The following is a 107,318-nucleotide window of genomic DNA, read 5'->3' on the forward strand; positions in this document are numbered from 1 at the left end:
TAGAAATTGTATATTATTACAATAAGAAATAAGCCCTATCTTTTCTGAAAAGAGAGGGCTTAAAGCATGGTTTTTCAATTTTTTACCTTTTTCGTTCCAATATCTAACTTTATTTAGCATTTAGTGACATAAAAAGGTTGATTTTCACCGACTTTTGTCATGTCACTACTTCCATATACCTAATTTGAAGTAATTTCGAAGGCTGTCGGATTAGAGGATATACTGGCTTAAATCGCGGTCCTGTGCGATTTCCGACAGTTTTTCACGAACATATTCCGGAGTGATTACCATTGTTTCGAGAGTTAATTCAGGAGCTTCAAAAGATAGGTCTTCCAGCAGTTTCTCGAGAATGGTATGCAAACGACGCGCACCTATATTTTCCATGTTCTGGTTCACAGAGGCTGCAATTTTTGCGATTTCCTGGATCGCTTCCGGCTGGAACTGAATTTCAATATTTTCCGTCTTGAGCAAATTAACATATTGTTTGGTCAGCGCATTCTCCGGTTCAGTCAATATGGAGACGAAATCCTCCAGGGTAAGACTGCTCAGCTCCACACGGATCGGGAAACGCCCCTGAAGCTCAGGGATAAGGTCGGAAGGCTTCGCAATATGAAAGGCTCCCGCTGCCATAAACAGAACATAATCCGTCTTCACAGGTCCGTATTTAGTCATCACCGTAGATCCTTCGACGATAGGCAATATATCACGTTGCACCCCTTCACGGGAAACATCGGGTCCAGAACCTTTGCCCTGGCTGGCAACCTTATCAATTTCATCGATAAAAATAATGCCGGACTGCTCGGCACGGGACACGGATTCCTGAATGACGTCATCCATGTCAATCAGCTTCGCTGCTTCATCCTGAATCAGCACTTTGCGTGCTTCCTTGATCGGCAGCTTGCGTTTTTTGGTCCGCTTGGGCAGTAGACTGCCGAACATTTCCTGCATGTTCATTCCCATCTGGTCATTGCCTTGCCCGGCAAACATGTCCAGCATCGTAGGAGCGGTATCCTCCACGTCGATTTCTATGATGTCATCTTCCAGCTGCCCTGCCAGCAGTTTGAATTTGACCCCACGCCGGCGTTCGCTGAGTGAACCATCCTCGGGCTCTTCCTTTGTGTCTTCGGAGCTTGCGTTATTGCCGCCGAAAATCATTTCGAAGGGATTCCGCTGTGACTTGTTCTTGGAAGTAGAGGGTACAAGAATTGAGACAATCCGCTCATTTGCCAGCTCTTCAGCCCGGTCTTTCACCTTTTCTGTCCGCTCAAGCTTAACCATACGGATGGAGGTCTCCACCAAATCACGGACCATGGATTCCACATCGCGCCCCACATAACCAACCTCGGTAAACTTGGTAGCCTCTACTTTGATGAACGGGGCATTTACAAGCTTGGCGAGCCGGCGGGCGATCTCAGTCTTCCCTACCCCAGTAGGACCGATCATCAGAATGTTTTTTGGAACAACTTCATCCCGCAGCTCTTCAGCAAGCAAACTACGGCGGTAACGGTTACGCAGTGCAACTGCCACCGATTTTTTTGCCTGCTTCTGGCCAACGATATATTTATCGAGCTCTGCTACGATTTGACGCGGTGTAAGCGATTGATTACCCATTATGACTTCCTCCCTCTTTCTGCGGCGCCGTGCCTATAATTGTTCAACAATAATATTGGAATTCGTATATACACAAATCTCGGAAGCGATTTGCAGTGCTTCCCTGGCAATTTCGGCAGCTTCTAAATTTGGAGCATGGCGCTTCAGCGCACGTCCTGACGCCAGTGCAAAGTTGCCTCCGGAGCCAATAGCCAACACATCATCATCCGGTTCAATGATTTCACCATTACCGGAGATCAGCAGCATTCCCTCTTTATCCATCACAATCATTAAGGCTTCCAGCTTGCGCAGAATTCGGTCCTGGCGCCAATCTTTGGCCAGTTCCACAGCTGCCCGCTGCAGATTGCCGTGATGCTCCTCCAGCTTGCCTTCAAACTTCTCGAATAAAGTAATCGCATCGGCAACGGAACCCGCAAAGCCAGCGATTACTTGTCCTCTGTACAGGCGGCGGACTTTTTTAGCCGTCGTCTTCATGATGACACTTTCTCCAAAAGTAACCTGACCATCGCCGGCTATTGCCGAATGGCCATTATGTCTAACCGCACAAATTGTAGTCGCATGAAAGCTGGGTAACATGATTTTGCAACCTCCTAAAAGTTTTGTGAGATGCCATTGCAAAAGAACGGCTTAACACACCATAGTTTATGACGGGTTTGGTTCAGTGATCTCCGGTTCTGTGTAGGGAAGTCCTGTACGTGCAGCGAAATCGGCAATACTGTCCAGTGCACGCTGAGCCAGAAATTCATTTTTTTCCTTCTTACTGCGGATTTTCTTCTCAAGCTTAGGAAGCAGGCCAAAGTTGGCATTCATTGGCTGGAAATGCTCTGGATCTGCAGAAGTAATGTAAGCAGGCATGCTGCCCAGTACACTGTCCTCCGGAAAGATCAGGCCTTCCTCGCCAAGCGCAGCTCTGGCCGCGTTGATTCCGGCGATCATTCCGGAAGCAGCCGATTCCACATAACCTTCGACACCCGTCATCTGTCCGGCAAAAAATAATCTTTCTTTGCCTTTCATCTGATATGTGGGATGCAGCAGTTTTGGAGAATTAATAAAAGTATTGCGGTGCATTACGCCATAACGAACATATTCTGCATTCTCAAGACCCGGGATCAGTGAGAAAACACGTTTCTGCTCCCCCCATTTAAGATGGGTCTGGAATCCAACCAGGTTGTACAGTGTACCGGCAGCATTATCCTGACGCAGCTGCACTACTGCATAAGGCAATTTCCCAGTGTGGGGATTCATGAGCCCTACCGGCTTCATTGGACCGAACAATGCCGTTTGCTTGCCACGCTTCATCATGATTTCAATCGGCATACAGCCTTCAAAGTAAATCTCTTTCTCAAAATCTTTAAGTGCTGCGGTCTCGGCCGAGATCAGCGCATCATAAAAAACATCAAATTCCTCTTCCGTCATCGGACAGTTTAGATAGGCTGCTTCCCCTTTGTCATAACGGGAGGCCAAATACACCTTGCTCATGTCGATGGTGTCTTTCTCCACAATCGGCGCTGCAGCGTCATAGAAGTAGAAATATTCTTCACCGAGCAGCGCTTTAATCTCAGCAGACAAAGCCGGAGAAGTCAGCGGACCGGTCGCGATGACAACAATCCCTTCCTCCGGTATATGCGTAAGTTCTTCATTTATGACTTCCACCAAAGGATGATTGTGCAGCGTCGAAGTAATCTCACCCGAAAATCCGTCCCGGTCTACGGCGAGCGCGCCGCCGGCAGGAACGGCATGCCGGTCTGCGGCACCCAGGACAAGTGAATTCAAGCGCCGCATTTCTTCCTTTAATACACCGACGGCATTACCAAGACCATTTGCACGCAGGGAGTTGCTGCATACCAGTTCAGCGAACTGATCCGTGTGATGCGCAGGCGTCTTTACAACAGGTCTCATTTCATATAGTCTGACCGGCACTCCGCTCGAAGCGATCTGCCATGCGGCCTCACTGCCGGCAAGACCGGCGCCTATTACTGTTACTTTAGCTGTTTCTGTCAATTTCCTTTCCTCCTGTAGCGACTATTATTCTGCTAATTCTTCGTTGTCCAACACGGCCTCTGTATGATCGCACGAGGTGCATTGCAGCTTGGTCCCTTGCTTGTTGCGCTTCTCAACCATCCAGGAGTTGCATACAGGGCATGGTTTAATGGAAGGTCTATCCCAGGAAACAAAATCACAGCCTGGATACTGATCGCAGCCGTAGAAGACGCGTCCCTTTTTACTGCGCCGCTCAACAACCTTGCCTTCATGACATTTCGGACAGTTTACTCCGATATCCTTCACGATCGGCTTGGTATTGCGGCAATCCGGAAATCCTGAGCATGCCAGAAATTTCCCGAAACGCCCCAGCTTGTAAACCATCGCTTTACCGCATTTCTCGCAGAGCTCGTCAGAGACCTCATCTTCAATCTCGATCTCTTTCATTTCTTCTTCCGCGAAGATTAGCCGCTTCTCGAAAGACTCGTAAAACTGGGCCAGTACCTTCACCCAATCCTCTGCGCCTTCTTCTACATGGTCAAGATCCCCCTCCATGTGTGCTGTAAATTCCACATCAAGAATTTCGGGGAAAAATTCCTCCATCTGCTCTATAATCAGCTCACCAAGCTCAGTAGGCATAAATTTCTTCTCTTCGATAGCCACATAACCACGCTTCTGGATCGTTTCCAGCGTTGGTGCATAGGTACTTGGACGCCCAATACCCAGCTCTTCCAGCGTCTTTACAAGACGTGCTTCTGTATAACGCGGTGGAGGCTGCGTGAAATGCTGTTTGGGCTCAATGTCCTGTTTAATCAGATCATCTCCAGCTTTGAGCGGAGGCAGAAACTTCTCTTCATCTGTTGTTCCATCATCATTACCTTCTACATAAACCTTCATAAAGCCCGGGAATGAAACCTTCGAGCCTACGGCTCTGAAGATTGCATCGCCTGCGGCGATATCCACGGAGAGCGTATCCAAGAGCGCGGAAGCCATTTGACTGGATACAAAACGCTCCCAGATCAGCTTATACAAGCGGAATTGATCGCGGCTCATATATTCTTTGACGGTTTCCGGCTCGCGAAATGCTGATGTAGGGCGGATCGCTTCATGCGCGTCCTGCGAACCTGCAGCTTTTTTGGAATACTGGCGAGGCGACTCCGGTATAAACTTCTCACCGTATTTTGTCCCAATCAGTTCCTTGGCTTCATCCTGTGCCGTTGTGGACAGCCGGGTGGAGTCAGTACGCATGTAGGTAATTAAACCGACGGTGCCTTCTTTGCCCAGCTCCACACCTTCATAGAGCTGCTGTGCCACAGACATAGTCTTGGCTGCACGAAAACCCAGTTTACGCGCAGCTTCCTGCTGCAGCGAACTTGTCGTAAACGGTGCAGAAGGGTGGCGCTGCCTCTCCTTCTCTTTCACTTCATTTACTTTGAAAGCGGCATTCTTGATAGCTTCCAGAACTTCCTGAACATCGCTTTCCTGGCCCAGCTCTTTTTTCACTCCGTTCAGCTTATGAAACTTCGCTTCAAAACTGGAGTCACGAATGCCGAGCTTTGCGGTGATGCTCCAATATTCAGTAGGGACGAAAGCGGAAATTTCATTCTCCCGGTCCATAATGATCTTGACTGCAACCGATTGAACCCGTCCGGCGGACAGGCCTTTTTTGACTTTCTTCCATAATAGCGGGCTAATCTTGTAACCGACAAGGCGGTCAAGAATCCGCCGGGCCTGCTGTGCATTCACAAGATCCATGTTGATTTTGCGGGGTGTCTTAAAAGCATCCTTGACTGCTTGTTTGGTGATTTCATTAAAAACAACACGGCACTCCTCGGTATTATCCAAATCCAGCGCATGCGCCAGATGCCAGGCAATGGCTTCACCTTCACGATCCGGGTCAGCCGCCAGATAGACTTTTTTCACTTTTTTGCTGGCGTCTTTGAGTTCCTTCAATATGGAACCCTTACCGCGGATCGTGATATATTTGGGACTGAAATCATTCTCTACTTCTACGCCAATCTGGCTCTTTGGCAAATCTCTGATATGTCCCATTGAGGCCTTTACGATATATTTACTGCCTAAATATTTGCCGATGGTCTTCGCTTTTGCAGGCGATTCGACGATAACTAATGCATCCGCCATAGGTTGTTCCTCCTAAAAGTTTTGTAAGCATAAGCTTCCTAGAACTGCTTCGGGCATATCTGAATCCGAAAGCATACGCTTAACACAATCTCTTCTATATTAAATTACCTTATAAATTGCACCCGGTAATTGTGTTACCGCTTTTTTTATGATTAAAGATAACAGAACTGAATGCAAATGTCCAAAATCCCATTTCGTTCTACCCAACAGCTCATCCAACGTAAATGGGCCTTGATGCAGTATATGGTATAGGTGAGACTCCTCACTTGTCAATTTCTTTTCTGCCTGCTTGTCTCCGTTTTCCGGGTTAAAGAGCTCTTTCTCTCTCTGTTCCACCGGCTTTACAGGCAGATAGGATATGTATTCCTCCACGATGTCGTGAGCGCCGGTCACTAATTTTGCCCCTTGTTTGATCAGGTCGTTCGCACCCCTGCTTTTGGGTGAAGTCACTGGACCCGGTACGGCAAAAACATCTCTACCAGCCTCAAGGGCTGCATCGGCAGTAATTAGTGAGCCACTGCGGCTGTCCGCCTCTACAACCACCGTCCCAAGGGCAAGGCCGGCAATAATCCGGTTGCGCTGTGGAAACAAGCCTGGGTGGCTTTTAGTGCCTATTGGATATTCGCTAATTACAAGTCCGTCCTGAGCGATTTGATGTTCCAGTTCCCGGTTTTCTAAGGGATAGACCTTATCCAGTCCTGTCGCGACCACCGCAATCGTACTCCCGCATCCACGCAGGGCCGCTTCATGGCATACACTGTCGATCCCCCGGGCCAGTCCGCTGACCACAGTAAGACCTGCGCCGCTCAGCTGCTCTGACAGCGTCTCCCCTACCTTACGGCCATAAGCCGTAGGCACACGGGTACCAACCATGGCAATCGCCGGGCGGGAGGCCAGGGGCAGGCTGCCTCGATAGTAGAGCACCCACGGCGGCTGCGGCGTCTCTTTCAGAAGCCCGGGATACTCCTCGTCGAGCAGAGTTACCATTTCTACTCCGCTTTCTTTCATTAGAATGTGACGACGGTGTATCCACTCGGAAGTATATACAGCTTCGAGACGCTGCGACATTTTCCCGCTGATTCCCACACGTTCCCAATCACCGGCACCACAGGTAAAAGCCACATCCGTTAACATACCCGCTCGACAAATTTTGTCGATACTCTTCCAGCCGATGCCTTCCACTTCATTTAATCCAAACAACAAATATCGCGAATCCATACGTACATCTCCCTCGTGAGGAAGGTCAGCCTTCCCTATTTTGTGATACCTGTGTCAGAAATGCAAGTTACAGTTCCTTAAACGTCTATACGGCAGCAGACTTGAACGCAAAAAAAGCAACCTTTTATCCCCATGAACAGGAACAAAAGGTTGCTTACCTTTGAACATATTATACACGATGCCCTGCTAAAGAACATACGTATGCTGATAAATATAATAGTAGAAACTTAGCTTCCAGTAAAGGCGCTCAGAATGCCGCGCTCTTCCAGCACACTTACAAGCGTAGAGCCCATTTCTGCCGGAGTAGGGGCCACCTTAATACCGCAGGATTCCAGCACGGCAATTTTTTCGCTGGCCGTCCCCTTGCCTCCGGAAATAATCGCACCTGCATGGCCCATTCGTTTGCCGGGAGGTGCGGTAACCCCGCCGATAAAACCAACTACCGGTTTGGTCATATTTTCCTTGATCCATACAGCAGCTTCTTCCTCTGCCGTACCGCCGATTTCTCCGATCATAATGACCGCCTTGGTTCCCGGATCCTCATTAAACAGCTTGAGAATATCAATAAACTCCGAGCCCTTAACCGGGTCTCCGCCAATCCCTACTGCCGAAGACTGGCCAATGCCGCGCTCAGTAAGCTGATGCACCGCCTCATAGGTCAAAGTTCCACTGCGTGAGACAACCCCTACGTACCCAGGAGTATGGATGTAGCCCGGCATAATGCCGATTTTACACTCTCCCGGTGTAATCACACCCGGACAGTTCGGACCAATCAGAACCGTAGAACGACCTTCCATGTAACGCGATACTTTCACCATATCCAGTACCGGGATGCCTTCAGTAATGCAAATGACCAGTTCCAGTCCTGCATCCACTGCTTCCATAATGGAATCGGCAGCAAACGCCGGTGGCACATAGATTACACTCGCAGTTGCCCCGGTCGCTGCCTTGGCTGCTATCACCGTATCAAATACCGGAAGGCTGACCTCACTGCCGTTCTCCAGCGTGATATTCACCGTCGTGCCGCCTTTGCCCGGTGTAACCCCGCCCACCATTTGCGTGCCGTAATCCAGCGCTCCCTTGGTATGGAACAAGCCCGTCGAACCTGTTATGCCCTGCGTGATGACTTTCGTATTTTTATCTACAAGAATGCTCATGTTTTAGGTCACATCCCTACTTAGTTTGTCGAATACGAGCACTGGTGCCCAAAGGCCCAGCTGCGATTACACAAGAGCAACAATCTTCCGGGCACCGTCCGCCATGGAGTCGGCAGCAACGATATTTAGTCCGGAACCGGCAAGAATCTGCTTGCCCAGTGCCACATTGGTTCCCTCAAGACGCACGACGAGCGGTTTGGTCAGACCAAGCTGCCGGGCCGCTTCCACCACACCCGTGGCGATAACATCGCAGCGCATAATTCCACCGAATATATTGACGAAGATCCCATTCACTTTATCATCGGACAAAATGATTTTAAAAGCTTCGGTAACCTTCTCGGTCGTCGCACCGCCCCCTACATCCAGGAAATTGGCCGGTTCGCCGCCGTAATATTTAATGATATCCATTGTAGCCATCGCAAGTCCCGCGCCGTTGACCATACAGCCAATGTTGCCGTCAAGGGCAATATAGCTGAGATCGTATTTCGAGGCTTCAATTTCCTTCTCGTCCTCTTCATCAAGGTCCCGCAGCTCCAGAATATCCTTATGCCGAAACAATGCGTTAGAGTCAAAATTAAGTTTGGCATCCAGAGCCATTACATTCCCGTCAGCTGTAACGACCAGCGGATTAATCTCCGCAATAGAGCAATCCTTATCCACAAAAGCCAAATATAGCGCTTGCATGAACTTGACAGCCTTATTCACCAGTTCTGTCGGAATAGCAATGCTGTACGCCAGTTTGCGGGCCTGGAAAGTCTGCAAGCCTACTGCAGGATCAATGATTTCCTTGAATATCTTTTCCGGATGAGTGGCCGCTACCTCCTCAATTTCCGTGCCGCCTTCTTCAGAAGCCATCATGACCACCCGGCCGGAGCCACGGTCCACCACGATTCCAATGTAATATTCTTTCACAATCTGGCAGCCTTCTTCAATCAGCAGCCGCTTTACAACCTTGCCTTCAGGACCGGTTTGATGGGTCACCAGTGTCTTGCCAAGAATCTCTCCGGCATAAGACCGGACTTCTTCAAGCGACTTCGCTACCTTCACACCGCCGGCTTTTCCGCGTCCGCCTGCATGAATCTGCGCTTTTACCACCACTACCGGTGTACCCAGCGATACTGCAGCTTCTACTGCTTCCTCCACTGTATAAGCTACTTTTCCGTTCGGTACGGCTACGCCGTACTTCTTAAGTACTTCTTTTCCCTGATACTCGTGGATATTCATACCGGAAGCCTCCTAAAGTGTTGCGGTGGCTTAAACAGGCAGCCTGCAGCCATTCCGCTTTCCGTTTTGATTGTCCAAAGCCGGGTCCAGACCGGTTTATTGCTACATATTCCGGCACAAGCAGAAAACCTAACCGCATCTAATAGAAACGGCGTGGCTTCTGCCAGTGACACAAGCTTTGAAATACAGATTTTCATCTATATTTAGCTATATGTCAGAAAAGGAAACCCAGAATATTGTAACATGTTTTAAAAGCGCTTTCCTCAAAAACTTTCACTATTTGCACACACATTTTCGCTTGATTTCATGCCGGAATGCGAACGATTATATTGACACAGCTTTCAAGAGCTATTTAGAGGCATTAATGTTAGCTTCGTGTACACGAGCCAGAAGGTCTTTAAACTGGCCCAGCAGAGCAACAAATTCATCTGCCGAGAGCATCGTTCCTTCCGCCATTTTCCCCGGGATGCATGCCGCTTCACCCTGCAGCGCCCAGCCCTTTTCTGTCAGGGAAATCAGAACCTTCCGCTCATCCTGCAAGGAACGCTCACGCAGAATTAAGCCTGCTGCCTGCAGCCGTTTCAATAGCGGCGTTAAGGTACCGGAGTCCAAAAAGAGGGCTTCGCCCAGTTCTTTAACCGTACACTGCTGTCTTTCCCAAAGCACAATCATTACTAGATACTGGGAGTACGTTAAACCGATCTTGTCCAGGTGAGGCTGATACAGCTTCGTAAATTCGCGCGAGCAAGCATAGATGGTAAAACAAAGTTGATTATCAAGCATTAGCTCAGGAGTTGTCGTTGTCTTTTGCATTTCTTCTTCACCTGCCTTTATGACATTATTTTATCACAATTCATCCGTAATATCATATTAATAGCGAAAAATATATTGACTATTATTTTAATTGTGTTAAATTAAGTTGTGTACAATACATTATCGGATGAACGGGAGCGGATAAAAATGATGACTATTCAACAAAAAATGTATGAAACTACAGTTAAAGCAGTAGGCGGAAGAAACGGAACTATTGAGTCGGAGAACCCTAAGCTGGCGCTTACGATCAGCACTCCCCGCGAAATGGGCGGCGCCGGCGGAGAAGGCACAAATCCTGAGCAGCTGTTCGCTGCCGGATATTCTGCTTGTTTTGACAGCGCGTTGAACATGGTGGCCCGGATGGGCAAAGTGAAGATTGAAGGCAGCGAAGTTACCGCTACTGTAAGCTTCGGCAAAGTTGAAGACGGAGGTTTCGGCATCGCTGTGAAGCTTGATGTTCTTGTTAAAGGCGTTGACCATGAAACTGCAGCCCAGCTTGCAGAAGCCGCCCACGGCGCCTGCCCTTACTCCCGCGCTACCCGCGGTAACATTGAAGTGGAAATAAACGTACTGTAAAGAATCTGCGTCCTTCCAATCATTCTCAGAATGAGAACAGAACAAGCCGTCCATTGGCTATGGGCGGCTTGTTTGCCGTTAATATATCTCATTATTCGTAATAGTCTATATACTATAAATCGCTAGTCCTCTGTCATGATCTGCCTGTCGAGATTGCGGTACTGCACTGCCTCCGCCAGATGTGCAGAGACAATGTCTACAGATCCCTCCAGATCGGCAATCGTCCGGGCCAGCTTAATAATCCGGTCATGGGCCCGCATGCTTAAGCCGAGACTTTCCAGAATGGTGTGCAGCATCAATGTGCCTTCCCTGCCCAAACTGGCATAACGGCGCAGTGCCGCACCGGATAGTTCGCTGTTCCAGGATATCGGCAGAGTCTTATATCTCTCTGTCTGAATAGCCTGGGCTTTCAGAACCTCTGCGCGCATCTCTGCCGAGGATAATGAAGGCCCCTCACCCCCCCAATCCTTCGGACGGGGAACATCCACCTGCATATCAATCCGGTCCAGCAGCGGTCCGGAAATCTTAGAGCGGTATTGTGCAATCCTCGCAGGACTGCAGGTGCATCTCTGCTGCAGCCCTCCGCTTCCCAAATACCCGCAATGGCAAGGATTCATAGAGCAGGCCAGCAAAAATTGGGCTGGAAAGGTAAATGCAGCGCGGGCACGGCTGATCGTCACTACCCGGTCCTCCAAGGGCTGCCTCAGAACCTCTAGTACATTGCGCGAGAATTCCGGCAGCTCATCCAGAAAGAGAATACCGCGATGGGCTAAGCTGACCTCCCCCGGCTTGGGAATCCCTCCACCGCCAATAAGCCCTGCCGCAGAGATGGTATGATGGGGCGAACGGAACGGGCGCCCCCGCAGCAGCCCGCTGTGGGCATCCTTAAGCTTGCCCGCCGCGCTGAAAATTTTGGTCACCTCCAGAGATTCACTGTCATTCAGCGGTGGTAGAATACTAGAAAGCCGTTTGATGAGCATCGTTTTCCCCGTTCCCGGTGGCCCCATCAGGATAATATTGTGCATCCCCGCCGCCGCAATGGTTAAAGCCCGCTTCACATGATTTTGCCCTAGAACATCACTGTAATCCTCCAGCATACCGTTGTCTTCAGTTATGGCAGATCCTTCATATATCACTGCCGGTATATATTTCAGATGATCCAGCGTAAGCGCCATGACCGGAGGACGCTCGCTGTTCGCAAGACCGCTGCTGACAGAAACCGGAAACGGCAGCGAATTTTGCAGGACAGCCTCCTTTGTCACAGCTTCAGCTTCAGCAACAGCCAATCCTATGGGCAGAGAAGATTTAGTTTTGACTGAGCCACCCGATTCATCAACACCCATTGTATTCACGCTTACTATTTGCTCTACCTCGCTTCTCCTTGCGATGTCCGCCATGTTCATTACCGATTCGTGCTCAGGCTGCGGCAGCTGCCCCAAATGCTCTATCGCATACACTGTAATCCCGCTAATTAAAGCAGCCTCAGCAGCATTGCCCAATGGCACCAATACAGCACGGAATCCGGCGCGACGCGCTGCTTCTACCATCGGCAGCACACCTGTCACAGGGCGCAGGCTGCCGTCGAGCGCAAGTTCGCCGATCAGCAGCAGCTTTTCTGCCTCAGGCATCACCAGTTGGCCGCTTGTCGTCAGAATGCCCAGGGCAATAGCCAGATCGAATGCCGAACCTTCCTTACGCAGATCAGCGGGGGCTAAATTGACCGTAACACGCTGTTGAGGGTAACGATAACCGCAGTTTTTGACCGCCGCACGCACTCTTTCCACAGCTTCACGAATAGCAGAATCAGGCAATCCAATGATATTCGTCTGTGGTAAACCGTTGGCCAGATCAATTTCAACACCGATCATCACACCCTCAATCCCATACAGGCAGGCGCTGTGCATTTTTCCATACATAAAAAAACACCTCTTCTCCTGAAATACGCCAAAAATAAGCGTTGTCGTTTCAAGAAAAAGGGTGCTTCCTCATTTTCCGAGATTATATTATAACCAGTATACAAATGATCTGCAGCCGTGCGCAATAGCTGAACGGGAGATCATCCTCCAGTTATTTGCACAAATGTGAAAGAGCATTTAAAAAGGTGATGAATTAACCCTCTTCATTTACCACCACAGCATCCCTAATTTGCTCAAAAGAGAGCGGTTTGTAGCCCCAATGCTCCACACAAATATTAAAATGATTGTTTCCTTCATATTTCTGTCCATGAATATGACCATGCACATTCACGTAAGGCATATGTTTGTTCATATACATCGGTTCATGTGAAAGAAAGAAGAAATCCTTGTAGATCATCGGGTATTCACTAACCTCGTCGAAGCCCGAATCCAGCCACCATTTGCGGCTTCGCCCGCGGTCATGATTGCCGAGAATCAGTATCTTGTAGCCGTTCAGTGAAGATACTATTCCCGTCGTCGCTTCCAGGTTCATAAATGAGAAATCCCCAAGATGAAATACCATATCCCCTTCCCCCACCACGGAATTCCAGTTCTCGATCATCGTCCGGTTCATCTCTTCCACACCACTGAAGGGACGGGACTCAAAATCAATAATCAGCTTATGCCCAAAATGGTGGTCTGAGGTAAAAAATACTTTAGACATTCGCGTACACCCAACTTTCACGGAAACTCCGTATATTCTGATTTCACAATTATGCTGAACTTAATTTTATTTACGCCATTCCCGTTTGTTGGAACGCTGGTTTGCATCCAGCTGAATCAATTCAGCGAGTGGCGGGACTTCTTCATGATCAATAAGCCATTTACGCATTTCTCTAATTGCCTCCACCTGTCCATTGCCCTTATCCCGCCAGGTTAGCAGCTCTATCACTTTAATAACCAGTGACAACAGGCTGTTGCTGTCGCTTTGGCTCTTTTCGGCCCGAATCTTTTGAATAAGCGCCTCATTCTCCCAATCAATCAATATCTCCTCGGCAATGGCTGGCCGCATAACGGTGAAGGTTTTGTTGCATTGGCTGCAGCAGACAACGGATAATGGCTCTCCGCCTAAATCTACAGCGATCTTCTGTTCACATTCTTGGCATGTAAAACTTACTTGTATATCAAATGGTTGATTCCTCATGCGGACAACCCTCCTCATGGCAGCATTAAAAGTTACAATAATGTTTACCCATTTCCCTTAAGAAATGACCCATGACACGGAAGTAATGTCAAGACATAAGCTCTAAAATGGACATTAAATCGACAAAAAACCGCTTAAAATGCCTCGCGAATATGCCTTAGAGCAGCAATACTCGTATCGTCATTCAGTAATACTGAAATCACATCAAAGGAGACCTGCCGTTCTTCCTGACCTGTGGCATGCAAATAGACCTCTGCCGTATTGCGCACCTGCCGTATTTTGCGGGTGTTCACAGATTCTTCGGGGGTCCCCTGCTGAGGGTTTCCGCTGCGGCTCCGTACTTCCACGAAGATCAGCCTGCCTTCAAGCTCAGCAATGATGTCAATCTCGCCGCTGCGGCAGCGCCAATTGCATTTAATAATATCGTAACCTTGGGAAGTCAAATACATTACAGCTGCTTGTTCAGCTACTGTGCCTTTTTGTTTGCGGCTATACCGCCCGCCTGTGCCGTTTTCCCTCACTTGAGCCTCCGCTCTCCTGCAGAACGGTCACTCTGGTAGATATAGCTTAGAATCTCCGCCACCAAATGATACAGCTCAGGAGGAATCTGCTGATCGAGGTCCAACTTCGACAAGACCTCCACCAATGCTGCATCCTCCTGAACAGCAACCCCGTTCTCCTTGGCCCGCTGCAAAATCATATCCGCCACAGCACCTTGCCCTTTGGCCACAACTACCGGGGCTTCGCTTTGGCCTGGAGTATATTTCAGTGCAACAGCCTTCTTAAGGTTCTGTGAAACTTCATTTGGCTCACTCATATCCGGTAATCGACTCCTTTGTAGGAGTCAGGAACATAGTCTGCCAGCTTGGACACAGTCTTCATACCGGGTGCCGCAAGCGAGTTGGGCTCCGGCAAGGGCTCTGTGCGCAAGCTTAAAAGCTGGTAGCCTATTGACTCTACTGCGGATTGGACATCCTCCCGCCGATCCTCCAGCAGTTCAAGTACCCAAGGATCATTATTATGCACCTTGAGGCTTACGATCCGGTCGACCACTTGGACGTCAACCAGTGTCTGTCCCAGCTGCTTCATGTCCAAATCGAACCAAAGCCGGCAGTTCGCCGCATCCAGTTCACCCTTGCGGCCACGCCGCGACTGAATATGGACAGAAGCCGTTTCCTGTCCATCCCCGCCCCGCAGCGGCAGAAACAGCGTCACCTGTGCGAACGGTGCCGTACGGTCCGTGTTGAGCAGCAGCTGCTGTCCCGTCAGCTGCTGCACAAGCTGGCCTGCGGCTTCCTTCACCGCAGGCGGGGCATCGCTGCTCATCACCTGCAGCAGCACGCCCTTCAGCGTGTCGGCGGCGTCTTCACCCGCCGCCGCACCGCCCTGCAGCGCCGCCAGCGGCAGCGCTGCTTCACGCGTTCCCGCGGCCGCTGGCACAGGCCGCGCCTCTGCGGCTGCTGCGAAGCCGCCGCGCACCGCCTGCTGCTCGTGCTCCGCACCGAGCAGCTTCAGCACCCGCCCCACCCAGGACTCCGTGTCCTGGGTGGCAGCGGGCCCCGGCTGCGGCGCTGACGCAGCAGCCGGGCTCTCCCCGCGCGGCGCTGACGCCGCGGGAGCCTGGGTTTGCCCCGCCTGCGTCAGCGGGGCTGCATTGCCCTGCGGCGGCGCAGCCGCAGGCGCTGGCACTGCCGCCGTTGGCGCAGCCAATGGCGCTGGTGCTGGCGTAGACGCTGGCGCTGCTGCCGGTGTTGGCGCTGCCGCTGGCGTTGGTGCTGCCGCCGGCGTAGAAGCTGCCGTTGGGGCAGGGCTTCCGCCCGCAACGTTAGCGGGCGGCGAAGCGGCGAGCTGCGGCTGTGTGCCGCGCAGCTCGCTGAGCACGCCCTGCAGCTTCGTTAGCAGGGCCGTGCCGGACTGCTGCGCTGTCGGTGCACTGGCATTGCTTGCAGCAGCTTGCGCACGCTCCGGCTGAGCTGCGCTCCCCGGCTTTGCCGCATTCGCCGCAGGCTCCCCCTCTGATCCGGCAGATCCTGCACCGATTCGTACCACCGCAGGATCTGTTCCACTCTCTTTCAGCCGCGCCGCAGGATTCTGCGTGTCAGCTCCTTCAGCCGAACTCCCTGAAGCCGCATTTGCTGCCTTAGGGAGAACACCCGCGTCGGCAGATTCGTTGTCTGTCGGCACAGCCGCAGCAGTACCTGCCACGTTCTTGGCTGCGGCTTCAGGCTTAGCACCTTCGGCTTCGGGTGTGTTCGCGGCCATCGCTGCCGCAGCCTGTTCACCCTTCCCTACACCAGCCTGCGCTGCCGTAGACTGCACAGCTGGTTTGGCCCCGTCAGCAGCTTCGTCCGGCATAGCAGAAGCCGCTAAGGCAGCTTTAGCCGCTGCCGGATCGACATCAACCTCTCCGCCTGCCACAGCGAGACCAGTACCAGTATTGCCGGTAGAAGAAGGGGCAGCCGATCTGGAAGGAGCCGTAAGCTTCTCCGAACCACCTATGGCCTTTCCACCATCCCCTTCACTTTCCTGCTGTGCCCAGAGCGTAAGCTCCGTTTCAAGCTTGGTCAGCAATTCATGCAGTTTCGGACCAAACACAGCCTGCTGCAGCCCCTTCACGCTCTCCGCTGTCACAGGCAGTCCCCGTTTCACTGAGATCACTGCCGCTTCCAGCCACTCCGAAGTCGGCACGCCCTGCGGCTTGGCGTTCATCACCGCATCGAGCTTCGCCGCCGTCTCTTTGGTCAGGGGCAGGCCTCCTGATTGCATGGCCTGAATAATCTCCCGTCCTGCCTTGGAATCTGACAGCCCAAGTGATTCCAGTGCCTCCCCCATGCTCTGAGATGATGCAAGAGCTGATTCGCCAAGGGAGACCGGCTTCAATACGGGCAGCCCGCCCTCACCCGGAGGGGCAACCTGCAGATTTAAGGTTTGTCCAGGCTGCAGCGGAGTTTCCAGCTCCGCACGGACAGGTGTGCCTTGGATCTGAACGACCGCTTCTTTGCCGGATTCCGACACACTGAGGACTACACCACGAACGACCTGGCCTTCCTTAAGCTCCAAAGACTTGGCTTCTCCCGGTTTACTGTCTCCGAGCAATCCTCGAATCATAGATCCGATATTCATGCCTTTTCTCCTCCCTTCGTTTAATGTCTTCTTAGTATATCGACATTTAAGTTCTTTTTTTAAAATAACGTCTGCTGCTCCGCCAATATCCGGCTGATGAAGCTCCGCCGGTGCATAGGCGTTGGCCCCAAGGCTGCAATTTGCTCGCGGTGAAGCTTGGTCGCGTAGCCTTTATGTATTTTAATCCCATAGTCCGGGTATAATTCCTCCCATAAGCCTTCACAGAGCCGGTCACGGGTCACCTTCGCCACAATGGATGCCGCAGCTATGGATTGACTATTGGCATCTCCTTTAATAATTGAACGCTGAGGAAGCGGCAAATCCACTTTTTCCGCATCAATTAGCATGTAATCCGGCGTATGGCTCAAGCCCTCCACCGCCTTCTTCATTGCCAGCCGCGAAGCCTGTTTAATGTTAATTTCATCAATGACCGCAGAGTCAACGTGACCAACACCAACCGCCAGCGCTTGCTCCATAATGTGCTCAAACAAAACCTCTCTCTTCTTGGCGCTCAGCTTTTTTGAATCGTCAACACCCTCTATAATAAGGCCTTCTGGCAATATCACCGCTGCGGCGACAACATCCCCGAACAGACAGCCTCTGCCCACCTCATCTACACCGGCAATCCGGCAAAATGACTGCTCCCAGCCTTCTTTTTCGTATAACAACATATCTATAGTACTCACTGTTCATCCACCGCCAGTTTCACTTATATTCAATACTACTGCTTTTTAGCTTATCATATGAAGCCGTCAGGAGGCATCCTTCTTTAAGTTAATAAATAAAATTCTGCATAGGACCCATTTCTATCATGCTTCAAAAACAAAGACAACAAAAAGAGCCACCCCAAAAAGTGGATGGCTTGTAATCCAATCATTATTTTACCGTGCTCAAGGCATCTCCAAGGTAAAGGTTCCAAGCTTTCCTGCCCGCAGTTCATGGAGTAACGTACGTGACGCCTTCTCCAGATCCACTCGCCCGCCACTGATGAGGCAGCCACGTTTACGCCCTATCGCTTCCAGAACGGCAACGATCTCATCGGGGTTCTCCAGATCCTCAGGAAGCTTATCAATCCCGAAGCGTTCCTTAAACCGGGAACCATAATCTGAGACCAGATATTTGACAGCATAAAAGGCGATATCCTCGACGTTCAGAATCTCCTCTTTAATAGCTCCGGTTACCGCAAGGCGGTAGCCTACATCCTGATCCTCGAACTTTGGCCACAGAATACCCGGGGTATCCAGAAGCTCCAGATTTCCGCCTGTTTTGATCCATTGCTGGCCCTTTGTGACCCCTGGGCGGTCACCGGTTGCAGCGATACTCTTGCCTGCCATCCGGTTAATGAGCGTCGATTTGCCCACATTGGGAATCCCCACGATCAGTGCGCGCATCGCCCGCGGATTCATCCCCTTGGCAATTTGCCGATCAATTTTCTCCTTCAGCAGCAGTTTAACCTGTTCAGGAATTTCCTTCACACCTGTTCCGGTAGACGCATCTACAGGATGGGCGACATGCCCCTGGGCTTTGAAGTACGCCAACCATTTGCGCGTCGCTTCTGGATCAGCCAAATCTGCTTTATTCAGAATAATCAATCTCGGCTTGTCCCGTAAAATATCGTCAATCATCGGATTGCGGCTGGAAAGCGGCAGACGGGAATCAAGCAGTTCTATTGCAACATCTATCAGCTTCAGCTTATCCTCAATTTGCCGTCTAGCCTTCGTCATATGACCCGGGAACCATTGAATGGCCATTGCCGTCACCTCCTTTGACTTCTGTCAGCTTAATGGTTAATTACTGAAATGTCTTTGACCGGCCAAAAAATCAGATCTGCACGGCCTACAATATCGCCAAGCGGCACATAACCGATCATCCGGCTATCCGTACTGTCTGAGCGGTTATCCCCCATTACGAATACATGTCCTTCCGGCACTGTGCCGTCAGTAAAATCTTCGTTTGGGAAATCTTTATTATTGTACAAAGCATTATTATTATGCGCTTCATCAATCGCGCCTTGAATGTAAGTTTCGTTCACAGGTTCTCCGTTAACTGTAACGACATCCCCTTCGACTTTCACCGTATCTCCTGCCACTCCAATTACGCGTTTGATGAAGTCCCTGCCCTCTGAAGGTACATGAAACACAATCACCTCGCCACGCTGCGGAGAGCGGATGTCATACAAGATTTCATTTACAATTACACGTTCACCGGTATGGAAATTAGGCTTCATAGAAGGTCCATCCACAATAAACGGCTTAAATAAAAGCCAGCGTATCAGAATTACCAGAACCAATGCAATTGCTATCGCTTTAATCCATTCCAACACTTCATTCTTCTGTTTCTTGGGATTCTGTCCGCCGGACTCCACGATCTCCCCTTGTCCCTGCTGCAAATCCTGCTGCATAATTCACCGTCCTCTCTTCATCCTATATTCACTATACAACACAAAAAAACTCCTGCCAAAAACTCCTCCACGATTACTCCTTCAGGAGGCCTTTTCGGAGAAGCTGATCCTAAGGCAACTATTTTAATGTCCATTATTGGGGTCGAGAAGAACCGGATATAGCAACAAGAATAAACGAAAGGGGCTTGAACTCAAGCCCCTTTCCTTTGTCACTATTCTAGCGACGGATTTCTTTAATTCTTGCAGCTTTACCGCGCAGTTCACGAAGATAGTAGAGCTTCGCACGACGAACTTTACCACGGCGAGCCACTTCGATTTTCTCGAGTTTAGGCGAGTTGATTGGGAAAGTTCTTTCCACACCAACACCGTAAGAAATTTTACGAACCGTAAAAGTCTCACCAATTCCACCGCCGCGACGTTTGATTACAACGCCTTCGAACAACTGGATCCGTTCACGAGTTCCTTCGATAACTTTTACGTGTACCTTCAAAGTGTCTCCCGGGCGAAAACTCGGGATATCTTTGCGGATTTGTTCTTGCGTAATTGCTTGTAGGATATTCATTTAGGACTTCCTCCTTCCGTACAGGTGTTCATGCCTCTTCCGGAGAGACCATCGCTCTCCCTCATTATCCGCAGAGGACCACCGTATTCCACACAACAGAAATAATAATAACATAAAGAGTAGGCTAATACAACTATATTTTTAGAGCGGCAGCATATCCTTCTTTTGGGCTTTCGTTTTGCAATCCTTGCATAGTCCGACTACGCTTCCGTTATCCTGGGCATAAAAGATAAGTTTTCCGTTTCTCTTCTTGCATGAGGAACAGAGCTGCTCCGTGGAACTCTGCTTAGCTTTGCGGTGTCTGTCCATCGAGATCACATTGCTGGCCGTTGCAGTCTTTGGACTTCCGGCCCTCTTATGCCGTCTGTTAAACAGCCAGTAAACAACCACAACAAATAACAATACGATCAGGATTGCTGCATATCGCATCAGGCTCATCCGCTCCCTTGACTTTTTACAGTCAAAATAGTAATAGACCGCCCTTCATGGTGCCTGAGAGTCGGTCTGTTTTCTGCCGCCAAGCTCCGTTACACTTCTACACTTCGATTGCTCTGATTTCCAACCCGCCGTTTCAGCTTTACTGAACCTATCATCTACAGCTAATTTTAACACAATCGTTTATTGATTTGTAGTCGCGCCCAAAGGTACTGGACTTTAGTCCAGCACAGCAACCGGTCTCTAGCCTGTTATTCAATTATTTACCATAATATATAATAACGATTATACATAAGCAATATACAGACTTTTAGGAGGGGCTCCATTTGAAAAAAAATTATAAACCAGCAAAGATTGCAGCACTGGCTGTTTTCTCCATTGTACTATTAGCCGGCTGCAGAGAACTGCCTGGCAAGGAAGCTGCTGATAATCAGCTTGAACAGCGCTTATCCGGCAACTCCCAACAGGAAGTTGCTGACAGTAATGGGGAGTTTGAAGAATTCTCTAGTGAACTCGGGCAGGAGATCAGTGAAGCAGCAGCAGATTTAGGACACGGGTTAAGTGAAGCAACAGCAAACCTTGGGCAGGGTATCGGAGAAGCAATGGAAAATGTACAGCAAACTGCTCAGAATACTGCGTCCGTTGTGGCAGAACAGATCACAGCCGACAGTGTCAGCAAAGAACTTGTTGCCACCTCAAAACCAGGGTCCTCCTCTACACTTACCCTGGACAATGCAGTGGGTGAGGTTGAGGTCATCTCCACTACAGGAAATACCGTTAACGTAACCGCTACTATCGTAGCCCATCATGCCTCCAGCAAATATGCTCCAGAGTTGTTTGATAATGCTGAAGTATCTGTAAAAATTAGCGGTGACGAGCTTAAAGTATCCACCTACGCCAAGGACAGTCCCAAAAAGGATTTATGGTCCTGGGCGCACAAAAAATACGGCTATTCAGACTTCAGCATCAACTACCTGATTGAGCTTCCAGCCAGTTTCGACAGATTTGAAATCAATAATGATGTAGGTTCTATTGAGTTGAGCCAGTTGCAGGGCACCTTTGACATTTCGAGCGATGTTGGAGCCGTCACACTCCGGGATGTTGAAGTCACCGGCAAGTCTAAGGTAGAGACAGATACCGGAAGCATCGGGCTAAGTATCAATGAGATGAAAAACGGCAGCAGTCTCAAAGCTAAAAGTGACATAGGCAAAATATCCGCCTCTTTGGACAGCAGTCTCAAATGCACTGTGGAGGCCTCTAGCGAGCTTGGACATATTTCCGGTACAGGTTCCGGCAAACATGATTTAAACGGGGGTGGACCGCTGTTGTCCCTATCCACGGAAATCGGCTCCATCTCCATACAGAACTAAAATGAAAGATACCGAACCGATATCGAAATTTACGTATATACGCAAAAAGTGGGCTTCCCAGATTAGGGAGGTCCACTTTTTTTGCCTTTTAGATCAGTGCGATTGCCAGCAGTGTAAACAAGCTTAAAGTTAAAATTTCACTGCCGTACCCGTAAAAACCGCCGTAATAATTGCCTGGGTAAAATGCCGAGGTTTTCATTTTTCCGTTGCCCTTCGTTTTCAAATAGACATTGTTACGATCCACATCCACGATGATACCTTCATGCTGTTTTCCATCGGTTGTCATAATCCGTACCCTTTTGTTTTTGCATTGCAGACAATTATAATATGCTTCCACCGTAACTCCTCCTTTACTGTAGTGATTTATTTTATGACTGGAGGGATTAGCCGGTAACGGCTAAGTTACCATTGTGAAATAAATGTGAAATAAATAACTTGTGAACAATATGTGTCTTTTTCGTTGGAAAAGGTTTATAATAAGCTTACAAACAGTAAAGCGCTTACGGGCTTGTATATGCACTAATTCGAACTTAAGGAGGAAGAAATCATGAGTACAGCAGGGAGAAATTTTATTAACGAGGGAATACTGCGCATCGCCTTGTTCCTAATCTTCGCATCACTTACTTACACAGTAAGAAACTACGTCTGGGCCATTATCGTACTCACGGTTGTTGCATTATATGCATTGGTTACCGGGGTCATAAAGCTTACCCGCAGTGACAGTGAAGTACTAGAGCGACGATAACCAAGTGGAAACGGCTTTGCCGTCCTCAAAAGGACGGTATCCGTTTCAGCGAGAAATAGAAGGATAGTTTATAGCGTGAAGCATATAAATTCTTATATTTGGACAAAAAAACCGCTTCATACGGAATCTTGAATCCGTATGAAGCGGTTTTTTTAGTGTCGTATCGGAGTAACAGGATTTGAACCTGCGACCTCACCCACCCCAAGGGTGCGCGCTACCAGGCTGCGCTATACCCCGACGGTTACTCTGTAACTTCCGCGCCATTATCACGTTCTGCCAACGATTGCCCATACGGTCGTCACAGCTTTTACCAATCTCGCATTTATTATAGCGTATGGCCGTGCACCTATGCAATAAAATAACGCGCACCTGTACAAACTTGTTCACATGCGATATAATGCGAACATACATTCGCAATCGAACGGAGGCACTGTAATGTCCGCAACACGCAACTCACCCGCATCTATCACCGCAGAAGTCCGCAATTTCATCCGTCCTTACACGATCCTTCCGATGGTGAAAGCCGCATTCGAACGGGACTCCCAGATATTCCTCTCGATGCACACACTTGACCCGTACGTCGCGTGGCTGACACAGGCCCGGGAAAGATTAACGCAAGAAGAGCTCATGATAAAAGCGCAGGCACATCAGAGCGGAATTAGCATTATAGAAAAACAGCACATAGATGGCACGCTGCGGATTCGTTATCAATGCCAGGCTGGCATCAGTGACTTAGCGATCCCGGATGCCGAGGTTGCGGAGGAAGCTGCGGAACTTATGCGGCGGCTATTGGCGTTCTAAAACGAAAATAAACCGAAGTTCTCCGAGCTCTGAGTTCTGAGTTCTCATCAAAGCAATACTTTCTTCTGTGAAAATAGTTTTTAATACATTCTTAAAATTTTATAGATTTTCAAATCACGTTATGCTATACTCTTGGCACAAGGAAAGGAGGTGCGTTCACATCAAGCATGACATGCTGAACGTATCCCTTACCCGGACCAACGGCTGATCAACTGGCTTTGGTGGCGCGGGATACGGATCAAGGTAATAAAACAGCGCCTCGGGTAGAGAGACCGTCTTCGGACGGTCTTTTTCATGTCTTGATTAACAAAAACAGTAAAACCATTAAAGCAGCGGGTCATTGATCCGTCTGTTCTAATGGTTTTTTGGGTTACTGCTGCTATTACTATAGCACTTCTCCTATTGGACCTGTTGCCAGGGTCTGTTCTCTACTCAGAAAGGGGGTTACGATTTACGATTCGTATAAAAATCGATAATATCGCTTACTGTACGGAGCGGCTCCGCTTCCTTGTGGACAGTGTCCACGTCCGGTTTGAATTCTTCACGCGTATTCGTAGTCACTTTCAGTTCATTCCTTTCAATTGTTAAGCTAACTGCATCTAAGTTGCATTTCTTATGGCGGCACCTCTATTTATTACCCTAAAAAAAGGATAACTACGCACATTTGCTCTTATTTTTTTTGTGAAGCCTATATGTCTGCTAAATTATTCACTACATAACAAAAAACGCCTCCTCAACGTAATATACGTTAAAAAGACGTGTGATATGCCTTGTGCCATTAATTATTTTGTTGAGGCTTGTTCTGCTGCTGGCGTAAACGCTCCAGCGTCTTCTTATCCTTCACCGTTAATTCGGCGGTATCCAGGAGATCCGGTCTGCGCTCCAGGGTTCGTTCCAGAGCCTGCTCACGCCGCCATATTTCGATATTGGCATGGTGACCGCTCAGGAGCATATCCGGCACCTTCCATCCGCGAAACTCAGCCGGACGCGTATAATGCGGATACTCCAGCAGGCCGGTGCTGAACGAATCTGTTATCGCTGAGGTTTCATTTCCAAGGGCCCCGGGCTGCAGCCGCACCACTGAATCAATGACCGTCAGGGCGGGCAGCTCACCACCAGTCAGCACGTAATCCCCAATGGACAGCTCATCCGTTACGAGATGCTCTCTGATCCGTTCATCATAACCTTCATAATGGCCACAGATAAAAATCAGATGCTGCTCCTGGGCTAATTCCTCGGCGATATGCTGGTTATATTGTTTTCCCTGCGGGCACATAAGGATAATACGCGGTTTCACAGGAGAAGCAGACGTACGTTCCGCTATTGCTCCAGTACCATGCTGGCGCTCATCTCCGTTTACATCGTCGCTTTCGGGAAAACTTCCCCCGGCGATCTCCTCAGCTTGCTCTCCGTCCTGCGAGATGCCCAGCACATGTTCCACGGCAGCAAAGATTGGGTCAGGCTTCAGCACCATCCCTCCGCCTCCGCCATAAGGCGTGTCATCCACACTGTTATGCTTATTGCCTGAGAAATCACGGAAATTGACTGCGTTTAGGGAGACGATCCCTTTTTCACGTGCTTTGCCAAGAATGCTTGTGCCAAATACGCCCTCACACATTTCCGGGAAGAGCGTCAGCACATCAATTCTCATCATGGTAATAGTCCTTCCATCAGGTGAACGGTGATTTTCCGGGCTGCAATATCCACGTCAAGCACTACATCATTGATGACCGGAATAAGAATATCCTGTCCTTTGGCCGGTTTCACAACCCAGACGTCGTTGGCTCCAGGCTGCAGGATGTCTGTAATCGTGCCCAGCGGCTCGCTTCCATCCTCATCAGTGTATACTTCGCAGCCAACGATGTGGTGGAAGTAATATTCATTTTCCGGAAGCTCGACCAGATCATCACTAGGAACCTTAAGCAGGCTGCCTTTATATTTCTCGATCTGATTGATGTTGGTATAGCCCTTCAGTTTGGCAATGAACATCCCTTTATGCTCTTTGGCAGATTCCACGATCACCTCGAATTTCGGACTTCCATCAGCGGGGATAAGCTGCAGCTTTTTGCCCGGCGCAAAGCGGACATCCGGAAAATCGGTATGCGACAAAATCTTGACCTCCCCGCGAATGCCGTGGGTATTGACCAGCCTGCCTACGGTTAACTCTTCGGTCATATAATCCTCTCCTTCAAATATTATCAGCGTTACTGCTGCAATAGGACTCGTACATAAATGGCACGGCAACGCCTATTTTGGTTCTTTATACATTAATCTATACTGCTATATTTGAACAAAAAGGAGCCGGGATATACTATCCCTAGCCCCTCATTGAACGCATCCATTAAGATAAAATATCCACGGTAACGCGTTTATCGCTCTTGACTGCTGCAGATGTGACTACTGTGCGAAGCGCTTTGGCGATCCGCCCCTGCTTGCCAATGACCTTGCCGACATCATCAGGATGTACAGAGAGCTCATATACAATCAGGTGATCCTTCTCCACAGTCCGCACGATCACATCTTCTGGATGATCCACTAAAGCCTTAGCAATAACACCAACTAATTCTTCCATAGAGGACCCTCGCAATCAGTCATTATTTCTGTTGCTTCAGCTCATGGAACTTCTTCATCACGCCTGCTTTGGAAAGCAAGTTGCGGACGGTATCAGATGCTTGTGCACCTGTTTGAAGCCATTTAAGAGCTTTTTCCTCATCGATCTTAACTACTGCCGGTTGTTCAATCGGATTATAATAACCGATTTCCTCGATGAAACGACCGTCACGAGGGGACCGGGAATCGGAAACCACTACACGATAGAAAGGCGCTTTATGTGCACCCATTCTTTTCAAACGAATACGTACTGCCACGAAATTCACCTCCTTAAAAGAATATCGAAAGATTGGAAAGAGTTTGCTGGAACCCTTTTTTTGATCCCTCCCAAACCCTCCCTTAGACAAGGGCTCTGCCCTCTGGACACCCGGCTAAGTGCAATAAGCGTGGGCATTCAGACTGGCGGGACCTGGAATAGTTCGGGCAGGAATTAAGATCAAAAGATTAAAACCTTCTTGATCATCTGATGTTGTACAATGTCTGATCTAGGGGTAAAGCTTAAACCTTAAACTTAAAGACTATTAACATTAACGGAATGGGAACTTCATACCCTTGCCGCCGCCAAGGCTCTTAAGCTGCTTCATGGCGTTTTTCTTACCGCCCTTACCACCGCCGCCGCCCATCATACCGGAGAACTGCTTCATCATCTTGCGCATTTCATCGAACTGCTTGATGAGACGGTTAACCTCGGCTACGTTGGTTCCGCTGCCTGCGGCGATGCGCTTACGGCGGTTATGATTGATGATCTCAGGCTGGGCTTTCTCAGCTTTGGTCATCGAATGAACAATCGCTTCGACGCGGCCCATCTGCTTGTCGTCAACCTTCAGGTCCTTCATGCCTTTGGCTTTGTTCATACCAGGCAGCATGTCGAGAATCTGGTCGATCGGGCCAAGCTTCTTGACCTGATCCATCTGCTCCAGGAAATCGTCGAACGTAAATTCCGCATTGCGCATCTTACGTTCCATTTCCTTCGCTTTTTCAGTATCTATGTTGGCCTGAGCCTTCTCGATCAAGGAGAGCATATCGCCCATGCCGAGAATCCGTGAAGCCATCCGTTCCGGATGGAACGGCTCCAGCGCATCGATCTTCTCGCCCAGTGCGGCGAATTTGATCGGAGTGCCGGTTACCGCTTTGACGGATAATGCTGCACCACCGCGACTGTCGCCGTCGAGCTTAGTCAGCACTACGCCGGTAAGCTCAAGCTGCTTATTGAAGCTTTCGGCTACATTCACGGCATCCTGACCTGTCATGGCATCCACTACAAGCAGCACCTCGTCAGGATTCACGACGTTATGGATCTGCTTCAGTTCTTCCATCAGTTCTTCATCAATATGCAGGCGGCCTGCAGTATCGATGATCACATAATCCAGTCCGTTGTCCTTCGCGTGCTGGACCGCTTGTCTGGCAATCTCCACCGGGCTCGTCTGATCTCCCAGGGAGAATACTGGAACCTTAATTTGTTCGCCCAGCACCTGCAGCTGTTTGATCGCAGCCGGCCGGTAAATATCGCCCGCAACAAGTAAAGGACGGTGATTGCCCTTCTGTAGCAGCTTGGCCAGCTTGCCCGAAGTGGTCGTCTTACCGGCCCCTTGCAGACCCGCCATCATAATGACTGTCGGCGGCTTATTGGACTTAGCCAGCTTCGCTTGACTTCCACCCATCAGGTCGGTTAATTCCTTGTTAACGATATCAATGATTACCATGCCGGGAGTAAAGCTGTCCATCACTTCCTTGCCGATCGACTTCTCCTTCACCTTGGACACGAAGTCCTTGACTACTTTGAAGTTAACATCGGCTTCCAGAAGCGCCAGCCGCACTTCACGCATTGCTTCGTTGACGTCATCTTCAGTTACTTTTCCTTTGCCGCGCAGCTTGCTGAACACATTCTGCAATCTTCCGGTTAAACCTTCAAACGCCATATGCGGCTGTCTCCCTTCATGCTACTCTAACCTCTGCAAACGATCCAGGATATCCGTGAACCGCTGTTTATATTGCTCAGGCAGCATCCCATTGTCCGGCAGTCTGCGCAGTTCTTCTAAATATCGGTTGCGGTCTTCATGCTTGGCAAGAAGCCCAAGCTTCTCTTCATAATTCTCCAGCACTTGCTCCGCACGTTTAATATGTTCATAAACGGCTTGGCGGCTGATTTCAAATTCCGCGGCGATCTCTCCGAGTGAGAAATCATCGTGGAAATAATATTTAAGAAACGTTTGCTGCTTGTCAGTAAGCAGGCGTTCATAGAAAGCAAATAACAAGTTAATCCGGTTAGTTTTCTCGAGCCTATTCTCCTGACTCATTAAGGGCACTCCCTTCGTCAAGGAAAAACACTTTACAGCTTCACAACGTCCCTTATGATACCGAAAACAAAGAAAGATGTCAAGCATTTTTGCTTGTCATCTTATTCTTTATGCCCAAACCATAATTCCTGTCTCGAAATGCTCTGAATTAACGGATGGGAAGCAGGTAAATCAGCACCGCGAAAAAGTGGGTCACACTGCCCGCCAGTACAAACACATGCCAGATGGCGTGGTGGAACGGGAAACCTCTCCATACATAAAAGATGGTCCCCAGCGTGTACAATATTCCCCCGGCCATCAGCAGCGTCATGCCTTCTCCGGCCACTACAGCCGACAAAGGATTCCAGGCAATCACAATCAGCCAGCCCATCGCAATATAGAAGACAGTGGACATGAACAGAAACCTTTTGACGAAGTAGGCCTTGAACAATACTCCGAAGAATGCCACTCCCCAGATAATGCCGAACAGGCTCCATCCAAGCGTGCCACGAATGGCTACCAGCAAAAATGGTGTATAGGTACCGGCAATAAACAGGTAAATCGAGGAGTGGTCAAAGAATTCGAACAGATCCTTCGCTTTGCCCTCCCTGAGACTATGAACCAGTGTGGAATTCAGATACAGAAGCAGCATCGTCGTTCCATAAATGGAAAAGCTGACTACATGCCAAGCCGTCCCCTTTAGACTGGCAAAAACAACAAGCAGGACAAGTGCAGCTACACTCAGTACCGTACCTATACCATGAGTAATTGCATTGGCTACCTCTTCCCTGCGGCTGTAAGTATGCGTGTTTGCCATAAAAAAATCCTTCCGTTTGCGGTTTTCTTCTATTATATCGTTTTCCCGGAACTCATTCCAGCCTATAGCCTCATTTGGGTGTTACAGCTTGTAAAGCTCCGTATATTTCGCCTCGAGATAATCAGCCAGATAATCCGGGTTCAGCGGTTCGCCGGTCACTTGCTCGATAATTTGTGAAGGCGTCAGCGCCGAGCCGTACCGGTAGACCTTGTCTGTGAGCCATTCCTTAATCGGCAGCAGATTGCCTTCGGCGATCAGAGCGTCAAATTCCGGCAGCTCTTTACGCAGAGTGTTCAACATTTGCGCAGCATACATATTACCAAGGGAGTATGAGGCAAAATAACCAAAGTCACCGCCGGACCAATGGACATCCTGCAGTACGCCAAGCGCATCGGTCGGCGGTGTAATGCCGAGGTATTCCTGGTATTTGGCATTCCATACTTTTGGCAGCTCCTTCACTTCCAGCCCTTCGTTAAAGATCAGCTTCTCGATTTCATAACGGACGATAATATGCAGGTTATAAGTAAGCTCATCGGCTTCGATGCGGATGAAGGAATTCGCCACACTGTTGATCGCACGGTAGAAATCTTCTACTTCCACATTTGTCAGCTGTTCAGGGAAATGCTGCTGCAGATCGCCGTAATAACGCTGCCAGAAGGCCCGGCTACGGCCGATCATATTCTCCCACAGTCTCGACTGGGATTCATGGATACCCATAGATGCCCCTTGAGCCAGCGGTGTGCCGACCAGATCCTTGCTGATGTTTTGCTCATATAGAGCGTGTCCGCCCTCATGGAGCGAGCTGAAAATAGCACTAGTAACGTTGTCCAGCAAATAGTTGGTAGTGATGCGCACATCGCCCGGATTCAGCCCGGTTGCGAAAGGATGTACACTTTCATCCAGCCGGCCCGCTTCAAAATCATAGCCCATCTGCCCCAGAACAAAGAGGCCGAATTTCTCCTGTTGCTCTTTGGCGTAGATTTCGCTCAGGAATTTCGTGTCCGGCTTGTTAGGCGAAGCATTGATGGCTTCCACCAGCGGAACAAGGCGGCTGCGCAGACGATCGAAGATTTCATCGACTTTTTCGGTGGTCAGATCTGGTTCGTACATATCCAGCAGCGTATCGTATCGGGTGCCTTTGACACCCCAGTAATCAATGAACTCCTGCTTGAAGGCAACAATCTGGCTTAAGAACGGCTCAAAGGAGGTAAAATCATTGCTTTCCTTGGCTTCTTCCCACACGGTTTGCGAATGAGCCGACAGAACCGAATATTTCTCAAACCTTTTGGATGGAATGCTCTTGCTGCGCTCGAACTCCTTGCGGCAATCTTTCACGATTTTATTCTGGTTGTCGCTTAGCTGGCTGCTGACAGCCGGGCGGCTGAAGAACTCCGTAAACTCCCCCATTTCCGGCGAGGTCTGGAGTCTGAACAGTTCTCCGCTAAGCATACCAATCGTACCCGAACGGATCTCCACCCCTTTACGGGGTGCGCCTGTACGCAGATCCCAATGCAAAAGTCCGATTGTTTCAGAATACCCGCTGATTTTTAACAATAGCTCTTCAAATTTCTCCCACTCTTCTTTAACCGTCTGTTCCATATCCGAGCACCTGCTTTCTCTGTTTTAGCGTCTCCTCTTGATGATACTTTTTTAAATAAGTATAATCAACAGCACCTACAAGAAAATAGCTAACATTAGTCAAGGCCGCATAGAACATAAGTTTTTCGGATTTGTTATCTACCTGAACCTATATGAAAAAAGATCTACCTACAATGGTTGCCGCGGGTAAAGTGTGGGTACCGAAAACTATCAAAAGAGCCGTCCAGGATTACTCCTGCGACGGCTCTTCTACATACTCAATCAATTCAGAAATGTCTTTTAACTCCAACGCGGCCATGATCCTATTAAGATTCTCAACTGACCAGTGTTTCGACTCATTCTTTACCATGTCATTTACCGTATTCCATCGTATACCGGTCAGCTCACCGAGTTGCTTCGTATTGATTCGCTTGTCATACATCACTTTTTCCAGTTTCAATTTAAAGCCCATTTCATCACCCTTCTATAATATACAACATCAAACGTTGCTCATACAACTATTTTAGTGATTTAATCATCTATTTTCGTTGACAAACAACTATTTTCGTTGTATAATTGAAATATAGAAAGGAGGTGAACGAAGTGGATAAAACGAGAAAAGAAAGGCGTAAAGAGTATCAGGTTGAAACAATCAAGACAGTGACTGCAATCATCGTCTTGATTAACTCGATACTCACCCTCATCATCCTGCTGCTCAAGTAGGAAAACCCGAAACCTCGGCCCCGAAAGGGGCTAAGGCGTAGGGAGATGAAATACAAGGGGCGCCTTTCTTCTCGATTATATCACACTGACAAGGAGCGATGAAACGTGACCGTTAAACAAAAAATCACCTCGGTTATGACCTATGCCGCCCTAACAATAAGCATTGTGAACATCATTATATTGCTGGTGAAGTGGTAATGCTGCCCGTACACCTTCGGCTTGCTGAGCTATACCACATGCACAATGCCGGCACACTATCCGACAAGCACGGCAAGGAGCTGCAGCAGTGTCTCCAGGTGAACGCCTGGTACAGTTGGGACACCCTAAAGCTACGTCAGCTCTCCAACATGGCTGCAGCCACGCAAGATAACGAGTGGATGAATGAGCTGCGGATACGCGAAGAAGCCTTGCGGCTCACCGGGAGGGCGCCGACACAATGAAATGGGAAGAGTTGAAGCCGGGGCTGCCTGTGCGGATCGCAGCAGGCCACGAAAACGGGTTTGGTGGCCGGAGCGGAAAGGTTGTTGCTGTCGGAACGTTTGAGGGCTACAGCAAGCGTATCGGTGCATTGATAGATATTGGAGAGCCGCTATTAATGGTAATAGAGCCGGAAGCCTTGGAAGAAGAACCAAAGGATCCCTCGACACTTGGATGGGAAGAGTTTGACTTATAAGTCGCCTGATGAGTCTTAACGGTTCGCGGGAACCCTACCGGCTTATGTCGGGATAGTAGCGGATCGGGTTACGTGGTGTCAACAAAAAAATAGAGTATTAGACTGGATGTCTTTATTCAACGCGTTTTTTTTAGAATTGTCATACCGGCAGACTCCATAAAATAAGATTTAGACTGACCTTAGAAATAGAAAAGAGACAGCCAAGGACGAACAAATAAAGTCCTAGACTGTCTCTGTTTCATTAAACTAACGTTTCCAGTTAGTTCAATCGTGTTTTCCTATCGCTGACTGCAAATGTTGATACTCCAATGAACGATTTTTCTTATTGGCAATTTCACTCAGCTAAACTTTCGAAGATATAACTCCCAAAGCTCCAATATAATAAAAGAGATCTGTCCTAAAACTAGCCCTCATTAACAGTTATTCAGAATATGCTTTAAATACAATCAAGGGGGATAAAAAACTATACAGCTAGATTAGTGTGTAAAACCACCGAATCTAGCTTTACGGCACGACGGTGGTTTTTCTTGCGATTTCCGCTTCGATTTAACCTTTAATGTTTTTTTGTGTAATACTTCCACACCGAAAAAAATACGATCAAAACAAATAGTAGGGTAGCCAGTAAGGTGTAGAATATCAAGGAATTGAAGAAACCCGCAATCACGGAAGCGATGGCCAGACCTACGAGAATCATGACTATGCTGAGCAAGCTGGCATTCTGGATAATCACTACACTCCGCTCGTCGTTCTCCTCGATGTACAGCTTCTTCAGCTCTGCGTCATTTTTGCTGGCTTTAATGTACTTGGCGAGAAAAAAAACGAAGCACAATTCAGCGCCGATAAAAGCACCTGTGTGAAATCCCTTTATAAAACTGGGCAATTCGGGCAGACCACCGCGGTAAAACACAAGTCCCACATAGATCAATAGCGTGGCAGCAGCTACCAGTGACAGTACGTTCTTGCGAGTTTTGACTTGAACCTTGTAATTGTCCATTACAATTCCTCCACTTCGCTGAAATCAAAAACATCTTCAATGGCGAGTCCAAAATGCTTAGCAATCTTGTAGGCAAGAACAAGGGAAGCCGCATATTTTCCCGTTTCAAGGGAGGTGATGGTTTGCCGGGTAACGCCTACGATCAGCCCCAGCTCTTCCTGGGACAGCTTGTGCTGCTTACGCAGTTCCGCAATTCTTGTCTTCAAGTGACCACTCCCTTGCAATGTTTACTTTGCACTTATAGCATAGTTTACTTTGCACTTTATGTCAAGCATACTTTGCATTGTTTGCAGCGTTTATTTATAGCCGACGATTTTCGCAATAATAAAAGCGCCCGATCCCTCTGTTTCTGGATGGTGGGCGCAATCTGATGTAAACATCGGTGGGTTACGGCGAAGCCAACCCGATGGTGGTGACATTTTATCCCTTCATGAACAAACGGTGAAGTTTCCGGATGTGCGCTCAAATTTGAAAGTCTTATAACTATCCTGCCCGTTAGCTTAATCACCCATTGGATTCATTTACTTTAAAAGAAGTGATTCAATAACTGACTCTATGTCAAATGGTTCAGTCGTAGTTTCGTATCTACCGTATACATGGCCGTTTCGATCGATTAAAAACTTTGAGAAATTCCACTTGATTCCGTCTCCGACATATATGTCCGGATACTTTTCCCGCAGAAAATCCTGCATCCATTGACCGCCTGAAGTCTGAGTATCGAAACCTTGAAAGGGTGCCTGCTGTGTTAGATATTGAAATATAGGATGAGCAGACGGTCCCCTAACCTCAACTTTCTCAAATAACGGAAACTTAACTCCAAAGTTGCTTTCACAATATTCATGTACTTCCGAATTGCTCGCTGGCTCTTTCTCGTTGAATTGGTTAGAAGGAAAACCGAGTATTTCAAACCCTTGTTCATGGTGAGTTTCGTAAAGTTTTTGAAGATCAGGTAATTGGCGAGAATAGCTGCATCTACTGGCAGTGTTCAGAATAAGTAGAACTTTTCCACGATAAATTGACAATTCAACGGGCTTACCGTTAATTGACTTCGCTTGAAAATCATAAATTGACATCAGACCATTCCTCCACGGTATTATTATAAATTTATAATATCGCTACAGGCTTTTATTGGTCTAATATATAATAGATATAATCTTTATAGGATAAACCAATAAAGATTAACACAAGATCATTAATTACATCTGCCCGTTACTTCAATGAAAACCAGGGAGCAGTTACCGCACAATCTACTCCCTGGTTATTCAACTAACGTTTCCCGTTAGCGTATTGCAAATCACTGGCAGTGAAACGAAGTTTAGTTCTTCAAACCTTCCTACTGGTTTGTGGCAATTGACCTCCCAACTCTTTTTTCTTCATTCTTATGCCCAATATGATGAAAGCGATATAGATTAGGATGGCAATCGAATCGATTAACGTATCTGTAAGTGCCGAAACATCATAAAATGCCGTTACGCCGAGAACGACCATCAGACGAACGAGCAGAAGTGACGCGATCGTCCATGCAGCAGACCGGATCTTCGATCGCTCGCTTTGAAATGACAGGATAATGAATACAATACCGAAAACCAGATTCTCTGCGGTGATAATGTGCCAGACATACCTAAATATTATCCGTGTATCCATGGCTATATCATTCACAAAGAGCGTCGGCAGTACAGCGGATTGCCCGTTCCAAGCGTGCGTAACGGCAAACAGTATCGCAAGAACGCCAGCAATCAGATAATAATAATTCTTAATTTTGATGTCCATCACAATCCTCCTTAGTTATTTCAGGATCCTTCTTGTGAAGATCCCGGTAAATCTCCCGAACGAACACTACCAGCCGCTGGTCACTTTCATGATTAAAGTCCCTTAGCGTTTCAACTGCTACGTCGAGCAACTGACTTACCTTTTCAAGATGTGCAATTTTCTTGCGCGTTTCTGCTTTTTTGGCATCAAGGAATTCAGCAACCTCATGGTAATAAGCAGGATCTACACTCTGCATTCTGTGGAACTGAAACTTCCCCTTGATTTCTTCTAGAGAAAAGTCCGCATACTGCATGATTTGAATATTCATCAAATCGACGAGGTCGTCCTTCGAATACCTACGGTAAGAATTGTGTTCCCGGGACGGTGATACGATTCCAATACGGTCATAGTACCGAAGCGTATCCTTCGGAATACCAAGTATCCGTGAAACCTCTTTTATAGAATATTGTTTTTCCATACATTCACAATAACATTTGAGTAAACTCCAATGTCAATTCGTTTTTACTATTTATTTCACGCGGCATTCAAGCAATCCTTACAACTATCCTGCCCGTTTAATGAAGCATAGTCAGACTAATACTTTATTTTCTCAGTCTAAGAACTTTATTTTCTTCTGACAACGTTGGGGCAGCTCATGCTCCCATTTACATGATTAATCTTGATAATTTTATAGTTAATTTTACCTAATGCTGATAGAATTGGTTTTGTCATTTATTATCAGTATTAGGGGGATTTATATGAAAAAGAAAACAATTTTTTCACTGTTCTTAACCTTTGTATTAGTTCTTCTTCCCATTGTAGCAAACGCGCATCCGGGTAGAACTGATTCAGACGGCGGACATTATTGTAGAACGAATTGTGCCAAGTGGGGACTACAGGACGGAGAATATCATTATCATAATGGTGGAAAAACCAAGTCGACTCCGGCCGCCACTGCAAAACCATCTGTTAAGCCGACCGCTAAGCCGACTACCAAACCAACTGTCCAACCGGCGCCAGCCCTTGCATTACCTAAAAAACAAAATGCCGGCACGCTGCAGGTCTATTTTTTTGATGTTGGACAAGGTGACTCTACTCTAATCCGTACTCCAAAAAATCAATACATACTTATTGATGGGGGCAACAATAACCAGGGTAAAAATGTAGTGAAGTACCTGAACGCGCTTGGGGTAAAAACACTTGATGCCATGGTCGCTACTCATCCTGATGCGGATCATATTGGTGGGCTGGACGACGTGCTGAAGGCTGTGGATGTGAAGGCTGTGTATGCACCGAAGGTTTCGCACACCACGGAGACTTATAAGGATTTTCTAACCGCTGTTAAGAATGAAGGACGCACAATTAAAGCAGTGACTAAAGGAGTTACTATTCCCTTGACTGGTGTTGAGGCGAATTTCCTGGCCCCTATTAATTCTTATGGGGATAACCTTAACGATTGGAGCGCCGTCTTAAAGGTTATATATAAAAACAAGTCCTTCCTCTTTACCGGGGACGCGGAATTGCAGTCTGAAAACGATATGCTTGCGGATGGTTTGAATTTAAAAGCTGATGTATTAAAAGTCGGCCATCACGGTTCGAATAGTTCTACCAGCAAAGCATTCCTTGACGCCGTCAAACCACAGTACGCAGTAATTAGTGTGGGTAAAAACAATTACGGACACCCGGATTCTGGAATACTTGCAAGGTTAAAAAACGCCAATGCTACCGTCCTTCGGACAGATCAAAAAGGCACAATTACAGCAATTAGCGATGGCACTAAAATCACTTTCACATCGACTAAGGGGGCATCCAAATGAGGAAGGGAATCGTTGATCGCTTCGAGGGTGAGTATGCTGTAATTGAGTTTGATGGAAAGACTGAGGACATACTAAAGTCTGAGTTGCCAGACGAGGTAACAGCTGGGGACACCTTGATTTTTGAAGATGGTAAAGTTGCAATTGATAAAGAGGACACTGCACAACGCAAGAAAGAAATTGATAATCTGATGGATGAACTTTTTGAAGACTAAAACTAAACCCCGGGATTATTCTCGGGGTCTTTTTATGTAGTCACATATATAATATCCTCTATATTAATCCAGTCCCAATCATCCTCGCTGGTCCATATTTAATGCAGCGTCCCTTCTCATTTCCCTTTATATGTCGCTTATTTAAGATGATCTTTTAATGACTCTCCGAGTTCCGCTGTATATTTAGTCAGCCGTAGGCTAATCTCCGTCCTCATAACATCTCGGGTCATTCCAAACCTATCTTGATAACCCCGGCAAAATATTTTGTGGTATATGACAAATTCGTCTTGCTCATCCACTATAAAACGCACATTCCGCTGTTTTAGCTCTTTTTGCAGCCGGTAGGTATCCTGCATAATCCTTCGCTGGATCGCTTCTCCGGCCAGCAGATACGCACGCTTCAGGATGCCGCTGGAGTGTTCGATCTCTTTCAGGCTTTTACTCACCATTGTATCTATATGGGGCAGCAAAATGAGGTCCCGTATCATCTCGCGCTCGTCATTCGTGAGCATCTTACTGCCGGTGGTCTTCTCCTCTTCTTTTCGCTCATACTCTTCTACGTGTTCGGTCATTAACATTTTGGTTTTCCATCTCTCATTCCCGTTTAATTTACTCACGTTATGTACCCCCTCAATGATACAACCAGTAATCTACATTAGTTCCACGCCTGGCGCTCTGTGCGCCTCCCTGCGGCGCTGTATCATATGGCACGTTACGTTCCCAGCCCTCTATTATTACGGCCGTCTCAATAGGTGCAGACGACTCCCATAGTATATATTGCTCCGCTGCCAGCGCTTTGAATCCCTTGATTATCTCCGCAGGCCGCCGCCCGCTCAATCGTCGCAGCTCCTTAATGCTGGGCATCCGTCTAAAATGATACCGGAAATGAAATATGATCCGTAGCAGCTTACGCGGGGTATCGTCAAGCATGCCGCCGCTCCTGCACGGGACGCCAAGACAAGATACTGGCTTCAAGAAATACGCGTGGCGCACCCGTGGTCAGGCATGTAGCCCGGATACGACCGTTGCGGATTCCATTCACCTCTATTTTCCGCTGAGTGATCTTCTCGGCTTTGTCCAGGTATATGATTTCGATGGTCTGACCGATACTCATCTTCATGATTGATCGCCTCCGATAAAATAAGAACATTTGTTTGTATTATATGCTCATAGTGGATTTTTTACCAATGGAAAATAATTGATGAAATATGTTTGACAAAGTAAAACAATATTGATATTATTGTTTTATAAAGTAAAACAAAGGAGAGATGCAAAATGAGTATTCAAACTTTTAATGTTGTTAAGTCAACTTGGCCTAATCTGGAAGGTAACGATTACTGGACAATCAGTGATGGCGTGGATGAAAAAGGAGAATTCGAAAGCAAAGAAGAAGCAGAAGATAATATGGCACGTATTATGTACAGCTGGCGGTGTGACTCATAATGAATGATAAACGCAACATCATTTTTGGTCGCCTCCTAGCCATTGCAACTGTACTCGGGGATAGGGTTTTTGATAAAAAAGTCCCTTCTATCAGCTCAATATATATGGACAAAATCGGTAGAGAGCCTGCAAAAACGATTGAAGCAATACATCGTAAGTTGTTAGATTATGCTCACAAGTTCGGCCCGGAGGAAATAGCGTTACTGGACATGTTTGGGGACCAGATATCCGAGCTAGATATGGAGGATTTCGATAATATTCCACTTGATAAAGAGTACCAGCTTCATTACTACAAGCAAAAAGCAGACATGTTTGTAGGAGTAGCCGAGGCGGCCGAAATTATGGGATGGACGAAGCAATATGTATCCGAATATCGAAGACGGGGCCTATTTCCAGAACCCATGCAACTTCTTGCAAGTGGCCCAATCTGGTTCCGGCAGCAAATTCTAGACTACAAAGCAACCAAAGAATCGAACAGAAACTCATAGTAATGGCCCGCCGACCATTAGGTTGACGGGCCATTTGTCACAATTAGCGCATTACCCAGGGGTAGGAATTAATAAACATTAAAGATAGGATGGAATGAACTTTTATGATTACACTTGCAGACGAGTTTGAAAAATGGCTCAGAAGTGAAGGTCTCTCAAAAGAAGGTATACGTAATCTCGTTTCACAATATTATGAATTTTGTTCATACTGCGCAGATAGAATGATTAAAATCTCCGATTTATGCGTCAGTGTTACAAGAGATTACATATTGTGGCTGAACGAACGACCAAATTACCACAATGGACAGCCTCTATCCACCGGAACGAAAGCAAAACACTTTACATGTTTATGGCGTATAAGTTCTTTTTTGATGGAGCACGGGCTTATCAAAACATCATTACTTGGAGAAATCCGCCGTCCGAGACGTCAGAAGCCGGTTATACATAGCTTTTCTACAGAGCAGTTGCAAGCAATCATGGATACCATTAGAGATATGAGAGCAAACCCAAAATTCAAGGAGCGTATGGCTCTTTTAGTTTATTTACTTGCTAGTACCGGACTAAGAATCGAAGAAGCTCGTAATCTTAGGCTCAGTGTTTTTGACCATTATTTACGCAGGATGATCGTTTTGGGGAAAGGAAACAAAGAAAGAGAAGTACCATTCTCGGAAATCCTTTCCGATTGGATACTTGATTATGCATATAGATACAATTTAGGACAAGATGATCTTCTTTTTGCTTCAAGGTATAACAAGCCCTTAGCTTCATCAACGATCCGTGATGCACTCCGAAAAACTGGGAAGGCACTGGGCACTCATTTAAACATCGATCGTATGCGAGTCAGTCCACACACGTTCAGACATACTTTCGCAAGATCTTGGGTTACAAAAGGCGGGAACACACTCGCACTTACGAGAATACTCGGACACTCTTCCACTGCTATGACACTAAATTATGTAAGGCTCTGGGGGGTAGACTTAAATCAGGCATATGATCAATGTGATCCCTGCGGTGATATAAAGGTTCCGCGATTTCAATAAAAAATAACCTGCCGACCAGTTAAGATTCAAATCGTTCTCGGACAAAATGGATTCCTGCAATTTTATCGCTTCCGGGGTATATCCTGATGGTAGTACGACTGAGAATTGCAACACAAGTTTGTTCGATACACTCCTTTATATCAATAAAATTTATGGAACCGCCTACCGGCTAAGTTCGCAAGTAACTTATTCGCAATTGGAACAAAAAAGAAAATCATCTTTTTTCACTCACTTTATTGCAGATATAGACATATTTGTTTAGACAATCCTTGTTTAGTTTTGTAAAGTCGTTAACGATAATACATAATGAGGAGTGTAATAAATGAGAAGGTTAAAACTATTGTTAGTGTTATTATTAATGATTGCGGCTTTACCTGTAACGAGTGCTTCCGCTTATACGGGAGGGTTGCTAAATGGAAAACCTATTTTCTATGGATCATCTATTACCGATACTACTAAATCAACAATGTTGTCGACTAATAATAATGGTAATGATGGTACACCAATTAAAAGATCAACTTCGTTAGAACACACTTTTTGGGCTGAATTAGATAATCCAATGACAATCACAGAGGTATATTTAAGGATGAGCGCCATTTCTTATTCTGATTATTCTTGGGAATTTTATAATTCAAGTGGTATTTTAATTAAATCTCTTACGGCAGTTGATAGCTTAAATAAAGTAGACATTGAAGATATTCCAAACGTAAAAAAAGTTGCTCTAGTATCAAAAAACAAGGGCGATGTTTTTGTTTTCGAAATGGATGTTTTTGGATTAACACCAACCGCTACACCTGAACCAACAGTTTCTCCTACACCTAGTCCTACACCAACGGCTACTCCAGCAGCACCAGAGCATACAGATTTACTTAGGGGAATTCCACTTCTTGCTGGAAGGTATGAAGCCACAGATGGTAATGATTCGACCGGATTGTCGTTTTTAAATACGGGTGTTTTAACATATGAGTTTCCTAAACCAGTTGATTTAACAGCTGCAAGATGGTGGACGGCGGCTAGAGAATCTAAAATTACTTTTTATGATATTAACAATGAAAACATAGGATCAAGGGCACTTAATCCTCCTACATTGACCAATAACACCGCAATTGCTTATAGTGGAGTAAAAAAAATAGTAGTCTCTGCAGCCGGCACAGATGCAGGTTATATTACAATATATAGCCTCGAACTTTATGGAGAATCCCAAACAACAACACCGACACCAACTGCCACACCAGAACCATCAGTTTCTCCTACACCTAGTCCTACACCAACGGCTACTCCATCAGCAACTCCATCTCCGACAGTTACACCGGATCCAACACCGACTACTACGCCTAGTGCTACACCAACTGTAACACCTAGTCCAACTGCTACTGCAACTCCTACTGCAACCGTAACACCCGAACCAACAGCTACTGCTACGAGTACGCCAGTTCCAACGGCGACACCTACGCCAACCGTGACTCCAAAGCCAACTGTTACACCAGCACCAACTCCGACACCAGAACAACCGGGTGATCGAGCTATACTGGTGATTACGATGACAAATGGAGTAGAAAAGGAATACGATCTCCCGATCGCTGAAGTGAATGCATTTTTAACCTGGTATGATGCCCATGATGCAGGTAGAGGCCCAGGGATGCATGCAATTGATAAGCATAGCAACAACAGAGGCCCCTTCAAAAAGCGTAAAGATTATGTCGTATTTGATAAAATACTTACCTATGAAGTAAGTGAATATACAACAGCAGAATAATCCTTCCCAGCACTTACCTCCTCTATCCGGTATAGCGAGTTGCTATAATTGGATACAGGAGGTTTTTTTATGTTTGTATCCCCAATGCTGCTGCAGACGGCTCCCAAGCCGTTTTCACACAGCGATTTTATATTCGAACCAAAGATAGACGGGCATCGGCTGATCTATTCCCAACAAGGCAACAAAATATGGCTATACACCAGACACGATAACGACTGCACCCGGCAGTACCCGGAACTGCAGCTTCCGTTTGATGACGATATAATCTTAGACGGTGAGGTCGCCTGCGTAGATCCGGCAACCGGCGTATCTGATTTTGAGTCTGTTATGAGTCGATTTCAGGCACGGCGGGCAGACAAGATTCAGCAGCTCACAGCCGCACTGCCGGCCTATTACGCCATCTTTGATATCCTGCAATACAAAGGTAAGGATCTGCGCGGATTGCCGCTGCTGCACCGCAAGGAGATTCTGGCGGGATTATCACTACCGTCTGGAAGTTTTGGAGTGGTGCCGCATGTTGATGGCGCTGGCGTGGCCTTGTTTGAACAGATTGAGACGCGAGGTATGGAAGGTGTAGTGGGCAAGCGTAAGAACAGCATTTATGAAACTGGACGCCGATCCCACGCTTGGCAGAAGGTCATTAACTGGACCTATGCCGAAGTATATATAACCGGATATCGTAAACAGGAATTTGGCTGGCTTGCTGCGGTCCCGTCCGGTACGTCCGGCAGGTTGCGCCCGGCGGGAATTATTGAGTTCGGTGCGTCGCCGCTCCATAAGCAAGCTTTTCGAGGTGTGGCCGGCCAGCTTGTAACCGGCGAGGATAAGGAGTTTGTACACTTAGAACCCCGACTGCGGGCCCGGGTACGTATGAGGAACTGGACAAAATCTGGAATGCTGCGGAGCCCAGTATTCACTGAGTTTATCGTATAAACAAAAAAAGCCCGCCAACCAGGTTAAGGTTGACGGGCTTACAGCTTATCATTAATTTTTTTGCTCATTGAATGCTTCTATAATTTCATTCTTTAACGTTCTGTACTGTCCTTTATTTTCCATTACCTCTTTTTCTTTCAAATCTTTCCCGTCTATATTATGTTTGCCTTGCTCTAAGGAGTTTATCCAATAACCATTGATACCTTCTCCCCATTTTAAAAATAGAACGTAGCTTGCATCCCCTTGAAGTTCTGTGTAACCATCATATGTGATCTTTTGTTTACCTGGTACAATGCCCTTGTCCCAAATAAAATAGGGTTCTGCAACCTCAAAATATTCTCCAATTTCAACATTCCCGGCATTCTTTAAAACCTGATTTACTTTTACGCTTGTGAGTGTGTAACCTTCAGGGTATCCATCAACTTCTTGAGTTAAGTTTTTCGTGTTGTTTGTGGCAACAACCTCAAATACTATATCAGAATTATCAAATAACTCCTCATAGCTATTAAATAAAACATGAGTTGAATCGTTATGAACTTCTTCTATACTTGTTCTATCAATAACAACATAAGTCGAAAAAATTATTAAAAGAAAAATAATAGGAATATAAACTTTCTTTTTCTTAAAACTTTTCATAATCAGTACCCCCACTTTTCTCTTAAATGATCAGTGTCAACACTAGTCGGTGAAGTCAAGTCTGTCGTTGGACTTGTCATCCAATGGTTTCCTGCGTGCGCAGGCGCATCTTCAAAGTGGTTAAGACCCAGAACATGACCGACTTCATGTCCACATGTTTCCGTTATATCAAATCCATTATTGTACCCATTCACATGATCATACCTAATTCTAGCATGTTCAAAATTGGAACCGTTTGTAACGGAGTCTGATCCAACTTGGCTCACTCCACCAAATGAAGTGTAAATGTAGTATTCTGTACGAGCTATTACATTTGAAGGGAGAACATTAGAACCAACATACACCTTTACCTTCGCACCGCTTTCTGTGCTCGTCTCATTAAATCCAAATCCATTAGATAATACATCCCATTTTGTAAATGCATTTGTAAATGCCCCTTTATAACCATATGAAGTCAGTGAAGAATCATACCAATAGGAGATTGAACTCGCACCTACAATTGAGCCTCTCTTAATATGTGCAGTTCCAGTATCAGCGTTGACATTAGTACTGAGCGCAAACATTAAAGCAATTGATAAAAATACAGTTTTAGTGTAGGTCTTTTTTAACATAATATCCAACCATCTCCTTTAATTGTATTTTTGATCCATATTTAATTATTATATATTTTATTTTTAAAGTAAATGGTACTTTTGTATTACATTTTACTTCTCATAAAGATTCAAGCAATTAGATTGATAAAAACATTTATGCTTAGCACTGAGTGTCACAGGGTGCTTTTGTATTATGTCAAAGGATTTTACCGAAATACAGCGAAATACTATAAAGCAAATTTGCATCCATCTTAGAGACCTGATACGGATCTGGTCAGCTTTCTTATGCCCAATGATCTCGGGATATCCGTAATACGGTCGCAGTGCACGGCGAACGCCTAACATAGATAAACAATTTATGGGAGATGTTCGCCTTGGAAGAAATTATTCTGAGAATCGAAGAACTCCGTTTCGAGATGAACAAACTATCTGCTTATAAACTTCTATCCGATCCGGAGGTTATTAAAGCAAGCCAACTGCTTGATGAAATGCTAAATAGCTACAATAGTTTGCTGAAGAAAAGAATTGTAAAATAAACAAGGGACCTGTGGGCGTAATGCCCCAGGTCCTTTACTTATTTGGTATACATTCTGAATTCAAAACGTTCCCGGATAAACCGGGCGCCGGCTATCTTTATGGATTCTGGTGTGTACCCCTCTACTATCCCACCATAGTCTATCAGGTGACCTATGGGGTCTGGATCTTCCCGGTACCATACAGATACCTTGGATTGTGCAAGGGCAGCGGTCAGAAATTCTATATCGTTCTTCAGGACTTTGTATGTCGTGCTCATTTCGCCCTCCAAACATTTTACCTTGAATATGTCTTGATTCTAATCTAATCGGACCTTATCCGAAATCACAAGGAAAAATGTAGCCAGTGGACCACAAAGCAAAGAAAGTAAAAACCAATTTAGCCCACTCCTGTTTTTCCCTTGCGCCAGTCCTGCATTAATTAGAGCTAGCGTCCCCCAACCTACAAAATAACCGTTATCCATCCCACACACAACCTTTCGACTTCAAACTAAATAATTTCAATATATTTCATTTGGAACATTATGTATATGTAGGTAAGGAAAATTTTCCTCCAGATATCAGGGCGGGGTGTATAATAATCAGAAAAGACCCGAGGTGTGGTCATGGATAAAAAGCTTAAGCAAAGTTTGAAAATCGCAGCTGTAAGACGAGAACTGATTGTTGTATGGCTTATAAATGGGGATAAAATAAAGGGCATTGCTGAAGTGTCTGCAGATCCCGAACGAGTAAAAATCAATACGATTGAGGGTCCAGTATGGGTGCCGATTAATGATGTAGAGAATATTTCACGCGTAGTACGAATGATAGTTAAAGGAGAAATAGAAGAATAAATCCATGTAGTGCTTCCAAACTGATGGCTAAGTTCGAGAAATAAATGAGATCATAGGGGGTGATTAATAAAAAAGGGAGGTGGGTCCCCACCTCCTCAAATTTGTCAGCAACATTATGATTTTCTCTATAAATCTGAAATGATTTTTTGATTTGGAACGAAACCTTTTTTATAAGCATAAACCATACAAATGTAGTATTTAACATAATAATCTTTAAAGCTAAATTTCCAAGGGACAAACCTTAAACTTTCAAATTTAAATTCACTATCTGGTATGTAACTTCCAACGAGAGCATACTTGGATATTAAAGGGGCTACAACTTCTCCTTTTAATAACAAGTCTATATTTTCTATCTTGCCATTTAACGCTGTCATTATTTCTATAAACCCTGGACTTTTATAGTCCGTTTTTTCATTAAATGAAACTTCAAAAAGGTCAGTAGAATGTATAAAAATCCCTTTCGCATGTAGAACTGAATAAATGAAATTAAATAGTATAGTAATTATTTTACTACTTAGTTCACTTAATAATAATAACAAATTAGAAGTCGGCTTGATATTATATTCTTCCAATGTTTTCAATATAAATGGATTAACTAGTTGAGATGTATAATTGCAATTAATAACGCAATCGAATTCACCATTGATATCAGAAAAATCCATATTAATTTTCAATTTTCTAACAAAGGTTTCAATTTGAGTAGATGTTTTATTGTTGAAATCGTATGAGTTCATTTGTGATTCAACACCACTAAGATCAATAATAACTTTAGTGAACTTATTAGGATTTTTGGATTTACTTATCAAATAATCCAGAGCTTCCTCGTCTATATCTGCAACGACTACTTCATCAAATATATCTTCTAAGTAGTTTATATCTATGTCATTCCCATTCCCTGCACCTAGAAGCAAAATTCTATTAAAATTTAAAAAATTCCGCTTAAATACGATTTTAAATACTTGTTCTCTATTCATTTCTCTAAAGGCTGACCAATTATCATTATTAACTCTTGTGTCTGAATTAAACTCTGCCTGTACATTTTTAAAAATCATTATAACCCTCCTCAAAAAGATCATTTTGAATAAAACTCGGAATATGAAATACACTAATCATGAATCAAGAAATAACCTTTTGACCCTTTTTATACCTATATAATATCGGTGAATATCCAAAATAGTTAATAGGGCTCATACTTATATTTTAATCCCGAGTTTTCTTTTGAGAGAAGTGTGATTCTATGCTAAAAGAACTAATAATTGTATTTGAGAAGAGTCAGACGGTAAGCGCACATATACGATAGACAGAGAAATATTGATGGAGACTCCTGAGAATAGTCCTATAAAAGCTAAGATTAAACTGCGAAATGAGCAAGAGGTAATGTATATACCTTATGAGAAAATTCAACATGTAATGAGGTTGATTGCTATCCCATAAATATTTCGAAATAAAACCCATCAGGCACAAGCCCGACGGGTTATCTTATGTATGCTCTAAATTCAAATCGGTCCCGCATAAACCAACTGCCGGCAATCTTAATTGTCTCTGGGGAGTACCCCTCAACCAATCCGCCATAATCCATTAGGTGGCCAATTGGGTCCGGATCTTCCCGGTACCAGACTGACACCTTGGATTGCGCAAGGGCAGCAGTCAGGAAGTCTGTATCACTCTCCAGGACTTTATATTTGGTATTCACAAATCTTCATCCGATCCATAACACTCTTCCACTGCAGCATCACCTGATTCTTCGTTATAAAAGCATAGCCCGTCTTTACAACCATAAGTAATGGTATTTCCAAAGTCTTCACTGAAAAGTTTTTCTTCAAAGTCTTTCGGAATAACTTTTTCTAATTCATCAAGGAGGGCATTCGCAGCCAGTACGGCTCCTTCATCTTTAATACCTTTGTATCCAATGGCCGGCCCACTCGGTCCTTCATAAGTAGTAAATATCCAACTATTGTGTTCTTCATCTTTGACAAGAACTATATAACAATACGCATCTTCTATATCTGTGGTCTTAAAAAGTGGTTCTCCAAATAGTGTTAATAGCGCTCCCCTAAACTGTGCACTTTCTTCCTCATAGATGTTTAAGCTAATAAAATTGGAAGTTCCATATCTAAGCTTTGGATCATTTAGTGCAGTAAATGTATACATTTGACCAATCCTTCATTTAGGCTTTTATGTCATATAAATATAATTCATTTGGAACATTATGTATATGCACTCTAATATCACCTGCTAAAGAAAAGTTCCTTATCAAATATTTATTTTCAATTCCAAATATCGCCAATATGGGACTATTGATGTAGAATGATAGTGTAATTTAGGGATAAAGCATGAATTAGGGGGGGATTATTATTTGAAAATATCAGAAGATCAGTATCTGAAGGAAAGATTAGAAGACCAGATTGACTGGTATGACACTAAAAGTATCGAATGTCAGAAGACTTACAAATGGATGAAGAGAGTAGAACTCGTATCTGCTGCGTTGATTCCGATTTTATCAACACAAAGCTCGGGCTGGGTTTCATTCGCTGTAATTGTGAGCATCTTAGGGGCTATAATAGTGATAATTGAAGGCCTCGTGAGTTTAGGAAAATATCATGAGAACTGGATTGAATACCGGAGCATATGTGAGACATTACGACAGGAAAAATACATGTATCTTACTTTAACCGGAGTATACAAAACGAATCCAGATGAAGCCTTTGATCTATTAGTAGAACGAATCGAGAGCGTAATCTCGAAGGAAAATGTAAATTGGGCTAACCTTCATTCAGCCAAAAAAGGAGAAGAGTCAACATGAAAAAAGTATTTATATCTTACGATTATGATGAAGATAGAGATTACAAGAACACACTCTTAATGTGGTCTAAGAATCAATCCGCCTATTTTAGTAATTTTTCATTTGAAGATGGATCAACAGATGTTTCCATTAATTCCTTTGATGAAGCCGCAATAAAAAGAGCAATATCTAGGCGGATGAACCAATGTGATGTGTTTTTGCTTTTAGTGGGTGAAAAAACTCATAAAAGTAGTTGGTGCAATTGGGAGATTGAAAAAGCCAAGGAATTAGGACTCATTCTCGTAGCAGTAAAAATAAGTTATTCAAATACTTCACCAACTGGTATTTATAATGCTGGTGCAACTTGGGCGAAATCATTTACATATCAAGCCATTAGTTCTGCTTTAGAATAACCCTATTTAACTGGAGAATACGTCTTTTTAAAAATGTCGGGTTTACATGGGTACTTCTCCCCATTGACTCCGGTAATTATCCAGTCACCAGGTGATGCTGTCATAACGCCTTCTAAGGTTTCTATCTTCATTTCCTTATCGGTCTGATATGCTTCAACGACAATTGGTTTTTTTATGAATTTGCGCATTTTAATTCACCGTCCTTAAGATAATATAACCTCAGCATGATAATATAACCAGCCCTGCAGATCAATTAACGGCCGGCAGGGCTTTGATCTTCTCAAACCTTCGGGAATTTACTTTGTAATATTAAATTATGGAAACTAATCTAGAGTGTTCTTGCAACAGAAAGATGTGATATTTGCTTATTAATGAAAAGGCGGTATGTTCATGTCAATTAGTTCCCTCCAGGCTTCCATAAACCGGCTTCAAAACGATCTATCTGATCTACAGAAGAAAATTAGCGTTGAAAAGAAAAAGGAATCTGATGCTACAATAAAAGCCACTAAAGCCCATCAAAGCATTTCAAAAACGAAATCTCAGTCTACAATTAAAACTAAACTGTCTGAGATCAGTCGTTGCCAAACTGATATTGCCAAGGCCAGTAAAAAGCAAGCAGAATTGCATAAGAAGATTGCTGATAAAAACAAATTACTTGTTCGAGATCAACAGAAACTAGCAAAAGAAACTGAAAAAGAACAAACACGCCAACTAAATAACCAGGCTTCAGTGAATGACGAGATTAGACAAGAATTGGACGTCTACAAAACTTTGATCCGTCAGAGTCCTGAGTTACCTCATCTTGAAGGTGCAGAATCTTATGATTTATTCATTTCTCATGCAAGTGAAGACAAAGAATCGTTCGTTAGACCTTTGGCAAATGAGTTGGAACGTATCGGTTTAAAAGTCTGGTTCGATGAACGTATTTTTAAAATAGGAGATAGCATTAGTGGAACAATAGATAAGGGAATACTGAATTCCAAATTTGGAGTCGCAATATTATCGCAACAATTCTTTTCAAAATATTGGACTAAGTATGAGTACCGAGGACTGCTCACTCGAGAGTCACAGGGATTCAAGGTTCTCCTTCCCATCTGGTATGGCATTAATAAAACAGATGTAATTCAATTTAGTCCGACTCTTGCTGATACCTATGCATTCCAATATCCTCAAGACTCTATTGAGTTTATGGCTAAAAAACTAAAAGAATTGGTCGATGAAACTTAATTCCCGGGATTATCGACCCCAAATCCAGTGTCTTCAGAGATAGGATCATGCCTTTCCTTCTCCACAAGTTTGCTTTTTAATACTTTAAATTCGTATTTCAATTTAATTATCTCACCTTCAAGTTTACTAATTTTCTCTTCCACACTCATTCATAATACCTCCATTTCATTAAGTGTCCCGCCGGTCAAGGATCGGCTGACGGGACTCTTCACAATTACAGAGTTTGGGAATTTCACTTTTTATCGGTGTATCCCTTGCCTGCCTCTGGATTGCTTACGATCCCCAATACTACCAAGATGCCCAGAACAGCATTCACCGCCGTAGTAACCTCGTCATATTTCTCCGGGGCCAGTTGCACCCCGAAGATCGCTCCGACTGTTTGTACGCCCAGCAGCACGGCTGCCGTCAAAGATACCCACAATCCACGATTGCGCCATTTGCTATTCATAATCATTTAGCCCCCTTACTGGTGATTGTCATTGTCTTAGTCTTAGCGTCATAGTCCACTGTAGCCCCTAAAGCCTCTGCTACGGCCCTTGCTGGTGTATAGGTAACTCCTTCATCAGCTACACCGTCTGCCACCTTCTTGCCGTCTACGAGCACCCTCACGATTACATCTTTCTTCACTTCTGAAGCCTCCCCCTTACATTTATCAATCTTGGCATAAGCCGCTTTTACCTGTGCTGCTGTTGGCTCCTTGCCTGCTCGCAGTTGTGCGGTCTTCAAGCCGAATGTCATTTGGAAGTGTGGGGCATCCTTGATCGACACGAAATCCCCGCCCCACTCAAACCCCAGCGCTTTGGCCTCCTGAACAACCTCCGTCCAGTCCGCTACCTTATCACCGTCTCCATCGCGTTTCAGGTCCCAGGATACCTGTTTACCATCCGACAACAGTAGGGCAAAGTCGATAGCAAGTCCAAAGTTGTGGTAACTGGTGCCGCCCTTGGCATTGGTGACCTTTGGTTTGTCTGGCTGCGCCTTTACGTTCGACAATCCCACTTTGTTAAGCTCTGCCTGAGTCCGACCTTGAGCAAATAGGCCATTCTGCTCTGCAATGGTCCGCAGCCCTTGGGTTATGACTATATTGACCCCTCGGGCGTAACACCGTTCAATGAGGGCCACCGTAGCCGCTGCAAGGACAGGATGCAGCCCGATTAGACGTTTATGTGATTTGAGTTTTACCTGATCTAATGTAAGCATTACACCACTCCTTATTTCCCTAAAAATTGATTACCTGCTGCTGCTCCAAGAGCAATCAAAACAATGTATTTAATCATGTCCATCCAAAGTTTCCGCTCTGCCCCACTGTCCTTGTTTGCTTGTTGAAGCAGCGAGAAAATTTTGCTTTCGAGGCTGTCGAACTTAGCCATGATTGCACTGAACTGAATCTCCATTTTGATGGTCGAACTTTTAATCTCCTTAATACTTTCATCATGACGATGGTCATTCTCTTCCAGTAGCCTCAGCTTAGTATTTGCCGTGACGTTCTCGGCAGCCATTCGGGCAAACTCACTAGACAGAGTGCTCAACCCCACCTCTACCTCTTCAAGGCGTTGTAATGGCATTACATCCTCAACCCCTCCCCTTACATCTGCTCCCCCGTCTTCCATCATGATTGCTCCCCTTTGTCTAATTGGTGTATAAAAACAGCCCCCGGAGCAGCTCCGAGGGCAAAATAAAAACGCCTCATTGGGCGCCATCGTTAAATCTATTTAGCTGGCAATGGATCTCCGTTTTCATCCAGATCAGACGCTGCCAGGTAGGTCTTAACCTCCGGCTGCAGCTTGGCTGGCACTTGAGCATAAGTTTTGAGCCCCTTAATAATCAGCAGTGCATAAATAACAGACATGGTATCACCTCCTCTCATGAGACGTAGACCGCCGGACACCAGCAGCCCCGCCAACCAGTTACGCATTGTCGCCCAGCAGCTCGGCAACACCCTCGCGGATTACAGCCGGTACTTGTTCCAGCTTTTTAAGTCCTTGCGGATCAAGCTTGCATATACTTGTGTCATTTACTAGCACCTCCAGTCAGGGGTAATACCAGTTCGTACAATTCCGTTAACGCTAATTGCGCACTTACGGCCTCTTTTTGTGCGGAGAGTAACTGCTCGTAATTATCAGCGAGAGCCATTTGTGTGCTGGATAGCTCTGTTGTCAGGTCTTTGATCTGCTCGGTTAAGGGCTTCTGATAGACTGGTTCTCCCGGTTGTTCTGGATCAATCGGATCATAGTTAAACACCAGCTTCTCCGTTTCCGGATTCACGCGGTATCGTCCCCAGGAGTCACGAAATTCAACGTTAAATTGACCGAATTCTAATTCTATCATTCCTACTGTTTCCTCTATACGTTCATTAAGCACCTTGAAAGATGCAAAATCTTGCTCGCGGGTTGTTTTAACAACATTACCAACTCTTTCACCAGTATCAACAATTACATTTCCTGTCGCTTTGTCATAATAAATTTTTCTTCCGATTTCCATCTTAATGACCTCCTATTATTTTATTCAACAGCTCGCCACGTGATTGTCCATCCACTAGCAAACGGTACCGCAACGGTAAATCCCCCTGCAAAAACTGAATTTTGGTTGAAATTTGTAGAAAGCGGTTGGGTTTGATTTGAGTTTGTTACACAAGCGTACCACTGTCCAAATGAATAACCTGTACGCGTGTGGTTGCTACCATTGCTAAAAGCAACCTCTACTGAAGCGGGTGTAAATCCAAGTCCGTTTACGGTATGTGGTGTACCATTGTCTACGAATGTTCCTGAGGCTGAGCGCTTGCCTTCTACCAAGCTTCCAGCAACACCGTATATATTTTTCCCACTCCGAATATTTGATGCAATTAAATCACCATCTGCAGCTTGAAGTTGTGCTAAAGTTACCTTTATTTCCCCCGCCCCTGGACCCCCTTTACGATATCCTTCACGTGGATAAACAGCCAGTGACCCATCTGGCCATTGTGCTGTTCCTATAGCCACATCATCACCTGCGCTGATAACAGGTAGAGTTCCCCGGACGCCGAGTATAGTTCTGTCTGATCTCCAGTTTGCGGAGTTAAAGTTTGGATCGTTGTTCCTTATCCAAACATCGCCTTGAAAAGCTGTAATAGGATCGGTTGGATATATTGGTCTGAAATATATCGCACCGTTTGTTGCATATGTTTCTTTAGACATGTGGTGGTTCGGCGAGCCACCATCTCCATTTGAGCTATTTTTTAAAGGCATCGTACCCAGTGCGATATATTTATCTTTGGCACTATATGTTTTACCTGCTAGCACATCGCCAGGATCTGCTGTACCCGGTATATATAATGGCATTGGTTAACCCTCCTGTGTAATAGTCGCGGTTATAAAGACTGAATTGGCAATGGATGTTTGCGCGACTACATTTATATTGCTACCCGCATTACATAAAATAGTGGCGGGAATGAAATCATAATCGTCCGGGGATAGCGTTGTTAAATACGGCAACACAACTCGGCTTTTTGAACCTCCCATTCCCGCATAATTGACGTTAATTGCTACATCCCGTTGATTAGCTACATGCAAGCAAATCTTTACTGTGTACATACCTGTGGTGGGGACCGTGTATGTTGCCACCGTAGTGGATGCTGTTGTCGTTAACGGCACACCATTAATAGCTACTCTATTAGCAGCTACTCCCGGTATTTTCCCGGTGGAATCTGTGGTAACAACGTCAGTCCAGCGACTCCAGTAATTCGCTTCGGTCCGCGTTCTAAACCTCTTCCGTGGAGTATCAGACCCTACGTTTGTAGCTTCTTGAACCATGTAGCCGCTGGAATTTCTATACACATTTAACAAGCACCAGTCTAACCCCGGGCCATTGACATAATCGTTGCTTGCTCCTAAAACGTACATTCCCAGCGCGGTTTTATTGTTTAGGTCCTCTCCTGAAGAAGGTAAACTTCTGCTAACAAAGGAATTGCCGGACTCACTAGTCATTACTTCTACCCATGGACTCCAGAGTCCCTGATCTGTACGAGTGCGGTAATACTCAAAAGAACCAAATACCTGAGTAGCCGTTTGCTTGACGAACCCCCCACTGCCTTGAGCTCTCGAAACTGTCAAGACGTAGTATGAGTCCACCGGCGGACGGTGAACATAAGTTGCGTACCAGTCACTTAGGAGCATGTAAGATCCGTTGCCGTGGTAATCATTTAAATCTGACCCAGCAGGAACGCCTCCTCTTTCTTTAAAAAGGGAAACATCATTTTCGGCACTGTACGTTCTAGTCCACGTTCCCCAAACACCTGCTATTTTTCTTCTGTACCACATTCCTGTTCTATTGACGTCACCAGCATTAATGGGCATAAATGTCTGCACCGCATAAGAATTGTCAGCGTTCCAGCTAGTGTGTGTTAAATAACCCTGATTCGCCCCATCTACCCCAGCCCAAAGACTTCCTGTCCACGATGCAGTGACGACATAGGAGCCATTATGCACAAGCGCATTAGCATCGACTACACTTTGGCCCACTCCGAACAAGCCTGATGTGTTTGCACTGTTCAGGCTCTTCCGCCAGCCCGGAGCGTAGGTAGGGCCGTTACTAACATAGATAAATTCGCAGTTTGCCGTAGTTTGGTCTACGCCACTTGTTGTAGGTGTCGTAATGCGGATCGTAAAAGTGTCACCATCAAGATACCCAATAACTTCAACAACTGCCCCCGCGAGGTGTATGTTGCCAAAGCTGGAATCGGTAATGTGGACATTAACAGCGTAGGACCAATTGCCCCGCCCTACCCAGTATCCTCCATCAGGGGAATATGCTCCCATGTTTTTAAGCAACGTTATGAACTCTGCCGTGGTTACACCCATGCTTGTCCCGCCAAAAGTAACGATATTTCCTGTCTTGGCGAAGCCCTTGGCGTCCGTACCTCTTAATACAGTCTCCCATTCGCCCCATGTGTCGCTGCCGTAGAGTGCTTGACGGTACTTAATTGGGGCCGATATATTATACGGATAAAAATACTGAGTGACTGCAGTAGCACCTACCCTATCGTTACCCCTGATTGACTTAACGGTGCCGTAAACTGCGGGCCATCCCGGCGAGTTGTTAACAAAAAAAGTAGTCTCTCCTCCGGGGTAGGTGCTTGGGGCGTCGGTTGCTAGTCTAAAATTTTCGGCACTTCTTGCATCCACCCCGTCAAATATCGCAGCTCTGTTTTGCACAGCGACATTGAGCCATGGACCCCACTCCGTTTCCGTACGCCCTCTGTAAAACTTTCCGTACGGGGCAGTAGTTTGTACGGCTTCCTGGACAACATATCCGTTACTCCCCGGATAGACGTTAAGGACACCCCATGGAGCTGAAAAAGCTGGAGCATTAGGGAATACCGACCCGTAAATCTGGTACGTGCCTGGCTTGGTATACTGGTTGTAGTCCTTATCTACAATCCCATTGGTTTTGAACATACCCTCGCCACCCTCAAGATTCCAGGCGCTCCATACCCCCTTATTCACCTTTATGCGTGAATATATTGCCCCGCCAGTCATGCGCACAATTTGAAAAATCCAGTTGGTGGAGCCGTCATAAAGATCGCCATCACTAACGATAACCTCCAAAAGTCCGTAACCGCTCGGTTCTGGACTACCCGTTGCACCGGGAACAAATACCCAAATCCCAGCAAGAAAAGCCGTGTCTAAGTTATCTGCTCCGCCCCGACCACCCAGCGAACTATAACTCTTGTCCCTTGGCACTTTACCACTCGCATCAAGATCCGCCACGCCACCAGCTGCGCCCTTTTGCCCAATAGGAATTGAAGCAGCCTTTGCCGCATCCCTTGCAGCGTTAGCTTTAGCTGTAGCATCGGCTGCTGCCGCAGTAATAGCAGCGTCTTTGGCTGCGTCTGCTTTTGCTTGTGATCCGGCTGTTGTCTCCTTGCCGTTCCAGTTGGTGCGCTCAGTTGCTGTGATGTGACGTGTATTGTCTCCGGCATGTGCATCGATCTTGTCATAGTTTTCATTAAGCATTGTCTCAATATTAAAAGTATCGTCGCCGTCTGTTGCCGGGTTTTTCTTATATAGATTCAAATTCGGTGTATTACTTGGCATGAGGTGCCTCCTTTCATATTTGATCTATAAACGGCGCGAAATCGGTAAGCTTGTGCTGCTGCAGTTGATTGATGGTCATAACATTGTTGATTTCACGAATGAGCAGATAACGGTATTTATAATCCAATGCCATGTGTGCCGGCTTAAGATCCTCTATAGCCTGCTTAAGATCATCCAGATTTGCGGGGATGCCCAGCGTATCAACAAATGTGATGATGATCTTATAGGCTGCTGGCTCAACGGCAACGTCTACCGTACCGCCGTCATAAGCCTGTGCAACGTTCTTGATCATATCGCCTGATACCTTGCCATACCCCCGCATTTTGGATATGATTACGGACCGCCGTTGCTCGTCCGGCTTGTTGCTATCCACCACAATCTGCAGCTCATTCTCGTATCGGTCCAGCGCCCAGGTTGCGTATTCAGGATAGGCTTGGTTAAGCAACTCCTCAACGCGCGCGCCGAGCAGATCAAACTCTGGCCCCTCAGTGTTCATCAACTCGTCCATTTCAACGATCCCGCCATAATAACCGGGCAGGTAACTCTTTAACCGTTCCGCGCCGCTCATATGGCTGTCACCGTCACCGTACCGAGTACCGGTACTGCATCCGCTGGGATCTCAATATTGATAGTGCCGCCATTTACCTTGAGATTGGTATAGTCGATCACCGGTGGTATGTCCAAGATAAGACTCTGTATCCGTGTATACCGGACCAAAGTGTCCATAAAGGCCAGGTTGGCCAGATACGCCTTGGTGGCTGCCTCCAGTTGAGTTTTAACTTGGGATGTGGTCGCTCCGGAAGCCAAAGTTACGCTTACTGATATATTGATAGGCACTTCTATAGCGCCGACTACCGTAACAACAGCTCCGATAGGCGCAGCGCCATTTCCCATGCCGTCCTGAGTTGGATCAACGTAATCCTGGACGGCAGAAACAACGGCCGCTGAAGGTGAGCGCATATCATTATTCAGCAGCGCAACCTTCACCGTACCCGGTCCATTCCAAAGTGGGAAAGCTTTGGCCCGACCTACCCCGCTGATCTCCCGGGCCCACTCTTCGTATTGATACCGGTTGCCGCTAGTGATTGGCTTGGAGATTCGCTCTTGATATCGCTCATAAAGCGAGGCATCTGTCTCCCGGTCCACTCCTGGAATGAGTACTTCCGTCAGCTCAGCCCGAGCAAGATTATTGATGTAGTCAATAGGCAGCAGGCTCCCGAAGGTTTGATTTCCGGCAGCCCCCGCCGTCTCAGCTTCCATGCGGTAATCTCCAAGCGCCAGGCGCTCTGTCGCCTTGTAGTTGACGTCTCCTATGGCAAACCGGCTGCCGATAGGTATGTCCATTAGGGCATTAGCAGAGTCATAAAATAGCCCTCTCAGTTGCGTTTTGGTTGCAGCCTTACGGGTTACACCTGACCAGGCAATCGCTTTGTCCAGGTAATCGCCGGAAGCAGTGTCGGCGAACCTCAAATTTGCGTTCAGGTCCAGCTCCACATACATCTGCGCCAGCTCCATGGCTGCCGGGGCCAAGGCATCATATATAATGCTTCCTTCCCGTTTATCAATATCCGCGGGGACACGATCTAGCATTCGCTGCAGGATCATTTCAAAGGTCTGATCCTCATACATCGCTACACCTCCAATCTGTCTGTATAGTTGCCGTAATCACTCTCTACGGTGAATTTGACAAGAGCTGTGTCCAGGTCATAGGAAAATCTAAATTGAGTAACGGATATAATCCGATCATCCTGCTTTAGGGCTTCCTTGACCCAGCGCTCGATCTCGGTTTCAAACACGGCCCGCCCGCGAACCGCTCCGACGTCTGCCTCATTGCCGTAGTCAGCGCTATAAATCAAATGTTCATAACGGGTGGTGGAAAGAATTTTAAAAACGGCTTGCTTCACAGCTTCCAGCCCATCCACCGCCACAGCTCCTATACGCCCATTTATGAGGTCCATCTTGTAGGTAAGACTTGGCTGCGGTGTCTCTTCCATATCCTCATTCAGCAGCACCATCTCGCTCTGTGGGATCATCCACTCACCACCCTATCCATGATCACGTAACGTTGACCGCCCTGCATACGGATCAGCAGCAACTTATCTCCCTTAGCAAGTGGTTTCCGGATTACAATTTCTTGATTGCCTATTGTGACCTTCATCTCCGTCAACGTTTCCGAAACAATTAAAAAATCCTCTGTGAGCTCCAGCCGGCTATCGACCAAAACTCTTAGAGGATTTATCTTTGTTACGGATCCTAACTGCACCACCACGGGCCCGGCAGCATCTACTGCGTCCATGGCCGCACGCTTAATGGCTTCCAGCATATTTACACCAGCCTCAATTCCAGGTCCATGGTATGCACGCCGTCTGACTTTTTGTGCGTGCAGGTCTCGACCAGGAAAAATTTATTGATACTCATTTTCTTGATGTATAAATTGACGTAGCACCCTGCCCGCAGTCGGTAATCTCCAAGTGCTTCGACGCTTAAAGACCGGGATTCGCGATTCTTAGCAAAAAGTAACTGCGCCAGCTGCTCATTGATTTGAGCCTGATTCAGATTTTCATCCACAGATTCGTAAAGTTGCAGCAGCCCCCACTTTTTAATTGTCGCGCTGTCCTTGGTGACATAGGTTTCACGCTTACCAGTCTCCTTGTTATCGCGGTAAAGGACGATCTGATTATAAGTTTCGTCATCGATGCTCCGGCTATAGGAGTAATCGGTCATCAGGGAATCATCTCCAATAACCAAAGGAAACCTCATGCCGGCTATATTCCGGAGCGACAGACTGCCGAAATCATCATAAAAAACGAAATTGGTCCCGTTATTTATCAATGTCTCATCCAGCGCCATACAGATCATATCAATGAAGGTCTTGTTATCTCGAATCTGTGACGGGATCACGTAGGCGCTATTTTCCAGCGTGCCGGTTTTTAGCTGCATGTCCTTGGCGATCTTTTGAACGACCTGTGTGGCCGTCAGCTTCGAAAATACGTATGTTCCGCTGTTCATGAGATATCGGATCTGATCGTAAGCCAGAATTTCAATTTCCTCTTCGCGGCCTTCGCTTATTTTGAAAATATAGCCATAGAAGACCTTATGTCCCTCATCTGTGTATCGAACAACATCGCCATTATTGAGCTTAAATCCTTTATCCTGGTAGATGCCGCGGTCTACGATCGTAAATTCCAGTGAAGCCGGCTTGCCGATCCGGTAGGTGCTCCAGGTTATCTCTGACACAATCTCCGAGAGATCCCATAGGTTACCGTCCTTATTGTCGATCAATAATTCCATTCGATCACCCCGGGAGCTTCAGGACAGAGCCAATTCTCAGCGTCTTCAGCTGTGCATCCGTCAGCCCGTTTAGTTTTTGGATCTCTTTCCATCGCCCGCCGTCGCCCAGCTCTCGATTAGCAATCTTCATTAAGGTATCCCCGGACTTCACGGCGACCGTTTTCGACTTTGCCCGTTCGTCTGGCCGCTTGGCCGGCTCTTTCTTCGTGGTAGTCTTGGTGCCGGTACCACTGGCCGTTGGTTTCGTCTTCAGCGTCACTTTTTTAGCGGCGTAGAAAACATACTCCTTCAGCTCCAACTCATATTCAAAATCGCCCGGGCGCCCGGCAACCTCTTTATAATTGAAAATCTCAATACTCACCGCTAGATTGATCTTTAGTCCCTGGCTGGTAAAAATAAACCGGATCGGCCTCCGCTTATTCATCCAGTCCTCAATTAGCTGAATATAATCGGCAGGCTCCCCCCAATTGGCGGAGGTAACATAACTGGGCACCGTTCCGCCTGGCTGGATCGCAGGGAAAAAGCTTTCAAAGTTAATCGTTTTTAGTCCCGGGGCCTTAATCACATTGATCTGGCCCAAATCTGTGATGGAGTAGGTTTCCCCGTCCCCTTCGCCAGAGATTTCGATCTCTTCTGGAAGAACGGGAATCTCAAACCAAATGGCACGATTGTTAAAACTGAGTTCAATGCTGTAGCCATCGGCCACAAGCTCACCTCCGATCTATAGAGGAATACCCCCTTTTCTGTCGAATACTGGTAGTTGTTCGGACATACCAAATATTCTGAAAGGAGGTGTTATATGTTAACGCCTGAAGATTTTGAGGATATCGAAATTGTGATTAAAAGAAAATTTCAAGAATCCGTACCTTTAAAAAATAGCGATGATGACGAGCGCAAGTTTGCAGAAGCGCTGCTCAATGTAGCTGCTAGGGTATCTGTATTGGCACTCAACGAGTATCACAATAAACTAAATGAAAAGAAGCCCTGAGTTCTTTATACAGTCGTTGTGACATGGGGGCAGTCATCTGGGCTGCCTTCCTTTTCTGCGCGTGGCGTCTTAATATCTATTTTCCCCGCCCTTAATTAAGAACTCCCTTCGCCGTTGAGGCAATTTCCTCAGTAAGCACTTTTCCTATCTTTTTGACAATGGAATCTACATGCGCCTCACTGTTTACTGGTCCCGTCTTCACCTGTACCGTAGGTGTCAACGTGACAAAGTTCTGGATGTTCTTCATCTCTGCGACGTCCCGCATGATTTTGAGGTCCTCCTTTGAGATATCAACCGGCTTCTCAATCTCACCCACGGCTTTTATTTTTTTGTCTTTGCCTTTTTTGTCGCCGGCTTGAATTTTTGCTGCGGTAGCTGCTCCAGGAGGCAACTTAGTAAATGAATCTGCAGCGCTCTTCGCTGCCTTAATTGCAGCTCCACCTTGATCATCACCACCAAAAAGATCAGCGCCCCAGTCGTAACCTTTATTGTATGCATCCCCATAATTGAATCGCTCCAGGCCAAGACCTGATTCCTCTAGTAGGTTGTCTATATCCAGATCATTGACCCTATCCTTATATTTTCCATTCCCGTATGTCCGTACTGCAGTCTCAGCTAGTTCACCGAGACCTGATCTCCAGCCGGCAACCGAGCTTGCCATTTTACTACCGAAAATAAAATCCATTGCTGATGCTATCTTTTCCAAAATGCCCAGCACACTGTCTGCCAAATCAGCAAATAAATTAATTACAGCTCCAATAGGATCGTTAAATAGATTCCCGAAGAAGTTGGCGAAGCTATTCCAAATATCAAAGAAAAATTCTACAACTCCAAAAACCAGTTCTAGTAATCCAAAAAACAAATTACTGATAAAGGCCCCTACCGCAGTAAACGCGCCAGCAATAACTCCAGTAGCCGAAATCGACGTACCAGCAAATTTATTAATTGCAGCTATTACAAGATAAAAAATAGCAATCAAGGCTATAATCCCAAGAATAATCCATGTGATAGGACTAGCAAGTATCGCTGTGTTAAGGCCCCATTGGGCTGCGGCAGCTGCAACTGTGGCATTAGTCTGAGCAAGAGTAGCGCCCGTGTAGGCGGCTTTGATAGATGTAGCAATAATTTCAGCCGCTGTCGACACTCCTGTCCAAATGGCAATTGCCATTAACGCCAGCTTGTATAAACCTAATGCAGTTACAATCCCCAAAATAATAGGCTCCAGCAAAGGCCACGAACTTGACATGAAATTATAAAGGTTGATCATTGCATTCAATAGACCATTTGCAAAATCAGCAGCATCTGCAATTCCCGATTTGAAGTTTTCTATAAATACCGCTCCACCTGGGCTGTTTAACATATCGTTAATACGCTGGATTAACGGTCCGAATGTTTGGAGAGCAAAGTTTTGCAATTCAGTCATCATGTCTCCAAATGTTCTAGGCATAGTTGCGAATTTTTTATTAATATCATCTGCAGCATTAAACATAGCTGCTTTAATTACATCCGCCGTGATTGTGCCGTCGGCACTCATTTCTTTCAATTGGCCCTTAGTCTTACCGGTAACATCGGCAATAGCAGCTGCCAACATCGGAGCATTTTCCATGATACTCCGAAATTCGTCTCCTTGAAGCTTTCCGGCCGCCATAGCCTGAGATAACTGATACATACCGGCCTGTCGTTCCATCGTTCCACTGCCACCAACCCGGAAAGACTTCTGCATCAGTTCTGTAAATGCAATAAGTTCATCATTCGATTTAAATGCATCTCCCGCAAGTGTACCCATTCTCCCGATTACACCAGCCATGTCGGTATAACTCCCCCGAGCTCGTTTGGCAGATTGAAAGATTTTCTCTTGTAATTCGGCGGTTGTCTGCAGTCCATTATTAATCAAATCAAGCCGCGCACGAGTATTAATGTATGAATCGGAAACATCGGTCAAGGATTTAATGCTATGCAATGCGCCTTGAATCAAGTAAAATGCGCTCGCCACATTTTGTAGTTGATCCCACCAACTTCGAGTAGAGTTACCAGCAGTGACAAATTGCCGGTTGTTCTGTCCTTGCAAATCAACAATTTGTCGTTCTAACCTAGCAATTCGTTCCAAAGCGGCTGTAAGCTGTGTGGCGTTGGTGGAATCAGTGCGAATTCTAGCATTTAATCGATCTATTGATTGAGCTATCCGCGCAACCATCCGCTGCAAGCTTGAGAACATCGTTCGTAACCCAGCGGGCATTTCCAATTCTACACTTGCTCGTATGTCTCGAAAGTTAGTCTCAATCTGCTGACGGATTGCCTGAGCTCTCTGCAGAATATCGGCTGTATTAAATGTAACCTGCACAACTGTGTCGGATAAACGAGATCTAATGGCAGATTGAATTCGTGATATGCTTTGCATAATATTCTCTGAGTCTATAATTATATCGATTGTACGTGATGAAGATCCGAGAGTTGAACGAACCCGCTGTATTGCAGTCTCTGCTGCAGAAGCATCAACCCTCAACTCAAACGGAGCTTCCACGACTCGCTTAAGTCGTTCCATTCGGATAGTCGTCTCCACGACTTGATTGGTCATTCGTTGAAATGACTTACTTGCCTGGTCCATAATTTGAATCGTCGCGGATACAGTTGTCATATTTTCACCTCCCACAGAGACAAAGAAAAAAGCCGCCTTAAAGGCGACTTAGACTATAATTGTACAATTCGTTTAGGATTGTTAGAGATTAAAGGTTGAAGCTTATGCAGAAACTTATTTAGCCCCCAAGAATTTTGACTAGCATCGAACATCAGTGCTGAAAGTTCATTATCAGAATTAGTGTAATTTATGATTAAATACGGCGTAGCTGTCCGTTTCTCTTTGCCCTTCGCCCTCGAACCGACCACCAGCCCTATAGGACCGAAGAGCAATCCGCCAGTAATCCCTTTTGCCGCACTGCTGGTAACGTAATGCGCAATTTCGACATCCGTTTTGACTTCCGCTGCTCCGATTTGTGATAGGTTAACCGATACTTCAGCTCCTCCACCTGAAATCACAAGCTGATCATTTATAATTGCTAGATGGCAATTTGTTTTCTCTGCTAGTGGAAGTCCTTCAACATGCAACATTCCTGATAACCCAGGAGTATTGGTTCCTTTTACTTTTTTTGGACTCGTTGTCTTGCTTGAACTTCTCCATAATAAAACACCAATCAAAAAGGTGACAACAGCTGGAAATATTCCGCCAGAAGCAGATTTTGGTTCTGTCACCATGACTAGAACCGCTGTAAGACAGGCTACGAAGAAAAAGATTGCAGCTCCTCGTTTAAATACTTTCATCTCTAAACCTCCAACGTAAGGTAATATTTTCTATAATACCTTATATCGGAAATTGTGAATATTAATTTTCTTATTTTTTTGCTTTTGCTGCTTCTTTTTTTTCCTTCTCAACCTTTTCATTAATAGAAGCCATTACAAAGGCCCTTTCCCGTAAAGGAAGGGCCAAAAACTCATGTGGCCACTTTTTAAGTTGATGGAGGATGTAGTAAGCGTAAGACGCCTCGCTATCCTCCTTGATTAGTTTTTTGCTTCTTCAACCAAGTCGGACATATCTACGTCAAATCCGCTCAGCTCGCTGATCCGCTGTGCCAGCGTAGCGACTTCTCCTGCCAGCAGCACCTTCTGAACGTATTCATCGGGTGTATTACAACCAAGAGATTTGATACTTGCAGCGTCCTTGAAGTTCGGTTCTACGGTATTTCGAATTACAGTTTGAAGATTAAATCTCCCAGAATCAAATTCAACCTTCCGTCCTTTCCTTACATTCGTGCAACCTTTCCGCAAATCATTGAACTCGGCATCAGTCATTGCCTTGATTTTAAACAGAAGTGGCTTTCCGTCTTTGTCTTTGAAGCGCGGGGAAACCGCGACTTCCTCTGTCAGACCGTCAACTGGGTTAGCATTCAAAAAATCCTGCAAGTTCATATCAATCATTCCTCCTGTAATTTATTTTAGTTAGCTGGTGCGTTAAACATTTGACCCATGTCGATGTCTTCATATGTGAAATCCACATCTTCTTCCAGGGCTTCCGATTCTGTATCTAGGGAAGCCATGACCACACTGTCTAGGTTGACACCCAGTAGAGTTACTGTTTGTGAACCGATTGATGACCCCGGATCTTCATTAACTACCGTAATATCAAAGTTGGTATCCCTACCGGTTTTGATATAATCGATCATCAGCTTTCGAAAAAGGCTTGTCACATAGTAAATTGTCATATTACCAGTGCCAGACCATCCCGTAGTTTTATGCTGTGTGCCGCGACGACCGAGAGTTTTCACTTCAGCCTTATTTTTTTCAGCTTTAGCTTCTATTGTTTTGATATAGAACATCTCTTCAACTTGACCGTTAATCGTAGCATATGCCCGGCCCTCTTGACCGCTGATTGTATCTCCGGCTTTCAAAAATTCCATCTTATTTCACCTGCACTTTCATATAGACTTTTTCTATGGAGTCAACCGGCTGAATGTTGGCCTCGACATATATTGAGTCTGAATCGACGCCCGGCAGCACCGTGATATCTGTCTGAGCATCGAAATTCTGAATTGCACCGATACTCTGCAGATTATCCGCATATACTACGAGCTCTTTCCGGAATAGCGCTCGGCCGTCTACGTTATTGCTGACCTTGCCAATGTAAGAGGACTCGAAAATCCGCTTCGTATCGTTAGCGAATCCATCTAGGACCCGGATAACCCGGTTCTTGTGGAAGGATTTATTTTTCTTTGGTGTATAGCTTAAAAATGTATTAATATCCTGTTCTACCACAGCCCGGTTATTTGACGGTGTGAAGAGAAATTCACCGGCAGTTAGGGCCGCTTCGATCTGGGCGTTAGTATAACGCGGAGCTACATCCACGGCATCGTCATAGGCAGAATAGGTGAGAGACTCATTCATTTCCGCTCCGGCCGTTGCTCCTGCTACCCACGCCGTTGCCTGGGCTGCTGTCAGCGTTGTTCCATCTGATAGCACTACACCATTCTTAACGCTGATTACACCTTCATTGTCTGCTGTAGGATAGTTCTCCAGGACGGCCTGTACCTTCTTCCCCTCACTATCACGAAGACGGCGGATAAAGGCTGCGTATACCGCCTTGAGGGCATTGTCCGTAGAAGGTAAAGCCACTGTCTGGAAGTCATACAGCTCCAGCGCGCCCAGGAAAGCGGTATGGTCGGCATTTGTTACCGAGCCGTCCGCACCACCAATCAATGGTGCACCAGCGGAAGCCGTAAGTTCGCCGGATCCGCTCCATGCCACCCAATCATTAGTCACCAGCCCGGCGATATTGGCCACCAGCTGTGTATCTACTACCGCACCATCCAACAATGTTTTGACATCAAACTTCGTATTGTCGTCCAGATTAGGCTGCACAACAATACTCAGCGCATTGCCGCGGGTACCGCCGTATTTGGCTGTGGCCGTCAGTGCTCCGGCTGTAGCCGCTGCCTTTGTGCCTTCGTTGAGTTTGTATAGCAGCACTGTCCGGGCCCGTTTTAGCGCCTCACGTACAAGCAGCAGCTCCGGTGCAGTAAGGTCAAACCCCAGCTTGGTCATAGTATCCTCGCCGGCTACGATCGGTGTAATGACCTTAGCTGCACCCCATGGCAGCGACAGCGCCAAACTGGCAGTGCCGCGGCTTCCAGCTGCGCCAAGTGTACCGCCGGACGATTCGACGTTGATATATACACCTGGTCTTACTTTGTTCTGTAGTGTCCATGTGCCTCCAGCCATTTACTTCGCCTCCTTGTTCTTAAAGTCTTCAATTACTTGCTGTGCTTCAGTAACGGTATATAGCCGTTCCTCTTCCAGCAGGGCCGCAAATACGTCCTTATCTTGATGGGAGTACTTAGCTGACCCTAAAAATTGCTCCTTGGTGTATGAAGCCTCAGAGGCTTCTGCAACAGGCGCGCTTTCAGTGCTCGTCGCCACTTTTGAACTTTGCTCTTTCACTTCAGACCGCCTCCTTGTGTCATAGTCTGCATTTTGATACCCGGATCCTTTACCCGGAATAGATGGTAATTGTATTGGACGAAGAAATGCAGAACTCCGTCCACGATTTCGTGACGCATACCAGTTCCCCGATAACCGCCCTCGCTGCCCCTCACATACTCAATTTCTGAGTACAGCCGTTCGGCCATGATCTCACAGGCTTCGCGCGGCGCGGTCGCCTTCGGGTCCGGGAAGAAATGTACATCAAAGGAATTGAATCGCCGATACCTCCGGTTAATCTCCCGGTTCTGGCTGGATTCCATGAGCAGCACAAAAAAGCACGGCTGCTGCATGCCCTGCTCCACGGCTTCGTCATATACCGGATACTCCGGAGTAAATAACGAAAGCTTCTTTATGAGTGCGTTTTTGATATCCTGCATACTCACCGCCCCAAGTGCTTCTCCATGTATTTTTTCAGCTTTCGCTCCATAATGCCCGGCAGCTCCCGCTCCAGCTCTTGCTCAGATAAAGTCAGCATAAACTTACCATTGACCCAACCGGTGCGGAGCCGGGTGACGTGACCGTACTCCACGTAAAGAGCGTATTCCACATTATTCACAATCTCAACGTGTACGCCCCCTCCTGGTAGCCTAACGATTTCACCTAGTTGCCAGTGTTCACGAAGCCAATTTGTTCTCACAGGCGTTCGTTCTACCGTTTTCGCCAGTAACCGCCCGGCCAGCTCCCTGATGCAGTCTTCCATAAAAGCCGGAAACTCTTTCTGCATCCGCTGAAGGTTCTTCTGCAGCTTCTTAAAATCAGAGAAATCAAATTTCCCCAGCCCGCTCATGCGTTAAGGATCTCTTTCAACTTGATTTCCTGATGGGTAGGATAACGGAATGCCTTTCCAGTCTGTTCTCCGTGAAAGAGCATTCCGTTTTGTGTCACTGTGATCCGGCTGCCGGGCTGGATAATCACATCAGGGGAAATGAACAGCTTGCCATCATAGTTTACTTGGTTCACCGTCACTGTCTGTGTAGATGAAGGCAAGGAGGTCTGAGACAGTGCACATGGTTCTTCATTCAGCACCATCACCGGTTGCTGCCGTGTCTTGCCTGTCTCTGGGTCTTTGACATTCTGCATTTCAAAGACTGTAGCCAACCCTTCATAGGTACTCTCGATGGCCGCCCGCTCCGCTGGTATATTGCCGAATTGCATACTACCACCTCAATCTACGGAACGCCTGCAGCTGAGCCGCATAATTCCGCACGAATGCAGCCCCGGAGCCGACCGTTACTGTAGCCTTTGCCGATCCGAATGCTGTAGTAACATCCCCGCGCTTGATGCTGGTGACGGCTGGGGCTGTCTGTTCAAACTCTGTTGGATACTTCGTCCGGTAATAATCCTCTACAATCTGTAGGACCACATTATTCAACTCAGATGGAATCTCTGGTATGTTGCAATATGTCTTAATGGCCTGAATGATCGTCTCCAAAGCAAAAAGAAGCTGACCATCCTTGGATACATCATCTTGCGGAATGGTCAGCAACTTTTTTAACTTCATCAAGAAAACATCCATATCCATATTAAGCCATAATACCAGCTGCTTTGAGCTTGACCTTGAGGTCACGCAGCTCCGCAAGCACACCGGCAACATCCGTGGCGGCGGTATCAGGTGATGCAGCAGCTTGCAGTACAAGCCCGCGCACGGCAGGCGCTGCATTAGGAGGCGCGTAATCCCCTGCCTTTGCTGTTGTGTTGGTAGTACCAATCGCTAGGTTTGATGTGCCCGCACCGATTGTTGTACGAACGGCCGCAGGGTTGGCTGCAGTTATTACCTGTCGACCAACGGCTGTAGCGTCAGTGATATTTGCGGCGGTAACCCCTGTGGGGCCTCCTCCCTCAGGTTCAAGTGTTTCCAGATACTCAATGACACCTATAATCTTACCTACTGGTGTTGTACGTGCTTTTAAATGGCTCAAATCAGGCATGAGTCATACCTCCTTAGATTTTGTGAACGAATTGCACAATCCGAATATTTTTGTTTTCGTATACCCGTTCCCAGTTATCTGCGGCTTCTAATTCAGCATTTGTCGGAGAAACGCCGGCTACCGCATTCTCAACCCACTTAATACCGCGTGGATGAAGAATGAAGTGTCTTCGGTTAATCAGGAAGTCGTTACCCGCAAGCTTCTCACGGCCAACTTCAGTCGGCACAGGTGCGGCTCCATTACCGAAACCAACAGCTCCTGGTCCATAAAGGAATGTTGTGTAGACTCCATTTGCATTTGGGTGTCCATCATCGACAACAACTCTTTTGCCCAAATAGCTCTCTACCTTAACGCCTGTTACTGGATCAAGTTGATACTCAATCAGTTGGTCCTTAATCAGTTTATTCTTAACAGCGCTGTGCATTGAAAAGGCAGTAAGCTTATCCGAAGCATCGCCCAATTTGCCCTGTGCATCAACCGTTGTAGAAGCGCTGATTGTAGCTGCAGCTCCGGAAGCTGTAGAAATGTTGTGTACGTTACCCGCCAAGCTTGGAGATGTAAACACTCCTTTAAGAGTAGAAAACAACATCCGTTGATGGTCACGATTCCACCATGCCGCTACAAGGTCAGCGATGGCCCGCATTGGATCATCACCAGATAGAGCCTTTGCTAAGTCATTCGCTCCCCAGGCTTTACCACGCGCATGCAGACGAGCGTAGTCTTTGTTGGACGTAATCGGGTTAACTGTCAGTGGGTTGCTGTCGCTTAGAATTTCGGATTCTCCGGCCAAGTCATTCCAAAAAGGCATTTGGAGGATTGTGCCTCCTGTAGCAGCCAACTTATCTAGCTCAGGATCCGGAACGATAATACCGGCTTGTACCAGAGCGGACAATTCCGCAGTGCGTTGAATCAGATACGGGTTAAATACTTCAGGGACAATTACATCGGTAATACGTGTTGCTGGCATTTACATCACCTCATAGTTTATTTGTATTACTTGCTTGCTGCTTGCATTTGCTTAGCTAAATCTGGGTTTTCACGGATAATACGCCCCTGGTCAGTAAGATTGAAAGTTTCCTTTTTCCAAGGGTTGATCTGAGAGTCTGAGCCTTTCGGTTTACCTTCAGGTGGCGTCCACCCCTTAGGCTTGGGAGTTGTCTCAGGTTCTTTTTCCACAAACAAAAAGCCCTTGCTTTCCCGCAGGGCCTTTACTTGGTCTTCCAGCCCGCCTTTCACGGCGCCGCTGTCGTCCAACTCGATTTTGGTCTTATCCAACAACCCCGCCACGATATCCGGGTCATGCGCTTCACCAGCCAGCGCCAATTTGACGGCGGTACTCAATTTAAGTTTCTTTAGATCAGCTTCATATTTCTCTGTTGCCGCCTTATTATCGGCCTGCAGAGTTGTAATCTGCTCTTGAAGGGCTGCACTGTCACCAGTAGACTTTTTCAGGTCTTCTAGTTGCTTATCCCGATCTGTGTTTCCTTTTTCGGCCTGCTTCTTCGCCTCGTTCACCTCATCAAAGCGGGCTTTCGGTACAAATCCCTTAAGTTCTTCCTGACTAGCGACGGCGGCTTTATCTGCTTGTTCCTCTGACAATCCCAACGCAACAAATTGCTCTTTATTCATTAACGATTCCTCCGTTTCATCTTCGCTTGTTATCCCGGTCGCGTCCGGTGATGTCTTGTTCTTTAACGTCTGCAATACCAAAAAGACGGCAATATAAAAAGCACCCTCGCATATTGGAGAGTGCTTCTATTTCAAAAGCTCATTCAGTTCAATTTTCAAACTCTCAATTTCCTTTTCCAAGGCGACTTCATCTTCATAGGTACCACGATCATGATTAACCATGGCTTCGGACGTTTTGTAACTTTCTATTAGACCTTCGCAGAAGGCTCGGATCTTATCCTTGTCCATTGGATCACCCTTTCAGGTTGTAAAAAGCACTCCCCTAATTGCGAGAGTGCCTTCTATGATTGATCTTTGTTTTTATCCTTCAGATGATCGGGCAGCGGTGGAAGTTGCTTCATCAAGTGCTCAACAAATTCATCACCGGTCTTACTAAAATCCGGACTCAATGGTACGTCATCATATTCGCGGATCGGTTTTTGTTGCCGTGAAGTCTTCTTCATATACCCACCCCATTTTCTTTGCGAGTCTTTGCAGCACCTGGTAATCAAAGTACTCAGCTTGTGCTGTTTTTGACATTGTAACATACTTCTTATCCTTTTGTAACAAGGTATCAACCTCTAAAAATATTGATCGAAGTACGCTACGAAGCGCCACGCCGTCAGCACTGGATTCCGTTGCGCTAACAAAGCTTATTCCTCCGTTATGCCCGGCGGCAATCACTGCTTGAACCGAGAGGTAATCCGCCAAATTCGTGGAGTCCATTACATTCACCCGTGTGCCGCGTGGATGGTTATGGGTTAAGATAACAGATCGCGGTGGAGCTGCCCGGAGTTTTCGATCTACTTCAGGAGTGAATTCTACCTTATTAACAGAACCGGATAGGCGGGCAATTTCTTCGCCGGTTGTCTTATCTAACATCACAACGATTTCTTTAGCTTGCTTGTATCCGCTTCGGGCAACCTCGCGATTCACATCTGCTACTTTCTCCAGAACATCATCCGTCAGATCAGGAAGGGCTGCGAAATAGCTGGCACGCGGATTATATTTCCGGTTTACTACACCCCGCCGCGGCTCCTCAACTCCGGTTTCAAAATCATCCATTGTAGGCAAGGACATGGATTGTTGCTGCGGTATCGGCACATCCTTTGTCGGCGCTCCAGGAATATCAATGGTAGGCAGCGGTGTTTCTGGTGACTGCTTGGCTGGAGACTCTACTGTGACCGGTTCAGCCGCTTCAGGAGCATATTTCTTCTCCCACTCAGGATAGGTAATATCCTCCGGCACCTTGTATGTCTTGCCGTCATCGTCACGGGCGACCCGCTCCTTGATGTTGTCATCATAGTGCGGTATGGTCGTGGACCGACAGTATACATGCATCGGTGGAAAATTAACGCCTGGTTGAGCATCAGAGACGTCAAACACCCTACCGTCAAGGTCCCTGCAGGTAATCGATGTCCGTTTATCCAGTGTGGCAGTATAGCGGTATTGCTCTACTCCCAGTTCCTTGAACCCGGCAAGACTGGCCTGACCGGCGAAGTAGGCCGATTCCGTCAGTATCAATCTCTCGGCGTTCTTGCGGGAGACTCCCAGCCGATCCTGTATCTGCTGAACCATTTGTTTCGATGTATCCCCGCGGATAAGTCCTTGAGTAAATATGTTCCGCAGCTCACCGTTAAGCCTCACCCGGTCTGTCCATATACGGCTGCTGAAATTACTGCCATCCGGAGCCCACGGTGCGGATAAGATAGCCTCCAGCTGCCGCTTATCGATCTTAGCGAAAGAAGCCCCGATCCCGATTCCCTTTTCAAGCTCAAAGATACTGTGGTAATAGCCATCCTTATAGACACTGCCCAGCAGCTCCGTGGTGCCTGTAAGGCGCTTTGCAGCTAACTCCTCAATGTGTTGCTTCATCTGCAACTGAATCGATTCGAGTCGCGTCACCCTCACCCTGATGCTGGCATTCTCCAGTTCCTTCATCCAGCGCTGGTCAATCGCATTCTCTTTGCCGCGGGCAATGTAATCCTCAACAGTCCATTTGAATTCCTTCATTTCGCCGGCTTTGAGCACCTGCTTGGCAGCGGACAGACTGACAATCCCGTTATTTTCAGCAAACCGCTGATAAAAATTATTTACATCGGTCTGGATAGATATCTGAGCCTTGCGGTATTCCTTCTGCATTGCCTTCGTAAATGGAACACCTTTATTCAGTAGCGACTCATTAAGCTGTTCCATCCGCTTGGACCAGTAGGCCTCTGATCTCATTCTTCATCAGCCCCGGTTTCGGAACCTGCTTTATCATCTGGTAAGCCACCATATTCCTCCGCACGATCCATGGCTGCTTTTTCCTCAGCCTCCATGCGTTTCAGTTCTTCCTTCACATCCGTAACCCATGGATGATTAGCAAGCTGAGTTTCTTTGGAAATGATTCCTTCGCTGTTTTTAGCATCAGTGATTACTTGGGATTCATTAATTACGATATCCCGATTAAACAAGAAATTGACCGTTTCTTTCGAGAAGTCTTTGCCAGTGGTTTTTTCCACATGAGTGTTTACAAACCACAATAGTTGTTCAAGTGCCGCTTGGAACTCATTTTCGATGTCGTTTGCATCCATGTCCAGATCAGCATAGAGAAATTTCAAAGCCTCGCCACTCGGAGCCGTCGCAAATGAATCTGATTGGGTATCTACGCCTCGTCCGAATTCATAGATATCATTCCGGGTCATATCCATGTGATTCTTGTACGCTTCAGTGTCGATCTCCAAATTCAGTGTATCCACTCCAGCATTGTCTTCCGCTGATACCTTTACGGCTCGGAGTACACTGAGGTTGTGCCGGAACTCCCCTAAATTCGTACCGTCATACCCTTTAATGACAAACACACTATTGGGGAGGTCTTCTAAATTGTTACTGTTATCCGATTTTTTTTGATCGTACTCATCAATCAGAGATTTGAGTAACGCTATCAGCGGCAACTCATCTTCGTTGTATTTAAAGCAAATGAAGGGGACTCGTTCCCAGTTCATCGGCTTTTCTTCGCCCTTATCATCAACTACGAAATGACCGGACTTTTCGCCCATCTCAACATCAGCTACAAGTGCAGTGATTCCATAATCAATGGTACCAGCGTCATATCTCTTTACGCCCCCGCTGTACCAGAACTCAACCTTTCGGTTTATTGTTTTAGTGCTGCCTTCATACACGTCAACCTCGTAAACGCGGATTATTGCATCAAGTTCGGTATGCGCTGTATCCTTCCAAAGCGGTATGATCTCTTCTGATGGCAACCGTTTGAATCTAAATCGCCCTGTTTCGTCATAATAGACATGCAGCCAGGCACGGCCCTTCTTAATTGATTCCTTCAACAGACTTTTCATCATCCGTCTGAACCCTTTATCCAAGATACCAGTCAGCAGCGCATCATACTCAGTGTTCTCCGTTTGAATGCTCATTTCCTTACTCAGCAGATATCCCGCTTTTTGATCAACAAGCTTCCGTAAGAAGCCATGGACGTTTTTGTTATTTGCCAGATTCTTCGCTTCTACTAACTCCCCATCGTCGCCAATAGTTTTTCTTATCCGCCGTAAGATATCATTACCGTTACGGTAATAACGCTCACCATCAAGCATATCTTTACGTTCCTGCGACGAAAGCCAATCATCTATCTCCTGCTGGATGATCTGTTCGTCCGTCATAGTAGCAGCTGCACCGGCTTTGATAATCCGGATTACTTCTTCCGTTGTACTCAAATAGGTTTCCTCCCCTCTTGTTAATCGAATGAGAATGCAGCTGGACGCATTACAATGGTGTTCACAAAATACCGATCACCGTCCATCTGGTGGTCATTTTGCTTGATGGGCTTCTCCTCCCCGCGGTCAGCAGCTTTTTCATCCCATATGTAGGAAGAAAATTCGCGGAAGGTCTCTTTGCAACAATCGTTATAGAGAATCTTTCCGGTATTCAGCGCTGTAGCTACATTGCGAATGCCTTCAAGCACATCGTTCTTTGCCTTTTTCACAATGAACTTCCCATATTTCCGCACTGTCGCTATGAAGCTGGCAGCTGATGGGTCAATGATGAGGCTTTGAAGCGAGAGATCCCCGACAAATCCAACCAAGTCATGGTAATACTCATCATCTGTCTTCTGTTGGCTCCGCTGGCGACCGTCATAGTGATATTCCTTCACTTTGTACCAGACACCAGAAAAAAGCCCCCACAGCCCGAACGTCATCGGGTTTTGGGTGCCGTAGTCACAAGATACATGATATTTACTATAGCGCCGCTCTTCAGTCTTAACGGCGTGCTTATCCCGGTCAAACATGTCGTAGATTACGCCCTCAGCCAGCACCCACAGCCCGAGGATATACCGCTTGTAGAAGATGCCGCTGTACATCCGGCGGTACCGCTCCTTAACACGCTCAGACAAGGAAAGATTATCATCCATAGTGAAGTGTAGGTGTAGAGCAAGCTTCGTTACCAGTTGGTCCAGCCATTCCATTTTGAACCAGTGATACGGTCCGGCCGGATTGCAGTTAAACCAATACTTCGCCCCTTCTACTGAACAGCGGGCGGTTGCTTGTTCGACAAAGGAACGTGGCATCAGAGCCACTTCATCGAAGAACATCCCCGCCAACGTGATCCCCTGTATCAGATCCTGACTTCGCTCATCCTTACCACCAAACAGGTAGAAGTCATTGCTTACTAAACCTCTGCTGATGGTCAGATAGTTCTCCGCCCTATGATCCACTACAGTGTATCCTCTAGAGTAAAGCATCTGCTTTAGCGGCCCTATCAAGTTACGTCGAAGGGCACCTATAGTCTTCCCTGCCATCCCCAGGTTCTCACCATTGAACGTTTCTGTGGCCCAGACTACAAATGAAAAGGACATTGACGATGTTTTACCAGAACGGACAGCTCCATCACAAATTAATGCATCTTTGTCTGCATGAGGACTTTCCCCCTGCATCCACCAGGTAAGCACCTTAATCTGCTTTCCAGAGAATGGTTTCCATTTGAAGATTGCGGCTTTACGCTTCACCTTCATCTGCCCACACCTCCCTCGCCTGGGATTTCAGGGCTTCTATGAATCCATCATCAGGTAAATCCCCGGCTTCCGGAGGTGTCATTCCCTTAATTTCAAGCTGCAGCTTCTGAACTCGAAGCTTTGTTTCCTCATCCATATAGCCCAGGTATTTCTCCAACTCTTTCAAGGCCCGCATCTTGTCATAAAATTTGATGCTCAACCCATCGCGTCCTTGCTTAACCTCGCTTATGAGAGTACCGTCCACCTCGTAGGATGATTTGAAGTGAACAAAGCTGACCGTTTTGGTTACCGGATCACCTTCATCATCGATAACAGGCCCGGCCATTCCGATTACCGGTTCTTCCGTTTGCCCGAATTCCACATAATCAGTTGAATCAGCAAAAGCGATTTTCAGATACTCTGCTATGACCCGGTGAACGCTCAACCCGAGCTCGCCAGCCATTTGGTCCTTCATCCGGGCGATTTCCGCCTGTATCTCAGGTTTCCTCAAGTTTTCCCAGCCGATAGAGTAGGCTGTACGCTTCGAATACCCCGCAGCCATGGCGGCCCGGGTTGCGTTGAAGTCTCTCATATACTCAAGAACAAACATCCGCTGCTTGTCGGTCAGCTCAGTATCCAGTTTTGGCGGATCTCCCCGAGCCACTTCCTTTTGCTGAATCGGCTGTTTGTTGGACTTGGCTGGCTTTTGTTGTACAACAGTCTTCATTTTCTGTTGTACAACGTTATCCGATGATTGTTGTACAACATTCCATTTGTCCCGTTGCTTCCAGACGGCTACTTTCTTTTCGTCAATGTCCAGTTGCTCCGCTATCTGCCTGTTTGTTATTTCCCCACCGTGTTCACGCCATACTTCTAATGCGCGGTCCCGGTTTGGATCGCGTGCTCTTGGCATTACATTATCACCACCCCCGTATTTAAAGCATGAAAAAAGCACCCATTTCAGGTGCTTGATTGACTCTTCAGTTAAGTGAATATCCTCTGCATTCCATAAAAGAAGAACAGCAGAGCTCCTGCAACAGCTACAAGGATGACTAGGGGTTTAAATAACCCATCCCGTAACTTCAGAATGCCCCCGAATAAAACTATTGCTATGACGGTGGGCAGGAAGATATACAAACCAATACTTATAATAACTTTTATAGCCATATCCATTCCAACAGGACTACCAAAACCCAAAGTGACCTCCTCCTTCGACATCACATTTCGACATTAAGGAAGTATTTTCCTGCTACTATCCGCCTAATGGCGACCTTTAGCAGTTAATCTATATTTATGTGCGCCCATGACTTCATTAATAGAGGGGAAATCAAATACTATCCCACCTGTCAGACCATTAACAATTCTGATTGGAATTCCAAAAAATGTGTCAGGTTCATGCGGATCTGAAAGTCTATGAATCAACCAGCGGATCTCTCGGTCAATCCATTCTTCCCATACATCTTTTCTTATTCTAATCTCAGGCGGCTTAAGTCCGTAGCGTTCTTCATATTTCGTTATTTCAAGAATAATTTCTTGTTCTGGTGAACTCCATGCGGGCATCTTGATTCCTCCCGATAACATTTTAATTCTATAATACCATAATAAATGTGGGCCGGGGCCATTCTCCCCGGCATAGCAGCATTTCGCGCAACGGGTAGCAGCGTACCTGACTTCCCCAAATGGTTCCCCTGGCCTTATTCCGGTTCTACTTCCTTCAGTGGGAGCTCGGCTTTCTCTCTCCACGCCTGTCGGTTGCGCCGGGGCTCACCGAGTCGTATCTGCCTTATGTCTAAGCGTCTCTCTTCCGCCACCACATCATATATATGTGATGCGCCTCTGATACTGGATTAAGTGGTACTTAACCGTACATAGCAGGAGCGCCAGTCACCTCAAATGAAAAAATGACGACGATAGCATTTACCCCTGGTTGGCACATGGGCTAATCAGATTCTAATGGCTGCTATCATCGTCATTACCTATAAAGGAACGTCCATTTATAAGTTCCTCCTATAAATACTTGGCAAGTGTAAGGGGTAAAATCCATTTTCAGCTGCTGATCTGAAATAAACTAACCTGGATAGGCTCTTTCAACTTCCGCTCCGCATTTTCAATGTATTCTTGAACGGATCCTCTCGATATCTGTAGCTCATCGGCGATTTGTTTCAGAGAGAGGCAGAGGCCATGCTTAAGGGTGAAGCACTGCTTCTCCCGCTGCGAGAGTACGGACATAGCATCATCAATCTGTTTACGCTCTGAATCGGTCAATGTAGTCGGACTGCCGCACGCTGCCGGCTGCGCATAGGATTGCATCCGTAATGGATCTACTGGAATGGTTAACTGGTCCATGGATAACCGATGGATACCCCGGCGCGGTCCCGGATTATGTCCCAGCCGGAGCCAATCAATGGCAAGTTGAACATCGGATAACATACTATTCAACTTTGATATGTGAGAATTAACAGCATCCAACTCTGTTTCGACCTCCGAATAATCTTCCTTGGCCTCTCTCATTTTGGCTACGAGGGTTTCCAGCTTATCTTTAATCACCTGCGCGGCCCCTTTGCACTCATTTAGGATTTTTCGGGTATTGCGGTAACTCACTTCTATATCCTCCACAATGTATGCCCTCCCTAGTTGTGTTATAATGTGCTGAGGATAAAAGTTGCTGCTTACTGCCCTGATGCTGAGTCAGGGCTTTTTTCTGTGACGTTATCTGTAACCGATGCTGCGAATAGGATAATGCTTAGGCTAAGAAATGGCCCTCTCATCTGCGGTGTCCGGTATTTAACCCAGGTGGAACCATGAGCCAGTACCTCTGCAGTAACACCAGTATCTAACTGGAATTGTCGCTGGCCGGCATTCAGTGCATCTCTTACCTCTTCGGTACGCATGCTCATTCAATTGTCCCCTTAATCACAAACGGCTTCTCTGCTGCCTTACCGGTTGGACGGGGATATTCGAGATCAAGCCTTGCCATTTCCTCCGGAGATAACTGTGACTTTTTGATTTCCCCCTGCCCACCGGCTGCTGCTTCCTTCGCTTTACTCTTGATGTTATAATGCCATTTGCTACTCATCTTTAACTACCTCCCCGGTGTCTGGCTGTATGACCTCCAAATCATCAGACCAAATGCCTGTATATTCTTCAGCGAACTGAACCATGGCATATTTTCTATTTCCCCTGTTAGCTACCATATATTGATATCTGGCATCAGTTCATCCTTCAGTGCAGTGGCAAATGACATGCTCATGAGTAACCACTGAGGATCAAGGCCCTCTTCTCTCGTTTTAGTTATCAATTTTGAAACTCTCTTAAGTTTGCTCATATCCTCTTCTCCCCCTTATACCTCATCTACCGGAACAATAATTCCAGGCACTTTAATTCCCAAAGCATCCAACGCATCTACCATTCCAAGTTGATATATTTCTTTGATTGAGTAGCCGGAGAACTGCATCTCCCGTCCGTATTCCAGTTGTAGTTTTTCGATTTGCTCTTTTGTCAGTTCCATCCGTTATCCTCTCCCTTTGGGGTCTATATCCCTAGCCTTCATATCTTCCAAACGCTATATCAATGTTCACCTTGCTTCTCCGTTTATCATGTCCCTTCTGGATCATGGCGTGTAGCTTATTGCAGGACGGGCAAAACTCAAACCCTGCTACATTCGTGGCACACTCTTTACAAATGGCGTTGTCGCAAGTTTCGTGATGTCCGCCTATCATGCATCCCTTTGAATCTTTTGCTGAGGTCCATAGGTAGCCAACTACAAAATCACATAATTGAGTTGCCTCGTTCTTCCGGCAAAAGGTGCAAGGGTATTTCGGCATTTTTGCGACCTTGCCCATGTTTCTGCCCCCTTATAAGTTAAGTACAGCCCACCCTGCGGCCTCCGCTGTCGCTAAGTAGTGCGGTCGTTTCGGAGGCCTGACGGCCAATTACGTTCTTTGTTGCCTTTCTTGCCATTTTCGAAAATACTCTGCACTGACATGACTGTTTATGTTTTTGTAGTCAAAAGGCCGCTCGCAGCGCGGACAATACGGAAGCATTTTCCCGCGTTGATAGTCCCTTTCAAGGCTTTTGAACATCACTGAGTGCGGCTTCTCCTTCAACCATTGCAGACGCTGCTGGTTTAAAGACTCATGCTGTCGATTGAGTTGATCGTAATGTTCAGCAAGGTGTAACATCGCTTCAAATGGGTCTACCGTCATGCCACAATCGCAGGTGATTTCACGATTAACCTTATCAACGGTGAAATGTTTGTCGTCTCCACATGTGCACTTACGTGGTTTGTGCCGTTCAAGTCGGATAACATCAAGGGTGATTATCTTGTCGCTCTCTGTCTTCTCTTCCCTTGTGAGTGTCATTGCTCCGATCCCTCCCATGGCTCATTAAGCCAGTTCATTATGCGGTCATACATGGGTTCTGTTTCGCCGTAGCCGGAATTAAATGTCTTCTTGCCTGGGTCGAATTGGATTGAGAAGCACATCCCATCACGCATGTCCCAGTTCGGCCGGACGTATTTGATGTATTTGCTGTGTTCGAAGTCTGAACGGGCGAAACGGTGGTTCTTCCATATTTCCTGCATGATTTCCTTATATTGATCCATTGTTAATGCGAGTTCAGTATCTTCCTGTGTCATTGGTTATCTCCTTCCTCAACCTCAAATGTAATTTATTCCAGATGCCTTTCTAATTCGTTCCAGTCGATTGATGATAATAGGTAGGTTCCGTTTTATCCGCTTTTCTGAGTTCACATATTCTTGTAACTCCGGTGTGGAAAAGCTTCTTTTCCCCGATTCTTCGTCAACCCAATTCACATATGCAATGTCCTTTTTCGATTGTTCCACGGCATCTACTTCAATTTCGGCATTAGAGAACTTGGTATGGCAATCACCACACAATGAATGTGGCTTGCACAACGAATCTACCTGTTTAAAACAGTGGCTACATCTCATGACTGCCTCCTTGGGTGCTGGGGTGATGAATTCAAAGTACGTACTGAAAAATTCATGCAAGCCCGTTTCTGTTTTAATTATGTGCCGGCTGCCTTGCTCGTTAACTACGATAATGTCGCCATCGGTTTTATCAGCTTCATAGGTTTTCCCGGAAATGAATGACAACTTCCCTTCACCGGAATAATTATCTCGTATGCAGCCAGTCCCTCGACGGTGTTTGTGTCATTGGGCTTCCTCACCTAGTGGTTATTTGTTAGTGTATCTTGAACAAAAGTATAGAAATCATCAGCTTCTTCTTTCGTTCCATTTGTTTCGATTTCAATCCAACGATTCGCGATTATTTGAAGTGTTTCAGCCTGATCAATAAGCCATTTAACCTGTAGATTCAACAATCCATCTTTAAGGTTCTTTTCAAACTCTTGTTTGATTAGAGTCAGAGCCTGTTTGCTATCCATTCTATTTTGTTCCTCCCTGTGGGAGAGGAGGGTTAGTCCTACTCCCTTAATTATCTGAATGATCTCTTACGGCTCGCGCCTATTCGGTCGTTACGGGGGCCTGTCGGCCAAGTGCATCATTTTCTACCTTTTCTATACCTGATAACGCTTCTCCGTTTTGAAACGTATACTTGTCAACATAGTACTGTCTGCCTGCTAGGTATTTTTCATAATATTCTTGTGCTTCATCAGCGCTTGAATATCGTCTAGTATCTTTAGCAGTTGGTGAATTATTGAGATAGCTTCGGAAGCCACTCGTTAAAATAAAAGGTATGGTTACGTATCTCCCTTGATTTGTTTTAATGACCCACTTTTCCAAGTCATACTCCTCCTTAGAATAATGTTAGTTGCATATTCCTTAGCCGACTCAATGCGTCAGCAGCATGTCGTCTATCCCGTTCTATGGCGATGTAATTCCGTCCTGTCCTCACAGCCGCCAGAGCAGTTGTACAGCTGCCCGCACAGTTATCTAATACCGTTTCTCCCGGATTGGTATATGTGCGTATGAGGTATTCACATAGCTCCGTTGGCTTCTGATTCGGGTGTATACGTTCTGGATCATCGTTATTTACAACTGGATAGTAAAGCACGCTGCGAGGGTAACGTTCGGTTGACCCTGCTGGATTGGACCACGGAATTCCGTCACCATATACCGATGATTTATGGTTATTGGTTGCGGCATTCATTGGCTTGTTACCCTGTGACATCTGAGCATTGTAGGTCGGTGGCCGTTTGTAGAATACTAGAATGTTTTCGTGAGCCTGCAGCGGCATCATTCCTTTGTTCAGGTGACCGGTTGCCTTGTTCTTTTCCCAGATCCATTCATACCGGAACAGTTTCATGTTGCTAGCTGCCAGCGCCTTATCGAACGGGGCTTTGGCAAATAGCACGATTGCCCCGTTTTCCTTAATGATTCGTTCATATGCCGCCCATAGACGGTCAAACGGCAGAACTGAATCCCATGGGCTCTGAGTGGTGCCATACGGCAAGTCACAAAGGATCATATCTACACTGCCAGTCTCTATATCTGGGAAGACATCAAAGCAATCTGCATTAATGATCTGGTTCAGCATGGTGACCTCCTATTATTTCACACCCTGTAGCGTGATATATGCCGCCTCTGCCCTCTCTCTGGGGCAAATGGTGTTGCTCCATTCCTTTACTTGTGTCATGGCTGGTCACCTTCCAAATCTCCCATGATGTTTAGCATTATGTCGTAATCGTTGATGTCTTCACCTTTCCCGCCAGTTGCATTGGTGCTTACAATGTCCTTCAGTTCTTGCCATGCTCGTTGTTGTCGGGCTATGGTCTGCCTTGCTTCAAATAGTTCTAAGCCCTTCTCTTTTGAGATTTTGTCAGCCGCCTCCTGTGCATACTCTCTGCTGCATTCTAACTTCTCTATATATAATTGCTTCCGGGCTATGGTCTGCTGTGCCTCTGCCAACTCCGTCATGTGGATACTGCGCTCTGTTCGTGCTATGTGTTCCCACTTTTCCGGCGGTTGTTGTGCCTCTTCTAGAGCAGCCAGCAGCCATTTCATTTCAGCAACCGTTACTATCACCTGCATTTCAGGGTGAAGAATCCTGACTTCCTCTTTGATCTCTTCTATCCGTTCTGGTGTCATCATTTGCCCCAAACCTCCTTATGACAAGACTTGCATACCAGAAGCGTTTTCCCGTTGACTTTGTTTTTCATTTCGAGGCTCGCATGAGCCTTATCGCAAAGTTGACATATTGTCCGCCCACAGCCGGGGCATTTCCGGCGATCACTCATGGTTGTACCCCTTCCCAATTCCAGAGTCCTTGCTGTCCCTTGGCCGGGACCGGCTCTGGCAGCTGCTTAACATCCGCCAGTTCCCAGGCATAACGGCCAAGCGAGAAATCCCCGAACCAAATTTCGTCTCCTTGAATAAGTGAACCATCAGATAATACTGCTATGTTGCCATTGTCCTCCTCGACCTGATGTGGAAATACCATCGTTGCAGTCGCTATGACAGCTCCGGTAGGTAAGTTGTCGGCCGTATATCCATGACCGGCTAATACTCTTCGGATATCCTCCTGCTGGCAGGCTTCCCGGTCCACCTTCTTGCCTGCATGAATGGCGAGAGGACCGCGGTGCTTTGTTGCCCAGCCGCGCGTTTCAAACCGTTTCTCCCCGGTTGCAATCAGTGTCCGCCCATGGCTGTATGATGGTTATAGCCTTCATGCCTTCGCCGCCTCTCCCCCGAGCAGTTCCGGGTTTTCATAGATGTTGCCGAGTCGCTGAGAGAACGGAATCCATGAATACTCCCGGTCAAATTCAGCAGCTTCTCCCAGTCTCATGAATCCATCTGGGAAGCTATTTGAAATTAAGAGGAACTCACATATTTGGAATTTCACTTCGCATATAACAGTTCCGATATCTTCACACTCAAACCGAATAATATCTCCGTCAGCAATCTCAACTTCATCTTCATTAAACGGATCATCGTAGACACCGGTATATAACATCAATTCAAAATCCGACAGCCGCAGCTTGTGGAAGCCCCTGCTTTCCATTTCCAAGTAAACACCCAATACCTTGACTTCAAAATTGATCATTTCAATCTTATCCGGCTCGATCATGACGCCCAGAGGCTTATACCATGCGCGATATTTCGGCTGTCTGCTCATATCTTTGCTGCCTCTCCCCGGGTTATCACAGTAACATCAGGTCGAAATCCCCATGCCGCCGTATCATCAAATTCAACATGTCCAGAACCGTCAATTCTTGTTATTACATGAGGAACGTTCCAATCAAACCCGGCTTTGCTGCCGCCGCTTCCGGATCGAATGACCATTACAGTGTCTCCCACATTGGCACCGAGGCGTTCAATTTCCTCATTGACCTCTTGTGCCTCGTAATGATCCGCGTCTATCTGGTCAGTCAATAAGCGATAACGCTTGCCTTCCGGTGTACTCACTTCGTAAAGATCCGGTCTGCCCCCACGGTGGTAGATGTCGAAATAGATAATTCCACCTTCAAGTTCTTTGCCGAAGCATGGGTGATTTGGATCAATGATTTTAACCTTCATCGTTTATCTCTCCTTATAGGGGCTATGCCCTGATTAATTGCTGCAGGGTATCTTCGTACTATGCATCAGCTAACGGGTATATTTATTTATGAATACATTTGGATAAAGTAGGAGATATTACTGAAAACTTCTCCAGTTGGGCGGTTATTATGAAAAAATTAGCGATATTGTTTTTAGCTATACTCATGTTTCCCACTGCTTCAATAGAGGCTACGCCTGAATATGCAAAATGGGGTAAAATTGCAGTTGAGGAAACACAAAAACGTTACAAAGCAGTCATAATCGATTACAAGCACATCGGTCGTACTGAACTAACACCAAAAAAGTCTGAAGAGAAATTCAAACTATGGATTAGAAACAAAGTAGGTAACGAGTTTGGGGTTTTTGTAACAATCCAATTTGACCCGTCAACTGATATAATTCAATCGATTCAGTTTTCTGAAACTAATCGTTAGATTCAATAAATCTCACGATAACGAGAAACGTTAGTTCAATAAACCAACAGTGGTCTAGGCTTTTATAATTCAGTTTAAGACAGCTGTTGGTTTTTATATCGGGACCCTCAAAAAGAACTCTTGTGGAATATGGCTAGTGAGCAGTTTGCGTCTATAGCACATCATCAAACTCCATAACTACCTGCTCATGCTGAAGGTATTTGAGCGCTCCCGGTAGATTTGCCTCAGGAAACATGCTGTATCCCGTGCCATCCACGCTGTCACACTCCATATCCCTTGCGATCCGTAATCTCTCCAGGCTGTTTACGCGGCCCATATGCACCCACTTACCGCGCCATTTCGCTTCCCAGACAAGCCGCCTGACCGTTTTACTCAGCTTGTAATCAGTAGATCCGCCTATAAAGACCGCCTCACAACGACTCCATGGCATGCACAGGTTCTCTTGACCGTCCTGCAGCACCAAGGCAACAGGCAGGCCGTGAGCATGGATGATAGGTTCCCAGGCTTCAAACATCGCCATTGTCTGCACTGCGTCCGCCACTACATCCGGCGCTGTAACAAACAGCGGGAAGGTTCCGGCGATCTTGGTAAGCATCCCCCGGAACCGCGTCTCTGCTGCGCCGTCGAATCCGCCGAAGCAATCATTATCTGCTGCCCACGGCAGCCCGGCCATAGATTCAAGAGAGTTGCCAGATCGGGGTGTTAACAGGCAACCGAGATTCGGTGACGCAGCATATTTCCGGACAGTTTTTGTTGCCCCGCTAACCAGCAACAGCAACGCCTTTTCTCGGCGGCAGTGTGAGCTGCTTGCCGAGCTCCTGAAGCATTGCGCCTTGCTCGCATACCTTATTGCAGTGGTTATCTGCCTTTGCCAGATGCCCGGGGTGTTGCCGGAGGATATCCGAAGGAATGCTGCAGATGTTGCAATGATCGTCTCGGATTTCGGTTATCTGATTCAACACATCGATTCGCTTCATGTCTGTTCCCTCCCTGGGTATAAAAGCCCCTTTTATTGTGGAAAATTAACTATTATCGTATTGTTGCTTTAAAGGAGTGATAGTTTTGCGCATAGCTTTTTGGATTGTATTTGCCTTTGTTGCTGTTTTGGTTGTTGGAATAGTAGGTGGATTGATTGGTCTAAAGAAACGAAAGTGATCTGGTTTCCAGGAAATAAGAGGATGTCAATTGGTTATAGGCTCCGGTGGTCCCAGAAAACACCTTCATGTCCTCCACCCTTGTTGTATATTTTTCGTTGTTATATGAATTAATTAGTCTTCAAATCGGTCATTTGGACGGTAGGCTCCCTGTGCCGCATAGCCATTTAGGGCATCCGTGAACATCCCGGTTATGACTTGCAGTTGTTTTACTTCTAATGATTCCAGCAGACGCATTTCCCTTACTCGTAACGGCCGTCCGGCTGCCGTGGCAATCAGATCCGCTACCGGCTCAATTTGCTGCCGCCGCTGCTCCTGCTCCTGCTCAATTGCCTGCTGTGCAGCCTGCTTGCGGGCATGAATTTCAATGTCAATTTCATCGAACCAGAAGTTAGGTCCGAATTTCTTTTCCCATTTGTTTTCCCAGAACTGTATTTCTTCCTCATTCGTTTGAATGAAATCATGGCATATACCGCATACGCGTAACCCATTTTGGAATACGCCACGGCCGTCACGCGCTCTGGTGCGCACATGATGTGTCTCAATATCGGATCGCTGTTTGCATACTTCACATCTTCCATCTGCCCGCTTCTTCAGGAGTTTTATAACGGCTGGCGGGAATTCGTTTCGGTCAGCTCGGGAAGGATTGGATTTATGATCCGCCAGAATCCCTTGCTTCCATGGAGAAATTGGCTTTTTGTCCGTTTTGCTCCGGCCGAGGCTGCTGGCCTTCTTTTCCTTTGGTTGTTTCACCGGTTTCCAAAATGTCTGGTGGGCCACCGTTTCCCACCTCCTGATGTCTGATTAGTATTTTGGCTTGATCTTAAAATTCACGAGAGTATATCTCCGGCCAGTTCGCCGGCTTATCTCTTCTGCCGCCTGGCGCCGGTAGATGATCTGAGCCCCTTCATCGTGCAGCACTGCATATAGTTCTGTGACCGTTGCTAATCTCCAGCTAAAATCCTTCATGTTGTCATCACCGGCCTTTGCCGTTTTAACCATCGGTCTTCATAATAGGTGCTCTTCTTCAGGTCTAATTGTTCAGGCAGTCTAAGATAAAAAGGCACATATCTGTAATCGTCTTTGATTTCAATCCGGTATATAAAAGCAACGGGATACTCGCGGTCCCGCACTGGTGCTCCCAGCGCGGCGCAGCGTCTTCGAGTCAGGATGATTCCATCCAATGGTGGCTCACCGAACCACCTTCCAGTTAAAGCGCCCGGCGCGTCCGGTATAAAGCAAGGGCAGCCTGTATCCATCATTTCATTTTTGGTATATCTCCCTTTTTGGTTGGGCATGTCCTTCTCCCCTTTAAGGGTGGGGCAGGCCGTAGCCGCCCCGGTATAATTGATTAAGCGATAAGAACGATCTTACCGTCTTTAATTTCTTCTTCAAGAGCATTCAGCAGGTAAGCCTTGATTGTATCCATTGCTTCAACCTTCCAGGCGCCGCCGTCCGCTTCAAACAGCGCTGCGTATGGCCCCGTCTTCATCCGGAATACAAACAATGACTGCGGCTGCTGTACTTCAATAAAAGTACGGTATGGCATAAGCACGGCAGGATTCGGAACCGGAACAGTAGCTACTGTGGCAATCCCCGTCTTTGCAGTAACTTGTTGAGATACTCCATCATCACCCAGAGATTGCACCGCTTCTTCCTTGATGTTCCCGACCACCTTCAGCAAGTCCGCTCGGGTATCATTCGGGTGGAATAGCGACTGTAGTTGGATGTTGAATTCCTCGACATCTGTCCACTGTCCGAAGCGAATCGTTGGCAGTAGTGCTTCGGCTTCAACAAACGTTTTTCTGGAAAAGTCCTCGTTGAACCCGGTGAATGCCGTTACCTTAGTCGGGCTTTCTACATGGACCATCAGTGCCCCGGGCTGGTCAAAGTTTGATTTCAAGTAATCCACAAACCCAGACAAGCTGCGAACAGTGAGTGCTGCAGGTGTTGGCTGCTTGACCAAAATGAGTGATTGATTTGAATACTGTTGGCCGTTAATTTCAAGTGTCTTTTGACTCGCCAACCCGGCGATGTACTGCAGTGCCTCTTTAATCATGATTAGTTGCCCCCTTGGGATTTACGTTGTAGGTATGAAACATTGCTTTCCGCTTCCGGCTCGGTAACTTTAACCCCTTTATCGTCCGCGATGTCGCCGTCATTATCGATCATCATTTGATTCTTCATTCCGGAGACCAGTTCTGCAGCTACTGTGGATCCGTCTTTTTCGACTCCAAAAATGATTTTGGTAGCAATCCCGTGAGCCGGCGCCAGTGTAGTCTTAACATCTGCTGATACAAGAGCGATTTCCCGCTCCTCATCAGGCTTCAGCGTAATAGTAACCACTACCTTGCGGGCCTTCTTCCAGTCGGTATTCGGGTCCTGGACGTTCTCAGCTACCTTCTGTAGCTCAATGTTAATCCGCTCCCCTACCGCTCCACCTGCTAATGTACTGAGATTGATGTTTGTCTTCATGCTGTCTGACCTCCATATGGTTGTTTTTGGTTAAATAAGCACACCAGTTCTATTTTAGGCTGCGGTGGTGCGCGGTCCCGAATCATATCCGGCCCCTACGCTTCTGCCGGAAACCAAATTTTATTAACAGCAGCCAGGTAATCGACTGGAACGCGACCGTTCCGAATCTCGTAACCCTCAATTTCAAAATCATCAATCGAAATGCTCTTGCGTCCGCCCGGCAGCTTGGATGCCTGCTTGAATACTCTTAAGGCAACGAAAGGCAGGAGATACATTTTCCTATTACGGGTAAAGGATACAAGGATAAATGCTATTGACCCGTGTCGATGTGACTTTTCTAAATGGTCGTATTGGTGATCTTCAATCCGGCTTAAATCAAGTCGCATAAGGTCACTGACTTCCTTGGCTTCAAAATCTATACGGCGGTCCCGGTATATGCCGTCATAATCCACCGTGGATTTTTTATCGAATACCGCCAAGGTAATGTACTGCCCTTTTCGCTCAAGCACTTTAACTGGGGTAGGACGCTTATTGATTACTGCCCTGTCCTGGGCTTCGTACATTTCGTTACTGAGGTCAATGTGACCCTCAAACACCATTCCACGGTTCCCGTAACTAATGGGATATTGCTTTTTTCTTGTTCTTACGCCCATTCTTACCGCTCCCCTCTGTAGGCTGGTGCGTCTGAAGAACATAACGCTTGTCGTCGATCATAAGCACACTCGCCAAGTCTTTATGGACTTTAGCCACTGTGACGATTTTCTTGTATTTCTTACCGACCTCATATTGTGTCATTAGCCCACCTCCAAGTTTCATCTGTTCTTTCCTTCTAGTTGCCTGCGCTCTCGCTCAGCTTTCATATTGGCTGCCTTCTGCATTAATCTTTCATGCTCCTCAGCGCTAATCGTTGCAGAGCCATCGTCTTTTGAAATTTCAAGCTTCGGCTTTCCGCTCGGAGTTGACCCCGTTCTTACCTGCTGCTGTTGGGACCTCATGTGAGTTAATATTTTCGGATAATGCTCCCGGAGGTTCGCTGGGCTGAAAATGATTGTTCGATAGAATTTTTCGTTGAGTCCGTACTTGATAACCTCACCCAGTTCAATTTCTGGAATCTTGTCCCGTTCAAGGATGAGTCGGAAGGTATCAGCCCACTTTTGGAAATCAGGTTCTTTGATCAAGTGACTTGTTCCCAGTTCAACTGCATTCTCATAAGCCAATTTATGAAATCGTTTAGCCAGTTTGTACACCCGGTCATCCTCGGAATAAACGCGTTTAGCGTTTTTTCGAGAGGGGGGATTTGGTGGCTCTTTCTTTTTTTTATCTTTGTTCTCTTTATTATCTTTATTATTATTGTTCCATCCCTGTTCCAACTGCGTTCCATCCCCGTTCTCACTGCGTTCCAAGTCCGTTCCAACACTGTTCCAAGTTGCCTTTTTATAATGCTCAAAACCTTGATACATCGCGTAATTAACGACTGTAAAGAGCGTTCCAAGTTCGGTGTCTTCTATTTTCAATCGTTCTTCCTTGACCAACTGCTCGATTTTTCTTGAAATTACGGATAATGAGTACTTTTTAACAGAGCGGTTCTCAATATATTCCAAATCACTCGCTAGATTTCGGTATGCCCGGAGAAACTGACCGCGCTTCACATGAACACCGGAGATCATCTTTCCATCCTCCGCATACACTGCATTCCCGACGATGTAGAAGAAAATCCGGAATTTTGGAATGTCCTGCCATATTGGATTTTCAAAGATATCCCGGCTCGTTTGAAAAGCGCCACTCATGAAACCACCTGCTTACTTTATGTCTTGGCTGATATTGTTGCTGCAGCAATGCCAGCATCCGATTGAGCACAGGATTGGCAGCAATAGTGTCTTTTGTTGAAGGTTAAAGACTTCTCGATTGAGGGCATAATTTTATAACAATCTGAATTCGCACAGCGCCAAGGCGCTTTCTTACGTTTCGGTGATCGCCGTGGTGCCTTGGTTCGATCATCATCCTTGCCGACCGATTTCTTGTCCACCTTTTTTAGCTCCGCTCTCAGTTCCTTTATTTCTTGATTAATAGCAGTTGACGGTATCCCGTACAAACGAATCACATCCGCTTGCTTTCGATACTTCGTTGTGAGCTCACTACGGAGCCTATTGCGCTCTTTAAGCTTCTCTTCTACCAACTGAGGCATTAATCTCCACCTCCTAATGTGTGCATATCGTGCCTTACACGCAGCCGCAATTCATAGATGTGCTCCCGAAGAGATGAAAACTCGTTCTTCCAAATCATCTTTTCTTCCAGAGCCCTTGCCTCCAGCATTCGTAAATCAGCCGTTGCCAGTTCTCCAGCAGTTTCCTTCTCTCCTTTAGGAGCATCCTTCTTAGCCTGTGCGTAAGCTATCTTACGGGCTGCATAGATACGGGCATGTTCGCCTTCCCTGACGGCAGCCACGCGCCCCATAAGCATATGTGCTGCTGTCAGGAGGCGTATCTTTTCAAGGATTGCTCCAGGAGCACTATCATCGTAGGCATCAGCCTGTTGCCGGTAGGATCTTATATCTATGATGTATTGCTCAATCTCCATGGGCATGTTCCCTGGATAAGATGACAGCGTAACAATCCCAGTTGCAGCAAGTGGTACCATCAGGCAACTGCAGGCTCTTCTCACCAACCACTACGGACCGTTCACAAGCCGGGCACACCGTCAATTCTGGATTATCGATGTACATAGGCTCAATCTCCTTTAGTGCATCTAGTTGATCTTTTAGCCTCTGCATTTCCATTCGATAAAAATAAGGCTGAACGTCATAGCAGAACCTATCCGGCCGCCGCATAAGAGCCCTACGCTTTCGAATTTCCTTGGCAAGCTCGACCACACGCATTTGATCATCCGTGAGCTCGATCCGTTCAAAATCAATCTCTGTTTGCGGATTTATATAGGCAACCACTTTTACAATCGCTGAGAGAAACGAATTACTCCAGATAACCCCTTCGTCGCGTGTGAAAAAGTACTTATCATAGAGTGGTAATGTGTAAGGGGTGACTGATGGGTGCTCGTGCTTACGATATATGTCAGCATACGAATGCATTGCGTTCGCCCTCATTTCGTGCTACGATGACAGTAATTGAATTTTGAAAGTTCGTGTTCAGCCTGCCGGCTCCTACCCCGGTGGGCTGATTTTCATTTATACGGGATGCTGTATTAAAGTACTGTCGGCGCCAAAGCTCACGCAACCGATCTGATTTAGCCTGTTCCAATAACATTAGTAGGTTCCCGCAGACTCTCACTCGTTGTCTTTTTTTCACACTTCTCCCCCCAATCTCGCTGGTTCAATCCCAATAATTTCGCTGAGCTGCTGCTGACCAAAAGCAGTTAAGAACACAATGGCCTGCGCATCCCCGAATTCGTCATTTCCCTGCAGCCAGGTTCCGAGCTGATTTTGTCTGAAACTGATCGGCAAATCCTTGCGGATCTCTTCACCGGTTGCCGGGTCAATCACCAGAATAGTAATCTTATCTGCCCAGAGGCTTTTATTCTCCGGAGCAACGTTTGGCACGGCTTTAAGTCCCAATGTAAACCCTCCTTAATTCATGGCTCCTATACTGAGCTCTTTTACGATAGTGGTATAAATCTCTTTCAGCCGAGGCTCTGCTTCGATTACGTCCAGCCGGTTAGCATCATCTACTTTGGTCTTAGTTGCTCCGGACTCCCGCAAGCGTTCCTTTAAGTTCGTTAACCTGCGTTCCAAATCGCAGTGAGCGCGTCTTTCAAGAATCTGATAACTGTGAGTTCGAATTTCCCTATAGGACATTCCCAGCCGGACTACAGCACCGTTCAACATGCCTTTCATCTTGTTACGCCAATCTTCATCCCGATCTAAGAATGTGTCTTTAAGGATGCCAAGCTGCCGATCTGTATCGGCCTGCCGTTGTTCAAGAAGCACCTGCCTTTGTTCTGTTTGAATCATCATTTGGAGAATAGGACTGAGCTCACCGAGATTTACCGGTTGCTCCTGACGCTTAAGCCTGTCGAACTCTGCAATGTACTTTTCTTTGAAGACCATTGCCTGCGGCCCGGTGTATCCCATTGCCAGCAGCGTAAAACCTTGCTCTGTCATTATGAATTTAGGCATCGTCCGGTTTTGATCATTGGTGTAAGAGGACTCGGCGAAATTGCCGACTCGGAATTCTTTGCTGCAAGGTAACTCCCGGACATCCCGCATGACCCGGGCATGCTCTTTACCGAACGCTTCAGCCACCATAAGGCTGTCTGTAACCGGCTTGCCGTTATTAATGAATACCAGTTGATTCATGTTGTCACTCCTTCCGGTAAGTTCAATGAAGTTATAAATCTCACCTCTAGATCATCTATGATTCGAAGCATTTCCGAGTTATCCATATGTTGCCGGCGAGTCCGGTCGATGAAGTCCTGCATTTGTTCCGGAGTACAGTCGCGGTCCAAACAGTTTTGAAATAAAGTTGCCAGATCAGGGTATCTACTTTTCTTTTTATTCAAGGGGTATCTCCTTTCAGGTATAAATCTTGTATAGGTTGTTATGATGGCTGATAGAATTACTTAGCAGTTCCTAAAAGCCCCCCTTCATACTCAAGCAACCACTCCCGCTTGATTCTCCAGCACCTCCCCTGCTTATAAGCCTTTAATTCTCCTGCCTTGATACGATTGATTACTGTATATTTGCTAATATTCAGGTAATCCGCAGCGTCGAGTACGTCGATGGTTGGTTTTAGCTCTTCAATCATTTCTTCATCACCGCCACGTTTTTTTGATTTTCTTGCAAAAAATAATCAACGGTCACCCCGAAGTAATCAGCCAAAATTTTCAGTTTGTCCGTTTTAGGCTTGTAATTACCTCGTTTCCAATTGCTTAGTGTAGCAGTAGAAATGCCAGTTTCTTTAGAAACCTGATATGGAGTTTTATCAAACTGTTCTAGCAGGCCAAGAAAGTTTTCATACACAGTTCTATCTCCTTCCAATAAAAGTATTGACTGATAGCTAAGATTTCTTATATAATCATAGTGCCACCTAAGTTATATAAGAAATCAAAGCTATTATTCATTTATTAGCTCAGTTATCTAAGCTATGTTTGTATACTAGCATAGTTTTCTGAGCTAGTCAACAATGACTGGCTTATTTTCCTAATCTATTTTTCACGAAATAAACTGTGGAGGGAAACTATGTACGAGATATTTGAGAAACTTTTAGAAGAACACGACGTCACAGCTTACCGAGTAGCCAAGGAAACCGGCATAACAACTGCAACACTCACTAGCTGGAAACAAGGGAAATACACACCTAAACGTGAAAAACTCCAAAAAGTGGCTGACTACTTTGGAGTGAGCGTTAACTACTTGATGGGCATTCCAGAGGAAAAAACCTCTTCAGACGAGGACAAGCCCTATTATGCCCTCACCAGTAAAGACGAGCGCGACATCGCCACGGAACTAGAACGGATGATGAACGATCTCAATAGCGACACATCTCTCGCGTTCATGGGCGAACCTATGGACGAAGAAGACCGAGAATTGTTGAGAATTTCGCTCGAGAATACATTACGGATGTCTAAGAAAATGGCGAAGAAAAAATTCACTCCAAAAAAATTCAGAAATTAACTTCCGGGGGATAACTCATGGGGAAACACATATCCAGAGAACTCATCCAAACCCACAGAACTAATAGTCCAACAAGAATTGCATCTGAGAGAAATGTAACGGTTTTGTATGAGGATTTAGGGAAAAACACATGGGGGTATTACACTTGTATTCGGCGGATACCAGTCATACATGTTAACAATCATCTGCAAAGGTTCCACCGTTCCTTTGCTGTGGCTCATGAATTAGGCCATCACTTTCTTCATCCTGGTGTAAACACGCCATTTCTGCGAGGTAACACGCTGTTTTCAATCGACAAAATTGAGTGGGAAGCAAATCAGTTCGCTCTATATTTATTAATCGGAGATTTGCATCCAGAACCAGACGAAACAAAGCAACATTTTTTATTGCGCTGTGGGATACCTGTTCAATTTCATATTTTTTACTAACCCTCGTGCTTCCCAGCCACAAGGCTGTTTACATATGCCCAATTACAGAACATACGTTTGTCGAAAGGAGAAAAATGGATGACTAGAAAGAAAACTGATGAAAAGTTGCCGACTAATATCCGTGAACGCGATGGAAAATTCACCTATCGGTATCGTATCCCAATCACAAAAATCATCAATGGAGTAGAGAAAAAAGACAGCAAAGAAATGGAATCCCCACGTTTCGATACGCTTGGCGAGGCCGAAGATTTCGGTATTCTTATTAAAGCCCAGAAGTTAAAAAAAGAACTATTCTATTCCGAAAAGATAACCGTCAGTATTTGGGGGAAAATCTGGCTCAAAGACTATGAGCTTGAGCAGGGAATCGGAGAGGAGACTGTAAGGCTTCGCGATTATGGGCTAGGAAAGTTAAACGAGGTATTCGGCGCATTCCAACTACGCGACGTAACTCAGAATGCATTTCAACAATTTCTGAATAAATTAAAAGCGGAGGGTTTCGCCAGATCCAGCATATCATTGATTAAATCTTCGGCAAGGATGATGTTCTCTCATGCGGTAGTCAAAGGTCTATTAACTGTAAATCCCACAGACGGCACTACTATACCTAAAGACAAAAGACAAGCGCGAAAACCCGGCGAAAAAAGAGTTGTCCTTCCGAAATACCTCGAGAAAGAAGAACTAAAGGCCTTCCTTCAGTTATCACGATTCATGATGCATGTAAACTATTGGGCGCTTTTCATCGTTCTAGCCTATACAGGTTTGCGCATTAGAGAAGCGGCAGGGCTCCAATGGGAAGATATCGACCAACAAAGAAAAACTATAGACATAAACAAACAAGTTAAGGGAACGAGCGTCCGAAAATACCACTTTGCTCCAACGAAAAATATCCAAAGTGAACGTGTAATAAGTTACGGAGAGACCGTTCAAAAAGCATTAAGCCAACTACAAACTTGGCAGAAAAATGAACGGCTGTCAGCAAAGGGGATTAACCCAAAAGATAACTTTGTCTTCTGGAGCGAATACCCCGGATACCCTATTTCCGTCAACAGTATTGCTCGGATGATGCAAAGGGTGTTAGAAGCTGGTAATCTTCCGCTTAACCTTACAGCTCACAGTTTCAGGCACACACATGTTTCACTCCTTGCTTCTAATCCGAAGGTAAGTCTTCCAGAAATACAAGCTCGGATCGGGCACAAAAGCAATTCTAAAGTAACTGAACTTATTTATTTACACGTGACTAAGCATAGACAAATGCAGATGGCTGATGACTTTGAATGGGCAATTAATAATTAAAAGAATCTTTTGTGGGTAAAGTGTGGGTAACGTTTTCGAAATAACTAAGACTATAGCGGGTTCTTGACGCCTGTTTATTATAATAAGTATAATCAACTTCAGAGCCTTACATCTCTAATTTGAAATACTTTATCATTAAGCCGATAGGAGTGTGAACAGAACATGAAGATTCAGATTACACCTCTGGCCGAGAGGAAGCTGAAGGAAAGGCTTGGGGATCAGCCGGGGCTTTTTAAACTCTTTTATGATACGGAGGGTTGCGGCTGCGACGGAATCAATGTTCTGCTGATCGTTAATGAAGCACAATCCGGCGATGTTTCCATTGATGCAGACGAGTTGTCTTTTATTATCAGCCGCCAGCAGGAGATCTTTTATGAAGAGCAAATGCGGCTTGATGCCGAGGAGCGTTTCTCTTCGTTCAAGCTGGACAGTCATTCACAGATTTATGGCAAGAATATTCTTGTAAGAGACTTGCGCAATACCGAAGCACCCCAGCCGGGTGCAGGAATTGCTTACGAAGTAACTCCCCGTTAACCCTTAAGCATCTATTCCTAAACCTAGGAAGCTATGCTCACAAAACACAGTGTATCCTTCCGAGGTAAGTTTTGCACGAAGTAAACCTAGGAAGCTATGCTCACAAAACTTTTAGGAGGAAGCATGGTCATGACTCAAATTACGAATATCCTGGAATTCAACAAACAGTTTGTCGAGAAAAAAGAATACGAAGCCTATCTGACCAGCCGCTTCCCTGATAAAAAAATGCTGATCATCACTTGCATGGACACCCGGCTCGTAGAGCTGCTGCCCAAAGCAATGAATTTCAAAAACGGTGATGTCAAAATCATTAAAAATGCCGGTGCGATCATTTCCCAGCCCTTCGGCAGCGTAATGCGGAGCGTAATGGTCGCGTTATACGAGCTGGATGCGGACGAAGTTATTGTGGTCGGCCATTACGAATGCGGCATGGCTTCGCTGAATGCAGACAAGATGATCAACTCGATCAAAGAGCGCGGCGTTTCCGAACAGGTCCTTTCGACCCTGGAGAACTCAGGGATTAAATTAACCAAGTGGCTGCGCGGGTTTGACAATGTGGAGGAAGGGGTAATTCAAACTGTGGAGCTGATCAAGCGCCACCCCTTACTCCCCCCAAACGTGCCTGTGCACGGCATGATCATCGATCCGGCAACCGGAGCGCTTGAGCTTGTCTCGGACGGGTATGTGGAGAACAAGGCAACTCTCTGAAACTGCTGTTTGCGTGGATCCTGGATCCGCGCACTTTTTTTTGGCCATAATTTGTATTCCGGCATTTAATCTTTAAATTATTATATTAAAATTGAAACCTCCTAGGGCATACTACGTATTACCGGACAGACACTACAAATCCAAGACAACCTTTAGGAGGGTACTTGTACTCAATGAAACCCATGAAACGCGTAATGATGATTGTAATGGCCTTTACCCTGTTTTTTGCCGTAACCGCTCCTGACTTTGCGGATGCACGGCGTGGAGGCGGCTTTAAATCCGGATCCCGCGGATTTACCACCACTCCAAAGAAATCTACAACCAATAATGTGAAACAAAGCGATAGCACCAAAGGAACAACAGCCGGCACTGCAAAACGCGGATTCTTCAGCGGAGGCAGTTTGATGAAAGGCCTGATGATCGGCGGAATCGCCGGCTTCCTCTTCGGGGGCATGTTCGGCGGAATGGGCGCTTTCGGGAATATCCTTGGCCTATTGATTAATATGCTTGCCATCTATCTTGTAGTGGTACTGATCATGTCCTTCTTCCGCCGCAGAAAAGAAAGACGCAGGCTTGAGGAAAGGGATGGCCGTTACTAATGCCAACAACTGTTCTAAGCATGGATGAAATTATTAACGCCATCTGCCTGCATATGGCTGAACGCAAGGCAGTCCGTGTGGAAGATGTTCAGGTAGAACTCAGTTGGGAGGAAGATACCGGGTACAGCGCAGAGGTGTGGATTCAAGGCCGAAGCCAATACCTGGTAGAGTCCAATATAACTGAAGCGATCCTCCGCTATATGCACAGTGAGTATGGCATCCGGGCTTACCGTGAAGATCTCAGACTGGAGCTGGATGAAGAAATAACAGCAATTGTCAACACCTGATTCTATTACTTCATTGCAACAAATAAAGGGACAGCCTCCGGGCTGTCCCTTTATTGTTCTGCCGTTAATGTGAACGGCTAAATGCTGAACGCATGATAAAGTAAGATGATCACTATACATAACGTGGAGAGGGCGGACAACCACGTAAAAAACAAACTCCAGTTATAGCTTTTCATTCGTCTTATACACAATCAGAATGGTACTCCGTTGATGCTCCGCCCCGTCCCGCGAAGATTTGACTACGGAACCGTAGCACACCTTCACCACTTGTTCTTCCTGCAATCCCATCAGAAATTCATTTGCCTTATTTTCAGCATAGGAATTATCCGCATCTACAAACTCTTTAACTTGAATCATAATATTCTCCTTTAATAAATGTAATTATTTGATAGTTCAAATTCTATATAAGAAAACAATGAAGTGCTCATGGCGCATCACTCCTCTGGTAACATTTAATGTAAGAAACCTCTAAACATACAGCAAGGCACTTCGCAGTAAACTGCGAAATGCCTTAATATCAGTCAAGCTTAACATTCAATGGGAGAAGGGTCAAATGTTTTCACTCCATATTATGAAAAAATCTATGGCAGCCCTGTGTAACAATCGTTTGGTTCTCTGCTGAGAAGCTGATATACTGTTGTGAAGGTCTCCATTTAAGGAGATCTCTATTTGCACACCCTTTTTTAAGGGCGGTACACCAAATTTTGAGGAGGCTGGACATGATTACGAATTACAAGATGGCAGCAGGGGATGTTTTTCTTAGAGGGGGTGAAATCTACTATGAACCATAGTCTTCTACTGCAAACCTCCCGGACTCAACTGGTAAAGCAGCTGTTATATTTTGATGAAGAGAGAAATGGATTTCTCAATCATTATTACCCTGGCAAACATCCTCAGAGAAAACAGGCGGAGGAACTGATTAACCGCTACTGCACTATTCTAGAGCAGCTTCTCTCGGACTATAGTGAAGAGAAATTATGCTCCAGTGTATTGATTGGAAGCCGGCTGGACCTCCGCTATTTGGAGGATGGTTATATAGACACCTACACCATTGTGTTCCCTGCATACACCGACCCGGCTGAAGGGAAGATTTCCTGGCTGTCGCCACTGGGTATGCAGCTGCTGATGGCCCAGCGCAATCATGAGTATGAGCTTGAAGTCCCTTCAGGGAAAATCTCTGTCATGATTGACAACATCAGATTTGAGAATAGCGGCGAAGTGGATTCAGCAGTCTGAACAAAGAAAGGGGCAGCCGCCGGGCTGTCCCTTAATCATTTTCCGCTAATCCTTAAAATACTGGGTAATTGTCCCCGCACCGTTCTGCATCTTCACTTCCGCATACGCCCCGTTGATTAAAGTAAGCTGCGGCGGAACATGGCCGAAGTCAACATCATAGATTACCGGCAATTGAAGCTCCCCGGACAATTCTTTGTAACAATCCTCCACCGTATAGTTGTCCACCGGACGATTGGCACCGCTTCTCCCGAACATAATACCGGAGCAATGCTCGAACCAGCCAGCCAGTTTCATCTGTACCAAAGACCGGCGCAAGTCCACAGTATTCAATTCACAATTCTCCAAATACCACATGATCGGTTCGTTGTGAATCATGTTCTGCTGGAAATACTGCACATTTCCGAAAGGTGTCCCGATGATATGCCGGATCACATCTATGCAGCCGCCAAGCAAACGCCCGGACAACGTTACTTCACCAGCAGTCACCGATTTCCAAACCGTCGGCTCATCCAAATGAAAGATAAAGGGGGAATCAACGTCCACTCCCCCCTCCTGCTGATACTTTGCCGAAGAATTCTGCATAATCGAACCTCCACGGGGCGTGGACATTACCTTTTGCCACATGGCTGTAGTGTTATCGGTTTGCTTCCCCCGCAGATCTGCCAGGCTTGGACCGTGCGCTGTTGCCAGACCCGTCTGCAGCGTAACGGCAAGCAGCAGCAGACTGATATCGGAAAAACCCAATATCCATTTCTCCTGCACCAGGCTGAAATCTATATATTCCAGCATTTCAATCAATAATTCCCCGCCCCATGGCGGAATGATAAGGTCGATGGCATCCTCCTGCATCATGGCGTTAAATTCCTCGGCACGTGTTTTGCCTGAAGCTGATTTGGCTTTATTCTGTTTAAATACCGTCTCGCCGCAATACACCCGGTATCCTTTTTCTTTCATCCGCTCACAGGCTTGCTCGAACAGCTTACGGTCTAGTGGACTTACGCCATATGAAGAAGCTGTCACACCGATCGCCGCCCCGTCGTTTAATAAAGGGTATGTAATCATTTTCTACCTCCTGAAAAAAATCCCGCAATCCACCTTTGATTCTACATCGAATAGCAAGTCTTCGGAAGCCCGGATTGATCTTATACAGATACAAACGGCAAAAGACATGACCAGAACATACGGCAGAGCTGCCGATGATCCAGATCATGTCTTCTATTCCTGATAGGGCCGGGATTAGATCAAAGAGATGGCAAGCAGCTCGAATAGCACAAGCGGTAAGATCACATTATTGTTAATCGGCGCGGGATATGGATAGTAGCCCGGACCCGGCGGGAATGGTTTGTAGTACGGATTATAGTATCCGCGTACAGATTGTGTGGTAGCAGTTACTGTCAGATACAGATTTTTGCTGTCCATCCCCGCAATGATTCCCTCATGCATGAGTCCGTCAATCGTCTGTACTTTCACTTTATGGTTTAAGTAGGGCTTGCAGGAGTGATGCAGAGATTCACGGACTCCGTGCAGGTGCTGGACTACAGCAGGGTCGGCTTGATAGATAACCGTCGCTTGCTGGCTGGAATTATATGTCGACATGTTGGTTGACCTCCGTAATTGGTTTTGCTTCAGTCTATGCTGATGCCTATAGTAAGGTGTCTTCCCTCCCATATCTTATAGAATACCGCCCCAGACAGGTCTCCCGGAAAACAAAATAGCCGCACGCGGGGCTAGTTCCCATGTACGGCTTGTTTATCTTTTTTAGGGCTACATTCCCTTTAAAAAGCCACTCCGATTCCGCCTTCGCCGGCATAGGTGCCCATAACCGGTCCCATGCTGGAGAATACGACCTCTTTAAAGGGGTGTTTTTCGAGAATGCGTTCTTTAATCTCCAGGGCCAGCTTCTCGCAGTTGCTGTGCACAATGGCAATAACCGCCTTCTCGTAATCATGCTGCTTCTCCTCAAGCTTGGCCAGCAGATGGTTGAGCGCCTTGGGCAGCCCGCGGGTTTTCTCCACCACCTCAACTGTACCTTCCTCGCTGATTTTGAGCAGCAGCTTGATGTTCAGCACCGAAGCCACCGCGCCCGACAAACGGTTCAGCCGTCCGCCCTTGATTACATTTTCCAACGTATCCAGCGTGAAGAATGCTTCCACTTCCCGGGATTTGAGAAGAATCATTTCTTTCAATTCCGCAAGGCTTGAACAGGTCACCGACCATTTCGCCGCAAAGGCGACAATCAGGGATAGTCCACCGGAAAATCTCTTCGTATCTATAACTTCAATCGCATTCGGAAATCCTTCTTCTTCATACATTTCCTTGGCGATCATCGCGGCCTGATAGGTGCTGCTAATATTGGAGGACATGCAGACGACCATAATGTCAGTACCTGCTTCCACTTCTTTGAACTTATCCAGGAAGACTTGCGGACTGGGACTTGCTGTGGTCGGCAGATCCTTCGATTCGCACATTTTAGCATAAAAAGCCTTCGTGTCCGTATTTTCCGGCATCAGCTCATGTCCGAAATGAACCGGCAGCTGGACTACAGTAATATCATATTGGTTAACGTACTCAAGGGGGATGTCGGAACCGCTATCCGTAATTATCTTGATGGGCATCAGAGTGCTCTCCTTTCAATTCTATATTATTATAGTCACCAACAGCACGAATCAATAGTACATTTTATAACTTGTCAAAACATTTCTTTTATGCTTAGGGGTATATTAACTCACTTTCCGGACTATTTTTGCTGTATGAAGAATCCCGGTAACTGAAATAGCAGTCGCCAGTGTACTTTCTTACCTTTCCATGTTGTGATATGGTAAATAAATCAGCGTATAGAAATGGAGTGTAACCATGGGCAAGAACAGAGTGTGGAACAAAGGTAAGCATAACGGAGGCGGACTGGCGAAGAAAAATGTAACGGACAAAGAATCCGCAGAATCGGCAACCCCAGCCGAGAGCGCTCCTGAGATTCCGAATCCGCGGATTGATACAGTAAAACCGATGAACCGCAGCAATTGGGTTGTTCGTCCGGCTAGGGTAACGCCTAAAGAAACGAAAGAATAACAAGTTGCAACAAGCAAATACCCAGTCAGAACACGATAATTCAGTGTTGGACTGGGTATATTTTATAAACTTAGCATTTTGGGGATGTGAAAATAATCTATGCTCAGACCACTGTTTCCCCTTCCCCTGAAGGGGTCTCAAAACCGTTTAAAAACCGTGTGAGCGTGTCCTCGGTGATTGGAAACGCCGCATTGGCATCAAATCGTTCACTGCGGATTAGCAGCCTCTGCCGTAATTCCTCAGGCTCAACCTTCAAATGAATCAGTTCCCACACGCCGCCATACTGTTCAATCAGCTGCTTGTAATCGTTCCGTCTTTGACGCTGCCAAAAGCTGAAATCGATGACGACATGCTGCTTCGCCTGGATCAGGCGGACCAGCTCCCCGCGCAGCTTCATCTCGGATTGTTCTTTATACTGCTCATAATTCTCTTCAGGGTAATCCACTCCATAACGTCCGTGAGAAGCCCAAATGTCTTCATCTATTGAAAGACGGACGAATCCCTCTTTCTCCAGCTTTTGAGCAAAGGTTGTTTTACCCGACCCTGCCACACCACACATCATCACAACGACAGGAGCTGTGTTCATCGCCTTGTACTGCACCAGCTGTCCGATCACTGACTTTTCACTCCGCATAATATGTCATCTCCTTCCCGGTCAACCGAATGTGCAGATCGTTTCTATGTATTTCTCTGTCTGGCAAGCGAAATCCTGTTCGGTAGAAAACTGGACTAAGGTCGGTTGTTACGATAAGTATACACCTTGTGTAACGAGTTAACTTGACGTATACTCCCATTAAGGGGGAGATGGATATGAGAAGAATAGGGAAAATCACGATGTTCACAGGAATTGGATTGTTGAGCCTTATTTTGATTGCCGTTCTTGTGATCAGCACTTTTGTAATCAAGAGGCCGGCGACTACAGCCTCCGAACTGGCAGAAGTGAAGCCTTACAAGTGGAATAAAGTTAAGCTGGACGGAAATGTCATCTCTAGTGACGGATCAGAGTATTTTCTGTGGAATAAAAAAGGGGAAAACAATAACTGGATCATCTTCTTTTCCGGAGGCGGGGCCAGCTGGGATGCCAAAAGCGCCGAGCATCCGATCAAGATCATGAATTTCATTAAGGGCGGGGATACAGGCAATTATTTTGCCAACATCCCCTTCTATATGCTCTCCTTGCTGAGAGGCATGATGGACACGGATAACCCTGACAACCCCTTCAACGGCTGGAATGTTGTATATCTGCCTTATTCGACCGGTGACTTCCATATCGGCAAGCACAATGCGGAATATAAGAAGGAAGACGGCACCCCCTTCACTATGCGCTATAACGGCAGCAATAACGTGCGGAGCGGCCTCGACTGGATTTATGCTAATGTGGATACGCCCGACAAGCTGCTCATCGCAGGCGAAAGTGCCGGTGGGTTCGGCTCCGCCTTCTGGGCGGAGGAGATTGCCAGTCATTATAAGGACTCCGAGATTTATCAATATTCCGACAGCTCCTTCCTGAAATCGGACAAATGGCCGAAGGTTGTGGATCAGGAATGGCACGCTGACTTTACCAAGACATTTGGGTATCCCGCCGAAGCGGATATCATCGGGGCAGCCTTTAAAGCCAACGGATATCTCCTGCCGCCCAATGCTATACTATTACAATCCTACTCGTTATTTGACGAGATCCTGATTCACTTTCAGAACAACATCAACGATTATAAAGGGCCACAGGACCAGAAGAAGATCAACGAATGGTCACAGCAAATGCGGGCATCCGTGCGTTCTTTGGACGCCGCGTTACCGAATTATTATTATTATCTGACTGACTATGGACTGGATGCTGAGAAGGGCACAACCCCGCACACATTTGCAACGCGAGAGACTTTTTTTCAAGCAGAGCAGGATGGTGTTACACTGCTGAAATGGCTGGGGGATGCGGTTAACCATCAGAAGCCCTATTCGGTGGGCAGCAAGTTCCTTGAGAAGTAAGAGTAAGCTCAGCAGATTTAAGATTTAAAGACATTTAGCACAAGGAAAAATAGCAAGAGGCAGGAGAGAAGATAGATGAAGCTGCGTGAAAAGCAGATGCAAATGACGCGGGAGATGATTAAGGATACAGCGCTGAACCTATTCTGTGCGCAAGGCATTGAGCGCACCGATATGGCTCAGATTGCAGAAGAAGCCGGTGTCTCCCGGCGTACTTTGTATCATCATTATAAGGACAAGGAAGAATTAGCCGCCCAGATCTATGTTGAGAATCTGGAGCGGATGTTCGGACAGCTGCTGTTTGACTTTCGTTTCGAGCAGCCCGAAGAATCCCTGGAGATTATTCTGGACAAGTATTTGGCGCTTAGGGAGCATCAGGAGTCGTTGATCTATTACGATGCCATTTTTGGCGTCTACTATAGCACTCTATCCAAGAATCCCGCTGAACTGCCTGATTTCAAGCAAGCGATGCAGGGCTGGTACACGCGCCTAGTGCAATTGGACACCGTACCGGTAGCTCCAGAGGAAAAAACAAGATGGATGGACATTCTGCTGAAGTCCACCCACCTGTATTTCATGTATTTACAAAAAGCCGTTATTATTGCCCACCAACGCGGCGGAGAAGTTACAGAAGAAGACATGGCTAACGATCGCCAGTTCAAAGATTTCATCATGCAGAGCGTACGGCATACCAACCATCACAAAACCCCTTAAGTGTGCTTCATGAGCACTTAAGGGGCAATGCAATCCACAGAAGTCAGCTTACTTCCCTTTCACCAGGTCATCATCAGAGGGCTTATGGACCTTCCGGCTGGCCGCAACAGATGGAGAGAAAGGAAGTCTGACGATAATCGTCGTGCCCTCTCCTACTGCACCATCCACCTCGATACTCCCCTGATGCAAAGAGACAATTTTCTTCACAATCGCCAGTCCAAGGCCGTTGCCGTTATTGTTCCCGTTCCGTGACTTGTCGACTTTATAGAACCTTTGGAATATCGCGCTGAACTCTTCCGGGGAAATACCGGTCCCGTTATCGCTAATGGTAACGGATACTGCTGCTGCTCCTACGTCTATCCCGATACGGATGTTCCCGCCCTGCGGTGTAAACTTGATGCTGTTGCTAAGCAGATTCATCCAGACTTGCTTAAGCTGATCTTCATCTCCCTTGATTTTGACAGCCACCGGCAGCTCAAGATCAATGACGATGCCTTTGGCCGACCACTGCGGCTCGCAGGTTACAACGACGGTTCGAATTTGCTCATCAAGATTAAAGTCGCCTGCTTCGAAGGGATGGTGCTCGGAATCCAGGGAAGCAAGCTTCAGCAGATTATCGCTGAGTCTGGACAGACGGTCACTCTCCGCAATAATGATATCTAGGTATTCGCCGCGTTCTTCCTCCACTACCAGATCATCACTCCGCAAAGCCTTGGCAAACCCGGAAATAGACGTCAGCGGTGTCTGAATTTCGTGAGAGACATTGGATACAAAATCCTGCCTCATCTGCTCCAGCTGCTTGAGCTCCCCGGCCATCTCCACATAGCTTTGCGTCAGATCCCCTATTTCGTCCACCCGGTTCACCTTTAACTCTACTTCGAAATCACCCTTTGCCAGCCTCTTCGTCGCATTTGTCAGTGCTTTGATTGGCTCCACCAGATACCTGGCGGCAATGAGAATACATATACTGCCGAGCAATAGCACAAGTAGAAGCACGAAGAGCATCATCCGGTTAACGATATTTTCGTTCTCGGCGGAATACTGCAGGAACATCGCATGCCACTCCCCTTTTAGCAGAAACGGCATTCCGACGAATGTATCCTTATCATCAGCGCTGGAACGATAGAACTTTCCTTGCAGCACTTGTTTGACAGCTTCGGGGGTGATGATGACAGCTGGATTATCTTTGAGCCCATAGAAGGTATGTTCCCCGGAAGGATTGTACAGGTGGATCGGGTATGCGGATACCTTAACCATACTGTTCAGGAACTCATCCTTATCCTTAGGTTTGGCGTCATCATAGCGATGAATGATTTCCTTGCCCACTGCGATCATTTCGTTCTGACCCTCATAGCTTATTTGCTTCTGAAAGACATATAGACCAATGAGAAAAGAGCATATTAGGCTAAAAATAATGATGCCGAGAAACGTGAGAATGACACGAACATACAAGGTCTTGATCATGACTCAGGAATCAGCCGGTAGCCCAGACCGCGTGCCGTTTCGATTTGAAATTGCCCGTCGTTGCCAGTGAACTTATCCCTCAGCCGGCTGATATGGACATCGACGGTCCGGCCATCCCCTTCATAGTTCAAACCCCAGATCTGCATAATCAGCTGCTCCCTGGTGAAGATTTGTCCGGGGTGGCTGGCCAGCAGAAACAGAAGCTCGAACTCCTTCAAAGGAATAGTGACCGGCTCATTTCCACGGAAGACCTGAAAGGTACGGCGATTGAGCTCAACATTACCCACCTGTACAGTCTGGGAAGAAACGACCAGCGAGCGTTTAAGCAGCGCTTTTACCCGCATCACCAGCTCAATGGGATCAAACGGCTTGGTCAGGTAATCATCCGTTCCCAGTCGGAATCCTTTCACCTTGTGTGCCGACTCTGCTTTGGCTGTTACCATCAGAAGGGCGAGGTTGGCATCCCAGCGCCTGATTTCTCTGCACAGATCCCAACCGTCCAATCCTGGCATCATAATATCGAGAATAACGAGATCCACCCGCGAGTTCTCCACGATGGACAGCGCTTTGACGCCATCGCTGGCCTCTTTGATTTCAAAGCCTTCTTTTCGCAGGTACAAAGACATCAGCTTTCGGATGTTCGCATCATCATCCGCGATAAGTATAATAGCCACGATCATCCTCCTCTCTTAGGCTTATATTATATATGATTTGTTCCTGGCAAGAAATGGCCTTAGCCGAACTGCCAGCCCAGCAGATTCCAATGGTAGAAGAACAGGCACAGTGCCACAGCGGAAAGTGCCACAAAAGTGTAATGCACGCGTGTGAAATCCGTCCAGTACTTGTTCTTCCAAGCCAGCACAGCCGAGACAAGCAAAGCCAGAGTCATTCCAACGAATATCACAGGCATGGCTAAAACGAGATAAAATGAGGTACTGACGCTGCTGAGTCTCTCCAGCGTGTCCAACGACATAAGCACTGCAAATGTTGTGATAAAGCTTATTAGTCCCCAACCCGCTGTCGCTGCGGAGAGTCGAATCGCCCATTTTTCAGGATTCGTCATTACCTTGAGCTTGCGTCTGGAGAACAGTAGTCCCAGCAGAGCAGTGAGGAAAATCAGGCCCGAGACGCCGAGCAGGACAAGCCAGAACTTGTTCTTATCTATGAGCGGTGTGCGTTCCAGCGGCATATCCGGAATAGCGCCCAAGAGCATATGTGTGACTTTCCCGGAGTCGTCGGTGCGGAATCCGATTTGTTCCGTGCCTCCCTCATGCTGGAACAGATTAGTGTCCACAGGGACATACAATTGTTGTTCACTGCCACTTCCCAAGGACAGTTTATTGTCTGAGACGGTTACATTAATCTGGGCGAAAAAACTGAAAAATTTATCAATGTCGCTGAAATTGCGGCGTGTAAATTGATAGGAGCCCGCATACTTTTCTAGAGATTCCGCAGAAGCGGAAATCACTGGCTGCTGAGGTACAGGAGCAGGATAATATTTGTTAAAAAAAGCTTGAACCAGACCTTCTGCGGACTCACTGCCCTGACCGCCATTGTAGGAGACGAAGATGCCGACATTCTTGGCAGGCACAAGATACAATTCCGTGTTGAACATCGGGTCCGCACCGCCATGGGCAATAACATTCAGGCCGTTATACCGTTTCTCGGCGAATCCAAGATCCACTCCAGGCATACGTTTGTCGAATTGAAATGCCGTCGAATGCATTAATTTTGCCGTACCCGCTCTCAGAATCTCCTTGTCACCATACTTCCCATTCTGCAGATGGGCGATCATGAAGTGAGCCATGTCTTCTGCAGATACTGTACCTGAGCCGGCGGGACGAAAGCCGCCTTCGAATGTAGGTGTACCGGGAACAAAACTGCCGTTCTTGCTTGTGTAACCCAGAACTTCGTATGGCTTAAACTGCTCCGGCAAAGGCTCCACTACGGTTGCATGTTCCATATCCAGCGGATCGAAAATGTACTTTTTAATGTAATCATTGTAAGGAATTCCGCTTACTTCCTCCACAATCAGGCCCGCGAGTGTGGCGCCATAGTTGGAATAGGAACTGAGCTCGCCTGGCGGTCTTACCCGTGCCGGCATATGCTTGTCGAGCGTTTCGGAGATCGACCCCGGCAGTTTGGCAGGGTCCGTAGTGATTTGATAGCCAACGCCACCTTCTTCGAACCCGGCTGTATGTGTCATCAAATGACGCATCGTGATAGGCTCAGGATAGGTAGCTGGTATCTTCACTGATTTCAGGTAGGTATTAATATCGGTATCCAGATCAATCTTGCCCTGCTCCATCAATTGCATCACCGCCGTCCAGGTGAACAGCTTAGTGGTTGAAGCGATCCGGAACATGCTGGTTGCGGGATCAACCGGTACAGCTTTTTCCAGGTTGGAACTGCCGTATCCCTTCGCCAGAATAATCTTTCCGTCTCTCACAATGGAGATGACCGCT

At 46.4% G+C, this 107,318-nt stretch carries 149 protein-coding genes and 1 tRNA gene (1 of these 150 cut by a window edge); 31 read left to right on the top strand and 119 right to left on the bottom strand.

Annotated elements, in window-relative coordinates; translation table 11 throughout:
- Window positions 1–210: 210 nt before the first annotated feature.
- The 8 genes from hslU to NST07_RS20190 all read right to left on the bottom strand — a co-directional run bounded on the left by hslU (window position 211) and on the right by NST07_RS20190 (window position 10,145).
- Window positions 211–1,611 (bottom strand): ATP-dependent protease ATPase subunit HslU, encoded by a 1,401-nt coding sequence (hslU, locus tag NST07_RS20155; RefSeq protein ID WP_341094000.1) that lies wholly within the window; start codon window positions 1,609–1,611, stop codon window positions 211–213.
- A gap of 33 nt (window positions 1,612–1,644) precedes the next feature.
- The gene (gene hslV, locus NST07_RS20160; RefSeq protein WP_341094001.1) at window positions 1,645–2,187 is read right to left on the bottom strand and encodes an ATP-dependent protease subunit HslV; all 543 of its coding nucleotides are present in this window, start codon (window positions 2,185–2,187) and stop codon (window positions 1,645–1,647) included.
- Between the two features lie 66 nt (window positions 2,188–2,253).
- Window positions 2,254–3,612 carry an FADH(2)-oxidizing methylenetetrahydrofolate--tRNA-(uracil(54)-C(5))-methyltransferase TrmFO gene (gene trmFO / locus NST07_RS20165; RefSeq protein ID WP_341094002.1) on the bottom strand — a complete coding sequence of 453 codons (1,359 nt, stop codon included), beginning with the start codon at window positions 3,610–3,612 and terminating at the stop codon, window positions 2,254–2,256.
- A gap of 24 nt (window positions 3,613–3,636) precedes the next feature.
- Entirely contained in the window at window positions 3,637–5,733 is a 2,097-nt protein-coding gene (topA, locus tag NST07_RS20170) for a type I DNA topoisomerase (protein ID WP_341094003.1), read from the bottom strand.
- Window positions 5,734–5,832: 99 nt separating this feature from the next.
- Window positions 5,833–6,951 carry a DNA-processing protein DprA gene (dprA, locus tag NST07_RS20175; RefSeq protein WP_341094004.1) on the bottom strand — a complete coding sequence of 373 codons (1,119 nt, stop codon included), beginning with the start codon at window positions 6,949–6,951 and terminating at the stop codon, window positions 5,833–5,835.
- 227 nt (window positions 6,952–7,178) lie between these two features.
- The gene (gene sucD, locus NST07_RS20180) at window positions 7,179–8,108 is read right to left on the bottom strand and encodes a succinate--CoA ligase subunit alpha (protein WP_038593560.1); all 930 of its coding nucleotides are present in this window, start codon (window positions 8,106–8,108) and stop codon (window positions 7,179–7,181) included.
- A gap of 66 nt (window positions 8,109–8,174) precedes the next feature.
- Window positions 8,175–9,332: an ADP-forming succinate--CoA ligase subunit beta gene (gene sucC / locus NST07_RS20185; RefSeq protein WP_341094005.1), complete on the bottom strand. Its 1,158-nt coding sequence runs from the start codon at window positions 9,330–9,332 to the stop codon at window positions 8,175–8,177.
- Window positions 9,333–9,680: 348 nt separating this feature from the next.
- A complete protein-coding gene (locus NST07_RS20190) occupies window positions 9,681–10,145 on the bottom strand; it encodes a MarR family transcriptional regulator (RefSeq protein ID WP_038593568.1) in 465 nt (154 codons plus the stop codon).
- Between the two features lie 147 nt (window positions 10,146–10,292).
- Here NST07_RS20190 and NST07_RS20195 point away from each other — a divergent pair, with 147 nt between their 5' ends.
- Entirely contained in the window at window positions 10,293–10,721 is a 429-nt protein-coding gene (locus NST07_RS20195) for an organic hydroperoxide resistance protein (RefSeq protein ID WP_341094006.1), read from the top strand.
- A 122-nt stretch (window positions 10,722–10,843) separates the two neighbouring features.
- Here NST07_RS20195 and NST07_RS20200 read toward each other — a convergent pair whose 3' ends face one another.
- The 11 genes from NST07_RS20200 to NST07_RS20250 form a co-directional block, all read right to left on the bottom strand.
- Window positions 10,844–12,637, bottom strand: a complete 1,794-nt coding sequence (locus tag NST07_RS20200; RefSeq protein ID WP_342479995.1) for a YifB family Mg chelatase-like AAA ATPase — start codon at window positions 12,635–12,637, stop codon at window positions 10,844–10,846.
- Between the two features lie 193 nt (window positions 12,638–12,830).
- Window positions 12,831–13,340 carry a phosphoesterase gene (locus NST07_RS20205; protein WP_342479996.1) on the bottom strand — a complete coding sequence of 170 codons (510 nt, stop codon included), beginning with the start codon at window positions 13,338–13,340 and terminating at the stop codon, window positions 12,831–12,833.
- A 66-nt stretch (window positions 13,341–13,406) separates the two neighbouring features.
- Window positions 13,407–13,820 carry a hypothetical protein gene (locus NST07_RS20210; protein ID WP_341094088.1) on the bottom strand — a complete coding sequence of 138 codons (414 nt, stop codon included), beginning with the start codon at window positions 13,818–13,820 and terminating at the stop codon, window positions 13,407–13,409.
- A gap of 134 nt (window positions 13,821–13,954) precedes the next feature.
- Entirely contained in the window at window positions 13,955–14,341 is a 387-nt protein-coding gene (locus NST07_RS20215) for a YraN family protein (protein WP_342479997.1), read from the bottom strand.
- Window positions 14,338–14,637: an EscU/YscU/HrcU family type III secretion system export apparatus switch protein gene (locus NST07_RS20220; protein ID WP_038593587.1), complete on the bottom strand. Its 300-nt coding sequence runs from the start codon at window positions 14,635–14,637 to the stop codon at window positions 14,338–14,340. The genes NST07_RS20215 and NST07_RS20220 overlap by 4 nt, the downstream gene beginning before the upstream one ends.
- The gene (locus NST07_RS20225) at window positions 14,634–16,943 is read right to left on the bottom strand and encodes a DNA ligase (protein ID WP_342479998.1); all 2,310 of its coding nucleotides are present in this window, start codon (window positions 16,941–16,943) and stop codon (window positions 14,634–14,636) included. Before NST07_RS20225 ends, NST07_RS20220 begins: the two co-directional genes overlap by 4 nt.
- Window positions 16,944–17,002: 59 nt before the next feature.
- Window positions 17,003–17,614: a ribonuclease HII gene (locus NST07_RS20230; protein WP_341097709.1), complete on the bottom strand. Its 612-nt coding sequence runs from the start codon at window positions 17,612–17,614 to the stop codon at window positions 17,003–17,005.
- Between the two features lie 219 nt (window positions 17,615–17,833).
- Window positions 17,834–18,694 carry a ribosome biogenesis GTPase YlqF gene (gene ylqF, locus NST07_RS20235; RefSeq protein ID WP_341094090.1) on the bottom strand — a complete coding sequence of 287 codons (861 nt, stop codon included), beginning with the start codon at window positions 18,692–18,694 and terminating at the stop codon, window positions 17,834–17,836.
- Between the two features lie 29 nt (window positions 18,695–18,723).
- A complete protein-coding gene (gene lepB, locus NST07_RS20240; protein WP_341094091.1) occupies window positions 18,724–19,344 on the bottom strand; it encodes a signal peptidase I in 621 nt (206 codons plus the stop codon).
- Window positions 19,345–19,561: 217 nt separating this feature from the next.
- Complete coding sequence (gene rplS, locus NST07_RS20245; RefSeq protein ID WP_038593601.1) at window positions 19,562–19,906, bottom strand: 50S ribosomal protein L19; 345 nt, start codon at window positions 19,904–19,906, stop codon at window positions 19,562–19,564.
- Window positions 19,907–20,047: 141 nt separating this feature from the next.
- Window positions 20,048–20,335, bottom strand: coding sequence for a hypothetical protein (locus NST07_RS20250; protein WP_341094092.1), 288 nt, complete (start codon window positions 20,333–20,335; stop codon window positions 20,048–20,050).
- Between the two features lie 332 nt (window positions 20,336–20,667).
- Between NST07_RS20250 and NST07_RS20255 the strand changes: the two genes are divergently transcribed.
- On the top strand, window positions 20,668–21,711 hold the full coding sequence (locus NST07_RS20255; RefSeq protein WP_341094093.1) for a hypothetical protein: 1,044 nt from the start codon (window positions 20,668–20,670) through the stop codon (window positions 21,709–21,711).
- Between the two features lie 88 nt (window positions 21,712–21,799).
- Here NST07_RS20255 and NST07_RS20260 read toward each other — a convergent pair whose 3' ends face one another.
- A complete protein-coding gene (locus NST07_RS20260) occupies window positions 21,800–22,048 on the bottom strand; it encodes a hypothetical protein (protein ID WP_038593610.1) in 249 nt (82 codons plus the stop codon).
- Between the two features lie 210 nt (window positions 22,049–22,258).
- Between NST07_RS20260 and NST07_RS20265 the strand changes: the two genes are divergently transcribed.
- Window positions 22,259–22,456 (top strand): hypothetical protein, encoded by a 198-nt coding sequence (locus tag NST07_RS20265; protein WP_341094094.1) that lies wholly within the window; start codon window positions 22,259–22,261, stop codon window positions 22,454–22,456.
- Window positions 22,457–22,619: 163 nt separating this feature from the next.
- Here NST07_RS20265 and NST07_RS20270 read toward each other — a convergent pair.
- Window positions 22,620–22,693: transfer RNA gene (locus NST07_RS20270), tRNA-Pro, on the bottom strand.
- 198 nt (window positions 22,694–22,891) lie between these two features.
- Here NST07_RS20270 and NST07_RS20275 point away from each other — a divergent pair.
- Window positions 22,892–23,257: a hypothetical protein gene (locus tag NST07_RS20275; protein ID WP_341094095.1), complete on the top strand. Its 366-nt coding sequence runs from the start codon at window positions 22,892–22,894 to the stop codon at window positions 23,255–23,257.
- Between the two features lie 778 nt (window positions 23,258–24,035).
- Here NST07_RS20275 and trmD read toward each other — a convergent pair.
- The 9 genes from trmD to NST07_RS20320 all read right to left on the bottom strand — a co-directional run bounded on the left by trmD (window position 24,036) and on the right by NST07_RS20320 (window position 31,010).
- On the bottom strand, window positions 24,036–24,908 hold the full coding sequence (gene trmD, locus NST07_RS20280) for a tRNA (guanosine(37)-N1)-methyltransferase TrmD (RefSeq protein ID WP_341097711.1): 873 nt from the start codon (window positions 24,906–24,908) through the stop codon (window positions 24,036–24,038).
- Window positions 24,908–25,432 (bottom strand): ribosome maturation factor RimM, encoded by a 525-nt coding sequence (gene rimM, locus NST07_RS20285; protein ID WP_341094096.1) that lies wholly within the window; start codon window positions 25,430–25,432, stop codon window positions 24,908–24,910. Before rimM ends, trmD begins: the two co-directional genes overlap by 1 nt.
- Window positions 25,433–25,598: 166 nt before the next feature.
- Window positions 25,599–25,829, bottom strand: coding sequence for a KH domain-containing protein (locus NST07_RS20290; protein ID WP_038593622.1), 231 nt, complete (start codon window positions 25,827–25,829; stop codon window positions 25,599–25,601).
- A 22-nt stretch (window positions 25,830–25,851) separates the two neighbouring features.
- Window positions 25,852–26,124: a 30S ribosomal protein S16 gene (rpsP, locus tag NST07_RS20295; RefSeq protein WP_036688604.1), complete on the bottom strand. Its 273-nt coding sequence runs from the start codon at window positions 26,122–26,124 to the stop codon at window positions 25,852–25,854.
- Window positions 26,125–26,394: 270 nt separating this feature from the next.
- Window positions 26,395–27,786: a signal recognition particle protein gene (ffh, locus tag NST07_RS20300; RefSeq protein ID WP_341094097.1), complete on the bottom strand. Its 1,392-nt coding sequence runs from the start codon at window positions 27,784–27,786 to the stop codon at window positions 26,395–26,397.
- A gap of 21 nt (window positions 27,787–27,807) precedes the next feature.
- On the bottom strand, window positions 27,808–28,164 hold the full coding sequence (locus tag NST07_RS20305; RefSeq protein WP_038593628.1) for a putative DNA-binding protein: 357 nt from the start codon (window positions 28,162–28,164) through the stop codon (window positions 27,808–27,810).
- A gap of 148 nt (window positions 28,165–28,312) precedes the next feature.
- Window positions 28,313–28,960, bottom strand: a complete 648-nt coding sequence (locus NST07_RS20310) for a hemolysin III family protein (RefSeq protein WP_341094098.1) — start codon at window positions 28,958–28,960, stop codon at window positions 28,313–28,315.
- A gap of 81 nt (window positions 28,961–29,041) precedes the next feature.
- Window positions 29,042–30,559 carry a carboxypeptidase M32 gene (locus NST07_RS20315; RefSeq protein WP_342479999.1) on the bottom strand — a complete coding sequence of 506 codons (1,518 nt, stop codon included), beginning with the start codon at window positions 30,557–30,559 and terminating at the stop codon, window positions 29,042–29,044.
- 229 nt (window positions 30,560–30,788) lie between these two features.
- Window positions 30,789–31,010, bottom strand: coding sequence for a helix-turn-helix transcriptional regulator (locus NST07_RS20320; protein ID WP_342480000.1), 222 nt, complete (start codon window positions 31,008–31,010; stop codon window positions 30,789–30,791).
- Window positions 31,011–31,458: 448 nt separating this feature from the next.
- Here NST07_RS20320 and NST07_RS20325 point away from each other — a divergent pair, with 448 nt between their 5' ends.
- Window positions 31,459–31,701, top strand: coding sequence for a hypothetical protein (locus NST07_RS20325; RefSeq protein WP_342480001.1), 243 nt, complete (start codon window positions 31,459–31,461; stop codon window positions 31,699–31,701).
- The gene (locus tag NST07_RS20330) at window positions 31,698–31,934 is read left to right on the top strand and encodes a hypothetical protein (protein WP_342480002.1); all 237 of its coding nucleotides are present in this window, start codon (window positions 31,698–31,700) and stop codon (window positions 31,932–31,934) included. The genes NST07_RS20325 and NST07_RS20330 overlap by 4 nt, the downstream gene beginning before the upstream one ends.
- 553 nt (window positions 31,935–32,487) lie before the next feature.
- Here the strand turns inward: NST07_RS20330 and NST07_RS20335 are convergent.
- The 5 genes from NST07_RS20335 to NST07_RS20355 all read right to left on the bottom strand — a co-directional run bounded on the left by NST07_RS20335 (window position 32,488) and on the right by NST07_RS20355 (window position 35,155).
- On the bottom strand, window positions 32,488–32,928 hold the full coding sequence (locus NST07_RS20335; RefSeq protein WP_341095179.1) for a hypothetical protein: 441 nt from the start codon (window positions 32,926–32,928) through the stop codon (window positions 32,488–32,490).
- Entirely contained in the window at window positions 32,928–33,134 is a 207-nt protein-coding gene (locus NST07_RS20340) for a helix-turn-helix transcriptional regulator (protein ID WP_154118287.1), read from the bottom strand. Before NST07_RS20340 ends, NST07_RS20335 begins: the two co-directional genes overlap by 1 nt.
- A gap of 315 nt (window positions 33,135–33,449) precedes the next feature.
- Entirely contained in the window at window positions 33,450–34,001 is a 552-nt protein-coding gene (locus NST07_RS20345) for a glutathione peroxidase (protein ID WP_342480003.1), read from the bottom strand.
- Between the two features lie 250 nt (window positions 34,002–34,251).
- Window positions 34,252–34,698, bottom strand: coding sequence for a hypothetical protein (locus NST07_RS20350; protein ID WP_342480004.1), 447 nt, complete (start codon window positions 34,696–34,698; stop codon window positions 34,252–34,254).
- Window positions 34,682–35,155: a MerR family transcriptional regulator gene (locus tag NST07_RS20355; protein WP_342480005.1), complete on the bottom strand. Its 474-nt coding sequence runs from the start codon at window positions 35,153–35,155 to the stop codon at window positions 34,682–34,684. Before NST07_RS20355 ends, NST07_RS20350 begins: the two co-directional genes overlap by 17 nt.
- Before the next feature lie 280 nt (window positions 35,156–35,435).
- Here NST07_RS20355 and NST07_RS20360 point away from each other — a divergent pair, with 280 nt between their 5' ends.
- Entirely contained in the window at window positions 35,436–36,494 is a 1,059-nt protein-coding gene (locus tag NST07_RS20360; RefSeq protein WP_342480006.1) for an MBL fold metallo-hydrolase, read from the top strand.
- Window positions 36,491–36,706 carry a DUF3006 domain-containing protein gene (locus tag NST07_RS20365; RefSeq protein ID WP_341094010.1) on the top strand — a complete coding sequence of 72 codons (216 nt, stop codon included), beginning with the start codon at window positions 36,491–36,493 and terminating at the stop codon, window positions 36,704–36,706. Before NST07_RS20360 ends, NST07_RS20365 begins: the two co-directional genes overlap by 4 nt.
- Window positions 36,707–36,843: 137 nt before the next feature.
- On the opposite strand, the gene NST07_RS20370 is transcribed toward NST07_RS20365, so the two are convergent.
- The 3 genes from NST07_RS20370 to NST07_RS20380 are packed head-to-tail and all read right to left on the bottom strand — an operon-like array spanning window position 36,844 to window position 37,826.
- A complete protein-coding gene (locus NST07_RS20370) occupies window positions 36,844–37,323 on the bottom strand; it encodes a hypothetical protein (RefSeq protein WP_342480007.1) in 480 nt (159 codons plus the stop codon).
- Window positions 37,324–37,336: 13 nt separating this feature from the next.
- Entirely contained in the window at window positions 37,337–37,636 is a 300-nt protein-coding gene (locus tag NST07_RS20375; protein WP_342480008.1) for a hypothetical protein, read from the bottom strand.
- Entirely contained in the window at window positions 37,629–37,826 is a 198-nt protein-coding gene (locus NST07_RS20380; RefSeq protein ID WP_342480009.1) for a hypothetical protein, read from the bottom strand. Before NST07_RS20380 ends, NST07_RS20375 begins: the two co-directional genes overlap by 8 nt.
- A 155-nt stretch (window positions 37,827–37,981) precedes the next feature.
- Between NST07_RS20380 and NST07_RS20385 the strand changes: the two genes are divergently transcribed.
- The 5 genes from NST07_RS20385 to NST07_RS20405 all read left to right on the top strand — a co-directional run bounded on the left by NST07_RS20385 (window position 37,982) and on the right by NST07_RS20405 (window position 42,366).
- Window positions 37,982–38,149, top strand: coding sequence for a hypothetical protein (locus tag NST07_RS20385; RefSeq protein WP_342480010.1), 168 nt, complete (start codon window positions 37,982–37,984; stop codon window positions 38,147–38,149).
- A complete protein-coding gene (locus NST07_RS20390) occupies window positions 38,149–38,637 on the top strand; it encodes a type I-C CRISPR-associated protein Cas8c/Csd1 (protein WP_342480011.1) in 489 nt (162 codons plus the stop codon). The genes NST07_RS20385 and NST07_RS20390 overlap by 1 nt, the downstream gene beginning before the upstream one ends.
- A gap of 104 nt (window positions 38,638–38,741) precedes the next feature.
- Window positions 38,742–39,677, top strand: coding sequence for a tyrosine-type recombinase/integrase (locus NST07_RS20395; protein WP_342480012.1), 936 nt, complete (start codon window positions 38,742–38,744; stop codon window positions 39,675–39,677).
- A 322-nt stretch (window positions 39,678–39,999) separates the two neighbouring features.
- Window positions 40,000–41,433 carry a hypothetical protein gene (locus tag NST07_RS20400; RefSeq protein WP_342480013.1) on the top strand — a complete coding sequence of 478 codons (1,434 nt, stop codon included), beginning with the start codon at window positions 40,000–40,002 and terminating at the stop codon, window positions 41,431–41,433.
- A gap of 69 nt (window positions 41,434–41,502) precedes the next feature.
- A complete protein-coding gene (locus NST07_RS20405) occupies window positions 41,503–42,366 on the top strand; it encodes an ATP-dependent DNA ligase (protein WP_342480014.1) in 864 nt (287 codons plus the stop codon).
- A 51-nt stretch (window positions 42,367–42,417) separates the two neighbouring features.
- Here NST07_RS20405 and NST07_RS20410 read toward each other — a convergent pair whose 3' ends face one another.
- Together NST07_RS20410 and NST07_RS20415 are read right to left on the bottom strand one after the other, a co-directional pair.
- Window positions 42,418–43,002 (bottom strand): hypothetical protein, encoded by a 585-nt coding sequence (locus tag NST07_RS20410; protein ID WP_342480015.1) that lies wholly within the window; start codon window positions 43,000–43,002, stop codon window positions 42,418–42,420.
- Window positions 43,003–43,004: 2 nt separating this feature from the next.
- Complete coding sequence (locus NST07_RS20415) at window positions 43,005–43,613, bottom strand: matrixin family metalloprotease (protein ID WP_342480016.1); 609 nt, start codon at window positions 43,611–43,613, stop codon at window positions 43,005–43,007.
- Window positions 43,614–43,969: 356 nt separating this feature from the next.
- Here NST07_RS20415 and NST07_RS20420 point away from each other — a divergent pair, with 356 nt between their 5' ends.
- Window positions 43,970–44,131, top strand: a complete 162-nt coding sequence (locus NST07_RS20420) for an aspartyl-phosphate phosphatase Spo0E family protein (RefSeq protein ID WP_342480017.1) — start codon at window positions 43,970–43,972, stop codon at window positions 44,129–44,131.
- A gap of 38 nt (window positions 44,132–44,169) precedes the next feature.
- On the opposite strand, the gene NST07_RS20425 is transcribed toward NST07_RS20420, so the two are convergent.
- A complete protein-coding gene (locus NST07_RS20425) occupies window positions 44,170–44,388 on the bottom strand; it encodes a hypothetical protein (protein ID WP_342480018.1) in 219 nt (72 codons plus the stop codon).
- A 345-nt stretch (window positions 44,389–44,733) separates the two neighbouring features.
- Between NST07_RS20425 and NST07_RS20430 the strand changes: the two genes are divergently transcribed.
- Window positions 44,734–44,961, top strand: a complete 228-nt coding sequence (locus tag NST07_RS20430; protein WP_342480019.1) for a hypothetical protein — start codon at window positions 44,734–44,736, stop codon at window positions 44,959–44,961.
- Between the two features lie 125 nt (window positions 44,962–45,086).
- Here the strand turns inward: NST07_RS20430 and NST07_RS20435 are convergent, their stop codons facing one another.
- Together NST07_RS20435 and NST07_RS20440 are read right to left on the bottom strand one after the other, a co-directional pair.
- Window positions 45,087–46,013 carry a hypothetical protein gene (locus NST07_RS20435; protein ID WP_342480020.1) on the bottom strand — a complete coding sequence of 309 codons (927 nt, stop codon included), beginning with the start codon at window positions 46,011–46,013 and terminating at the stop codon, window positions 45,087–45,089.
- A gap of 637 nt (window positions 46,014–46,650) precedes the next feature.
- Entirely contained in the window at window positions 46,651–47,112 is a 462-nt protein-coding gene (locus NST07_RS20440) for a hypothetical protein (RefSeq protein ID WP_342480021.1), read from the bottom strand.
- Window positions 47,113–47,317: 205 nt separating this feature from the next.
- Here NST07_RS20440 and NST07_RS20445 point away from each other — a divergent pair, with 205 nt between their 5' ends.
- Complete coding sequence (locus NST07_RS20445) at window positions 47,318–47,764, top strand: DUF4231 domain-containing protein (RefSeq protein ID WP_342480022.1); 447 nt, start codon at window positions 47,318–47,320, stop codon at window positions 47,762–47,764.
- A complete protein-coding gene (locus tag NST07_RS20450) occupies window positions 47,761–48,156 on the top strand; it encodes a TIR domain-containing protein (RefSeq protein WP_342480023.1) in 396 nt (131 codons plus the stop codon). Before NST07_RS20445 ends, NST07_RS20450 begins: the two co-directional genes overlap by 4 nt.
- A 2-nt stretch (window positions 48,157–48,158) precedes the next feature.
- Here NST07_RS20450 and NST07_RS20455 read toward each other — a convergent pair whose 3' ends face one another.
- Window positions 48,159–48,344: a hypothetical protein gene (locus NST07_RS20455; protein WP_342480024.1), complete on the bottom strand. Its 186-nt coding sequence runs from the start codon at window positions 48,342–48,344 to the stop codon at window positions 48,159–48,161.
- 202 nt (window positions 48,345–48,546) lie between these two features.
- Here NST07_RS20455 and NST07_RS20460 point away from each other — a divergent pair, with 202 nt between their 5' ends.
- Window positions 48,547–49,383: a TIR domain-containing protein gene (locus NST07_RS20460; RefSeq protein ID WP_342480025.1), complete on the top strand. Its 837-nt coding sequence runs from the start codon at window positions 48,547–48,549 to the stop codon at window positions 49,381–49,383.
- On the opposite strand, the gene NST07_RS20465 is transcribed toward NST07_RS20460, so the two are convergent.
- The 15 genes from NST07_RS20465 to NST07_RS20535 form a co-directional block, all read right to left on the bottom strand.
- Window positions 49,380–49,532, bottom strand: a complete 153-nt coding sequence (locus NST07_RS20465) for a hypothetical protein (protein WP_342480026.1) — start codon at window positions 49,530–49,532, stop codon at window positions 49,380–49,382. The two genes, NST07_RS20460 and NST07_RS20465, sit on opposite strands and share 4 nt — an antisense overlap.
- Window positions 49,533–49,615: 83 nt before the next feature.
- Complete coding sequence (locus NST07_RS20470) at window positions 49,616–49,831, bottom strand: phage holin (RefSeq protein WP_342480027.1); 216 nt, start codon at window positions 49,829–49,831, stop codon at window positions 49,616–49,618.
- A 2-nt stretch (window positions 49,832–49,833) separates the two neighbouring features.
- A complete protein-coding gene (locus tag NST07_RS20475; RefSeq protein WP_342480028.1) occupies window positions 49,834–50,583 on the bottom strand; it encodes a M15 family metallopeptidase in 750 nt (249 codons plus the stop codon).
- Between the two features lie 11 nt (window positions 50,584–50,594).
- Entirely contained in the window at window positions 50,595–50,996 is a 402-nt protein-coding gene (locus tag NST07_RS20480) for a hypothetical protein (protein ID WP_342480029.1), read from the bottom strand.
- Between the two features lie 95 nt (window positions 50,997–51,091).
- The gene (locus tag NST07_RS20485; RefSeq protein WP_342480030.1) at window positions 51,092–51,298 is read right to left on the bottom strand and encodes a CD1375 family protein; all 207 of its coding nucleotides are present in this window, start codon (window positions 51,296–51,298) and stop codon (window positions 51,092–51,094) included.
- Window positions 51,291–51,407 carry a CD1375 family protein gene (locus tag NST07_RS20490; protein ID WP_342480031.1) on the bottom strand — a complete coding sequence of 39 codons (117 nt, stop codon included), beginning with the start codon at window positions 51,405–51,407 and terminating at the stop codon, window positions 51,291–51,293. Before NST07_RS20490 ends, NST07_RS20485 begins: the two co-directional genes overlap by 8 nt.
- Entirely contained in the window at window positions 51,394–51,864 is a 471-nt protein-coding gene (locus NST07_RS20495) for a hypothetical protein (protein WP_342480032.1), read from the bottom strand. The genes NST07_RS20490 and NST07_RS20495 overlap by 14 nt, the downstream gene beginning before the upstream one ends.
- Before the next feature lie 20 nt (window positions 51,865–51,884).
- Entirely contained in the window at window positions 51,885–52,700 is an 816-nt protein-coding gene (locus tag NST07_RS20500; protein ID WP_342480033.1) for a hypothetical protein, read from the bottom strand.
- 3 nt (window positions 52,701–52,703) lie between these two features.
- Window positions 52,704–55,454 (bottom strand): pyocin knob domain-containing protein, encoded by a 2,751-nt coding sequence (locus NST07_RS20505; RefSeq protein WP_342480034.1) that lies wholly within the window; start codon window positions 55,452–55,454, stop codon window positions 52,704–52,706.
- 13 nt (window positions 55,455–55,467) lie between these two features.
- Entirely contained in the window at window positions 55,468–56,022 is a 555-nt protein-coding gene (locus tag NST07_RS20510) for a putative phage tail protein (protein ID WP_342480035.1), read from the bottom strand.
- The gene (locus tag NST07_RS20515) at window positions 56,019–57,083 is read right to left on the bottom strand and encodes a baseplate J/gp47 family protein (RefSeq protein WP_342480036.1); all 1,065 of its coding nucleotides are present in this window, start codon (window positions 57,081–57,083) and stop codon (window positions 56,019–56,021) included. The genes NST07_RS20510 and NST07_RS20515 overlap by 4 nt, the downstream gene beginning before the upstream one ends.
- 2 nt (window positions 57,084–57,085) lie before the next feature.
- The gene (locus tag NST07_RS20520; protein ID WP_342480037.1) at window positions 57,086–57,487 is read right to left on the bottom strand and encodes a DUF2634 domain-containing protein; all 402 of its coding nucleotides are present in this window, start codon (window positions 57,485–57,487) and stop codon (window positions 57,086–57,088) included.
- Window positions 57,484–57,777 carry a DUF2577 domain-containing protein gene (locus NST07_RS20525; protein ID WP_342480038.1) on the bottom strand — a complete coding sequence of 98 codons (294 nt, stop codon included), beginning with the start codon at window positions 57,775–57,777 and terminating at the stop codon, window positions 57,484–57,486. The genes NST07_RS20520 and NST07_RS20525 overlap by 4 nt, the downstream gene beginning before the upstream one ends.
- 2 nt (window positions 57,778–57,779) lie before the next feature.
- A complete protein-coding gene (locus NST07_RS20530; RefSeq protein WP_342480039.1) occupies window positions 57,780–58,745 on the bottom strand; it encodes a hypothetical protein in 966 nt (321 codons plus the stop codon).
- A 4-nt stretch (window positions 58,746–58,749) separates the two neighbouring features.
- Window positions 58,750–59,451: a LysM peptidoglycan-binding domain-containing protein gene (locus NST07_RS20535; RefSeq protein WP_342480040.1), complete on the bottom strand. Its 702-nt coding sequence runs from the start codon at window positions 59,449–59,451 to the stop codon at window positions 58,750–58,752.
- Between the two features lie 93 nt (window positions 59,452–59,544).
- Between NST07_RS20535 and NST07_RS20540 the strand changes: the two genes are divergently transcribed.
- A complete protein-coding gene (locus NST07_RS20540; protein ID WP_342480041.1) occupies window positions 59,545–59,733 on the top strand; it encodes a hypothetical protein in 189 nt (62 codons plus the stop codon).
- A gap of 91 nt (window positions 59,734–59,824) precedes the next feature.
- On the opposite strand, the gene NST07_RS20545 is transcribed toward NST07_RS20540, so the two are convergent.
- From NST07_RS20545 to NST07_RS20720, 36 genes are all read right to left on the bottom strand, one after another.
- Window positions 59,825–62,368 carry a tape measure protein gene (locus NST07_RS20545; RefSeq protein ID WP_342480042.1) on the bottom strand — a complete coding sequence of 848 codons (2,544 nt, stop codon included), beginning with the start codon at window positions 62,366–62,368 and terminating at the stop codon, window positions 59,825–59,827.
- 53 nt (window positions 62,369–62,421) lie between these two features.
- A complete protein-coding gene (locus NST07_RS20550; RefSeq protein WP_342480043.1) occupies window positions 62,422–63,048 on the bottom strand; it encodes a hypothetical protein in 627 nt (208 codons plus the stop codon).
- Window positions 63,049–63,285: 237 nt separating this feature from the next.
- Window positions 63,286–63,693, bottom strand: coding sequence for an XkdN-like protein (locus tag NST07_RS20555; RefSeq protein WP_342480044.1), 408 nt, complete (start codon window positions 63,691–63,693; stop codon window positions 63,286–63,288).
- 26 nt (window positions 63,694–63,719) lie between these two features.
- Complete coding sequence (locus NST07_RS20560) at window positions 63,720–64,181, bottom strand: phage tail tube protein (RefSeq protein ID WP_342480045.1); 462 nt, start codon at window positions 64,179–64,181, stop codon at window positions 63,720–63,722.
- 1 nt (window position 64,182) lies between these two features.
- Window positions 64,183–65,499 carry a phage tail sheath family protein gene (locus tag NST07_RS20565; RefSeq protein WP_342480046.1) on the bottom strand — a complete coding sequence of 439 codons (1,317 nt, stop codon included), beginning with the start codon at window positions 65,497–65,499 and terminating at the stop codon, window positions 64,183–64,185.
- Window positions 65,500–65,718, bottom strand: a complete 219-nt coding sequence (locus NST07_RS20570) for a hypothetical protein (protein ID WP_342480047.1) — start codon at window positions 65,716–65,718, stop codon at window positions 65,500–65,502.
- Window positions 65,715–66,137, bottom strand: coding sequence for a DUF6838 family protein (locus tag NST07_RS20575; RefSeq protein WP_342480048.1), 423 nt, complete (start codon window positions 66,135–66,137; stop codon window positions 65,715–65,717). Before NST07_RS20575 ends, NST07_RS20570 begins: the two co-directional genes overlap by 4 nt.
- 2 nt (window positions 66,138–66,139) lie before the next feature.
- Window positions 66,140–66,547, bottom strand: a complete 408-nt coding sequence (locus NST07_RS20580; RefSeq protein ID WP_342480049.1) for an HK97 gp10 family phage protein — start codon at window positions 66,545–66,547, stop codon at window positions 66,140–66,142.
- Window positions 66,544–66,915, bottom strand: a complete 372-nt coding sequence (locus NST07_RS20585) for an ABC transporter ATP-binding protein (RefSeq protein WP_342480050.1) — start codon at window positions 66,913–66,915, stop codon at window positions 66,544–66,546. The genes NST07_RS20580 and NST07_RS20585 overlap by 4 nt, the downstream gene beginning before the upstream one ends.
- A 1-nt stretch (window position 66,916) precedes the next feature.
- On the bottom strand, window positions 66,917–67,261 hold the full coding sequence (locus NST07_RS20590) for a phage head-tail connector protein (RefSeq protein ID WP_342480051.1): 345 nt from the start codon (window positions 67,259–67,261) through the stop codon (window positions 66,917–66,919).
- A gap of 22 nt (window positions 67,262–67,283) precedes the next feature.
- Window positions 67,284–67,688, bottom strand: a complete 405-nt coding sequence (locus NST07_RS20595) for a hypothetical protein (RefSeq protein ID WP_342480052.1) — start codon at window positions 67,686–67,688, stop codon at window positions 67,284–67,286.
- A 13-nt stretch (window positions 67,689–67,701) separates the two neighbouring features.
- Window positions 67,702–68,655, bottom strand: coding sequence for a major capsid protein (locus NST07_RS20600; RefSeq protein ID WP_342480053.1), 954 nt, complete (start codon window positions 68,653–68,655; stop codon window positions 67,702–67,704).
- Window positions 68,656–68,681: 26 nt separating this feature from the next.
- Window positions 68,682–69,317, bottom strand: coding sequence for a phage scaffolding protein (locus NST07_RS20605; RefSeq protein WP_342480054.1), 636 nt, complete (start codon window positions 69,315–69,317; stop codon window positions 68,682–68,684).
- A 126-nt stretch (window positions 69,318–69,443) separates the two neighbouring features.
- On the bottom strand, window positions 69,444–69,605 hold the full coding sequence (locus NST07_RS20610; RefSeq protein ID WP_342480055.1) for a hypothetical protein: 162 nt from the start codon (window positions 69,603–69,605) through the stop codon (window positions 69,444–69,446).
- Between the two features lie 171 nt (window positions 69,606–69,776).
- The gene (locus tag NST07_RS20615) at window positions 69,777–71,582 is read right to left on the bottom strand and encodes a minor capsid protein (RefSeq protein ID WP_342480056.1); all 1,806 of its coding nucleotides are present in this window, start codon (window positions 71,580–71,582) and stop codon (window positions 69,777–69,779) included.
- Window positions 71,579–73,066 carry a phage portal protein gene (locus NST07_RS20620; RefSeq protein ID WP_342480057.1) on the bottom strand — a complete coding sequence of 496 codons (1,488 nt, stop codon included), beginning with the start codon at window positions 73,064–73,066 and terminating at the stop codon, window positions 71,579–71,581. Before NST07_RS20620 ends, NST07_RS20615 begins: the two co-directional genes overlap by 4 nt.
- Window positions 73,067–73,086: 20 nt before the next feature.
- Window positions 73,087–74,361: a PBSX family phage terminase large subunit gene (locus NST07_RS20625; RefSeq protein WP_342480058.1), complete on the bottom strand. Its 1,275-nt coding sequence runs from the start codon at window positions 74,359–74,361 to the stop codon at window positions 73,087–73,089.
- A complete protein-coding gene (locus NST07_RS20630; RefSeq protein ID WP_342480059.1) occupies window positions 74,345–75,253 on the bottom strand; it encodes a terminase small subunit in 909 nt (302 codons plus the stop codon). The genes NST07_RS20625 and NST07_RS20630 overlap by 17 nt, the downstream gene beginning before the upstream one ends.
- 71 nt (window positions 75,254–75,324) lie before the next feature.
- On the bottom strand, window positions 75,325–75,558 hold the full coding sequence (locus tag NST07_RS20635) for a hypothetical protein (protein WP_342480060.1): 234 nt from the start codon (window positions 75,556–75,558) through the stop codon (window positions 75,325–75,327).
- Between the two features lie 42 nt (window positions 75,559–75,600).
- A complete protein-coding gene (locus NST07_RS20640; protein WP_342480061.1) occupies window positions 75,601–75,900 on the bottom strand; it encodes a hypothetical protein in 300 nt (99 codons plus the stop codon).
- Between the two features lie 486 nt (window positions 75,901–76,386).
- Window positions 76,387–76,956 (bottom strand): sigma factor-like helix-turn-helix DNA-binding protein, encoded by a 570-nt coding sequence (locus NST07_RS20645; RefSeq protein WP_342480062.1) that lies wholly within the window; start codon window positions 76,954–76,956, stop codon window positions 76,387–76,389.
- Between the two features lie 53 nt (window positions 76,957–77,009).
- Window positions 77,010–77,237 (bottom strand): hypothetical protein, encoded by a 228-nt coding sequence (locus NST07_RS20650; RefSeq protein ID WP_342480063.1) that lies wholly within the window; start codon window positions 77,235–77,237, stop codon window positions 77,010–77,012.
- Window positions 77,234–77,416, bottom strand: a complete 183-nt coding sequence (locus NST07_RS20655; protein WP_342480064.1) for a hypothetical protein — start codon at window positions 77,414–77,416, stop codon at window positions 77,234–77,236. The genes NST07_RS20650 and NST07_RS20655 overlap by 4 nt, the downstream gene beginning before the upstream one ends.
- Before the next feature lie 111 nt (window positions 77,417–77,527).
- Window positions 77,528–77,665, bottom strand: coding sequence for a hypothetical protein (locus tag NST07_RS20660; protein ID WP_342480065.1), 138 nt, complete (start codon window positions 77,663–77,665; stop codon window positions 77,528–77,530).
- A 15-nt stretch (window positions 77,666–77,680) separates the two neighbouring features.
- Window positions 77,681–77,848 (bottom strand): hypothetical protein, encoded by a 168-nt coding sequence (locus NST07_RS20665; RefSeq protein ID WP_342480066.1) that lies wholly within the window; start codon window positions 77,846–77,848, stop codon window positions 77,681–77,683.
- A 31-nt stretch (window positions 77,849–77,879) separates the two neighbouring features.
- Window positions 77,880–78,182 (bottom strand): hypothetical protein, encoded by a 303-nt coding sequence (locus NST07_RS20670; protein WP_342480067.1) that lies wholly within the window; start codon window positions 78,180–78,182, stop codon window positions 77,880–77,882.
- Between the two features lie 90 nt (window positions 78,183–78,272).
- Window positions 78,273–78,701, bottom strand: coding sequence for a hypothetical protein (locus NST07_RS20675; protein ID WP_342480068.1), 429 nt, complete (start codon window positions 78,699–78,701; stop codon window positions 78,273–78,275).
- Window positions 78,698–78,976, bottom strand: coding sequence for a hypothetical protein (locus NST07_RS20680; RefSeq protein ID WP_342480069.1), 279 nt, complete (start codon window positions 78,974–78,976; stop codon window positions 78,698–78,700). Before NST07_RS20680 ends, NST07_RS20675 begins: the two co-directional genes overlap by 4 nt.
- Before the next feature lie 21 nt (window positions 78,977–78,997).
- Window positions 78,998–79,456 (bottom strand): hypothetical protein, encoded by a 459-nt coding sequence (locus tag NST07_RS20685; protein ID WP_342480070.1) that lies wholly within the window; start codon window positions 79,454–79,456, stop codon window positions 78,998–79,000.
- Between the two features lie 74 nt (window positions 79,457–79,530).
- Window positions 79,531–79,746, bottom strand: coding sequence for a hypothetical protein (locus NST07_RS20690; RefSeq protein ID WP_342480071.1), 216 nt, complete (start codon window positions 79,744–79,746; stop codon window positions 79,531–79,533).
- Between the two features lie 79 nt (window positions 79,747–79,825).
- Window positions 79,826–80,104, bottom strand: a complete 279-nt coding sequence (locus NST07_RS20695) for a hypothetical protein (protein WP_342480072.1) — start codon at window positions 80,102–80,104, stop codon at window positions 79,826–79,828.
- 13 nt (window positions 80,105–80,117) lie between these two features.
- The gene (locus tag NST07_RS20700; RefSeq protein WP_342480073.1) at window positions 80,118–80,858 is read right to left on the bottom strand and encodes a site-specific DNA-methyltransferase; all 741 of its coding nucleotides are present in this window, start codon (window positions 80,856–80,858) and stop codon (window positions 80,118–80,120) included.
- A 95-nt stretch (window positions 80,859–80,953) separates the two neighbouring features.
- Complete coding sequence (locus NST07_RS20705; RefSeq protein ID WP_342480074.1) at window positions 80,954–81,412, bottom strand: hypothetical protein; 459 nt, start codon at window positions 81,410–81,412, stop codon at window positions 80,954–80,956.
- Window positions 81,413–81,554: 142 nt separating this feature from the next.
- Window positions 81,555–81,866, bottom strand: coding sequence for a hypothetical protein (locus NST07_RS20710; RefSeq protein ID WP_342480075.1), 312 nt, complete (start codon window positions 81,864–81,866; stop codon window positions 81,555–81,557).
- A 120-nt stretch (window positions 81,867–81,986) separates the two neighbouring features.
- On the bottom strand, window positions 81,987–82,436 hold the full coding sequence (locus tag NST07_RS20715; RefSeq protein WP_341379483.1) for a YopX family protein: 450 nt from the start codon (window positions 82,434–82,436) through the stop codon (window positions 81,987–81,989).
- Window positions 82,433–82,837, bottom strand: coding sequence for a hypothetical protein (locus NST07_RS20720; RefSeq protein WP_342480076.1), 405 nt, complete (start codon window positions 82,835–82,837; stop codon window positions 82,433–82,435). The genes NST07_RS20715 and NST07_RS20720 overlap by 4 nt, the downstream gene beginning before the upstream one ends.
- A gap of 98 nt (window positions 82,838–82,935) precedes the next feature.
- Here NST07_RS20720 and NST07_RS20725 point away from each other — a divergent pair, with 98 nt between their 5' ends.
- Window positions 82,936–83,292 (top strand): DUF3889 domain-containing protein, encoded by a 357-nt coding sequence (locus tag NST07_RS20725; protein ID WP_342480077.1) that lies wholly within the window; start codon window positions 82,936–82,938, stop codon window positions 83,290–83,292.
- Window positions 83,293–83,443: 151 nt separating this feature from the next.
- On the opposite strand, the gene NST07_RS20730 is transcribed toward NST07_RS20725, so the two are convergent.
- From NST07_RS20730 to NST07_RS20805, 16 genes are all read right to left on the bottom strand, one after another.
- Entirely contained in the window at window positions 83,444–83,965 is a 522-nt protein-coding gene (locus tag NST07_RS20730) for a hypothetical protein (RefSeq protein WP_342480078.1), read from the bottom strand.
- An 88-nt stretch (window positions 83,966–84,053) separates the two neighbouring features.
- Window positions 84,054–84,269: a zinc-finger domain-containing protein gene (locus NST07_RS20735; RefSeq protein ID WP_342480079.1), complete on the bottom strand. Its 216-nt coding sequence runs from the start codon at window positions 84,267–84,269 to the stop codon at window positions 84,054–84,056.
- Between the two features lie 291 nt (window positions 84,270–84,560).
- The gene (locus NST07_RS20740) at window positions 84,561–85,199 is read right to left on the bottom strand and encodes an HNH endonuclease (protein ID WP_342480080.1); all 639 of its coding nucleotides are present in this window, start codon (window positions 85,197–85,199) and stop codon (window positions 84,561–84,563) included.
- 212 nt (window positions 85,200–85,411) lie between these two features.
- Complete coding sequence (locus tag NST07_RS20745; RefSeq protein WP_342480081.1) at window positions 85,412–85,744, bottom strand: hypothetical protein; 333 nt, start codon at window positions 85,742–85,744, stop codon at window positions 85,412–85,414.
- A 53-nt stretch (window positions 85,745–85,797) separates the two neighbouring features.
- Entirely contained in the window at window positions 85,798–86,505 is a 708-nt protein-coding gene (locus NST07_RS20750) for a hypothetical protein (RefSeq protein WP_342480082.1), read from the bottom strand.
- A gap of 2 nt (window positions 86,506–86,507) precedes the next feature.
- Window positions 86,508–86,921: a replication terminator protein gene (locus NST07_RS20755; protein ID WP_342480083.1), complete on the bottom strand. Its 414-nt coding sequence runs from the start codon at window positions 86,919–86,921 to the stop codon at window positions 86,508–86,510.
- A gap of 95 nt (window positions 86,922–87,016) precedes the next feature.
- Window positions 87,017–87,574, bottom strand: coding sequence for a Holliday junction resolvase RecU (locus tag NST07_RS20760; protein ID WP_342480084.1), 558 nt, complete (start codon window positions 87,572–87,574; stop codon window positions 87,017–87,019).
- On the bottom strand, window positions 87,537–87,716 hold the full coding sequence (locus tag NST07_RS20765; protein ID WP_342480085.1) for a hypothetical protein: 180 nt from the start codon (window positions 87,714–87,716) through the stop codon (window positions 87,537–87,539). The genes NST07_RS20760 and NST07_RS20765 overlap by 38 nt, the downstream gene beginning before the upstream one ends.
- A 17-nt stretch (window positions 87,717–87,733) precedes the next feature.
- Window positions 87,734–88,708: a hypothetical protein gene (locus NST07_RS20770; RefSeq protein WP_342480086.1), complete on the bottom strand. Its 975-nt coding sequence runs from the start codon at window positions 88,706–88,708 to the stop codon at window positions 87,734–87,736.
- A 17-nt stretch (window positions 88,709–88,725) separates the two neighbouring features.
- A complete protein-coding gene (locus NST07_RS20775; protein ID WP_342480087.1) occupies window positions 88,726–89,106 on the bottom strand; it encodes a hypothetical protein in 381 nt (126 codons plus the stop codon).
- A complete protein-coding gene (locus tag NST07_RS20780; protein WP_342480088.1) occupies window positions 89,106–89,498 on the bottom strand; it encodes a hypothetical protein in 393 nt (130 codons plus the stop codon). The genes NST07_RS20775 and NST07_RS20780 overlap by 1 nt, the downstream gene beginning before the upstream one ends.
- Window positions 89,488–90,003, bottom strand: coding sequence for a hypothetical protein (locus NST07_RS20785; protein ID WP_342480089.1), 516 nt, complete (start codon window positions 90,001–90,003; stop codon window positions 89,488–89,490). The genes NST07_RS20780 and NST07_RS20785 overlap by 11 nt, the downstream gene beginning before the upstream one ends.
- 213 nt (window positions 90,004–90,216) lie before the next feature.
- Entirely contained in the window at window positions 90,217–90,486 is a 270-nt protein-coding gene (locus NST07_RS20790; protein WP_342480090.1) for a hypothetical protein, read from the bottom strand.
- 12 nt (window positions 90,487–90,498) lie between these two features.
- Entirely contained in the window at window positions 90,499–91,227 is a 729-nt protein-coding gene (locus tag NST07_RS20795; protein WP_342480091.1) for a Rha family transcriptional regulator, read from the bottom strand.
- A gap of 259 nt (window positions 91,228–91,486) precedes the next feature.
- Complete coding sequence (locus tag NST07_RS20800) at window positions 91,487–91,675, bottom strand: helix-turn-helix domain-containing protein (protein ID WP_342480092.1); 189 nt, start codon at window positions 91,673–91,675, stop codon at window positions 91,487–91,489.
- Entirely contained in the window at window positions 91,672–91,890 is a 219-nt protein-coding gene (locus NST07_RS20805) for a helix-turn-helix transcriptional regulator (protein WP_342480093.1), read from the bottom strand. The genes NST07_RS20800 and NST07_RS20805 overlap by 4 nt, the downstream gene beginning before the upstream one ends.
- Window positions 91,891–92,109: 219 nt before the next feature.
- Here NST07_RS20805 and NST07_RS20810 point away from each other — a divergent pair, with 219 nt between their 5' ends.
- From NST07_RS20810 to NST07_RS20840, 7 genes are all read left to right on the top strand, one after another.
- Window positions 92,110–92,544 carry a helix-turn-helix domain-containing protein gene (locus NST07_RS20810; RefSeq protein WP_342480094.1) on the top strand — a complete coding sequence of 145 codons (435 nt, stop codon included), beginning with the start codon at window positions 92,110–92,112 and terminating at the stop codon, window positions 92,542–92,544.
- Window positions 92,545–92,561: 17 nt separating this feature from the next.
- Window positions 92,562–92,972 (top strand): ImmA/IrrE family metallo-endopeptidase, encoded by a 411-nt coding sequence (locus NST07_RS20815; RefSeq protein WP_342480095.1) that lies wholly within the window; start codon window positions 92,562–92,564, stop codon window positions 92,970–92,972.
- A 78-nt stretch (window positions 92,973–93,050) separates the two neighbouring features.
- Window positions 93,051–94,265: a tyrosine-type recombinase/integrase gene (locus tag NST07_RS20820; protein WP_342480096.1), complete on the top strand. Its 1,215-nt coding sequence runs from the start codon at window positions 93,051–93,053 to the stop codon at window positions 94,263–94,265.
- Between the two features lie 162 nt (window positions 94,266–94,427).
- Window positions 94,428–94,799, top strand: a complete 372-nt coding sequence (locus tag NST07_RS20825; protein WP_341094100.1) for an iron-sulfur cluster biosynthesis family protein — start codon at window positions 94,428–94,430, stop codon at window positions 94,797–94,799.
- Between the two features lie 129 nt (window positions 94,800–94,928).
- Complete coding sequence (locus tag NST07_RS20830; protein ID WP_038593636.1) at window positions 94,929–95,507, top strand: carbonic anhydrase; 579 nt, start codon at window positions 94,929–94,931, stop codon at window positions 95,505–95,507.
- 182 nt (window positions 95,508–95,689) lie between these two features.
- Window positions 95,690–96,106 (top strand): hypothetical protein, encoded by a 417-nt coding sequence (locus tag NST07_RS20835; RefSeq protein ID WP_341097712.1) that lies wholly within the window; start codon window positions 95,690–95,692, stop codon window positions 96,104–96,106.
- The gene (locus NST07_RS20840) at window positions 96,106–96,393 is read left to right on the top strand and encodes a YxcD family protein (RefSeq protein ID WP_341094101.1); all 288 of its coding nucleotides are present in this window, start codon (window positions 96,106–96,108) and stop codon (window positions 96,391–96,393) included. The genes NST07_RS20835 and NST07_RS20840 overlap by 1 nt, the downstream gene beginning before the upstream one ends.
- Window positions 96,394–96,555: 162 nt before the next feature.
- Here NST07_RS20840 and NST07_RS20845 read toward each other — a convergent pair whose 3' ends face one another.
- Entirely contained in the window at window positions 96,556–96,750 is a 195-nt protein-coding gene (locus NST07_RS20845) for a sporulation protein Cse60 (RefSeq protein ID WP_038593642.1), read from the bottom strand.
- A 423-nt stretch (window positions 96,751–97,173) separates the two neighbouring features.
- Between NST07_RS20845 and NST07_RS20850 the strand changes: the two genes are divergently transcribed.
- Window positions 97,174–97,629: a GreA/GreB family elongation factor gene (locus tag NST07_RS20850; protein WP_342480097.1), complete on the top strand. Its 456-nt coding sequence runs from the start codon at window positions 97,174–97,176 to the stop codon at window positions 97,627–97,629.
- Window positions 97,630–97,674: 45 nt separating this feature from the next.
- Here the strand turns inward: NST07_RS20850 and NST07_RS20855 are convergent, their stop codons facing one another.
- The 3 genes from NST07_RS20855 to NST07_RS20865 all read right to left on the bottom strand — a co-directional run bounded on the left by NST07_RS20855 (window position 97,675) and on the right by NST07_RS20865 (window position 100,244).
- Window positions 97,675–98,691 carry a S66 peptidase family protein gene (locus NST07_RS20855; RefSeq protein ID WP_341378966.1) on the bottom strand — a complete coding sequence of 339 codons (1,017 nt, stop codon included), beginning with the start codon at window positions 98,689–98,691 and terminating at the stop codon, window positions 97,675–97,677.
- Between the two features lie 174 nt (window positions 98,692–98,865).
- On the bottom strand, window positions 98,866–99,225 hold the full coding sequence (locus NST07_RS20860; protein ID WP_341094105.1) for an acetyl-CoA acetyltransferase: 360 nt from the start codon (window positions 99,223–99,225) through the stop codon (window positions 98,866–98,868).
- Between the two features lie 179 nt (window positions 99,226–99,404).
- Window positions 99,405–100,244 (bottom strand): DegV family protein, encoded by an 840-nt coding sequence (locus tag NST07_RS20865; RefSeq protein ID WP_342480098.1) that lies wholly within the window; start codon window positions 100,242–100,244, stop codon window positions 99,405–99,407.
- Window positions 100,245–100,482: 238 nt separating this feature from the next.
- Here NST07_RS20865 and NST07_RS20870 point away from each other — a divergent pair, with 238 nt between their 5' ends.
- Window positions 100,483–100,695 carry a hypothetical protein gene (locus tag NST07_RS20870; RefSeq protein WP_038593656.1) on the top strand — a complete coding sequence of 71 codons (213 nt, stop codon included), beginning with the start codon at window positions 100,483–100,485 and terminating at the stop codon, window positions 100,693–100,695.
- Window positions 100,696–100,798: 103 nt separating this feature from the next.
- On the opposite strand, the gene NST07_RS20875 is transcribed toward NST07_RS20870, so the two are convergent.
- Window positions 100,799–101,329 carry an ATP-binding protein gene (locus tag NST07_RS20875; protein ID WP_341378968.1) on the bottom strand — a complete coding sequence of 177 codons (531 nt, stop codon included), beginning with the start codon at window positions 101,327–101,329 and terminating at the stop codon, window positions 100,799–100,801.
- Window positions 101,330–101,505: 176 nt separating this feature from the next.
- On the opposite strand from NST07_RS20875, the gene NST07_RS20880 reads away from it, so the two are divergent.
- Window positions 101,506–102,678: a pectin acetylesterase-family hydrolase gene (locus tag NST07_RS20880; protein ID WP_342480099.1), complete on the top strand. Its 1,173-nt coding sequence runs from the start codon at window positions 101,506–101,508 to the stop codon at window positions 102,676–102,678.
- Between the two features lie 75 nt (window positions 102,679–102,753).
- Window positions 102,754–103,389 carry a TetR/AcrR family transcriptional regulator gene (locus NST07_RS20885; protein ID WP_341094108.1) on the top strand — a complete coding sequence of 212 codons (636 nt, stop codon included), beginning with the start codon at window positions 102,754–102,756 and terminating at the stop codon, window positions 103,387–103,389.
- A 48-nt stretch (window positions 103,390–103,437) separates the two neighbouring features.
- On the opposite strand, the gene NST07_RS20890 is transcribed toward NST07_RS20885, so the two are convergent.
- The 3 genes in view from NST07_RS20890 to NST07_RS20900 are tightly spaced (at most 59 nt apart) and all read right to left on the bottom strand, a layout consistent with a single transcriptional unit that may run on beyond the window.
- Window positions 103,438–104,853, bottom strand: a complete 1,416-nt coding sequence (locus NST07_RS20890; protein WP_342480100.1) for a HAMP domain-containing sensor histidine kinase — start codon at window positions 104,851–104,853, stop codon at window positions 103,438–103,440.
- The gene (locus tag NST07_RS20895; RefSeq protein WP_342480101.1) at window positions 104,850–105,527 is read right to left on the bottom strand and encodes a response regulator transcription factor; all 678 of its coding nucleotides are present in this window, start codon (window positions 105,525–105,527) and stop codon (window positions 104,850–104,852) included. Before NST07_RS20895 ends, NST07_RS20890 begins: the two co-directional genes overlap by 4 nt.
- A 59-nt stretch (window positions 105,528–105,586) precedes the next feature.
- Window positions 105,587–107,318: the 3' portion of a serine hydrolase domain-containing protein gene (locus NST07_RS20900; protein WP_342480102.1), read on the bottom strand. It continues 227 nt past the right edge of the window; the window shows 1,732 of its 1,959 coding nt (coding positions 228–1,959); the start codon falls outside the window, past its right edge; its stop codon occupies window positions 105,587–105,589.

The organism is Paenibacillus sp. FSL L8-0340 (assembly GCF_038593145.1).
GTDB lineage: Bacteria > Bacillota > Bacilli > Paenibacillales > Paenibacillaceae > Paenibacillus_AQ.

What these genes read in the sequence shown, in the direction of transcription:
- trmD (WP_341097711.1), bottom strand. Translation starts at nt 24,908, where the DNA reads ATGAGAATTGATGTGCTGACGCTCTTCCCGGAAATGTGTGAGGGCGTA.
- NST07_RS20540 (WP_342480041.1), top strand. Translation starts at nt 59,545, where the DNA reads ATGTTAACGCCTGAAGATTTTGAGGATATCGAAATTGTGATTAAAAGA.
- NST07_RS20305 (WP_038593628.1), bottom strand. Translation starts at nt 28,164, where the DNA reads ATGAGTCAGGAGAATAGGCTCGAGAAAACTAACCGGATTAACTTGTTA.
- NST07_RS20755 (WP_342480083.1), bottom strand. Translation starts at nt 86,921, where the DNA reads ATGAAGACAAACATCAATCTCAGTACATTAGCAGGTGGAGCGGTAGGG.
- rimM (WP_341094096.1), bottom strand. Translation starts at nt 25,432, where the DNA reads ATGACCGAAGAGTTAACCGTAGGCAGGCTGGTCAATACCCACGGCATT.
- NST07_RS20225 (WP_342479998.1), bottom strand. Translation starts at nt 16,943, where the DNA reads ATGAATATCGGATCTATGATTCGAGGATTGCTCGGAGACAGTAAACCG.
- NST07_RS20635 (WP_342480060.1), bottom strand. Translation starts at nt 75,558, where the DNA reads ATGTCGAAGGAGGAGGTCACTTTGGGTTTTGGTAGTCCTGTTGGAATG.
- NST07_RS20495 (WP_342480032.1), bottom strand. Translation starts at nt 51,864, where the DNA reads ATGGAAATCGGAAGAAAAATTTATTATGACAAAGCGACAGGAAATGTA.
- NST07_RS20385 (WP_342480010.1), top strand. Translation starts at nt 37,982, where the DNA reads ATGAGTATTCAAACTTTTAATGTTGTTAAGTCAACTTGGCCTAATCTG.
- NST07_RS20785 (WP_342480089.1), bottom strand. Translation starts at nt 90,003, where the DNA reads ATGCATTCGTATGCTGACATATATCGTAAGCACGAGCACCCATCAGTC.
- NST07_RS20855 (WP_341378966.1), bottom strand. Translation starts at nt 98,691, where the DNA reads ATGATTACATACCCTTTATTAAACGACGGGGCGGCGATCGGTGTGACA.
- NST07_RS20875 (WP_341378968.1), bottom strand. Translation starts at nt 101,329, where the DNA reads ATGCGGAGTGAAAAGTCAGTGATCGGACAGCTGGTGCAGTACAAGGCG.
- NST07_RS20795 (WP_342480091.1), bottom strand. Translation starts at nt 91,227, where the DNA reads ATGAATCAACTGGTATTCATTAATAACGGCAAGCCGGTTACAGACAGC.
- NST07_RS20500 (WP_342480033.1), bottom strand. Translation starts at nt 52,700, where the DNA reads ATGCCATTATATATACCGGGTACAGCAGATCCTGGCGATGTGCTAGCA.
- NST07_RS20355 (WP_342480005.1), bottom strand. Translation starts at nt 35,155, where the DNA reads ATGGAAAAACAATATTCTATAAAAGAGGTTTCACGGATACTTGGTATT.
- NST07_RS20745 (WP_342480081.1), bottom strand. Translation starts at nt 85,744, where the DNA reads ATGCCCAACCAAAAAGGGAGATATACCAAAAATGAAATGATGGATACA.
- NST07_RS20265 (WP_341094094.1), top strand. Translation starts at nt 22,259, where the DNA reads ATGAGTACAGCAGGGAGAAATTTTATTAACGAGGGAATACTGCGCATC.
- NST07_RS20760 (WP_342480084.1), bottom strand. Translation starts at nt 87,574, where the DNA reads ATGGGCGTAAGAACAAGAAAAAAGCAATATCCCATTAGTTACGGGAAC.
- NST07_RS20765 (WP_342480085.1), bottom strand. Translation starts at nt 87,716, where the DNA reads ATGACACAATATGAGGTCGGTAAGAAATACAAGAAAATCGTCACAGTG.
- NST07_RS20585 (WP_342480050.1), bottom strand. Translation starts at nt 66,915, where the DNA reads ATGCAATTCGGCAATATACCAGCGGAGCGGGCGGCCATCGAGAGTACC.
- NST07_RS20415 (WP_342480016.1), bottom strand. Translation starts at nt 43,613, where the DNA reads ATGTTAAAAAAGACCTACACTAAAACTGTATTTTTATCAATTGCTTTA.
- NST07_RS20460 (WP_342480025.1), top strand. Translation starts at nt 48,547, where the DNA reads ATGTCAATTAGTTCCCTCCAGGCTTCCATAAACCGGCTTCAAAACGAT.
- NST07_RS20310 (WP_341094098.1), bottom strand. Translation starts at nt 28,960, where the DNA reads ATGGCAAACACGCATACTTACAGCCGCAGGGAAGAGGTAGCCAATGCA.
- ffh (WP_341094097.1), bottom strand. Translation starts at nt 27,786, where the DNA reads ATGGCGTTTGAAGGTTTAACCGGAAGATTGCAGAATGTGTTCAGCAAG.
- NST07_RS20325 (WP_342480001.1), top strand. Translation starts at nt 31,459, where the DNA reads ATGCTGCCCGTACACCTTCGGCTTGCTGAGCTATACCACATGCACAAT.
- NST07_RS20580 (WP_342480049.1), bottom strand. Translation starts at nt 66,547, where the DNA reads ATGAGCGGGCTGGGGAAATTTGATTTCTCTGATTTTAAGAAGCTGCAG.
- NST07_RS20575 (WP_342480048.1), bottom strand. Translation starts at nt 66,137, where the DNA reads ATGCAGGATATCAAAAACGCACTCATAAAGAAGCTTTCGTTATTTACT.
- NST07_RS20350 (WP_342480004.1), bottom strand. Translation starts at nt 34,698, where the DNA reads ATGGACATCAAAATTAAGAATTATTATTATCTGATTGCTGGCGTTCTT.
- NST07_RS20595 (WP_342480052.1), bottom strand. Translation starts at nt 67,688, where the DNA reads ATGCCTGATTTGAGCCATTTAAAAGCACGTACAACACCAGTAGGTAAG.
- NST07_RS20465 (WP_342480026.1), bottom strand. Translation starts at nt 49,532, where the DNA reads ATGAGTGTGGAAGAGAAAATTAGTAAACTTGAAGGTGAGATAATTAAA.
- NST07_RS20330 (WP_342480002.1), top strand. Translation starts at nt 31,698, where the DNA reads ATGAAATGGGAAGAGTTGAAGCCGGGGCTGCCTGTGCGGATCGCAGCA.
- NST07_RS20200 (WP_342479995.1), bottom strand. Translation starts at nt 12,637, where the DNA reads ATGTATGGAAAAATGCACAGCGCCTGCCTGTATGGGATTGAGGGTGTG.
- NST07_RS20220 (WP_038593587.1), bottom strand. Translation starts at nt 14,637, where the DNA reads ATGAGTGAGCCAAATGAAGTTTCACAGAACCTTAAGAAGGCTGTTGCA.
- NST07_RS20820 (WP_342480096.1), top strand. Translation starts at nt 93,051, where the DNA reads ATGACTAGAAAGAAAACTGATGAAAAGTTGCCGACTAATATCCGTGAA.
- NST07_RS20545 (WP_342480042.1), bottom strand. Translation starts at nt 62,368, where the DNA reads ATGACAACTGTATCCGCGACGATTCAAATTATGGACCAGGCAAGTAAG.
- sucC (WP_341094005.1), bottom strand. Translation starts at nt 9,332, where the DNA reads ATGAATATCCACGAGTATCAGGGAAAAGAAGTACTTAAGAAGTACGGC.
- NST07_RS20730 (WP_342480078.1), bottom strand. Translation starts at nt 83,965, where the DNA reads ATGGCCGGGCTGCCGTGGGCAGCAGATAATGATTGCTTCGGCGGATTC.
- NST07_RS20530 (WP_342480039.1), bottom strand. Translation starts at nt 58,745, where the DNA reads ATGGAATTATTGATCGACAATAAGGACGGTAACCTATGGGATCTCTCG.
- NST07_RS20555 (WP_342480044.1), bottom strand. Translation starts at nt 63,693, where the DNA reads ATGAACTTGCAGGATTTTTTGAATGCTAACCCAGTTGACGGTCTGACA.
- NST07_RS20680 (WP_342480069.1), bottom strand. Translation starts at nt 78,976, where the DNA reads ATGACACAGGAAGATACTGAACTCGCATTAACAATGGATCAATATAAG.
- NST07_RS20865 (WP_342480098.1), bottom strand. Translation starts at nt 100,244, where the DNA reads ATGCCCATCAAGATAATTACGGATAGCGGTTCCGACATCCCCCTTGAG.
- ylqF (WP_341094090.1), bottom strand. Translation starts at nt 18,694, where the DNA reads ATGGCCATTCAATGGTTCCCGGGTCATATGACGAAGGCTAGACGGCAA.
- NST07_RS20395 (WP_342480012.1), top strand. Translation starts at nt 38,742, where the DNA reads ATGATTACACTTGCAGACGAGTTTGAAAAATGGCTCAGAAGTGAAGGT.
- NST07_RS20480 (WP_342480029.1), bottom strand. Translation starts at nt 50,996, where the DNA reads ATGATGGAAGACGGGGGAGCAGATGTAAGGGGAGGGGTTGAGGATGTA.
- NST07_RS20560 (WP_342480045.1), bottom strand. Translation starts at nt 64,181, where the DNA reads ATGGAATTTTTGAAAGCCGGAGATACAATCAGCGGTCAAGAGGGCCGG.
- NST07_RS20860 (WP_341094105.1), bottom strand. Translation starts at nt 99,225, where the DNA reads ATGTCGACATATAATTCCAGCCAGCAAGCGACGGTTATCTATCAAGCC.
- NST07_RS20700 (WP_342480073.1), bottom strand. Translation starts at nt 80,858, where the DNA reads ATGCTGAACCAGATCATTAATGCAGATTGCTTTGATGTCTTCCCAGAT.
- NST07_RS20625 (WP_342480058.1), bottom strand. Translation starts at nt 74,361, where the DNA reads ATGAAGGTGAAGCGTAAAGCCGCAATCTTCAAATGGAAACCATTCTCT.
- hslU (WP_341094000.1), bottom strand. Translation starts at nt 1,611, where the DNA reads ATGGGTAATCAATCGCTTACACCGCGTCAAATCGTAGCAGAGCTCGAT.
- NST07_RS20610 (WP_342480055.1), bottom strand. Translation starts at nt 69,605, where the DNA reads ATGGACAAGGATAAGATCCGAGCCTTCTGCGAAGGTCTAATAGAAAGT.
- NST07_RS20365 (WP_341094010.1), top strand. Translation starts at nt 36,491, where the DNA reads ATGAGGAAGGGAATCGTTGATCGCTTCGAGGGTGAGTATGCTGTAATT.
- NST07_RS20830 (WP_038593636.1), top strand. Translation starts at nt 94,929, where the DNA reads ATGACTCAAATTACGAATATCCTGGAATTCAACAAACAGTTTGTCGAG.
- NST07_RS20590 (WP_342480051.1), bottom strand. Translation starts at nt 67,261, where the DNA reads ATGAAGTTAAAAAAGTTGCTGACCATTCCGCAAGATGATGTATCCAAG.
- NST07_RS20890 (WP_342480100.1), bottom strand. Translation starts at nt 104,853, where the DNA reads ATGATCAAGACCTTGTATGTTCGTGTCATTCTCACGTTTCTCGGCATC.
- NST07_RS20605 (WP_342480054.1), bottom strand. Translation starts at nt 69,317, where the DNA reads ATGAATAAAGAGCAATTTGTTGCGTTGGGATTGTCAGAGGAACAAGCA.
- NST07_RS20390 (WP_342480011.1), top strand. Translation starts at nt 38,149, where the DNA reads ATGAATGATAAACGCAACATCATTTTTGGTCGCCTCCTAGCCATTGCA.
- rplS (WP_038593601.1), bottom strand. Translation starts at nt 19,906, where the DNA reads ATGAATATCCTACAAGCAATTACGCAAGAACAAATCCGCAAAGATATC.
- NST07_RS20650 (WP_342480063.1), bottom strand. Translation starts at nt 77,237, where the DNA reads ATGAGCATGCGTACCGAAGAGGTAAGAGATGCACTGAATGCCGGCCAG.
- NST07_RS20410 (WP_342480015.1), bottom strand. Translation starts at nt 43,002, where the DNA reads ATGAAAAGTTTTAAGAAAAAGAAAGTTTATATTCCTATTATTTTTCTT.
- NST07_RS20550 (WP_342480043.1), bottom strand. Translation starts at nt 63,048, where the DNA reads ATGAAAGTATTTAAACGAGGAGCTGCAATCTTTTTCTTCGTAGCCTGT.
- NST07_RS20440 (WP_342480021.1), bottom strand. Translation starts at nt 47,112, where the DNA reads ATGTATACATTTACTGCACTAAATGATCCAAAGCTTAGATATGGAACT.
- NST07_RS20250 (WP_341094092.1), bottom strand. Translation starts at nt 20,335, where the DNA reads ATGCGATATGCAGCAATCCTGATCGTATTGTTATTTGTTGTGGTTGTT.
- NST07_RS20705 (WP_342480074.1), bottom strand. Translation starts at nt 81,412, where the DNA reads ATGATGACACCAGAACGGATAGAAGAGATCAAAGAGGAAGTCAGGATT.
- NST07_RS20425 (WP_342480018.1), bottom strand. Translation starts at nt 44,388, where the DNA reads ATGAGCACGACATACAAAGTCCTGAAGAACGATATAGAATTTCTGACC.
- NST07_RS20450 (WP_342480023.1), top strand. Translation starts at nt 47,761, where the DNA reads ATGAAAAAAGTATTTATATCTTACGATTATGATGAAGATAGAGATTAC.
- NST07_RS20205 (WP_342479996.1), bottom strand. Translation starts at nt 13,340, where the DNA reads ATGTCTAAAGTATTTTTTACCTCAGACCACCATTTTGGGCATAAGCTG.
- NST07_RS20345 (WP_342480003.1), bottom strand. Translation starts at nt 34,001, where the DNA reads ATGTCAATTTATGATTTTCAAGCGAAGTCAATTAACGGTAAGCCCGTT.
- NST07_RS20660 (WP_342480065.1), bottom strand. Translation starts at nt 77,665, where the DNA reads ATGAGCAAACTTAAGAGAGTTTCAAAATTGATAACTAAAACGAGAGAA.
- NST07_RS20430 (WP_342480019.1), top strand. Translation starts at nt 44,734, where the DNA reads ATGGATAAAAAGCTTAAGCAAAGTTTGAAAATCGCAGCTGTAAGACGA.
- NST07_RS20720 (WP_342480076.1), bottom strand. Translation starts at nt 82,837, where the DNA reads ATGAAGGTTAAAATCATTGATCCAAATCACCCATGCTTCGGCAAAGAA.
- NST07_RS20470 (WP_342480027.1), bottom strand. Translation starts at nt 49,831, where the DNA reads ATGAATAGCAAATGGCGCAATCGTGGATTGTGGGTATCTTTGACGGCA.
- NST07_RS20775 (WP_342480087.1), bottom strand. Translation starts at nt 89,106, where the DNA reads ATGCCTCAGTTGGTAGAAGAGAAGCTTAAAGAGCGCAATAGGCTCCGT.
- NST07_RS20210 (WP_341094088.1), bottom strand. Translation starts at nt 13,820, where the DNA reads ATGAGGAATCAACCATTTGATATACAAGTAAGTTTTACATGCCAAGAA.
- NST07_RS20455 (WP_342480024.1), bottom strand. Translation starts at nt 48,344, where the DNA reads ATGCGCAAATTCATAAAAAAACCAATTGTCGTTGAAGCATATCAGACC.
- NST07_RS20380 (WP_342480009.1), bottom strand. Translation starts at nt 37,826, where the DNA reads ATGAAGATGAGTATCGGTCAGACCATCGAAATCATATACCTGGACAAA.
- topA (WP_341094003.1), bottom strand. Translation starts at nt 5,733, where the DNA reads ATGGCGGATGCATTAGTTATCGTCGAATCGCCTGCAAAAGCGAAGACC.
- NST07_RS20845 (WP_038593642.1), bottom strand. Translation starts at nt 96,750, where the DNA reads ATGATTCAAGTTAAAGAGTTTGTAGATGCGGATAATTCCTATGCTGAA.
- NST07_RS20195 (WP_341094006.1), top strand. Translation starts at nt 10,293, where the DNA reads ATGATGACTATTCAACAAAAAATGTATGAAACTACAGTTAAAGCAGTA.
- NST07_RS20290 (WP_038593622.1), bottom strand. Translation starts at nt 25,829, where the DNA reads ATGGAAGAATTAGTTGGTGTTATTGCTAAGGCTTTAGTGGATCATCCA.
- NST07_RS20850 (WP_342480097.1), top strand. Translation starts at nt 97,174, where the DNA reads ATGAACCATAGTCTTCTACTGCAAACCTCCCGGACTCAACTGGTAAAG.
- NST07_RS20375 (WP_342480008.1), bottom strand. Translation starts at nt 37,636, where the DNA reads ATGCTTGACGATACCCCGCGTAAGCTGCTACGGATCATATTTCATTTC.
- NST07_RS20405 (WP_342480014.1), top strand. Translation starts at nt 41,503, where the DNA reads ATGTTTGTATCCCCAATGCTGCTGCAGACGGCTCCCAAGCCGTTTTCA.
- NST07_RS20515 (WP_342480036.1), bottom strand. Translation starts at nt 57,083, where the DNA reads ATGTATGAGGATCAGACCTTTGAAATGATCCTGCAGCGAATGCTAGAT.
- NST07_RS20835 (WP_341097712.1), top strand. Translation starts at nt 95,690, where the DNA reads ATGAAACGCGTAATGATGATTGTAATGGCCTTTACCCTGTTTTTTGCC.
- NST07_RS20275 (WP_341094095.1), top strand. Translation starts at nt 22,892, where the DNA reads ATGTCCGCAACACGCAACTCACCCGCATCTATCACCGCAGAAGTCCGC.
- NST07_RS20485 (WP_342480030.1), bottom strand. Translation starts at nt 51,298, where the DNA reads ATGCGTAACTGGTTGGCGGGGCTGCTGGTGTCCGGCGGTCTACGTCTC.
- NST07_RS20435 (WP_342480020.1), bottom strand. Translation starts at nt 46,013, where the DNA reads ATGATTTTTAAAAATGTACAGGCAGAGTTTAATTCAGACACAAGAGTT.
- NST07_RS20615 (WP_342480056.1), bottom strand. Translation starts at nt 71,582, where the DNA reads ATGAGATCAGAGGCCTACTGGTCCAAGCGGATGGAACAGCTTAATGAG.
- NST07_RS20690 (WP_342480071.1), bottom strand. Translation starts at nt 79,746, where the DNA reads ATGGATAGCAAACAGGCTCTGACTCTAATCAAACAAGAGTTTGAAAAG.
- NST07_RS20885 (WP_341094108.1), top strand. Translation starts at nt 102,754, where the DNA reads ATGAAGCTGCGTGAAAAGCAGATGCAAATGACGCGGGAGATGATTAAG.
- NST07_RS20230 (WP_341097709.1), bottom strand. Translation starts at nt 17,614, where the DNA reads ATGTTGTTATACGAAAAAGAAGGCTGGGAGCAGTCATTTTGCCGGATT.
- NST07_RS20840 (WP_341094101.1), top strand. Translation starts at nt 96,106, where the DNA reads ATGCCAACAACTGTTCTAAGCATGGATGAAATTATTAACGCCATCTGC.
- NST07_RS20715 (WP_341379483.1), bottom strand. Translation starts at nt 82,436, where the DNA reads ATGAGCAGACAGCCGAAATATCGCGCATGGTATAAGCCTCTGGGCGTC.
- NST07_RS20750 (WP_342480082.1), bottom strand. Translation starts at nt 86,505, where the DNA reads ATGATTAAAGAGGCACTGCAGTACATCGCCGGGTTGGCGAGTCAAAAG.
- NST07_RS20505 (WP_342480034.1), bottom strand. Translation starts at nt 55,454, where the DNA reads ATGCCAAGTAATACACCGAATTTGAATCTATATAAGAAAAACCCGGCA.
- NST07_RS20335 (WP_341095179.1), bottom strand. Translation starts at nt 32,928, where the DNA reads ATGGACAATTACAAGGTTCAAGTCAAAACTCGCAAGAACGTACTGTCA.
- dprA (WP_341094004.1), bottom strand. Translation starts at nt 6,951, where the DNA reads ATGGATTCGCGATATTTGTTGTTTGGATTAAATGAAGTGGAAGGCATC.
- NST07_RS20655 (WP_342480064.1), bottom strand. Translation starts at nt 77,416, where the DNA reads ATGAGTAGCAAATGGCATTATAACATCAAGAGTAAAGCGAAGGAAGCA.
- NST07_RS20870 (WP_038593656.1), top strand. Translation starts at nt 100,483, where the DNA reads ATGGGCAAGAACAGAGTGTGGAACAAAGGTAAGCATAACGGAGGCGGA.
- NST07_RS20780 (WP_342480088.1), bottom strand. Translation starts at nt 89,498, where the DNA reads ATGGAGATTGAGCAATACATCATAGATATAAGATCCTACCGGCAACAG.
- NST07_RS20320 (WP_342480000.1), bottom strand. Translation starts at nt 31,010, where the DNA reads ATGGGCTTTAAATTGAAACTGGAAAAAGTGATGTATGACAAGCGAATC.
- NST07_RS20400 (WP_342480013.1), top strand. Translation starts at nt 40,000, where the DNA reads ATGAGAAGGTTAAAACTATTGTTAGTGTTATTATTAATGATTGCGGCT.
- NST07_RS20800 (WP_342480092.1), bottom strand. Translation starts at nt 91,675, where the DNA reads ATGATTGAAGAGCTAAAACCAACCATCGACGTACTCGACGCTGCGGAT.
- sucD (WP_038593560.1), bottom strand. Translation starts at nt 8,108, where the DNA reads ATGAGCATTCTTGTAGATAAAAATACGAAAGTCATCACGCAGGGCATA.
- NST07_RS20640 (WP_342480061.1), bottom strand. Translation starts at nt 75,900, where the DNA reads ATGCCCGCATGGAGTTCACCAGAACAAGAAATTATTCTTGAAATAACG.
- NST07_RS20670 (WP_342480067.1), bottom strand. Translation starts at nt 78,182, where the DNA reads ATGGGCAAGGTCGCAAAAATGCCGAAATACCCTTGCACCTTTTGCCGG.
- NST07_RS20735 (WP_342480079.1), bottom strand. Translation starts at nt 84,269, where the DNA reads ATGAAGCGAATCGATGTGTTGAATCAGATAACCGAAATCCGAGACGAT.
- NST07_RS20825 (WP_341094100.1), top strand. Translation starts at nt 94,428, where the DNA reads ATGAAGATTCAGATTACACCTCTGGCCGAGAGGAAGCTGAAGGAAAGG.
- NST07_RS20665 (WP_342480066.1), bottom strand. Translation starts at nt 77,848, where the DNA reads ATGGAACTGACAAAAGAGCAAATCGAAAAACTACAACTGGAATACGGA.
- NST07_RS20360 (WP_342480006.1), top strand. Translation starts at nt 35,436, where the DNA reads ATGAAAAAGAAAACAATTTTTTCACTGTTCTTAACCTTTGTATTAGTT.
- NST07_RS20770 (WP_342480086.1), bottom strand. Translation starts at nt 88,708, where the DNA reads ATGAGTGGCGCTTTTCAAACGAGCCGGGATATCTTTGAAAATCCAATA.
- NST07_RS20815 (WP_342480095.1), top strand. Translation starts at nt 92,562, where the DNA reads ATGGGGAAACACATATCCAGAGAACTCATCCAAACCCACAGAACTAAT.
- NST07_RS20810 (WP_342480094.1), top strand. Translation starts at nt 92,110, where the DNA reads ATGTACGAGATATTTGAGAAACTTTTAGAAGAACACGACGTCACAGCT.
- NST07_RS20190 (WP_038593568.1), bottom strand. Translation starts at nt 10,145, where the DNA reads ATGCAAAAGACAACGACAACTCCTGAGCTAATGCTTGATAATCAACTT.
- NST07_RS20525 (WP_342480038.1), bottom strand. Translation starts at nt 57,777, where the DNA reads ATGCTGGAAGCCATTAAGCGTGCGGCCATGGACGCAGTAGATGCTGCC.
- hslV (WP_341094001.1), bottom strand. Translation starts at nt 2,187, where the DNA reads ATGTTACCCAGCTTTCATGCGACTACAATTTGTGCGGTTAGACATAAT.
- NST07_RS20565 (WP_342480046.1), bottom strand. Translation starts at nt 65,499, where the DNA reads ATGGCTGGAGGCACATGGACACTACAGAACAAAGTAAGACCAGGTGTA.
- NST07_RS20675 (WP_342480068.1), bottom strand. Translation starts at nt 78,701, where the DNA reads ATGACACTCACAAGGGAAGAGAAGACAGAGAGCGACAAGATAATCACC.
- NST07_RS20600 (WP_342480053.1), bottom strand. Translation starts at nt 68,655, where the DNA reads ATGCCAGCAACACGTATTACCGATGTAATTGTCCCTGAAGTATTTAAC.
- lepB (WP_341094091.1), bottom strand. Translation starts at nt 19,344, where the DNA reads ATGCAGCAGGATTTGCAGCAGGGACAAGGGGAGATCGTGGAGTCCGGC.
- NST07_RS20520 (WP_342480037.1), bottom strand. Translation starts at nt 57,487, where the DNA reads ATGATCCCACAGAGCGAGATGGTGCTGCTGAATGAGGATATGGAAGAG.
- NST07_RS20880 (WP_342480099.1), top strand. Translation starts at nt 101,506, where the DNA reads ATGAGAAGAATAGGGAAAATCACGATGTTCACAGGAATTGGATTGTTG.
- NST07_RS20315 (WP_342479999.1), bottom strand. Translation starts at nt 30,559, where the DNA reads ATGGAACAGACGGTTAAAGAAGAGTGGGAGAAATTTGAAGAGCTATTG.
- NST07_RS20510 (WP_342480035.1), bottom strand. Translation starts at nt 56,022, where the DNA reads ATGAGCGGCGCGGAACGGTTAAAGAGTTACCTGCCCGGTTATTATGGC.
- NST07_RS20630 (WP_342480059.1), bottom strand. Translation starts at nt 75,253, where the DNA reads ATGCCAAGAGCACGCGATCCAAACCGGGACCGCGCATTAGAAGTATGG.
- NST07_RS20475 (WP_342480028.1), bottom strand. Translation starts at nt 50,583, where the DNA reads ATGCTTACATTAGATCAGGTAAAACTCAAATCACATAAACGTCTAATC.